At 52.8% G+C, this 112,500-nt stretch carries 108 protein-coding genes, 5 tRNA genes and 2 rRNA genes (1 of these 115 cut by a window edge); 91 read left to right on the top strand and 24 right to left on the bottom strand.

All coding sequences use genetic code 11. The annotated features are described in order from the left end of the window. Together ACXAFI_RS16650 and rrf are read left to right on the top strand one after the other, a co-directional pair. A 23S ribosomal RNA gene (locus ACXAFI_RS16650) occupies nucleotides 1-2,390 on the top strand (it extends 491 nt beyond the left edge of the window). Between the two features lie 208 nt (nucleotides 2,391-2,598). Then, nucleotides 2,599-2,714: ribosomal RNA gene (rrf, locus tag ACXAFI_RS16645) — 5S ribosomal RNA — on the top strand. A 39-nt stretch (nucleotides 2,715-2,753) separates the two neighbouring features. Here the strand turns inward: rrf and ACXAFI_RS16640 are convergent. Then, nucleotides 2,754-2,969, bottom strand: coding sequence for a hypothetical protein (locus tag ACXAFI_RS16640; RefSeq protein WP_475109660.1), 216 nt, complete (start codon nucleotides 2,967-2,969; stop codon nucleotides 2,754-2,756). 547 nt (nucleotides 2,970-3,516) lie between these two features. Then, nucleotides 3,517-4,479 (bottom strand): hypothetical protein, encoded by a 963-nt coding sequence (locus tag ACXAFI_RS16635; RefSeq protein WP_475109659.1) that lies wholly within the window; start codon nucleotides 4,477-4,479, stop codon nucleotides 3,517-3,519. Nucleotides 4,480-4,632: 153 nt separating this feature from the next. Between ACXAFI_RS16635 and ACXAFI_RS16630 the strand changes: the two genes are divergently transcribed. The 25 genes from ACXAFI_RS16630 (at nucleotide 4,633) to tuf (ACXAFI_RS16510) (ending at nucleotide 30,797) form a co-directional block, all read left to right on the top strand. Beyond that, nucleotides 4,633-6,093, top strand: coding sequence for an alpha/beta hydrolase (locus ACXAFI_RS16630; protein ID WP_475109658.1), 1,461 nt, complete (start codon nucleotides 4,633-4,635; stop codon nucleotides 6,091-6,093). Continuing rightward, nucleotides 6,090-6,842 carry an ABC transporter ATP-binding protein gene (locus ACXAFI_RS16625; protein WP_475109657.1) on the top strand — a complete coding sequence of 251 codons (753 nt, stop codon included), beginning with the start codon at nucleotides 6,090-6,092 and terminating at the stop codon, nucleotides 6,840-6,842. The genes ACXAFI_RS16630 and ACXAFI_RS16625 overlap by 4 nt, the downstream gene beginning before the upstream one ends. Next, nucleotides 6,839-8,032, top strand: a complete 1,194-nt coding sequence (locus ACXAFI_RS16620) for an ABC transporter permease (RefSeq protein ID WP_475109656.1) — start codon at nucleotides 6,839-6,841, stop codon at nucleotides 8,030-8,032. The genes ACXAFI_RS16625 and ACXAFI_RS16620 overlap by 4 nt, the downstream gene beginning before the upstream one ends. A gap of 25 nt (nucleotides 8,033-8,057) precedes the next feature. After that, nucleotides 8,058-9,170 carry an alanine racemase gene (alr, locus tag ACXAFI_RS16615; protein WP_475109655.1) on the top strand — a complete coding sequence of 371 codons (1,113 nt, stop codon included), beginning with the start codon at nucleotides 8,058-8,060 and terminating at the stop codon, nucleotides 9,168-9,170. Between the two features lie 5 nt (nucleotides 9,171-9,175). Further along, nucleotides 9,176-10,177 (top strand): bifunctional biotin--[acetyl-CoA-carboxylase] ligase/biotin operon repressor BirA, encoded by a 1,002-nt coding sequence (gene birA / locus ACXAFI_RS16610; RefSeq protein ID WP_444920944.1) that lies wholly within the window; start codon nucleotides 9,176-9,178, stop codon nucleotides 10,175-10,177. Then, entirely contained in the window at nucleotides 10,174-10,911 is a 738-nt protein-coding gene (locus ACXAFI_RS16605; protein WP_475109654.1) for a type III pantothenate kinase, read from the top strand. Before birA ends, ACXAFI_RS16605 begins: the two co-directional genes overlap by 4 nt. 17 nt (nucleotides 10,912-10,928) lie before the next feature. Continuing rightward, on the top strand, nucleotides 10,929-11,618 hold the full coding sequence (locus ACXAFI_RS16600) for an SPOR domain-containing protein (protein ID WP_444920947.1): 690 nt from the start codon (nucleotides 10,929-10,931) through the stop codon (nucleotides 11,616-11,618). A gap of 194 nt (nucleotides 11,619-11,812) precedes the next feature. Then, a tRNA-Thr gene (locus ACXAFI_RS16595) sits at nucleotides 11,813-11,888 on the top strand. Nucleotides 11,889-11,999: 111 nt separating this feature from the next. Next, nucleotides 12,000-12,083, top strand: a tRNA-Tyr gene (locus ACXAFI_RS16590). A gap of 60 nt (nucleotides 12,084-12,143) precedes the next feature. Then, nucleotides 12,144-12,217, top strand: a tRNA-Gly gene (locus tag ACXAFI_RS16585). A gap of 69 nt (nucleotides 12,218-12,286) precedes the next feature. Next, a tRNA-Thr gene (locus ACXAFI_RS16580) sits at nucleotides 12,287-12,361 on the top strand. A gap of 131 nt (nucleotides 12,362-12,492) precedes the next feature. Continuing rightward, nucleotides 12,493-13,686, top strand: coding sequence for an elongation factor Tu (gene tuf, locus ACXAFI_RS16575; protein WP_444920948.1), 1,194 nt, complete (start codon nucleotides 12,493-12,495; stop codon nucleotides 13,684-13,686). A 101-nt stretch (nucleotides 13,687-13,787) separates the two neighbouring features. Continuing rightward, nucleotides 13,788-13,863: transfer RNA gene (locus tag ACXAFI_RS16570), tRNA-Trp, on the top strand. Between the two features lie 116 nt (nucleotides 13,864-13,979). Continuing rightward, on the top strand, nucleotides 13,980-14,348 hold the full coding sequence (gene secE / locus ACXAFI_RS16565; protein ID WP_152451114.1) for a preprotein translocase subunit SecE: 369 nt from the start codon (nucleotides 13,980-13,982) through the stop codon (nucleotides 14,346-14,348). Between the two features lie 10 nt (nucleotides 14,349-14,358). Further along, the gene (gene nusG, locus ACXAFI_RS16560; protein ID WP_152451116.1) at nucleotides 14,359-14,892 is read left to right on the top strand and encodes a transcription termination/antitermination protein NusG; all 534 of its coding nucleotides are present in this window, start codon (nucleotides 14,359-14,361) and stop codon (nucleotides 14,890-14,892) included. Nucleotides 14,893-15,046: 154 nt separating this feature from the next. Further along, on the top strand, nucleotides 15,047-15,478 hold the full coding sequence (rplK, locus tag ACXAFI_RS16555; protein ID WP_152451118.1) for a 50S ribosomal protein L11: 432 nt from the start codon (nucleotides 15,047-15,049) through the stop codon (nucleotides 15,476-15,478). Further along, on the top strand, nucleotides 15,479-16,174 hold the full coding sequence (gene rplA, locus ACXAFI_RS16550) for a 50S ribosomal protein L1 (RefSeq protein WP_152451120.1): 696 nt from the start codon (nucleotides 15,479-15,481) through the stop codon (nucleotides 16,172-16,174). Nucleotides 16,175-16,453: 279 nt separating this feature from the next. Continuing rightward, complete coding sequence (rplJ, locus tag ACXAFI_RS16545; RefSeq protein ID WP_475109653.1) at nucleotides 16,454-16,948, top strand: 50S ribosomal protein L10; 495 nt, start codon at nucleotides 16,454-16,456, stop codon at nucleotides 16,946-16,948. Between the two features lie 77 nt (nucleotides 16,949-17,025). Beyond that, on the top strand, nucleotides 17,026-17,391 hold the full coding sequence (rplL, locus tag ACXAFI_RS16540) for a 50S ribosomal protein L7/L12 (RefSeq protein WP_152451123.1): 366 nt from the start codon (nucleotides 17,026-17,028) through the stop codon (nucleotides 17,389-17,391). Between the two features lie 295 nt (nucleotides 17,392-17,686). After that, entirely contained in the window at nucleotides 17,687-21,760 is a 4,074-nt protein-coding gene (gene rpoB / locus ACXAFI_RS16535) for a DNA-directed RNA polymerase subunit beta (protein WP_152451126.1), read from the top strand. 130 nt (nucleotides 21,761-21,890) lie between these two features. Then, a complete protein-coding gene (rpoC, locus tag ACXAFI_RS16530) occupies nucleotides 21,891-26,120 on the top strand; it encodes a DNA-directed RNA polymerase subunit beta' (protein WP_475109652.1) in 4,230 nt (1,409 codons plus the stop codon). Nucleotides 26,121-26,369: 249 nt separating this feature from the next. Next, nucleotides 26,370-26,744, top strand: coding sequence for a 30S ribosomal protein S12 (gene rpsL / locus ACXAFI_RS16525; RefSeq protein WP_067150990.1), 375 nt, complete (start codon nucleotides 26,370-26,372; stop codon nucleotides 26,742-26,744). A 110-nt stretch (nucleotides 26,745-26,854) separates the two neighbouring features. Next, nucleotides 26,855-27,325: a 30S ribosomal protein S7 gene (rpsG, locus tag ACXAFI_RS16520; protein WP_152451131.1), complete on the top strand. Its 471-nt coding sequence runs from the start codon at nucleotides 26,855-26,857 to the stop codon at nucleotides 27,323-27,325. 90 nt (nucleotides 27,326-27,415) lie between these two features. Next, complete coding sequence (gene fusA / locus ACXAFI_RS16515; RefSeq protein ID WP_444920949.1) at nucleotides 27,416-29,521, top strand: elongation factor G; 2,106 nt, start codon at nucleotides 27,416-27,418, stop codon at nucleotides 29,519-29,521. A gap of 82 nt (nucleotides 29,522-29,603) precedes the next feature. Further along, nucleotides 29,604-30,797 (top strand): elongation factor Tu, encoded by a 1,194-nt coding sequence (gene tuf / locus ACXAFI_RS16510; protein WP_444920948.1) that lies wholly within the window; start codon nucleotides 29,604-29,606, stop codon nucleotides 30,795-30,797. Nucleotides 30,798-30,811: 14 nt separating this feature from the next. Here tuf (ACXAFI_RS16510) and ACXAFI_RS16505 read toward each other — a convergent pair whose 3' ends face one another. Both ACXAFI_RS16505 and ACXAFI_RS16500 read right to left on the bottom strand, forming a co-directional pair. After that, nucleotides 30,812-31,102, bottom strand: a complete 291-nt coding sequence (locus tag ACXAFI_RS16505) for a hypothetical protein (protein WP_475109651.1) — start codon at nucleotides 31,100-31,102, stop codon at nucleotides 30,812-30,814. A 285-nt stretch (nucleotides 31,103-31,387) separates the two neighbouring features. Continuing rightward, nucleotides 31,388-31,864, bottom strand: a complete 477-nt coding sequence (locus ACXAFI_RS16500) for an aminoacyl-tRNA deacylase (protein WP_152451136.1) — start codon at nucleotides 31,862-31,864, stop codon at nucleotides 31,388-31,390. 175 nt (nucleotides 31,865-32,039) lie between these two features. Here ACXAFI_RS16500 and rpsJ point away from each other — a divergent pair, with 175 nt between their 5' ends. From rpsJ to ACXAFI_RS16350, 30 genes are all read left to right on the top strand, one after another. Then, nucleotides 32,040-32,351: a 30S ribosomal protein S10 gene (gene rpsJ / locus ACXAFI_RS16495; RefSeq protein ID WP_010133849.1), complete on the top strand. Its 312-nt coding sequence runs from the start codon at nucleotides 32,040-32,042 to the stop codon at nucleotides 32,349-32,351. A 111-nt stretch (nucleotides 32,352-32,462) separates the two neighbouring features. Further along, nucleotides 32,463-33,098 (top strand): 50S ribosomal protein L3, encoded by a 636-nt coding sequence (rplC, locus tag ACXAFI_RS16490; protein WP_152451138.1) that lies wholly within the window; start codon nucleotides 32,463-32,465, stop codon nucleotides 33,096-33,098. An 18-nt stretch (nucleotides 33,099-33,116) separates the two neighbouring features. Beyond that, nucleotides 33,117-33,731 carry a 50S ribosomal protein L4 gene (gene rplD, locus ACXAFI_RS16485; RefSeq protein ID WP_152451141.1) on the top strand — a complete coding sequence of 205 codons (615 nt, stop codon included), beginning with the start codon at nucleotides 33,117-33,119 and terminating at the stop codon, nucleotides 33,729-33,731. After that, nucleotides 33,728-34,024 carry a 50S ribosomal protein L23 gene (gene rplW, locus ACXAFI_RS16480; protein WP_152451143.1) on the top strand — a complete coding sequence of 99 codons (297 nt, stop codon included), beginning with the start codon at nucleotides 33,728-33,730 and terminating at the stop codon, nucleotides 34,022-34,024. Before rplD ends, rplW begins: the two co-directional genes overlap by 4 nt. Nucleotides 34,025-34,038: 14 nt before the next feature. Next, complete coding sequence (gene rplB, locus ACXAFI_RS16475) at nucleotides 34,039-34,863, top strand: 50S ribosomal protein L2 (RefSeq protein ID WP_152451145.1); 825 nt, start codon at nucleotides 34,039-34,041, stop codon at nucleotides 34,861-34,863. A 37-nt stretch (nucleotides 34,864-34,900) separates the two neighbouring features. Beyond that, nucleotides 34,901-35,179 (top strand): 30S ribosomal protein S19, encoded by a 279-nt coding sequence (rpsS, locus tag ACXAFI_RS16470; RefSeq protein WP_020411388.1) that lies wholly within the window; start codon nucleotides 34,901-34,903, stop codon nucleotides 35,177-35,179. A 15-nt stretch (nucleotides 35,180-35,194) separates the two neighbouring features. Beyond that, the gene (rplV, locus tag ACXAFI_RS16465) at nucleotides 35,195-35,527 is read left to right on the top strand and encodes a 50S ribosomal protein L22 (RefSeq protein WP_020411389.1); all 333 of its coding nucleotides are present in this window, start codon (nucleotides 35,195-35,197) and stop codon (nucleotides 35,525-35,527) included. 19 nt (nucleotides 35,528-35,546) lie between these two features. Then, nucleotides 35,547-36,227: a 30S ribosomal protein S3 gene (gene rpsC / locus ACXAFI_RS16460; RefSeq protein ID WP_152451147.1), complete on the top strand. Its 681-nt coding sequence runs from the start codon at nucleotides 35,547-35,549 to the stop codon at nucleotides 36,225-36,227. 11 nt (nucleotides 36,228-36,238) lie between these two features. Then, the gene (gene rplP, locus ACXAFI_RS16455) at nucleotides 36,239-36,652 is read left to right on the top strand and encodes a 50S ribosomal protein L16 (RefSeq protein ID WP_020411391.1); all 414 of its coding nucleotides are present in this window, start codon (nucleotides 36,239-36,241) and stop codon (nucleotides 36,650-36,652) included. Then, entirely contained in the window at nucleotides 36,652-36,843 is a 192-nt protein-coding gene (gene rpmC / locus ACXAFI_RS16450) for a 50S ribosomal protein L29 (RefSeq protein WP_020411392.1), read from the top strand. The genes rplP and rpmC overlap by 1 nt, the downstream gene beginning before the upstream one ends. Before the next feature lie 2 nt (nucleotides 36,844-36,845). Next, nucleotides 36,846-37,109, top strand: coding sequence for a 30S ribosomal protein S17 (rpsQ, locus tag ACXAFI_RS16445; protein WP_152451149.1), 264 nt, complete (start codon nucleotides 36,846-36,848; stop codon nucleotides 37,107-37,109). A 46-nt stretch (nucleotides 37,110-37,155) separates the two neighbouring features. Next, entirely contained in the window at nucleotides 37,156-37,524 is a 369-nt protein-coding gene (gene rplN / locus ACXAFI_RS16440) for a 50S ribosomal protein L14 (RefSeq protein ID WP_020411394.1), read from the top strand. A gap of 20 nt (nucleotides 37,525-37,544) precedes the next feature. Next, on the top strand, nucleotides 37,545-37,856 hold the full coding sequence (gene rplX, locus ACXAFI_RS16435; protein WP_152451151.1) for a 50S ribosomal protein L24: 312 nt from the start codon (nucleotides 37,545-37,547) through the stop codon (nucleotides 37,854-37,856). 31 nt (nucleotides 37,857-37,887) lie between these two features. Then, nucleotides 37,888-38,427, top strand: coding sequence for a 50S ribosomal protein L5 (gene rplE / locus ACXAFI_RS16430; RefSeq protein ID WP_152451153.1), 540 nt, complete (start codon nucleotides 37,888-37,890; stop codon nucleotides 38,425-38,427). A gap of 9 nt (nucleotides 38,428-38,436) precedes the next feature. Continuing rightward, nucleotides 38,437-38,742 carry a 30S ribosomal protein S14 gene (rpsN, locus tag ACXAFI_RS16425; RefSeq protein ID WP_152451155.1) on the top strand — a complete coding sequence of 102 codons (306 nt, stop codon included), beginning with the start codon at nucleotides 38,437-38,439 and terminating at the stop codon, nucleotides 38,740-38,742. Nucleotides 38,743-38,782: 40 nt separating this feature from the next. Beyond that, nucleotides 38,783-39,175 carry a 30S ribosomal protein S8 gene (gene rpsH, locus ACXAFI_RS16420; RefSeq protein ID WP_152451157.1) on the top strand — a complete coding sequence of 131 codons (393 nt, stop codon included), beginning with the start codon at nucleotides 38,783-38,785 and terminating at the stop codon, nucleotides 39,173-39,175. A gap of 12 nt (nucleotides 39,176-39,187) precedes the next feature. Next, nucleotides 39,188-39,721: a 50S ribosomal protein L6 gene (gene rplF / locus ACXAFI_RS16415; protein WP_152451159.1), complete on the top strand. Its 534-nt coding sequence runs from the start codon at nucleotides 39,188-39,190 to the stop codon at nucleotides 39,719-39,721. 13 nt (nucleotides 39,722-39,734) lie between these two features. Continuing rightward, complete coding sequence (gene rplR / locus ACXAFI_RS16410; protein WP_152451161.1) at nucleotides 39,735-40,085, top strand: 50S ribosomal protein L18; 351 nt, start codon at nucleotides 39,735-39,737, stop codon at nucleotides 40,083-40,085. Nucleotides 40,086-40,095: 10 nt separating this feature from the next. Further along, complete coding sequence (gene rpsE / locus ACXAFI_RS16405; RefSeq protein WP_152451163.1) at nucleotides 40,096-40,602, top strand: 30S ribosomal protein S5; 507 nt, start codon at nucleotides 40,096-40,098, stop codon at nucleotides 40,600-40,602. Between the two features lie 38 nt (nucleotides 40,603-40,640). Then, nucleotides 40,641-40,826, top strand: coding sequence for a 50S ribosomal protein L30 (rpmD, locus tag ACXAFI_RS16400; protein ID WP_020411402.1), 186 nt, complete (start codon nucleotides 40,641-40,643; stop codon nucleotides 40,824-40,826). Between the two features lies 1 nt (nucleotide 40,827). Then, nucleotides 40,828-41,262, top strand: coding sequence for a 50S ribosomal protein L15 (gene rplO, locus ACXAFI_RS16395; protein WP_020411403.1), 435 nt, complete (start codon nucleotides 40,828-40,830; stop codon nucleotides 41,260-41,262). An 11-nt stretch (nucleotides 41,263-41,273) separates the two neighbouring features. Further along, nucleotides 41,274-42,620: a preprotein translocase subunit SecY gene (secY, locus tag ACXAFI_RS16390; protein WP_020411404.1), complete on the top strand. Its 1,347-nt coding sequence runs from the start codon at nucleotides 41,274-41,276 to the stop codon at nucleotides 42,618-42,620. A gap of 41 nt (nucleotides 42,621-42,661) precedes the next feature. Next, nucleotides 42,662-42,778 (top strand): 50S ribosomal protein L36, encoded by a 117-nt coding sequence (gene rpmJ / locus ACXAFI_RS16385; protein ID WP_010133825.1) that lies wholly within the window; start codon nucleotides 42,662-42,664, stop codon nucleotides 42,776-42,778. Nucleotides 42,779-43,126: 348 nt separating this feature from the next. Further along, nucleotides 43,127-43,483 carry a 30S ribosomal protein S13 gene (rpsM, locus tag ACXAFI_RS16380; RefSeq protein ID WP_152451165.1) on the top strand — a complete coding sequence of 119 codons (357 nt, stop codon included), beginning with the start codon at nucleotides 43,127-43,129 and terminating at the stop codon, nucleotides 43,481-43,483. Between the two features lie 89 nt (nucleotides 43,484-43,572). Further along, nucleotides 43,573-43,962 (top strand): 30S ribosomal protein S11, encoded by a 390-nt coding sequence (gene rpsK / locus ACXAFI_RS16375; protein ID WP_020411406.1) that lies wholly within the window; start codon nucleotides 43,573-43,575, stop codon nucleotides 43,960-43,962. Nucleotides 43,963-43,977: 15 nt separating this feature from the next. After that, a complete protein-coding gene (gene rpsD, locus ACXAFI_RS16370; protein ID WP_152451167.1) occupies nucleotides 43,978-44,598 on the top strand; it encodes a 30S ribosomal protein S4 in 621 nt (206 codons plus the stop codon). A 44-nt stretch (nucleotides 44,599-44,642) separates the two neighbouring features. After that, nucleotides 44,643-45,647, top strand: a complete 1,005-nt coding sequence (locus ACXAFI_RS16365; RefSeq protein WP_152451169.1) for a DNA-directed RNA polymerase subunit alpha — start codon at nucleotides 44,643-44,645, stop codon at nucleotides 45,645-45,647. Nucleotides 45,648-45,770: 123 nt separating this feature from the next. Then, on the top strand, nucleotides 45,771-46,157 hold the full coding sequence (rplQ, locus tag ACXAFI_RS16360) for a 50S ribosomal protein L17 (protein WP_152451171.1): 387 nt from the start codon (nucleotides 45,771-45,773) through the stop codon (nucleotides 46,155-46,157). 72 nt (nucleotides 46,158-46,229) lie between these two features. Beyond that, nucleotides 46,230-46,484: a YeaC family protein gene (locus tag ACXAFI_RS16355; protein WP_475109650.1), complete on the top strand. Its 255-nt coding sequence runs from the start codon at nucleotides 46,230-46,232 to the stop codon at nucleotides 46,482-46,484. A gap of 163 nt (nucleotides 46,485-46,647) precedes the next feature. After that, a complete protein-coding gene (locus ACXAFI_RS16350) occupies nucleotides 46,648-47,283 on the top strand; it encodes a hypothetical protein (protein WP_475109649.1) in 636 nt (211 codons plus the stop codon). 64 nt (nucleotides 47,284-47,347) lie between these two features. Here the strand turns inward: ACXAFI_RS16350 and ACXAFI_RS16345 are convergent, their stop codons facing one another. From ACXAFI_RS16345 to uvrA, 6 genes are all read right to left on the bottom strand, one after another. After that, nucleotides 47,348-48,802, bottom strand: coding sequence for a pectin acetylesterase-family hydrolase (locus ACXAFI_RS16345; protein WP_444920953.1), 1,455 nt, complete (start codon nucleotides 48,800-48,802; stop codon nucleotides 47,348-47,350). 414 nt (nucleotides 48,803-49,216) lie between these two features. Further along, complete coding sequence (locus tag ACXAFI_RS16340; RefSeq protein WP_475109648.1) at nucleotides 49,217-50,194, bottom strand: 5-oxoprolinase subunit C family protein; 978 nt, start codon at nucleotides 50,192-50,194, stop codon at nucleotides 49,217-49,219. A 14-nt stretch (nucleotides 50,195-50,208) separates the two neighbouring features. After that, nucleotides 50,209-50,937, bottom strand: a complete 729-nt coding sequence (gene pxpB, locus ACXAFI_RS16335; RefSeq protein WP_475109647.1) for a 5-oxoprolinase subunit PxpB — start codon at nucleotides 50,935-50,937, stop codon at nucleotides 50,209-50,211. After that, the gene (pxpA, locus tag ACXAFI_RS16330; RefSeq protein WP_475109646.1) at nucleotides 50,934-51,770 is read right to left on the bottom strand and encodes a 5-oxoprolinase subunit PxpA; all 837 of its coding nucleotides are present in this window, start codon (nucleotides 51,768-51,770) and stop codon (nucleotides 50,934-50,936) included. The genes pxpB and pxpA overlap by 4 nt, the downstream gene beginning before the upstream one ends. After that, nucleotides 51,742-52,344, bottom strand: coding sequence for a hypothetical protein (locus ACXAFI_RS16325; protein ID WP_475109645.1), 603 nt, complete (start codon nucleotides 52,342-52,344; stop codon nucleotides 51,742-51,744). The genes pxpA and ACXAFI_RS16325 overlap by 29 nt, the downstream gene beginning before the upstream one ends. 80 nt (nucleotides 52,345-52,424) lie before the next feature. Continuing rightward, nucleotides 52,425-55,250, bottom strand: coding sequence for an excinuclease ABC subunit UvrA (uvrA, locus tag ACXAFI_RS16320; protein ID WP_475109644.1), 2,826 nt, complete (start codon nucleotides 55,248-55,250; stop codon nucleotides 52,425-52,427). A gap of 160 nt (nucleotides 55,251-55,410) precedes the next feature. On the opposite strand from uvrA, the gene ACXAFI_RS16315 reads away from it, so the two are divergent. The 4 genes from ACXAFI_RS16315 to ACXAFI_RS16300 all read left to right on the top strand — a co-directional run bounded on the left by ACXAFI_RS16315 (nucleotide 55,411) and on the right by ACXAFI_RS16300 (nucleotide 59,708). Beyond that, nucleotides 55,411-56,817 (top strand): mannose-1-phosphate guanylyltransferase/mannose-6-phosphate isomerase, encoded by a 1,407-nt coding sequence (locus ACXAFI_RS16315; RefSeq protein WP_475109643.1) that lies wholly within the window; start codon nucleotides 55,411-55,413, stop codon nucleotides 56,815-56,817. A 90-nt stretch (nucleotides 56,818-56,907) separates the two neighbouring features. After that, entirely contained in the window at nucleotides 56,908-58,089 is a 1,182-nt protein-coding gene (locus ACXAFI_RS16310; protein ID WP_475109642.1) for an MFS transporter, read from the top strand. Nucleotides 58,090-58,251: 162 nt separating this feature from the next. Then, complete coding sequence (ssb, locus tag ACXAFI_RS16305) at nucleotides 58,252-58,842, top strand: single-stranded DNA-binding protein (protein ID WP_152451193.1); 591 nt, start codon at nucleotides 58,252-58,254, stop codon at nucleotides 58,840-58,842. A gap of 14 nt (nucleotides 58,843-58,856) precedes the next feature. Next, nucleotides 58,857-59,708: a sugar nucleotide-binding protein gene (locus ACXAFI_RS16300; RefSeq protein WP_475109641.1), complete on the top strand. Its 852-nt coding sequence runs from the start codon at nucleotides 58,857-58,859 to the stop codon at nucleotides 59,706-59,708. A 64-nt stretch (nucleotides 59,709-59,772) separates the two neighbouring features. Here ACXAFI_RS16300 and fabB read toward each other — a convergent pair whose 3' ends face one another. Together fabB and fabA are read right to left on the bottom strand one after the other, a co-directional pair. Continuing rightward, nucleotides 59,773-60,996 (bottom strand): beta-ketoacyl-ACP synthase I, encoded by a 1,224-nt coding sequence (gene fabB, locus ACXAFI_RS16295; protein ID WP_475109640.1) that lies wholly within the window; start codon nucleotides 60,994-60,996, stop codon nucleotides 59,773-59,775. Nucleotides 60,997-61,062: 66 nt separating this feature from the next. Beyond that, nucleotides 61,063-61,587: a 3-hydroxyacyl-[acyl-carrier-protein] dehydratase FabA gene (gene fabA / locus ACXAFI_RS16290; protein WP_152451199.1), complete on the bottom strand. Its 525-nt coding sequence runs from the start codon at nucleotides 61,585-61,587 to the stop codon at nucleotides 61,063-61,065. Between the two features lie 273 nt (nucleotides 61,588-61,860). On the opposite strand from fabA, the gene galU reads away from it, so the two are divergent. Further along, nucleotides 61,861-62,709 carry a UTP--glucose-1-phosphate uridylyltransferase GalU gene (gene galU, locus ACXAFI_RS16285; RefSeq protein WP_475109639.1) on the top strand — a complete coding sequence of 283 codons (849 nt, stop codon included), beginning with the start codon at nucleotides 61,861-61,863 and terminating at the stop codon, nucleotides 62,707-62,709. Then, entirely contained in the window at nucleotides 62,710-64,059 is a 1,350-nt protein-coding gene (locus ACXAFI_RS16280; RefSeq protein WP_475109638.1) for a phosphohexomutase domain-containing protein, read from the top strand. Between the two features lie 136 nt (nucleotides 64,060-64,195). Here the strand turns inward: ACXAFI_RS16280 and ispB are convergent, their stop codons facing one another. Then, nucleotides 64,196-65,158, bottom strand: coding sequence for an octaprenyl diphosphate synthase (ispB, locus tag ACXAFI_RS16275; RefSeq protein WP_475109637.1), 963 nt, complete (start codon nucleotides 65,156-65,158; stop codon nucleotides 64,196-64,198). Nucleotides 65,159-65,406: 248 nt separating this feature from the next. Here ispB and rplU point away from each other — a divergent pair, with 248 nt between their 5' ends. The 4 genes from rplU (at nucleotide 65,407) to proB (ending at nucleotide 68,655) form a co-directional block, all read left to right on the top strand. After that, nucleotides 65,407-65,718 (top strand): 50S ribosomal protein L21, encoded by a 312-nt coding sequence (gene rplU, locus ACXAFI_RS16270; protein ID WP_152451207.1) that lies wholly within the window; start codon nucleotides 65,407-65,409, stop codon nucleotides 65,716-65,718. Nucleotides 65,719-65,735: 17 nt separating this feature from the next. Continuing rightward, complete coding sequence (gene rpmA / locus ACXAFI_RS16265) at nucleotides 65,736-65,993, top strand: 50S ribosomal protein L27 (protein ID WP_073277572.1); 258 nt, start codon at nucleotides 65,736-65,738, stop codon at nucleotides 65,991-65,993. 199 nt (nucleotides 65,994-66,192) lie between these two features. Beyond that, the gene (cgtA, locus tag ACXAFI_RS16260) at nucleotides 66,193-67,398 is read left to right on the top strand and encodes an Obg family GTPase CgtA (RefSeq protein WP_475109636.1); all 1,206 of its coding nucleotides are present in this window, start codon (nucleotides 66,193-66,195) and stop codon (nucleotides 67,396-67,398) included. A gap of 135 nt (nucleotides 67,399-67,533) precedes the next feature. Continuing rightward, on the top strand, nucleotides 67,534-68,655 hold the full coding sequence (gene proB, locus ACXAFI_RS16255) for a glutamate 5-kinase (protein ID WP_475109836.1): 1,122 nt from the start codon (nucleotides 67,534-67,536) through the stop codon (nucleotides 68,653-68,655). A gap of 70 nt (nucleotides 68,656-68,725) precedes the next feature. Here proB and rpsT read toward each other — a convergent pair whose 3' ends face one another. From rpsT to ACXAFI_RS16230, 5 genes are all read right to left on the bottom strand, one after another. Beyond that, nucleotides 68,726-68,992, bottom strand: coding sequence for a 30S ribosomal protein S20 (gene rpsT / locus ACXAFI_RS16250; protein WP_020411431.1), 267 nt, complete (start codon nucleotides 68,990-68,992; stop codon nucleotides 68,726-68,728). A 142-nt stretch (nucleotides 68,993-69,134) separates the two neighbouring features. Next, nucleotides 69,135-71,168, bottom strand: a complete 2,034-nt coding sequence (locus ACXAFI_RS16245; protein ID WP_475109635.1) for an ATP-binding protein — start codon at nucleotides 71,166-71,168, stop codon at nucleotides 69,135-69,137. A gap of 65 nt (nucleotides 71,169-71,233) precedes the next feature. After that, nucleotides 71,234-71,923 carry a proteobacterial dedicated sortase system response regulator gene (gene pdsR / locus ACXAFI_RS16240; RefSeq protein ID WP_152451215.1) on the bottom strand — a complete coding sequence of 230 codons (690 nt, stop codon included), beginning with the start codon at nucleotides 71,921-71,923 and terminating at the stop codon, nucleotides 71,234-71,236. A gap of 240 nt (nucleotides 71,924-72,163) precedes the next feature. After that, entirely contained in the window at nucleotides 72,164-72,850 is a 687-nt protein-coding gene (locus ACXAFI_RS16235) for an OmpA family protein (protein ID WP_475109634.1), read from the bottom strand. Nucleotides 72,851-73,005: 155 nt separating this feature from the next. Further along, entirely contained in the window at nucleotides 73,006-73,143 is a 138-nt protein-coding gene (locus tag ACXAFI_RS16230; protein ID WP_172975300.1) for a hypothetical protein, read from the bottom strand. A 175-nt stretch (nucleotides 73,144-73,318) separates the two neighbouring features. On the opposite strand from ACXAFI_RS16230, the gene murJ reads away from it, so the two are divergent. The 6 genes from murJ to ispH all read left to right on the top strand — a co-directional run bounded on the left by murJ (nucleotide 73,319) and on the right by ispH (nucleotide 80,843). After that, on the top strand, nucleotides 73,319-74,929 hold the full coding sequence (gene murJ / locus ACXAFI_RS16225) for a murein biosynthesis integral membrane protein MurJ (RefSeq protein ID WP_475109633.1): 1,611 nt from the start codon (nucleotides 73,319-73,321) through the stop codon (nucleotides 74,927-74,929). 126 nt (nucleotides 74,930-75,055) lie between these two features. Continuing rightward, nucleotides 75,056-76,039, top strand: a complete 984-nt coding sequence (gene ribF, locus ACXAFI_RS16220; protein ID WP_475109632.1) for a bifunctional riboflavin kinase/FAD synthetase — start codon at nucleotides 75,056-75,058, stop codon at nucleotides 76,037-76,039. A 49-nt stretch (nucleotides 76,040-76,088) separates the two neighbouring features. Further along, on the top strand, nucleotides 76,089-78,893 hold the full coding sequence (gene ileS / locus ACXAFI_RS16215) for an isoleucine--tRNA ligase (protein WP_475109631.1): 2,805 nt from the start codon (nucleotides 76,089-76,091) through the stop codon (nucleotides 78,891-78,893). After that, nucleotides 78,886-79,413, top strand: a complete 528-nt coding sequence (gene lspA, locus ACXAFI_RS16210) for a signal peptidase II (protein ID WP_444920974.1) — start codon at nucleotides 78,886-78,888, stop codon at nucleotides 79,411-79,413. Before ileS ends, lspA begins: the two co-directional genes overlap by 8 nt. A 6-nt stretch (nucleotides 79,414-79,419) precedes the next feature. Beyond that, a complete protein-coding gene (locus ACXAFI_RS16205) occupies nucleotides 79,420-79,860 on the top strand; it encodes an FKBP-type peptidyl-prolyl cis-trans isomerase (protein ID WP_152451225.1) in 441 nt (146 codons plus the stop codon). Nucleotides 79,861-79,910: 50 nt separating this feature from the next. After that, nucleotides 79,911-80,843 carry a 4-hydroxy-3-methylbut-2-enyl diphosphate reductase gene (ispH, locus tag ACXAFI_RS16200; RefSeq protein ID WP_475109630.1) on the top strand — a complete coding sequence of 311 codons (933 nt, stop codon included), beginning with the start codon at nucleotides 79,911-79,913 and terminating at the stop codon, nucleotides 80,841-80,843. Between the two features lie 35 nt (nucleotides 80,844-80,878). Here the strand turns inward: ispH and ACXAFI_RS16195 are convergent, their stop codons facing one another. Further along, on the bottom strand, nucleotides 80,879-81,394 hold the full coding sequence (locus ACXAFI_RS16195) for a GspH/FimT family pseudopilin (protein WP_475109629.1): 516 nt from the start codon (nucleotides 81,392-81,394) through the stop codon (nucleotides 80,879-80,881). A gap of 190 nt (nucleotides 81,395-81,584) precedes the next feature. Between ACXAFI_RS16195 and ACXAFI_RS16190 the strand changes: the two genes are divergently transcribed. Genes ACXAFI_RS16190 through ACXAFI_RS16165 form a run of 6 tightly spaced genes read left to right on the top strand, consistent with a single transcriptional unit; the run spans nucleotide 81,585 to nucleotide 88,145 of the window. Then, on the top strand, nucleotides 81,585-82,151 hold the full coding sequence (locus ACXAFI_RS16190) for a GspH/FimT family pseudopilin (protein ID WP_475109628.1): 567 nt from the start codon (nucleotides 81,585-81,587) through the stop codon (nucleotides 82,149-82,151). Nucleotide 82,152: 1 nt separating this feature from the next. After that, nucleotides 82,153-82,590: a type IV pilus modification protein PilV gene (gene pilV / locus ACXAFI_RS16185; protein WP_475109627.1), complete on the top strand. Its 438-nt coding sequence runs from the start codon at nucleotides 82,153-82,155 to the stop codon at nucleotides 82,588-82,590. A gap of 10 nt (nucleotides 82,591-82,600) precedes the next feature. Next, a complete protein-coding gene (locus tag ACXAFI_RS16180) occupies nucleotides 82,601-83,680 on the top strand; it encodes a PilW family protein (RefSeq protein ID WP_475109626.1) in 1,080 nt (359 codons plus the stop codon). A 15-nt stretch (nucleotides 83,681-83,695) separates the two neighbouring features. Next, nucleotides 83,696-84,244, top strand: a complete 549-nt coding sequence (locus ACXAFI_RS16175; RefSeq protein WP_475109625.1) for a pilus assembly PilX family protein — start codon at nucleotides 83,696-83,698, stop codon at nucleotides 84,242-84,244. Further along, nucleotides 84,235-87,702: a pilus assembly protein gene (locus ACXAFI_RS16170; RefSeq protein ID WP_475109624.1), complete on the top strand. Its 3,468-nt coding sequence runs from the start codon at nucleotides 84,235-84,237 to the stop codon at nucleotides 87,700-87,702. The genes ACXAFI_RS16175 and ACXAFI_RS16170 overlap by 10 nt, the downstream gene beginning before the upstream one ends. A gap of 11 nt (nucleotides 87,703-87,713) precedes the next feature. Then, a complete protein-coding gene (locus tag ACXAFI_RS16165) occupies nucleotides 87,714-88,145 on the top strand; it encodes a type IV pilin protein (protein WP_475109623.1) in 432 nt (143 codons plus the stop codon). Nucleotides 88,146-88,280: 135 nt separating this feature from the next. On the opposite strand, the gene ACXAFI_RS16160 is transcribed toward ACXAFI_RS16165, so the two are convergent. Further along, nucleotides 88,281-89,687 carry a sigma-54-dependent transcriptional regulator gene (locus ACXAFI_RS16160; protein WP_475109622.1) on the bottom strand — a complete coding sequence of 469 codons (1,407 nt, stop codon included), beginning with the start codon at nucleotides 89,685-89,687 and terminating at the stop codon, nucleotides 88,281-88,283. A 131-nt stretch (nucleotides 89,688-89,818) separates the two neighbouring features. Then, on the bottom strand, nucleotides 89,819-91,399 hold the full coding sequence (locus tag ACXAFI_RS16155) for a two-component system sensor histidine kinase NtrB (RefSeq protein ID WP_475109621.1): 1,581 nt from the start codon (nucleotides 91,397-91,399) through the stop codon (nucleotides 89,819-89,821). Nucleotides 91,400-91,488: 89 nt separating this feature from the next. On the opposite strand from ACXAFI_RS16155, the gene ACXAFI_RS16150 reads away from it, so the two are divergent. Beyond that, entirely contained in the window at nucleotides 91,489-93,117 is a 1,629-nt protein-coding gene (locus tag ACXAFI_RS16150; protein ID WP_475109620.1) for an NAD+ synthase, read from the top strand. A 60-nt stretch (nucleotides 93,118-93,177) separates the two neighbouring features. Here the strand turns inward: ACXAFI_RS16150 and ACXAFI_RS16145 are convergent, their stop codons facing one another. Beyond that, entirely contained in the window at nucleotides 93,178-94,110 is a 933-nt protein-coding gene (locus tag ACXAFI_RS16145) for an outer membrane protein assembly factor BamD (protein WP_475109619.1), read from the bottom strand. A gap of 118 nt (nucleotides 94,111-94,228) precedes the next feature. Between ACXAFI_RS16145 and rluD the strand changes: the two genes are divergently transcribed. The 5 genes from rluD to ACXAFI_RS16120 all read left to right on the top strand — a co-directional run bounded on the left by rluD (nucleotide 94,229) and on the right by ACXAFI_RS16120 (nucleotide 103,465). Further along, nucleotides 94,229-95,185 (top strand): 23S rRNA pseudouridine(1911/1915/1917) synthase RluD, encoded by a 957-nt coding sequence (gene rluD / locus ACXAFI_RS16140; RefSeq protein WP_475109618.1) that lies wholly within the window; start codon nucleotides 94,229-94,231, stop codon nucleotides 95,183-95,185. Between the two features lie 57 nt (nucleotides 95,186-95,242). Beyond that, a complete protein-coding gene (gene pgeF, locus ACXAFI_RS16135; protein WP_475109617.1) occupies nucleotides 95,243-96,016 on the top strand; it encodes a peptidoglycan editing factor PgeF in 774 nt (257 codons plus the stop codon). A 367-nt stretch (nucleotides 96,017-96,383) separates the two neighbouring features. Then, complete coding sequence (gene clpB, locus ACXAFI_RS16130; RefSeq protein ID WP_475109616.1) at nucleotides 96,384-98,987, top strand: ATP-dependent chaperone ClpB; 2,604 nt, start codon at nucleotides 96,384-96,386, stop codon at nucleotides 98,985-98,987. 281 nt (nucleotides 98,988-99,268) lie between these two features. Then, nucleotides 99,269-100,375, top strand: coding sequence for an efflux RND transporter periplasmic adaptor subunit (locus ACXAFI_RS16125; protein ID WP_475109615.1), 1,107 nt, complete (start codon nucleotides 99,269-99,271; stop codon nucleotides 100,373-100,375). An 18-nt stretch (nucleotides 100,376-100,393) separates the two neighbouring features. After that, nucleotides 100,394-103,465: an efflux RND transporter permease subunit gene (locus tag ACXAFI_RS16120; RefSeq protein ID WP_475109614.1), complete on the top strand. Its 3,072-nt coding sequence runs from the start codon at nucleotides 100,394-100,396 to the stop codon at nucleotides 103,463-103,465. Nucleotides 103,466-103,494: 29 nt separating this feature from the next. Here ACXAFI_RS16120 and ACXAFI_RS16115 read toward each other — a convergent pair whose 3' ends face one another. Then, nucleotides 103,495-104,559 carry an AraC family transcriptional regulator gene (locus ACXAFI_RS16115; RefSeq protein WP_475109613.1) on the bottom strand — a complete coding sequence of 355 codons (1,065 nt, stop codon included), beginning with the start codon at nucleotides 104,557-104,559 and terminating at the stop codon, nucleotides 103,495-103,497. Nucleotides 104,560-104,811: 252 nt separating this feature from the next. Between ACXAFI_RS16115 and ACXAFI_RS16110 the strand changes: the two genes are divergently transcribed. Continuing rightward, complete coding sequence (locus tag ACXAFI_RS16110; protein WP_475109612.1) at nucleotides 104,812-106,029, top strand: hypothetical protein; 1,218 nt, start codon at nucleotides 104,812-104,814, stop codon at nucleotides 106,027-106,029. A gap of 19 nt (nucleotides 106,030-106,048) precedes the next feature. After that, entirely contained in the window at nucleotides 106,049-107,128 is a 1,080-nt protein-coding gene (locus ACXAFI_RS16105; RefSeq protein WP_475109611.1) for a DUF4785 family immunoglobulin-like domain-containing protein, read from the top strand. Nucleotides 107,129-107,140: 12 nt separating this feature from the next. Here ACXAFI_RS16105 and ACXAFI_RS16100 read toward each other — a convergent pair whose 3' ends face one another. Continuing rightward, nucleotides 107,141-107,620 (bottom strand): DUF4124 domain-containing protein, encoded by a 480-nt coding sequence (locus tag ACXAFI_RS16100; protein WP_475109610.1) that lies wholly within the window; start codon nucleotides 107,618-107,620, stop codon nucleotides 107,141-107,143. A gap of 459 nt (nucleotides 107,621-108,079) precedes the next feature. On the opposite strand from ACXAFI_RS16100, the gene ACXAFI_RS16095 reads away from it, so the two are divergent. From ACXAFI_RS16095 to pssA, 4 genes are all read left to right on the top strand, one after another. Further along, the gene (locus ACXAFI_RS16095; RefSeq protein WP_475109609.1) at nucleotides 108,080-109,816 is read left to right on the top strand and encodes an acetolactate synthase 3 large subunit; all 1,737 of its coding nucleotides are present in this window, start codon (nucleotides 108,080-108,082) and stop codon (nucleotides 109,814-109,816) included. An 11-nt stretch (nucleotides 109,817-109,827) separates the two neighbouring features. Next, the gene (gene ilvN / locus ACXAFI_RS16090) at nucleotides 109,828-110,319 is read left to right on the top strand and encodes an acetolactate synthase small subunit (protein WP_152451264.1); all 492 of its coding nucleotides are present in this window, start codon (nucleotides 109,828-109,830) and stop codon (nucleotides 110,317-110,319) included. Nucleotides 110,320-110,343: 24 nt separating this feature from the next. Then, nucleotides 110,344-111,369: a ketol-acid reductoisomerase gene (ilvC, locus tag ACXAFI_RS16085; protein ID WP_475109608.1), complete on the top strand. Its 1,026-nt coding sequence runs from the start codon at nucleotides 110,344-110,346 to the stop codon at nucleotides 111,367-111,369. 113 nt (nucleotides 111,370-111,482) lie between these two features. Further along, on the top strand, nucleotides 111,483-112,358 hold the full coding sequence (pssA, locus tag ACXAFI_RS16080; protein WP_444920997.1) for a CDP-diacylglycerol--serine O-phosphatidyltransferase: 876 nt from the start codon (nucleotides 111,483-111,485) through the stop codon (nucleotides 112,356-112,358). Nucleotides 112,359-112,500 lie beyond the last annotated feature (142 nt).

Genomic DNA, 112,500 nt, shown 5'->3' with positions numbered 1-112,500 from the left:
TAGAACCTGAAACCGTATACGTACAAGCAGTAGGAGCCCTTCGGGGTGACTGCGTACCTTTTGTATAATGGGTCAGCGACTTATTGTCTGTAGCAAGGTTAACCGCTTAGGGGAGCCGTAGAGAAATCGAGTCTTAATAGGGCGTTTAGTTGCAGGCAATAGACCCGAAACCCGGCGATCTATCCATGGGCAGGTTGAAGGTTGAGTAACATCAACTGGAGGACCGAACCCACTAATGTTGAAAAATTAGGGGATGACCTGTGGATCGGAGTGAAAGGCTAATCAAGCCGGGAGATAGCTGGTTCTCCTCGAAAGCTATTTAGGTAGCGCCTCGCGTCTCACCCTCGGGGGTAGAGCACTGTTTGGGCTAGGGGGTCATCCCGACTTACCAACCCCATGCAAACTCCGAATACCGAGGAGTGCAATCGCGGGAGACACACGGCGGGTGCTAACGTCCGTCGTGGAAAGGGAAACAACCCAGACCGCCAGCTAAGGTCCCAAATACCAGTTAAGTGGGAAACGATGTGGGAAGGCCCAGACAGCTAGGAGGTTGGCTTAGAAGCAGCCATCCTTTAAAGAAAGCGTAATAGCTCACTAGTCGAGTCGGCCTGCGCGGAAGATATACCGGGGCTAAAACTGGTAACCGAAGCTGCGGATGCTCTTAGGAGCATGGTAGAGGAGCGTTGTGTAAGCCGTTGAAGGTGGATCGGGAGGTCTGCTGGAGGTATCACAAGTGCGAATGCTGACATGAGTAACGACAAGGGAGGTGAAAAACCTCCCCGCCGGAAGACCAAGGGTTCCTGTCCAACGCTAATCGGGACAGGGTTAGTCGACCCCTAAGGCGAGGGCGAAAGCCGTAGTCGATGGGAAACAGGTTAATATTCCTGTACTCGCTATTGCTGCGACGGAGTGACGGAGAAGGCTAGGCCAGCATGGCGATTGGTTGTCCATGTTTAAGGTCGTAGGCTGGGGACTTAGGCAAATCCGGGTCCCTAAGGCTGAGAACTGATGACGAAGCCCACTTGTGGGTGAAGTGGTTGATGCCCTGCTTCCAGGAAAAACTTCTAAGCTTCAGGCAATAGTGAATCGTACTCTAAACCGACACAGGTGGTCAGGTAGAGAATACCAAGGCGCTTGAGAGAACTCTGGTGAAGGAACTAGGCAAAATGGTACCGTAACTTCGGGAGAAGGTACGCCGGTTTTGGTGATGGGACTTGCTCCCTAAGCTGAGGCCGGTCGAAGTGACCAGGTGGCTGCGACTGTTTATTAAAAACATAGCACTCTGCAAACTCGTAAGAGGACGTATAGGGTGTGACGCCTGCCCGGTGCCGGAAGGTTAATTGATGGGGTTAGCTTCGGCGAAGCTCTTGATCGAAGCCCCGGTAAACGGCGGCCGTAACTATAACGGTCCTAAGGTAGCGAAATTCCTTGTCGGGTAAGTTCCGACCTGCACGAATGGCGTAACGATGGCCACGCTGTCTCCACCAGAGACTCAGTGAAATTGAAATCGCTGTTAAGATGCAGTGTACCCGCGGCTAGACGGAAAGACCCCGTGAACCTTTACTACAGCTTTGCACTGAACTTTGAGCCTACTTGTGTAGGATAGGTGGGAGGCTTTGAAACAGTAACGCTAGTTACTGTGGAGCCGTCCTTGAAATACCACCCTGGTATGTTTGAGGTTCTAACTCTGGTCCGTTATCCGGATCGAGGACAGTGTATGGTGGGTAGTTTGACTGGGGCGGTCTCCTCCCAAAGAGTAACGGAGGAGTACGAAGGTGCACTCAGCATGGTCGGAAATCATGCAATGAGCATAATGGTATAAGTGCGCTTGACTGCGAGTCAGACATGACGAGCAGGTACGAAAGTAGGTCATAGTGATCCGGTGGTTCTGTATGGAAGGGCCATCGCTCAACGGATAAAAGGTACTCCGGGGATAACAGGCTGATACCGCCCAAGAGTTCACATCGACGGCGGTGTTTGGCACCTCGATGTCGGCTCATCACATCCTGGGGCTGAAGCCGGTCCCAAGGGTATGGCTGTTCGCCATTTAAAGTGGTACGCGAGCTGGGTTTAGAACGTCGTGAGACAGTTCGGTCCCTATCTGCCGTGGGCGTTGGAAATTTGAGAAGAGTTGCTCCTAGTACGAGAGGACCGGAGTGAACGAACCTCTGGTGTTCGGGTTGTCACGCCAGTGGCATTGCCCGGTAGCTATGTTCGGACGGGATAACCGCTGAAAGCATCTAAGCGGGAAGCCTCCTTCAAGATTAGATTTCCCTGACTCCTTGAGAGTCCTAAAGGGCCGTGGAAGACTACCACGTTGATAGGCTGGGTGTGGAAGCGTTGTGAGGCGTTGAGCTAACCAGTACTAATTGCCCGTGCGGCTTGACCATACAACAGAGATGGTTACTAACGATTAGCTAAGCTAGCGGATTGTGGAATGAAAGACACACAATGATCGCTTGCGGTGTATTACTACAGATTGTTTTACCGACTTATTTGGGTTGACTGTTAACTGCTGAAAAAGCAGTGGCAAACGAACAGTCAAACGGCAGCGCAGGGCAAACGCCCATAAGACCAACGCCAACCCAAGCCAGTTTGCCTGACGACAATAGAGTTGTGGAACCACCTGATCCCTTGCCGAACTCAGAAGTGAAACGCAACATCGCCGATGGTAGTGTGGGGCTTCCCCATGTGAGAGTAGGTCATCGTCAGGCTTCTAATCCGAAAGGGCCACCCAATGGGTGGCCTTTTTTTTATGTGCAAAAAAAATAGTTAACAAAAATAATAAAAACAGAAAATAAAAAAAGAGTTGGAAGAAAAATCCGCTCTGGAGAAAAATAAAAACTCCGGCCAAACCCCAGCCGAATTTTTACTCGCAATACTTCCGCCGAAAAATCCAGCTCGACAAAAACCCCAGAAAAATACAAAGTCTCTGAAAAGGTTCGAGCGGCTTCCAGCCCTTTAAACAAAGCATTTTTCTCAATATTTACGTTAAGTAAAAAATAGAAAATACAGAAAAATAAGACACTTTATTAAATCTGAAGCCCGTGTGTTCCTCAAAAAATGACTCTAAGTCAAAAATTAATTTCCAACACAAAAAGGTCATTGCGCTAAAAAAATGACACAACAATATTGATAAAAATTCCGGTGATTTTTTGCACGTTTTGGTGAGCCTGAGCAACCACGGGCCCTGGCGCGGATATACCGCAGTTATGCACAAGTCTATCCAGACTTTCTGTTAGTAAAGCCAGCCTGTGGAAAGTGGATAAATGGCTGGTGCTTTTTTACCCGCTGAAAAGGGCCCCACGTAAACAGGGGCCTGAGCGTGGATATCCCGGAGTTATGCACAGGTCTGTCCATGGATTCTGTTAGTAACAGCCTGTTAATAGAATTGTCACTATGGGGAAACAGAGATTTGCTGTGGATATATGGGGAAATGGGATGGGCTTGATCGCATCACCTAGAAGGCAATAAAAAGCCCCACAGGGGGCTTTGAAGAGGCTTTAGAGGTTTGTGTTACGCCATTTGTTCGTAAGCATTATCAGGAACCAGGTCGTATTGCATTTCCTTCAAGCTCAATTCATCGAGAGGGACGAGAGCAGAAGGAAGAGAAAAGCGCCGAATCGGCGAGTCCCCATGGCAGTCCATGACTTCGATATTTTCTAAGCTCTCCTGCAGTTTATACAACAAACTCCTCAGGTGAGTTGCACTCGCCGAGGATAGCGATTGGTAATCGTATGTGCCATCGAGCTTAACAAAACGTGACTCATTGCCGGCCTCTTCTATTCGGAGCCAGGCAGCACCTTTATTTGTGCTTGGCTCGCCAAGGATCATCGGCCCGAGAGGGTCCTCATAAACGGGAACTAGCTCTGTTTCTTTCGAAGATAGCAGGGTACCCACCCAGACCCAGCCAGAGAGGCTTATACGGCTTAACTGCCATTCACATAGCCAGACAGTTTGATCGTCATCTATGCGAAACTCCCGGTAGTCTCGCTGGCCAAGATAATTGTCGAAAGAGACTTTGGCACTGGGGTTGTCTCTACGAAAGCTGTGTAGTTGCTGGGTCATTTCATAATTGACTTCCCAGTGCTTTTTTAAACGCCATTGCATGGGGTATTGGCCCCACTCGACAATGTACTCTTCCCGTTCAGAAATGGTTTCAACTACCCGCCAGAAAGCACCATCAATCAGTATGCAGGTTTCACCGACTTTGCAGCCGGGTGCAATAAAGCTGCACTCTGGAGATGTCTCAGAGGCGCTGACGATATGCTCGGCGCGTCCCTCGATAACCTCATACCAGGGAAAACCATGGCGAAGTGGGGGAGGGAAAGCCAGTGCAGGTCGGCCGCCAAGTAAGCGGCGGAAAAGTACCGACTTTTCAATTTCCAGGTCAGAAAGTGTATACCCCTCCTGCTGGGTGATCTGGCCCCAGGCAAAAGCGGCTCGAATTAAATGTTTTTCACGGTCTGAAAAGCTCATGGGTGCAGTCATGGGCAAGCTAAAACAGAAACCTTACCACTGAGCGCAGATGGGTGCTAATGCAATTCTTCGATTGAGAGCTGTATAGGACATGGATACAGGAAGTTGGATACACTGCTGTGATCGACACCATAGGTTAAGGAGAATAATGTCGTGTTTGGTGTTAAAAGGCCGCTAAATGGCATAGCCACAGTATGTAGCCTGTTATTCGCATCGGTATCGGTCTCGCAAGAATTGTCTGGTGCTCAGGATTGCTATTTAGATGGCTGGAGGCATCCACTACAGTGTGAGCAAATTCCAGTGGGTGAGGGAGATCGTAAAGTTGAATTGGCGGTATTTGTTTCACCGGCTTTAGATAAGGCAGAGCGCGAACCTTTATATCTTCTTGCCGGTGGACCAGGGCAAGCGGCGAGTGATCTCGCTCCTCTACTGAATAAGTTCCGTAAAATTAATCAAAATCATGCAATCGTCATGGTAGATCGAAGAGGAACTGGACTTTCCCGGCCATTTAATTGTGGTATTGATCGGCATACGCCGATGGACTTAACACTTATCTCCAGGGAGTTGGAACAGTGTTATCTACAGCAGGCTAACTTTGCTAATTCCTTGAGCAGTCGACAAGCTGTTGAGGACCTGGAAGCGGTGCGAAAGCATCTCAATCACAATCGAATCTCTCTGTGGGGGGGATCCTGGGGGACGCGGACAGCGCTTCTTTATCAGCAGTGGTATCCCAACAGTTTAAAAGCTCTAGTGCTTGATGCTGTAGCACCTATTGATACGAAGGTATTTCTCAGTGCGGCGGCCGCCGAAAGTGCTCTTCAAATATTGATGCGAGACTGTCAGTTCGATCCAACCTGTTCTGAGTTCGGTAACTGGAGGAAGGTTTTGGACGATCTGTTAAGTCAGTGGAGTGAGTCCATGGCAATAGACTTCCGTGATCCACTGACAGGAGAAACAATGAAATACCCAATGTCTCGTTGGGTTTTACAAAATACGATACGTACTGCGCTTTATTCTCCAGAGGCAGCTGCACAATTACCCTTTGCTATTCAGCAAGCGGGTTTGGGTAATTACAACCCTCTCGCCGGAATTGCCGGACTATTTCCCGACTCAGCAGTAGGCATGTCTCTTGGGTTAACGCTTTCAATAGCCTGTGCGGAAGAATTATCTCGTATTACGGATGAAGAAATTTCAGCGGATACCAGTAACACCTTTGTGGGGAATGCTTTTTTAGAGATATTTGAGCATGGTTGTGAAGTCTGGCCAGTAGCCGATAGGCACTATGCTAAGCCACAACTCCGCGATCATCCGGTGCTGCTGATTTCCGGTGAGGCCGACCCAATCACACCGCCAAAATATGCGGAAAAGCAACTTGGCTACTTGGCCAATAAACAGCATTTGATTATTGCCAGTGGCGGTCATATTAATTCGATGAGAGGTTGTGTTCCTCGATTGATCAAAGAGTTTCTGGACTCTCCAGAGGAAGAACTGCAAAAAACCTGTGTCAATAAAATCCAGAGGCCACCCTTTATGAGTGGAATTTATGGGCCTGAGATCATGCCGGATATAACTCCTACAGCCGAAAGTGAAGAGCTTAAGGAGAAAGTGTTGTGATTATATTGGAAGGAGTAAATAAGCAGTTTTCTGGAAATGCTGTACTTCACAATTTGCAATTTACTGTGCCCGATGGTCGGATAACAGCTCTACTCGGTGCTAACGGTGCAGGAAAAACGACATGCTTGAGAATTATTGCAGGGCTACTGAAAGCCGATAGCGGTAATGTTTCTGTAGGTGGATCAGACCCCTATAAAAACCCAAAGGGTGTTCGTCAGCAGCTCGGCATTGTCGGTGATAGGGAAGGGCTCTATGAGAGGCTCACCGTCGCAGAGTACTTATCCTTTTTTGCCGGTGCACAAGGGTTGGCTGGGGCAGAATTGGAAAGGGCTTTACAGTCGGTGAGGGATGAGCTGGAACTATCGAGCCTTTGGAATCGCCGAACCAAGGGATTTTCCCAGGGAGAACGAATGAAAGTTTCTCTCGCCAGAGCATTGGTGCATAAACCTAGGCACTTGGTGCTCGATGAGCCAACCCGGGGATTGGATGTGCTTGCGGCCCGCCTGTTACGCAAAACCCTCTTGCGATTACGTGAAGAGGGAACGGCTATTTTATTTTCCAGCCATATTATGGCTGAAGTCCTTGAACTTTCCGATGAGGTTCTGGTTATGGCCGAAGGTGCAATAGTGGGAAGTGGTGCCCCAATTGAGCTTATGCGGCAAACCGGTTGTGAAAATCTTGAGGATAGCTTTGTAAAGCTCGCCTACGGAAGTTTGGCAGAGAGAAGTAAATATGGTGAGCCAGCATGATGCTTTTTAAAAATAGGCTTACCCAACAAATGCGAGTACTACTTCTCAAAGAGTTGCGCGAGGTTTGGCGAGACCGGCGCGCTTTACTGATCACACTGGGTTTTACCTTGTTGTTTCCCGCGCTGATGGTTGGCAGCGGGGCTTTATCTTTGAAGGTAATGTCTGAAACCACCTTTAATGTAGCGATTATTGGAGCAGAGTATGCTCCTCTCTTAGAGGAGAAGTTGCAGGGAGGGGACCTTAATGTTGAGCGATTGCAGGATGGGGTTCCACAAGCACTTTTGGCAGGTAAATATGATGTGGTTTTGCAAATAGAGGAAAGTTTTGCAGAAGATTATCGAAGCCTGTTGTCTCCCAAGGTTTATTTGTATGTGGATAGCGCGGATCAGTCCGGTGGGCGCGGAGCACAATTGGTACAGCAGCATCTGGCACAACTTCAACAGCTGGTTGTGCAACAACGCTTAGCGGCTCGAGGTTTAGCCACACAGGTTTTAGCCCCATGGCAACTTGAGGTGAGGGATGTCAGTACGCCTTCCAGTCGAGGATTGGCAATGTGGGGGCTGATGGTTCCCGTGCTACTGATAATGGCATTACTGGTGTGCAGTGCAGCCCCCTCTATCGACACTTCTGCTGGGGAACGTGAACGCATGACCATTGAGGTGTTGTTGCAGCAGCCTTTTAGTGGTTGGCAACTTCTAGTGGCAAAGGTTGTGGCCGTTACCAGTATTGGCTGGTTTGGTGCGCTCCTTTCACTGGCAGTTTTAACCGTTTCATTTAGCTTGCTTCCTCTGGCTGAGATTGGGGTTCGCTTTTCTGCGGGGATCTTTGAGCTTATTACGATAAGTCTCATACTGCTCCCCCTTGCGCTTCTGATCGCCGTACTGCAGATCCTGTTGTCGTTGCGCTCTCGTTCCTTCAAGGATGCCCAGATTCAGTTGAGTATTTTGCAGGCGCTACCTGTCACACTATTAGTTGCATTAAAGCTCTCCAATATTGAGCTGGACTCTCCCTGGTGGCAGCTGACTCCGCTTATCGGGCAGCAGCAGTGGTTGAGTGCGTTAATGGCTGGGGAGTCCGTTTCTGCGCTCCTGGCCATAGCTGGTTCCCTGGTCACCCTTTCTTTGGTGGGGCTGTGTATATTAGTAGGTGCCCGTGCTTTACGACGTGAAAGCTTACTGGGGGCAACCTAGCTGGTGAATAGAGAGTTGTGATGGCATGAACGATTTTCGCGAGGGGCTGCTGAGTATCAATTTGCGGTCCATTGCTGACAACTACCTGGATCTGACTAAGCGGTTGGCAACTGGTACCCGCTGTGGCGCTGTGGTCAAAGCGGATGCTTATGGCCTTGGTATGAGTCAGGTAGTGCCTGCTCTTTACAGGCAGGGTTGTCGAGACTTTTTCGTGGCAACTCAGACAGAAGGGGAGCGCTTGCGCAAGGAGCTGGGAGATAGTGTTCGCATTGTTATCTTGACCGGAGTACGCGCTGGTGCGGAACTGGAGTGTGCTCGCGCAGGATTAATGCCGACGCTCTTTACTTTAGAGCAGATTCGCAATTGGGTAGATATTTGCGCCAGTGCGAAGGTTGAGGCCCCCTGTGCGGTAAAAATAGATTCAGGTATGACCCGCCTGGGTATGGCTCCAGAGGAGTTTGACGAGTTACTAAAGGATAGTCAGTTACTGCACTCGGCGGATATCCGTCTATTGCTGAGCCACCTTGCGTGCGCGGATGAGCCACAGCATCCGCAAAATGATTTTCAGTTGCGTAGCTTCAAGGAAGCAGGGGAAAAGCTGCGTGCGCTGTGCCCAGAGGTTCAGCTGAGCCTTGCCAACTCATCGGGCATTTTCCTCGGCGAGGACTATCACTTTGATATCGCACGACCGGGCTCTGCGCTTTATGGGGTCAATCCGATTCCCGGTACCCCTAACCCAATGCGCCCTGCCGTGTCGCTGAGCTTGCCTATCGTGCAAAAGCGTTATGTTAGCCGTGAACAGTGGGTGGGTTATGGAGCGACCCAACAGATAGCAGCGGGCAGCTGGCTGGCAGTGGCCCGCGGTGGTTATGCCGATGGGATAATCCGGGCTCAGGGCGGGCGTGGTTGTGGCTGGGCTTATGGCCGCCAGCTGCCGATAATTGGCCGGATTTCCATGGATTCCACAACGTTTGATATTTCTGCGCTCTCCCAAGGAGAGCGAGAATCCCTCCAATCGATTGAGATCCTGAACAAAGACCTAACTGTTGATGAGGTAGCTGAATACGCTGGTACCATAGGTTATGAAGTACTGACCAGCTTAGGGCACCGCTATTTCCGTCGCTACATAAAAAGTTGATTACCTTGCTAGATACTATTGCGAAGAGTCCGCTGGAGCCGTTGCGCCCGGTATTGGAATTATTGGCTGATGGTGAGATGCACTCTGGTGAGGCTCTCGGCGCAGCCTTGGGGGTCAGCCGCGCGGCGGTTTGGAAACAGCTACAGAAGCTTGAACAGTATGGATTGATACTGGACTCCATTAAGGGGCAGGGTTATCGCTTGCCTGGAGGCTTGGAGCTCTTATCTGCCGAAAGTATTTACAGGGCACTCGGCGAGGAAGCTGGGGCGTTGTTGGGGGAGCTGATCCTATTTGATGAGGTGGACTCCACTAACACCCAGTTGTTGTCGCTGATGGAAAAGGGCGAGGGTCATGCGGTTGCGCTGCTTTCCGAGCGTCAGAGTGCAGGCCGCGGACGTCGTGGTCGCCAGTGGATCAGCCCCTATGGTGCGGGTATCAGTCTTTCTGTTGGCTGGGAGTTCAATGGCGGTGTGCAATCCCTGGAGGGGTTGAGTCTCGCCGTGGGGGTGGCCATCGCCAGGGCATTGGAGCGTTTTTCGGTACCGGATGTCCGCCTCAAGTGGCCAAATGATGTTTGGTGTCGAGGTCGAAAGTTGTCCGGTGTTTTGCTGGAGCTAAAAGGCGATCTCACGGATCGCTGCGCTGTGGTGATTGGTATTGGCCTAAATAGCGGTCTGCGAAATGAGAGTGCCAATGCTATTGATCAGCCTTGGGCGGATTTGCAGCAGGTAAAGCCTGGAATTTCACGCAATCAATTGGTCGCAGCGATCCTGGCTGAGCTACTGCCACTTTTACACAGTTATGCCGAGCAAGGTTTTTCGACTTACCGAGAAGCCTGGATGCAGCTGGATCAGTTTGCCGGGCAAAAGGTTACTCTGCAGGCTGGCACCCAAACCTGGTGTGGAATTGCCGCAGGAGTCAGTGAAAAGGGTGCTTTAGAGTTAAATATTGATGGAGAGATACAACACTTCCACGGTGGAGAGATCTCTTTACGGGGGCAGGTTTGATTCTCGAACTGGATATCGGTAATACCCGGGGCAAGTGGCGCCTGCTGAGTGAGGGGCAGGTGCGTTCCAGAGGCAGTTTTAAAACGGCTGATCTGCGTGCGGGACATTTGCCCGAAGGGTGGGATCTGCTGGATCCCCGGAGAGTGCGGGTGGTCAATGTGGCGGGGCCGCAAGTCGCGGAAACGCTGATTGGGCATGTACAGGAGTTGTTCTCTCTCGAGGTGGAGTTTTCCCAGGTTCTGCTGGAGTGCGCTGGAGTAGCCTGTGGCTATGACAACCATCGCCTGCTTGGCGTCGATCGCTGGCTGGCGATGCTGGCGGCTTATGATCGAGAGCGCCGGGCGGCTCTAATTGTGGACTGTGGCAGCGCAGTGACTTTGGATCTGGTCGACAATAATGGGTGTCATTTGGGAGGCTACATAGTCCCCGGTATCGGCCTTATGCAGCGCTCACTGTATCTTGATACCCACGCGGCCAAGAGTGCGCAGGATATCACCTTAATAGAGTCCCTCGGCGCCGGTCGCAGCACCGATGAGGCTATTAACCGAGGCCTCCTGTTGATGGTGCTCGGAGCTATTGATCGCGCACTGGAAGAGTTGCGCGGATATTGTGAGGAGGAGCCGTTGTTATGGCTAACAGGCGGCGATGCCCCTCTATTGTCAGCACTTTACCAGCGGGAGCACCACCTGGTTCCAGAGCTGGTAATGGACGGCTTAGCATTAAGTAACCCTTGAAAAATAAATAATGCTCTATGCGTTGGATAGCTCTTTCTTTACTACTGTTGAATTTCGGCGTTTTCGCTTGGTTTGTCAGCACCACAACCGCTGAAAAAGAGAGGGTAAGGATCGCCGACAAGCGGGCGGAGGCCCAGATTCAGGGTATTACCCTGGTCAGTGAAATGTCGCGGAAGGATCTATCTCCTCTGGCAGCGCCTTCTGCGCCGCCACCTGCCGAGCACTCAGCAGAACAGCTTTGTACATTACTTGGCCCCTTTGCAGAGGAATTCCTGGGTGAGGCGATAGTACAGCGCTTAAAGGCCTTACAGGTTGACGCCATTTTGCGAGATGTGGAAATGCAGGGGCAGATGCGTTATTGGGTCTTTCTGCCCCCGTTAAATTCCCGTCGAGAAGCCTATAACCGCTTGCGTGAATTGCAGGCGCAGGGGATCGATAGCTATGTGATCCCCAAGGGGGCGCTGGCGGATGGAATTTCCTTTGGTATTTTTAGTGAACGTTTACGGGCTGAATCACTGACCAGTGAGCTGCTTGAGAAAGGGATTCGCGCGCAATTCCGTGAGGAGCCACAGACCCATAGCGAACGCTGGATTGTGTTGGCACCAGGGGCATCCGATGATTTGGCTCCCGAGTTTTGGCTCCAGCTACAGCAGGAGTACCCCGATTTGGACCGGCGTCGAAATCTCTGTGCAGAGGTGGCGGGTTGAAAGGGGTTGGGCTATAGGTCTAGATCCTCAAACGCTGATCGTACGCGGCCGTTTTTTGCTGCATGTAGCAATAGGCGACACAAAAAATTCTGATTTATCTGTAAAAAGGGTGTTGCTTGTCGGGATAAGTTCCCCTAGAATCCCGCCTCCATTGACGAGGGTGACAATTCAACTTCGACAATGGACGGGATAGGGCTGGCGTAGCTCAGTTGGTAGAGCAGCTGACTTGTAATCAGCCGGTCGGGGGTTCGACTCCTCTCGCCAGCTCCATTTTTATCCCGGCGCTGTCCAGCATTAAGTTTTGTAGCTAAGTCTGTGAAATTTAAAGAAAAAAATGTTGACAGCGCGGCGGAAGGTGTAGAGAATGCACCCCGCATTGAGGCAGGGGTTCCCGAGTGGCCAAAGGGATCAGACTGTAAATCTGACGCGAAAGCTTCGGTGGTTCGAATCCACCCCCCTGCACCATTTTTTACACCGTAAGGTGTTGCCGGCGAAACAGGTAGTTTCGTCTGGAGGCTCCCGCAAGCGGGCATAGTTCAATGGTAGAACCTCAGCCTTCCAAGCTGATGATGCGGGTTCGATTCCCGCTGCCCGCTCCAATTATGGGTTCGGCTGGAATGCTCTCCAAAACGGCAAGCCTTGTGGTCGCCTAGGAAAGGCGGTGATTTGCTCATGTAGCTCAGGGGTAGAGCACACCCTTGGTAAGGGTGAGGTCGGCGGTTCAAATCCGCCCATGAGCTCCATTTTTCAATAGCCGCAAGAGTGAGAGCTCTTGCGGTTGTTTGTGTCCGGGGTCGGGGTTTTTCCGGGTCGGATGCGCATGTTCTGGACGTGGGTGGTGTCGTTAGCGGCTCATCCATATTAGGAGGCTGCAATGGCAAAAGAAAAGTTTGAACGTTCCAAGCCCCACGTGAACGTGGGCACCATCGGTCACGTTGACCACGGTAAAACCACCCTGACTGCTGCTCTGACTCGCGTATGTGCCGAGGTTTGGGGCGGTGCTGCCGTTGCTTTCGACGGTATCGACAATGCTCCAGAAGAGCGTGAGCGCGGTATCACCATCGCTACCTCTCACGTTGAGTACGAGTCCCCGACTCGCCACTACGCGCACGTAGACTGCCCCGGACACGCCGACTACGTTAAGAACATGATCACCGGTGCTGCTCAGATGGACGGCGCTATCCTGGTATGTTCCGCAGCTGACGGCCCCATGCCGCAGACTCGTGAGCACATCCTGCTGTCCCGTCAGGTAGGTGTACCTTACATCGTGGTATTCCTGAACAAAGCGGACATGGTAGACGACGAAGAGCTGCTCGAGCTGGTAGAAATGGAAGTTCGCGAACTTCTCGACCAGTACGAGTTCCCGGGTGACGACACTCCGATCATCGTTGGTTCTGCTCTGATGGCCCTGAACGGCGAAGACGACAACGAAATGGGTACTACCGCTGTTAAGAAGCTGGTAGAAACCCTGGACGAGTACATCCCTGAGCCGGAGCGTGCGGTAGACCTGCCGTTCCTGATGCCGATCGAAGACGTATTCTCTATCTCTGGCCGTGGTACTGTTGTTACCGGTCGTGTAGAGCGTGGTGTAATCAATACTGGCGACGAAGTTGAGATCGTTGGTATCCGCGAAACCACCACCACCACCTGTACTGGTGTTGAAATGTTCCGCAAGCTGCTCGACGAAGGTCGTGCTGGTGAGAACATCGGTGCGCTGCTGCGTGGCACCAAGCGTGACGAAGTCGAGCGTGGTCAGGTACTGGCTAAGCCGGGCTCCATCACTCCGCACACCAAGTTCGAAGCGGAAGTGTACATCCTGTCCAAGGACGAAGGTGGTCGTCACACCCCGTTCTTTAAAGGCTACCGTCCTCAGTTCTACTTCCGTACTACCGACGTAACTGGTGCGGTAGAGCTGCCGGAAGGCACTGAAATGGTAATGCCGGGCGACAACATTCAAATGGTTGTTACCCTGATCGCTCCGATCGCCATGGAAGACGGCCTGCGCTTCGCTATCCGCGAAGGTGGTCGTACCGTAGGTGCGGGCGTTGTTGCTAAGATCATTGAGTAATCTTTGATCTTCGTGTCGCCGGGATTCCCCGGCGGCGCAATAGATAAGAGGGTTGTCTGTAGCTCTCTCTATCTTCGGATGCTGTAGCATCCATGCTGTACAGGCCAGTAGTTCAATTGGTAGAGCACCGGTCTCCAAAACCGGCTGTTGGGGGTTCGAGTCCCTCCTGGCCTGCCATTTTAAACACTCCACTTGAAATAAGTTTAGGGGTGTCGCAAGACCCTACTTTTCAGTGGGGCTTTTGTGTTTTTGAGCACTAAGGGCTTATCTATAGTGCGCTAAGGGCTTCATATATGAATGCTAAAGCAGAAGCGAAAACCTTTCGTCTTGACGGCCTGAAGTGGCTGCTAATAGTGCTGCTGGTTGGTGGTGCTGTAGCGGGCAATTCTTATTATGCCGAATTCCCCCTGATTTACCGCGTACTGGCAGTGACTGCAATCTGCCTGGCTGCCCTGGTTGTTGCGGTGAATACTGCGAAGGGTAATGCACTCTGGCAACTTTTGCGCGAGGCGCAAACAGAAGTCAGGCGTGTGGTTTGGCCGACTCGCCAAGAGGCCACCCAGACGACAGTGATTGTGGTGGTTTTTGTGTTGATTATGGCGCTAATTCTCTGGGCGCTGGACTCCGCTTTAGGTTGGGCGGCATCCAAACTCATCGGCTAAAGGTTGATACATGGCAAAGCATTGGTATGTGGTCCAGGCTTACTCGGGCTATGAGAAGCGTGTCGCCAGCTCTTTGAAAGAGCGTATTGAGCTACACGAAATGGACCACCTGTTTGGTGAAGTGCTGGTTCCCACCGAAGAAGTGGTGGAGATGCGAGCAGGACAAAAGCGCAAGAGTGAGCGCAAGTTCTTCCCGGGTTATGTCCTGGTGGAAATGGAACTGAATGACGATACCTGGCACTTGGTGAAAGAAACCCCCCGAGTGCTCGGTTTTATCGGTGGCAAGGCAGATAGGCCGGCCCCGATTACCGATCGAGAGGCCCAGGCTATCCTGAATCGAATCGACGATTCCGCCGATAAGCCCAAGCCCAAAACCCTGTTTGAACCAGGTGAAATGGTTCGGGTTATCGACGGTCCGTTTAATGATTTCAACGGTGTGGTCGAAGAGGTCAACTACGAAAAGAGCCGCCTGCGCGTGGCGGTATTGATCTTCGGGCGCTCCACCCCCGTTGAACTGGAGTTTAGTCAGGTAGAAAAGACCTGATTCCAGTGTAAATTTTTTGCCCTCTTTCGCCGCAAGGTGGAAGGGGGTTTTCGCGTCCCCGGAAAATATATTTTGTTTTTTGGGGCGGGGAGCCAGCTCTCTGCCGAGAGGTAAGTTGTGGCTGGCGTTACCACCCATCTAGAGGAGAGCTGTAATGGCTAAGAAAGTAGAAGCTTATATCAAGCTGCAAGTTAAGGCCGGTCAGGCCAACCCAAGTCCGCCCGTTGGTCCTGCACTGGGTCAGCACGGCGTGAACATCATGGAATTCTGTAAGGCGTTCAACGCCCAGACTCAAAGCCTTGAGCCGGGTCTGCCGGTGCCGGTTGTGATCTCTGTATACAGCGATCGCTCCTTCACCTTCATCATGAAGTCCCCGCCTGCTGCAGTACTGCTGCGCAAGGCTGCCAAGATCAAGAGCGGTTCCGGTCGTCCGAATACCGACAAGGTAGGTAAGGTTACCCGCGCTCAGATCGAAGAGATCGTAGAAATGAAGAAAGCCGACCTGACTGCATCCGATATGGACGCGGCCGTGCGCACTATCGCCGGTTCCGCACGCAGTGCCGGTATCGAAGTGGAGGGTCTCTAAGTGGCTAAATTGAGCAAGCGTCAGCGCGTAATCGCTGAGAAAGTTGAAGCTGGTAAAGCCTACGGCATCGAAGAAGCCGTAGCTCTGCTGAAAGAGCTGTCCAACGTTAAGTTTGCAGAGACTGTAGACGCCTCTGTAAACCTGGGTATCGACCCACGTAAATCCGACCAGGCTGTTCGCGGTGCGACCACTCTGCCGCACGGTACCGGTAAAGAAGTTCGCGTAGCTGTTTTCACCCAGGGTGCAAACGCTGATGCCGCTAAAGAAGCGGGCGCTGACCTGATCGGTATGGACGAGCTGGCTGCCGACGTTAAAGCGGGCAAGATGGACTTCGACGTAGTGATCGCTTCTCCAGATGCGATGCGCGTTGTAGGTCAGCTGGGTCAGATCCTCGGCCCGCGCGGCCTGATGCCGAACCCGAAGACTGGCACTGTAACTCCAGACGTTGCTACTGCGGTTAAAAATGCTAAAGCTGGTCAGGTGCGTTTCCGCGCTGACAAAGGCGGCATCATCCACGGTGGTATCGGCAAAGTTGCTTTCGATGCGAACTTGCTGAAAGAAAACCTGGAAGCTCTGGTAGCAGACCTGAAGAAAGCCAAGCCGGCTTCTGCAAAAGGTGTGTACCTGAAGAAGATCACCCTGAGCACCACTATGGGCCCAGGTCTGGTTATCGACCAGTCTTCCCTGAACATCTAATTGAAGCTGTGCGCTAACACTGTTAGCGCACAGTAAATCGAACTTTGGGGTCCACTTGATGCTTCGGCAGAAATGTGGGCCGTCAAAGACCGTAGGTGCCAGGTACGTTGAGGTTTAACGTGTCTGGCTTAATCCAAGCCTCGGCCAGGTTGGCCGTTAAGAGGCTTGAGCCTACGCAGACGGTGTCGCCCAAACCAGTATTTTTACTGGATTTGAGCTTTATGCACCGGAACGGATCGGGCGTTGAGCCCGGTTTTTTTCAAATCCAGGAGTGACACTATGGCTATTGGACTCGAAGACAAGAAAGCGATTGTCGCAGATGTCCAGCAAGCTGCTGAGGGTGCTCTGTCTGCGGTTGTTGCGGATTCCCGCGGCGTTACCGTAAATGACATGACTGCCCTGCGCAAAGAGGCTCGCGAGAACGGCGTTTGGTTAAAAGTCGTCCGCAATACTCTGGCGCGTCGCGCTCTGGCAGGAACCGATTACGAATGTCTGACTGACAAATTCGTAGGTCCTAGCATCATTGCATTCTCCAGCGAACACCCAGGTGCCGGCGCGCGCATCCTGAGCCAGTTCGCCAAGGGCAATGACAAGCTGGAACTGAAAGGTGCTGCCTTCGAAGGCGCGATCACCGACGTCGCATTGTTGGCAAGCCTGCCGACTTACGACGAGGCGATCGCCAAGCTGATGAGCGTATTGAAAGAAGCATCTGCTGGCAAGCTGGTCCGCACTATCGCGGCCGTTCGCGACCAAAAAGAGCAGGAAGCTGCGTAATACATTCGCTTTGGCGAATCGCGGTTTCAAAACGAAATACGAGCAGCTACTGCTCAAACCAATTCAGGTAATGACTCATGTCTCTGACTAAAGAAGATATCATCAACGCTGTTGCCGAAATGTCTGTTAAGGACGTTGTTGAACTGATCGAAGCAATGGAAGAGAAGTTCGGTGTAACTGCTGCTGCAGCAGTTGTAGCCGGCCCGGCGGCTGCTGAAGCAGCTGAAGAGAAAGACTCTTTCGACGTAGTTCTGACTTCTGCAGGCGACAAGAAAGTAAACGTGATCAAGGTTGTTCGCGGCATCACCGGCCTGGGCCTGAAAGAAGCCAAGGCACTGGTTGACGGCGCTCCAAGCCCGCTGAAAGAAGGCGCAACCAAAGACGAAGCTGAAGCCGCTAAGAAAGAGCTGGAAGAAGCTGGCGCTACTGTAGAACTGAAGTAATTCAGTTACTGCGATTCCCGCTAGCGGTCGCGTAAAGCGACAGATAGCGGTAAGGCTGGTGGACTTTTGTCCGCCGGCCTTTTTGCCGTTTGCGGTACTGAGGTTTTAGCGGTGCCGGCGGTATAAAACCGTGGCAAACCTCAATTTAACCATAGCGCAGTTGCGCTGCCCGAAAGCAAGCGGAGAGGTTTCTGAACAGTGCAGGTAATTTGTATTGTTCAGAGGCTTCTCGCCCGGAGGGGCTCCCGAATGGAGTCCCACGAAGTCTTGTCACTGATCAAGCTGGGGAATTTGAATGGCTTACTCATATACTGAGAAAAAACGTATCCGCAAGGATTTTGGCAAACTGCCTAAGGTCATGGATGTGCCCTTCCTGCTTGCGATACAGCTGGATTCATATCGCAATTTTACACAGGCCGACAAGCGCCCCGACGACCGCTTGGACGTTGGCCTGCAGGCGGCGTTTAAATCCGTATTTCCGATTGTCAGCTATTCCGGAAATGCCGCCCTGGAGTACGTGAGCTATACCCTGGGTAAGCCCGCCTTTGATGTCAAGGAATGTACCCTGCGCGGCGTGACTTACGCCTGCCCGCTGCGTGTACGTGTGCGTCTGATTATTTACGATAAAGAGTCTGCCAATAAGTCCATCAAGGACATCAAAGAGCAGGAAGTCTACATGGGCGAGATTCCGCTCATGACCGACAACGGTACCTTTGTGATTAATGGTACCGAGCGTGTAATCGTTTCCCAGCTGCACCGCTCCCCAGGTGTTTTCTTCGATCACGATAAAGGCAAGACTCACTCCTCCGGTAAGCTGTTGTACGCCGCGCGCGTAATCCCCTACCGTGGTTCCTGGCTGGACTTCGAATTCGATCCAAAAGATCTGGTATTCGTGCGCATCGACCGCCGCCGCAAACTTCCAGCGACGATTCTGTTGCGCGCTCTGGGTTATAGCTCCCAGGAAATGCTGGAAATGTTCTTCGAGACCAGCAAGTTCGAACTGCAGGAAGATCGCGTTAGCCTGGAACTGATTCCCTCCCGCCTGCGCGGTGACGTGGCTTCTTTTGATATCAAAGATGGCCAGGGCAAGGTGATTGTGGAAGAGGGGCGTCGTATCACTCCGCGCCATATTCGCCAACTGGAAAAAGCCGGCGTAGAAAAGCTGGACGCGCCGTTGGAGTACCTATTTGGCCGTATTCTGGCTCACGATATTATCGATGAGTCTACTGGTGAAATTGCAGTCGAGTGTAATGCTGAGATTACCGCTGAGGTGATCGCGCAGCTGCGTGCTCTGAATATCAAGCAGTTCGAAACGCTGTATACCAACGATCTGGACCGCGGACCGTTTATCTCCGATACCTTGCGTGCAGAGCCTTCCCGCACCCAGCTGGAAGCGCTGGTAGAAATCTACCGTATGATGCGCCCGGGCGAGCCGCCCACCAAGGAGTCTGCGGAATCCCTGTTTGAAAACCTGTTCTTCACCGACGAGCGCTACGACCTGTCTGCCGTTGGCCGTATGAAGTTCAATCGCCGCCTGGGCCGCGAAGACGAAACTGGCCAGGGCACCCTAAGCAAAGAAGATATCGTCGATGTACTGAAAACATTGATCGATATCCGCAACGGTCAGGGTATGGTCGATGATATCGACCACCTGGGTAACCGCCGCGTGCGTTCCGTCGGTGAAATGGCCGAGAACCAGTTCCGTGTGGGTTTGGTACGTGTTGAGCGCGCGGTGAAAGAGCGTCTGTCCATGGCGGAGTCCGAAGGCCTGATGCCGCAGGACCTGATCAATGCCAAGCCGGTGGCCGCTGCGGTGAAGGAGTTCTTCGGTTCCTCACAGCTCTCCCAGTTTATGGACCAGAACAACCCGCTGTCGGAAGTGACCCACAAGCGCCGTGTTTCCGCACTGGGCCCAGGTGGTCTGACCCGCGAGCGCGCCGGCTTCGAAGTACGCGACGTACACCCGACGCACTACGGCCGCGTATGTCCGATTGAGACGCCGGAAGGACCGAACATCGGTCTGATCAACTCCCTGGCAACTTATGCTCGTGCCAACCATTACGGCTTCCTCGAGAGTGCCTACCGCAAAGTGGTTGACGGCAAGGTAACTGACGAAATCGAGTACCTGTCTGCGATCAACGAAGCAAACTACGTTATCGCCCAGGCCTCTGCGGCAGTGGATGACAACGGTAACTTCGTTGACGACCTGGTGAGCGTACGTCACCACAATGAGTTTGCTTTGAAAGCTCCGGCAGAAATCCAATATATGGATGTCTCTGCCAAGCAGGTGGTCTCCGTAGCTGCGGCGATGATCCCGTTCCTTGAGCACGATGACGCCAACCGCGCATTGATGGGATCGAACATGCAGCGTCAGGCGGTTCCAACCCTGCGCGCAGAAAAGCCGCTGGTAGGCACCGGTATGGAGCGCACCGTAGCGCGCGACTCCGGCGTGTGCGTGGTTGCCAAGCGCGGCGGCATTATTGAGCGTGTCGACTCCAGCCGCGTGGTAGTCCGTGTAGCGGACGCCGAGGTTGAAGCCGGTGATGCAGGTGTGGATATCTACAACCTGACCAAGTACATCCGTTCCAACCAAAATACCTGTATCAATCAGCGTCCGATTGTTAACACTGGTGATCGCGTAACCCGCGGCGATATCCTCGCCGATGGTCCCTCGGTAGATCTGGGTGAGCTGGCTCTGGGCCAGAACATGCGCATCGCGTTTATGCCCTGGAACGGTTACAACTTTGAGGACTCCATCCTCATCAGTGAGCGTGTTGTACAGGAAGACCGTTTCACCACGATCCATATTCAGGAACTGACCTGTATCGCCCGTGACACCAAACTGGGCAGCGAGGAAATCACTGCGGATATCCCCAACGTGGGTGAGTCTGCGCTGAATAAGTTGGATGAGTCCGGCATCGTATATATCGGTGCGGAAGTAGGTGCCGGCGATATCCTGGTCGGTAAGGTGACCCCTAAAGGCGAAGCACAGCTGACCCCGGAAGAGAAGCTGCTGCGCGCTATCTTCGGTGAAAAAGCTTCCGACGTTAAAGACACCTCTCTGCGTGCGCCCAGTGGCACCCGCGGTACCGTGATCGACGTGCAGGTGTTCACCCGTGACGGCCTGCAGAAAGACCAGCGCTCTATCGATATCGAGAAGGCTCAGCTGGATGAGGTTCGCAAGGATCTCAACGAGGAATACCGCATTGTTGAAGGTGCGACTTTTGAGCGTCTGCAGCAAGCGCTACAGGGCCAGAAGGCTGCCGGTGGTAAAGGTATCAGCAAGGGCCAGGAGCTCACCGCTGAAGTACTGGGTGGACTGCCGCGCGAAGACTGGTTCAAGCTGCGCATGGAAGACGAGAGTCTCAACGAGCAGCTGGAGAAGGCCGAAGCACAGCTGAAAGAGCGTCGCAAGCTGCTCGACGAAGCCTTCGAAGACAAGAAGAAAAAACTGGAGTCTGGCGATGACCTGGCTCCGGGCGTGCTGAAAATCGTCAAGGTTTACCTGGCTATCAAACGCCGCATCCAGCCGGGTGACAAGATGGCCGGTCGCCACGGTAACAAGGGTGTGATCTCCGTGATCAAGCCCGTTGAGGATATGCCTTACGACCAAAACGGTGAGCCAGTCGATATCGTTCTGAACCCGCTGGGTGTTCCCTCGCGGATGAACGTTGGTCAGGTTCTGGAAATGCACCTGGGTATGGCTGCGAAAGGTCTTGGCGTAAAAATCGACAAGATGATCAAGGACCAGCAGGAAGTCGCCAAGGTGCGTGGGTTCCTGGAAGAGGTATACAACTCCACAGGCGGTCGCAAGGAAGAACTGGATCAGTTCTCCGATCAGGAAGTCATGACCATGGCGCAAAACCTGCGTCGCGGTGTGCCTATGGCGACTCCGGTATTCGATGGTGCCGATGAGAGCGAGATCAAGCAGTTGCTGCGCCTCGCCGATATCCCCGATTCCGGCCAGATCACTTTGCACGACGGTCGTACCGGTGATGCTTTCGAGCGTCCGGTTACCGTGGGCTACATGTACATGCTGAAGCTGAACCACCTGGTAGACGACAAGATGCACGCGCGTTCTACCGGTTCCTACAGCCTGGTTACCCAGCAGCCGCTGGGTGGTAAGGCACAGTTCGGTGGTCAGCGCTTCGGGGAGATGGAAGTGTGGGCGCTGGAAGCCTACGGCGCCGCATACACCCTGCAGGAAATGCTCACGGTCAAATCCGATGACGTGGAAGGGCGGACCAAGATGTACAAAAACATCGTGGATTCCGACCACCGTATGGAGCCCGGCATGCCGGAGTCCTTCAACGTACTGGTTAAGGAAATCCGCTCTCTCGGTATGAATTTCGAGCTCGAGCACGAGTAAGACCGATTGGTGCAAAAGCCTGTTCGCAGGTGAATTGAGACAAGTGCCGGCACCCCAAAGCTGTGGGATTGCCGGCCCGCCCGGCCCGGCGTAACGGCCGGGTTGACTACCCCCTAGTGGAGGAAAGGCCTTGAAAGATTTATTAAATCTGGTGAAGTCCCAGGAGCACCTGGAAGAGTTTGATGCGATTCGTATCGGTCTGGCTTCGCCGGACATGATCCGCTCCTGGTCCTACGGCGAAGTGAAGAAGCCGGAGACCATCAACTACCGTACCTTCAAGCCCGAGCGCGAAGGTCTGTTCTGCGCCAAGATCTTCGGTCCGGTCAAGGACTACGAGTGCCTGTGCGGTAAGTACAAGCGCATGAAGCACCGCGGCATTATCTGTGAGAAGTGCGGTGTCGAAGTCACCAAAGCCAAGGTGCGCCGCGAACGTATGGGCCACATCGAACTGGCCAGCCCGGTTGCGCACATCTGGTTCTTGAAATCTCTGCCGTCCCGTATCGGTCTGCTGCTGGATATGACCCTGCGCGATATCGAGCGCGTGTTGTACTTCGAATCCTACGTGGTCACCGAGCCCGGCATGACTACCCTGGAGCGCGGTCAGCTGCTGAACGATGAGCAGTACTTTGAGGCGATGGAAGAGTTCGCCGATGAGTTCGAAGCGAAAATGGGTGCCGAGGCAATCCAGGAACTGATGGCAGATATCGAGCTGCCAGCGGAAATCCAGCGTCTGCGCGAAGAGATTCCGGCGACCAATTCCGAAACCAAGATCAAGAAACTGTCCAAGCGCCTGAAGTTGCTGGAAGCCTTCTACAAATCCGGCAACAACCCGGAGTGGATGGTGATGAAGGCTCTGCCGGTTCTGCCGCCGGATCTGCGTCCGCTGGTACCGCTGGATGGTGGCCGTTTCGCGACCTCTGATCTGAACGACCTTTACCGTCGCGTGATCAACCGTAACAACCGCCTGAAGCGCCTGCTCGAGCTGAACGCGCCAGATATTATCGTGCGCAACGAAAAGCGCATGCTGCAGGAATCTGTGGACGCACTGCTGGATAACGGCCGCCGCGGCCGCGCCATCACCGGCTCCAACAAGCGCCCGCTGAAGTCCCTGGCGGACATGATTAAAGGTAAGCAGGGCCGCTTCCGTCAGAACCTGCTGGGTAAGCGTGTGGACTACTCCGGTCGTTCCGTGATCGTGGTTGGCCCGACCCTGCGCCTGCACCAGTGTGGTCTGCCCAAGAAAATGGCTTTGGAGCTGTTCAAACCGTTTATTTTCGGCAAGCTCGAAACTCGCGGTCTGGCCACTACCATCAAAGCCGCCAAGAAAATGGTGGAGCGCGAAGAGGCTATCGTTTGGGATATTCTCGACGAGGTGATCCGCGAACACCCGGTACTGCTCAACCGTGCACCGACCCTGCACCGCCTGGGTATTCAGGCGTTCGAGCCGGTACTGATTGAAGGTAAAGCGATCCAGCTGCACCCGCTGGTTTGTGCGGCCTATAACGCCGACTTTGACGGCGACCAGATGGCGGTACACGTACCGTTAACTATCGAGGCGCAGCTGGAATCCCGCGCGCTGATGATGTCCACCAATAACATCCTGTCGCCAGCCAACGGTGAGCCGATCATCGTACCGTCCCAGGACGTGGTACTGGGCCTGTACTGGATGACCCGCGAGCGCGTGAACGATAAAGGCGAGGGCATGTTCTTCTCCGATATCAAAGAAGTGAGCCGCGCCTTCTACGCCAAGCAGGTTGGCCTGCAGGCGAGGGTTAAGGTGCGTATCCGCGAAAATATCGTCGGTGAAGATGGTGAGAAGCACGAAACCATCTCTGTACAGGACACCACTGTTGGCCGCGCGCTGCTGTGGAATATCGTACCGGAAGGCCTGCCGTTCTCGCTGGTTAACCAGCCGATGAAGAAGAAGTCCATCTCCCGTGTACTGAACGAGTGCTACCGTAAGGTGGGCCTGAAGGCGACCGTTATCTTCGCCGACCAGCTGATGTACACCGGTTTTGATTTCTCCACCAAGTCCGGTTCCTCCATTGGTGTGAACGACTTCGAAATCCCGGCTGAAAAAGCTCAGTTGATCGAATCCGCCGAAGCGGAAGTAAAAGAAATCGAAAGCCAGTTCGCCTCCGGTCTGGTAACCGCCGGTGAAAAATACAACAAGGTCATCGATGTTTGGTCCCGTACCAACGATAAGGTGACCCAGGCGATGATGGCGGGTATTAAGAAAGAGCCCGTGATTGACCGAGAGGGCAAAGAGACCCAGCAGGACTCTTTCAACTCTGTTTTCATGTATGCCGATTCTGGTGCTCGTGGTTCTGAAGCACAGATTCGTCAGCTCGCTGGTATGCGTGGTCTGATGGCACGTCCGGATGGCTCCATTATCGAGAACGCCATTACCGCGAACTTCCGTGAAGGTCTGACCGTACAGCAGTACTTCATCTCGACCCACGGTGCTCGTAAAGGTCTGGCGGATACCGCACTAAAAACCGCGAACTCCGGTTACTTGACCCGTCGTCTGGTAGACGTTGCTCAGGATGTGGTAATTACCGAACTGGATTGTGGCACCGACGACGGCCTGACCATGGCGCCGGTGATCGAGGGCGGTGACGTTATCGAATCTCTCGGTGACCGTATCCTTGGTCGTGTTGTGGCTCGCGATGTATTGAAGCCCGGCAGCGATGAAATCGCCGTTTCCGCCGGCACCATGATCGACGAGAAGTGGGTAGAGCGCATCGAAGCCATGGGTATCGATGAGGTTCTGGTTCGCTCCCCGATCACCTGTACTACTGCACACGGTATCTGTGCCCAGTGTTACGGCCGCGACCTGGCCCGAGGCCACCGCGCCAACCCGGGTGAATCTGTGGGCGTTGTTGCCGCACAGTCCATCGGTGAGCCGGGCACCCAGCTGACCATGCGTACCTTCCACATCGGTGGTGCTGCGAGCCGTGCTTCTGCCGCAGACAGCATCCAGGTGAAGCTGGGCGGTACCGTACGTCTGCACAATGTGAAGACCGTTAAGACCGAAGCTGGCAACTTGGTTGCGGTTTCCCGTTCTGGTGAATTGGCGATTGCCGATAGCGCCGGCCGCGAGCGCGAGCGCTACAAGTTGCCTTACGGTGCTGTGATCAGCGTTAACGAGGGGAGTTCGGTAGATGGTGGCCAGATCGTGGCCAAGTGGGATCCGCACACCCACCCAATCATTACCGAAGTTGCCGGCTGGGTGAAACTGTCTGGCATGGAAGAGGGCCTCTCGATCCGCAAGCAGACTGATGAAATTACCGGTCTGTCCTCAATCGAGATTATCGACCCGGCCGAGCGTCCCTCTGCGGGTAAAGACCTGCGTCCGGCGGTGACCCTGGTTGATGAGAATGGTGAAGAGCTGACCCTGGCTAACAGTAATGCGCCTGCGCACTACGCACTGCCAGCGCGCGCGATCCTCAGCCTGAAAAATGGCGACAAGGTGAACGTGGGCGACGTTATCGCACGTATTCCGCAGGAATCCGGCGGTACCAAGGACATCACCGGTGGTCTGCCGCGTGTTGCCGACCTGTTTGAAGCGCGTAAGCCGAAAGAACCGTCCATCCTGGCGGAGATCTCCGGTACCGTTTCCTTCGGTAAAGAGACTAAAGGCAAGGTGCGTCTGCAGATCACCCCGCGCGACGGCAAGCCGCTGGCCAACGGTAAGGACCACTACGAGGTTCTGATTCCTAAGCACCGCCAGCTGACTGTGTTCGAAGGTGAAACTGTAGAGAAGGGCGAGGTTATCTCCGATGGCCCGTCCAACCCGCACGATATTCTGCGCCTGAAAGGCGTTGAAGAACTGGCGCGCTACATCACTAACGAGATCCAGGAAGTTTACCGTCTCCAGGGTGTAGGCATTAACGATAAGCACATCGAGACCATCGTGCGCCAGATGCTGCGCAAGGTGGAAATCCTCGAAATGGGCGATTCCGGCTTTATTAAAGGCGACCAGGTGGAATACCAGCGTGTAATCGAAGAGAACGAGCAGCTGCGCGCCGAAGGCAAGCAGCCTGCACAGTTCGAGCGCCTGCTGCTGGGTATCACCAAAGCGTCTCTGGCCACCGAATCTTTCCTGTCTGCGGCTTCGTTCCAGGAGACCACCCGCGTTCTGACCGAAGCGGCGGTAACCGGCAAGGAGGACAGCCTGCGCGGCCTGAAAGAGAACGTGGTTGTTGGCCGTCTGATTCCGGCCGGTACCGGTCTGGCCTACCACGCAGAGCGCAAGCGCAAGCGCAACCTGCAGCTGGAAGAAACCTTCGGCGAAGGTCCTTCCGCAGCAGAGGTAGAAGCGGCACTGACCGAGGCCCTCAAGTCCTCTGGCGAATAAGGCGTATTCCATTTCATCCGATGATGGAGTGGGGTAGGTCGGGGCACTTCGGTGCCCGATCTGATATTGGCGACTGTCTGTGATGTAAGCACTTACTTCTGTCGCCGATTGACTAGGCGGGTTGTCGCTTATAGAATGCGGCCCCCGCTGATGTGGGGTGTTTCGTTCGACCTCTGGGTCGGCGCTACACACAGACGACAGGCCCTCACTTTCAGAGGTGGGGGCATTTTATTTTTGGAGTGATTTTTAATGGCAACGATCAACCAGTTGGTTCGTAAGCCGAGAAAACGCAAAGTCGAAAAAAGCGACGTTCCCGCTCTGCAGGCTAGCCCGCAGCGTCGTGGAGTTTGCACTCGTGTGTACACCACTACACCGAAAAAGCCGAACTCCGCACTGCGCAAGGTTTGCCGTGTGCGTCTGACCAACGGTTACGAAGTAACTTCGTACATCGGTGGTGAAGGCCACAACCTGCAGGAGCACAGCGTGGTACTGATTCGCGGCGGTCGTGTAAAAGACCTGCCGGGTGTGCGCTACCACACTGTACGCGGTGCACTTGACTGTGCCGGCGTAAACGACCGCAAGCAGGGCCGTTCTAAGTACGGCGCCAAGCGTCCTAAAGGTTAATCTCCTTTAACGATTTGCGTTTCGGTTTCCAACCGGAGTAAGGCTGAGCTCGCCGGATTGTAAGGTTTTACGGCGGCGTCTCAGAATAACCCTGAAGAGAGGCAATACCCATGCCGAGAAGACGAGTAGTCGCCAAGCGCGAAGTACTACCCGACCCCAAGTTCGGGAACGTCACCCTGGCCAAGTTCATGAACCACGTCATGATCAGCGGCAAGAAATCAGTAGCAGAGCGTATCGTATACGGTGCCCTTGAGACTATTTCTGAAAAATTGAACAAAGACCCGATCGAAGTATTCGAAGAGTCTTTGGAAAACATCGCGCCTATGGTGGAAGTTAAATCCCGCCGTGTTGGTGGTGCGACCTATCAGGTGCCTGTAGAAGTGCGCCCCTCGCGCCGTACGGCTCTGGCAATGCGTTGGCTGGTAGAGTTCTCCCGCAAACGCGGCGAGAAGTCTATGGCTCAGCGCCTGGCCAATGAAATGATCGATGCAGCTCAAAACAAGGGCGGCGCGGTCAAGAAGCGTGAAGATGTACACCGCATGGCGGAAGCCAACAAGGCGTTCTCTCACTACCGCTTCTAAGTCTGATGATTACCAACATCGGAAATTAATACCGAAAGGCAGCACGGAAATTTCCAGGCTGCCTTTTGCCGTTATATCGAGGATACAACTGTGGCACGTAAAACGCCTATCGCACGCTACCGTAACATCGGTATCTGTGCCCACGTAGACGCCGGTAAAACCACCACTACTGAGCGCGTACTTTTCTACACTGGTCTGTCCCACAAAATTGGTGAGGTGCACGAAGGCGCCGCAACCATGGACTGGATGGAGCAGGAGCAGGAGCGTGGTATTACCATCACCTCCGCTGCAACCACCTGTTTCTGGGCTGGCATGCAGCAGCAGTTCGACCAGCACCGCGTAAACATCATTGACACCCCAGGACACGTTGACTTCACCATTGAAGTAGAGCGCTCCCTGCGCGTACTCGACGGCGCGGTTGTTGTACTGTGTGGTTCCTCTGGTGTTCAGCCGCAAACTGAAACCGTTTGGCGCCAGGCCAACAAATACCACGTACCGCGTATGGTATTCGTGAACAAAATGGACCGCGCCGGTGCGAACTTCCGCAACGTTGTGAGCCAGCTGAAAGACCGCCTGAACGCGAACGCCGTACCGCTGCAAATGACCATCGGTGCCGAGGACGAGTTCAAGGGTGTTGTTGACCTGGTGAAAATGAAGGCCATTCTGTGGAATGAAGCCGATCAGGGCATGACCTTCGACTACGCTGACATCCCCGCTGAGCTGCAGGACGAGTGCGACGAAATGCGCGAGTACCTGGTAGAGGCGGCCGCTGAAGCCAGCGAAGAGCTGATGGAAAAGTACCTGGAAGAGGGTGAGCTGACAGAAGAAGAGATCAAGGCAGCGATCCGTCAGCGTACCCTGGCCAATGAAATCGTACCGGTTCTGGGCGGCTCTGCGTTCAAGAATAAGGGCGTGCAGGCCATGCTGGACGCGGTTATCGAATACCTGCCGGCGCCGACTGAAGTAAAGGCGATCGAAGGTACTCTGGAAGACGGTGAAACCGTTGAGACTCGCGAAGCCGACGATGACGCTCCGTTCGCCGCTCTTGCGTTCAAAATTGCTACCGACCCCTTCGTTGGTACTCTGACTTTCTTCCGCGTTTACTCCGGTAAGTTGGAGAGCGGTACTGCGGTATACAACTCCGTAAAAATGAAGAAAGAGCGCGTTGGTCGTATGGTGCAGATGCACTCCAACGATCGTAAAGAGATTAAAGAAGTACTGGCGGGTGACATCGCCGCTGCGATCGGTCTGAAAGACGTGACTACTGGTGACACTCTGTGTGCCGAAAACGCCAAGATCGTCCTCGAGCGCATGGAATTCCCAGAGCCGGTAATCTCCGTAGCGGTTGAGCCCAAGTCCAAGCCGGACCAGGAAAAAATGGGTATTGCCCTCGGCAAGCTGGCCCAGGAAGACCCGTCTTTCCGCGTGAAGACCGACGAAGAAACTGGCCAGACCATTATCTCTGGTATGGGTGAGCTGCACCTGGACATCATCGTCGACCGTATGCGTCGCGAGTTCAACGTTGAAGCGAACATCGGTAAGCCTCAGGTGGCCTACCGCGAAGCGATCCGTAACACTTCTGAGATCGAAGGCAAGTTCGTTCGTCAGTCCGGTGGTCGCGGTCAGTTCGGTCACGTTTGGGTGAAATTCGAGCCCGCCGAAGACGAGTCTGCGGAAGGCTTGGAATTCGTTAACGAGATCGTTGGCGGTGCAGTACCTAAGGAATATATCCCAGCGGTATCAAAAGGTATCGAAGAGCAGATGCAAAACGGTGTTCTGGCTGGCTACCCGCTGCTGGGCCTGAAAGCGACTCTGTACGACGGTTCCTACCACGATGTGGACTCCAGTGAAATGGCGTTTAAAATCGCCGGTTCCATGGCAACCAAGAAACTGTCCTCCGTGGGCGGTGCGGTACTGCTCGAGCCGATGATGAAGGTGGAAGTGGTTACTCCCGAAGAGAACATGGGTGACGTGGTCGGCGACCTCAACCGTCGTCGCGGCCTGATCCAGGGTATGGAAGACAACCCCGCTGGTAAGGTTGTAAACGCAGAAGTGCCTCTGGCAGAGATGTTCGGTTATGCAACCGATCTGCGTTCTGCAACTCAGGGCCGTGCTACCTACACCATGGAGTTCCTGAAGTACGCCGAAGCGCCGAAAAACGTTGCCGATGAGATCATCGCCAAGAACAAAGCCTAATTAACTTCTGCTCAAAAGGGTCCCCGGAAATAAAATAAACCGGGGGTTCCTTTGGCAAACTTTTAGCTAGAGGACATCTAAGATGGCAAAAGAAAAATTTGAACGTTCCAAGCCCCACGTGAACGTGGGCACCATCGGTCACGTTGACCACGGTAAAACCACCCTGACTGCTGCTCTAACTCGCGTATGTGCCGAGGTTTGGGGCGGTGCTGCCGTTGCTTTCGACGGTATCGACAATGCTCCAGAAGAGCGTGAGCGCGGTATCACCATCGCTACCTCTCACGTTGAGTACGAGTCCCCGACTCGCCACTACGCGCACGTAGACTGCCCCGGACACGCCGACTACGTTAAGAACATGATCACCGGTGCTGCTCAGATGGACGGCGCTATCCTGGTATGTTCCGCAGCTGACGGCCCCATGCCGCAGACTCGTGAGCACATCCTGCTGTCCCGTCAGGTAGGTGTACCTTACATCGTGGTATTCCTGAACAAAGCGGACATGGTAGACGACGAAGAGCTGCTCGAGCTGGTAGAAATGGAAGTTCGCGAACTTCTCGACCAGTACGAGTTCCCGGGTGACGACACTCCGATCATCGTTGGTTCTGCTCTGATGGCCCTGAACGGCGAAGACGACAACGAAATGGGTACTACCGCTGTTAAGAAGCTGGTAGAAACCCTGGACGAGTACATCCCTGAGCCGGAGCGTGCGGTAGACCTGCCGTTCCTGATGCCGATCGAAGACGTATTCTCTATCTCTGGCCGTGGTACTGTTGTTACCGGTCGTGTAGAGCGTGGTGTAATCAATACTGGCGACGAAGTAGAGATCGTTGGTATCCGCGAAACCACCACCACCACCTGTACTGGTGTTGAAATGTTCCGCAAGCTGCTCGACGAAGGTCGTGCTGGTGAGAACATCGGTGCGCTGCTGCGTGGCACCAAGCGTGACGAAGTTGAGCGTGGTCAGGTACTAGCTAAGCCGGGCTCCATCACTCCGCACACCAAGTTCGAAGCGGAAGTGTACATCCTGTCCAAGGACGAAGGTGGTCGTCACACTCCGTTCTTTAAAGGCTACCGTCCTCAGTTCTACTTCCGTACTACCGACGTAACTGGTGCGGTAGAGCTGCCGGAAGGCACTGAAATGGTAATGCCGGGCGACAACATTCAAATGGTTGTTACCCTGATCGCTCCGATCGCCATGGAAGACGGCCTGCGCTTCGCTATCCGCGAAGGTGGTCGTACCGTAGGTGCGGGCGTTGTTGCCAAGATCATCGAGTAATCGTTACTCTTGATCTAAATAAAAAACCGCAGCGGACGCGCTGCGGTTTTTTTGTTTAAAGTTTCCCTTTTCTCTTTTCTCTTTTCTCTTTGCTTTTCTTTGGTTGCTCTGCGCAGTGGCTTTCTGTCCAAGCTCAGCGTAATCCCTAAACCTTTTCCAATTGTAAAAAAGTTAAGGTTGGCTCTTAGGTCTATAAGAGTTTCACGGTAAAAATTCATTGGGTGTGTTTTTACGGTGGCGATATTGAATCGCGCTGCCTTAGTTTGTCTTGGGTAAAGTGCAGGGCTGTATTGTTTAGATCGCAAGTGCGCTAAATCCTCTAAAGGCGCTCTGTAGCCCGCTGTGAGTTGAGCTGTTACCAGCTGGTCTTCTCTCCAGTAAGCCTTGTATAGGTGTCTGTAGGGGGTAGTACTGCTTCAGATGCGCACCCTATGGATTTGCCAGGGGCTCATTGATGAATTCGATAGTGTGTGAAGGTGAGCTGTCTACCAATTAAGGCCCTGTGGTGCTCAATTTGATCTGCACCACAGGGTCATCTTGCTTAATGGGTACTCCTTTGCTGTAAAGGAGCTATTTAGAGCTCAAAACTGTTATGGCCAGTCTTTGCTGAGGTCGGCACTTCGGCACCCGGCAAACAGTTTATTGAATTGTGGACCATTCATTTCCACCAATTCTTCGTGATCTCCCGCCTCAAAAAAGATCGTTTCACAGCGACTGAGCCCGCTGTCTAGCAGAGTAGTAATGCCATAAGCCTGTCCGATGGGGGGGAGGGCGCCCAGTTCGCAGTCGGGGAAAACTGACCCCAGTTCATTCTCTGCGACCATCTCCAGGCCATTGCGGCCGGTTTCCATGTGTACGGCCCGCAAGTCTAGGCTGCTGCTAGCGGGGATAACCACCATGACAAAGCCTTCTTTGTCCCTCAGTAGTATGGCTTTGGCTACTTGGTCTTCGCGCACATGCGCAGAGTGCGCGCTCTCACGGCTGGTACTTGTGTGGGGATGCTGTATCAGATGGTAATCGACCGATTGGTCGTTCAAGTATTGACTCAATCTTGCGGCAATAGTCACGGCTGTACCCTCGTTTTACTTAAGGTACTTCATTGTAGTTTGAGCAGATTGAAATTTGATCAGGCTGTACAGTTGACAGCCTCTTGCGAGGCTCGTAGAATTCGCGCTCCTTTTCGCCCGCCCTCGGGGCTGCGAGAAAGGACGTTCTTTAGTTCATAAGTTGGAGTTTGATTCCATGCAGGGTCAACGTATCCGAATTCGCCTGAAGGCGTTCGACCACAAGCTGATCGACGCGTCTACCCAGGAGATCGTAGAGACGGCTAAGCGCACTGGTGCGCAAGTTCGCGGTCCAATCCCGCTGCCGACTCGCAAAGAGAAGTACACCGTACTGATTTCCCCGCACGTTAACAAAGACGCTCGCGACCAGTATGAGATCCGTACTCACAAGCGTTTGCTGGACATCGTTGAGCCTACCGAGAAAACCGTCGACGCGCTGATGAAGCTCGATCTGGCGGCCGGTGTTGAGGTCCAAATTAGTCTCGGCTAAACACTTTTAACTAACTACCGAACCCCAGGCGAAAAAGGTCTGGGTAGTGTAACGCTCTGAAACTGGGCGGCCGCAGTGGGTTAAAGCCCCGTGCACTGAGAGGTTAATAAGATGACTATAGGTATTGTCGGCCGCAAGAGCGGCATGACTCGCATCTTCACTGAAGATGGCGTATCCATTCCGGTAACCGTTGTTGAGGTTGCTCCGAATCGCGTCACCCAAGTGAAAACCGTGGAAACCGATGGCTATACCGCTGTTCAAGTAGCAGTGGGTACCCGTAAGGCTTCCCGTGTCTCCAAGCCCGAAGCGGGCCACTTCGCCAAAGCCAATGTAGAGGCTGGCACTAATCTTTTCGAACTGCGCACTGACGGTTCTGAAGAGACTTTCGAAATCGGTTCTGAAATCACTGTTAGCAGCTTTGAAGCTGGCCAGAAGATTGACGTAACCGGCACTTCCAAGGGTAAAGGTTTCCAGGGTGGCGTTAAACGCTGGAATTTCCGCACTCAGGACGCAACCCACGGTAACTCTCTGTCTCACCGCGCTCCCGGTTCTATCGGTCAGTGCCAGACTCCTGGCCGCGTATGGAAAGGCAAGAAAATGGCCGGACACATGGGTGCTGAGCGTGTGACCGTGCAGAACCTGGAAGTAGTTCGTGTTGATGCCGAACGCAACCTGCTGCTGGTTAAAGGCGCTGTTCCCGGTGCTCCCGGTGGCAACGTTATCGTTCGTCCGGCAGTAAAAGCCTAAGTCTGAGGGGAATTAGATATGGAACTGAATATCGCTACTCCCGAAGGCGCTAAAGGCACAGTAGCTGTCTCTGAAGTGACTTTCGGACGTGAGTTCAACCAAGATCTGGTACACCAGGCAGTTGTCGCCTATATGGCTGGCGCTCGTCAGGGTACCAAGGCGCAGAAGAATCGTTCTGATGTTTCCGGTGGCGGTAAAAAGCCCTGGCGCCAAAAGGGTACTGGCCGCGCGCGTGCCGGTACTATCCGCAGCCCGCTGTGGCGTTCCGGTGGTGTAACTTTCGCCGCTGATCCGCGCGATCACAGCGTTAAGCTGAACAAGAAGATGTACCGCGCTGCACTGCGCTGCATCCTGTCTGAGCTGGCTCGTCAGGAGCGCCTGGTAGTGGTTGAGTCCTTCGATGTGGACGCACCCAAGACCAAGCAACTGGTAAGCAAATTGGCTCAGTTCGATCTCGCTGAAGCGCTGATCGTGACTGAAGAGGTTAGCGAAAACCTGTACCTGGCCGCTCGCAACTTGCACAAAATCGATATCCGTGATGTGCAGGCGATCGACCCAGTAAGCCTGATTCGCTTTGATAAGGTCGTGGTTACCGTTTCTGCACTCAAGAAAATTGAAGAGGTGCTGGGATGAACCAAGAGCGACTCTACAAAGTACTGCTGGGCCCGGTAATTTCCGAAAAAGCTGCTGTGCTGGCCGATAGTGCCAACCAGGTAGTTTTCAAGGTTTCCACCGATGCCGAAAAAGCTGAGATCAAGGCCGCGGTTGAAAAACTGTTTAACGTTTCTGTTGAGCAGGTTCGCACCGTGAACGTAAAAGGCAAAACCAAGCGCACCCGCTACGGCATGGGCCGTCGCAGCGATTGGAAAAAAGCCTACGTTCGCCTGGCCGAAGGCAGCGACATCAACTTTGAAGCTGCTGAGTAAAGGGGACTGTTACAATGGCAATTGTAAAAACAAAACCGACCTCCGCCGGCCGTCGTCACCTGGTTAAGGTTGTTAACCCCGACCTGCACAAGGGTGCTCCTTACGCTCCTCTTTTAGAGAGCAAGAGCAAAAGCGGTGGCCGTAACAACAACGGTCGTATCACCACTCGTCATATCGGTGGTGGTCACAAGCAGCACTACCGTGTAATCGACTTCAAGCGCAACAAAGACGGTATTCCGGCTAAAGTTGAGCGTCTGGAGTACGATCCCAACCGCAGCGCACATATCGCTCTGGTTTGTTACGCGGATGGTGAGCGTCGTTACATTATCGCACCGAAAGGCCTCAAGGCTGGCGCTACCATTCAGTCCGGCGATGCCGCACCGATTGCTGTGGGCAACACCCTGCCTCTGCGCAACGTTCCGGTGGGTTCTGTAATTCACGGTATCGAGCTGAAGCCTGGTAAAGGTGCTCAGCTGGCTCGCTCCGCTGGTGCTTCTGTACAGCTGGTAGCCCGTGAAGGCCAGTACGCGACTATTCGTCTGCGTTCCGGCGAAATGCGCAAGGTTCTCTCTGAGTGCCGCGCGACACTGGGCGAAGTAAGCAACTCCGAGCACAGCCTGCGTAAGCTGGGTAAAGCCGGTGCTGCTCGCTGGCGCGGTGTTCGTCCTACCGTTCGCGGTGTGGCGATGAACCCGGTAGATCACCCGCATGGTGGTGGTGAAGGCCGTACCTCTGGTGGCCGTCACCCGGTTACTCCGTGGGGCGTTCCGACCAAGGGTAAGAAAACGCGCAAGAACAAGCGCACCGATAAGATGATAGTACGTCGCCGCGGCAAATAAGCCGCGCGGTGTCTGAGCAGCTAGAGAGGAATCGACAGTGCCACGCTCATTAAAGAAAGGTCCCTTTATTGATCTTCACTTGATCAAGAAGGTGGAGGCGGCGATTGAAGCAAACGATCGTCGGCCGATTAAAACCTGGTCCCGCCGTTCCATGATTATGCCGGAAATGGTTGGACTGACGATTGCCGTGCACAACGGTCGTCAACACGTGCCCGTTTTGGTTAACGAAGAAATGGTTGGCCATAAACTGGGCGAGTTCGCTGCTACCCGCACTTACCGCGGTCACGCTGCGGACAAGAAAGCGAAGAAGCGCTAAGCCGAGGTTATAAAGATGGAAGTAGCAGCAAAATTACGCGGCGCACGTCTATCGGCGCAAAAGGCGCGACTGGTAGCTGATCAGGTTCGCGGCAAAGGCGTTGAAGAAGCCCTGGATATTCTTGCATTTAGCAATAAAAAGGGTGCGGCGATCGTTAAGAAAGTACTGGAGTCGGCCATTGCCAACGCCGAGCACAACGAAGGTGCTGACGTTGACGAGCTGAAAGTTTCCACAATTTTTGTGGACGAAGGTATGACCATGAAGCGCATTAAACCGCGTGCGAAAGGTCGTGCAGATCGCATTCTTAAGCGTACTTGTCACATCACTGTGAAAGTGGCCGAGAAATAAGAGAGCAGGCGAGAAAACCATGGGACAAAAAGTACATCCTACCGGCATTCGTCTGGGTATCGTTAAAAAGCATACCTCTGTTTGGTATGCCGGCAGCGACGAGTACGCAGACAAGCTGTACACGGATCTGAAAGTTCGCGAATACATTCGCAAAAAACTGGCCCACGCTTCCGTGAGCCGCATCGAGATCGAACGTCCGGCGAACACCGCTCGTGTGACTATTCACACTGCGCGTCCGGGCATCGTGATCGGTAAAAAAGGTGAAGACGTAGAACGTCTGCGCAACGACGTAAGTGCGCAGATGGGCGTACCTGTGCACATCGACATCGAAGAAGTGCGCAAGCCTGATATGGACGCCGCTCTGGTTGGCCAGAACGTTGCCCAGCAGCTGGAACGCCGCGTTATGTTCCGTCGCGCTATGAAGCGTGCCGTACAGAACGCTATGCGTCAGGGCGCTGAAGGTATCAAGATTCAGGTAAGTGGTCGTCTCGGTGGTGCGGAAATCGCACGTACCGAATGGTACCGCGAAGGTCGTGTGCCTCTGCACACCCTGCGTGCCAACATCGATTACGCCACTGCTGAAGCGATGACTACCTACGGCATCATCGGTATCAAGGTGTGGATCTTTAAAGGCGAAGTCATCGGTGACGAAATGCCCGATGAGAAGCCGGCTAAGACCCGCAAGAAAGCTGCTAAATAAGGGGTACGCAGATGCTGCAACCAAAGCGTACAAAATTCCGCAAGGTACAGAAGGGTCGCAACCGCGGTCTTTCTCAGCGCGGCTCTAAAGTGAGCTTTGGCGAGTTTGGCCTCAAGGCCATCGGTCGCGGTCGCATTACTGCGCGCCAGATCGAAGCGGCTCGTCGCGCAATGACTCGTCACGTTAAACGTGGCGGTAAAATCTGGATTCGCGTGTTTCCGGACAAGCCAATTACCAATAAGCCCCTCGAAGTCCGTATGGGTAAAGGTAAAGGTGGCGTTGAATACTGGGTAGCTCAGATCCAGCCGGGCAAAGTCCTCTATGAAATGGAGGGTGTGTCCGAAGAGCTGGCTCGTGAGGCTTTCGCACTTGCTGCGGCCAAGCTGCCTGTAAAAACAACTTTCGTTAAGCGTTCGGTGATGTAATGAAGACTGCAGATCTACGCGAAAAGTCAGTTGAAGAGCTGAACCAGGAACTGCTGAACCAGCTCGAAGCTCAATTTAAGCTTCGTATGCAAAAGTCCACCGGTCAGCTGGCTCAGACTCATCTGCTGAAGCAGACTCGTCGCGACATTGCTCGCATAAAGACTGTGTTGACCGAGAAGGCAGGTAACTAATCATGGCTGAAGCAAAACTGAAGCGTACTCTGACCGGTAAGGTTGTGAGTGACAAGATGGATAAAACCATCACCGTTTTGATCGAGCGCCGTGTTAAGCACCCGATCTACGGCAAAATTGTGAGCAAGTCCACCAAGCTCAAGGCACATGACGAGAACAATGATTGCAACATCGGTGATGTTGTAACCATCGAGGAATCTCGTCCGCTGTCTAAGAGCAAGTCCTGGTCCTTGCAGAAAATTGTAGAGCGTGCGGCGAAGGTATAACCCCTAGCGCATTGACTGCCGAATTGAAAGGTTTCGGAGAGAGACAATGATTCAAGCGGAATCCTACTTAGAAGTAGCTGACAACAGTGGGGCTCGCCGCGTCATGTGCATCAAGGTGCTGGGCGGCTCCCATCGTCGTTATGCCGGCGTGGGCGACATTATCAAGGTAACCGTTAAGGAAGCCATTCCCCGCGGTAAAGTAAAGAAAGGTCAGGTAATGAACGCTGTTGTGGTTCGCACCAAAAAAGGTGTGCGCCGTAACGACGGTTCCCTGATTAAATTTGACGATAACGCAGCGGTACTGCTGAACCAGCAATTGGCGCCGGTTGGCACCCGTATTTTTGGTCCGGTAACTCGCGAACTGCGCGGTGAGAAGTTCATGAAGATCATCTCGCTCGCCCCCGAAGTTATCTAAGCCTCGAGCGGAGAAGAGTTATGCGCAAGATCAAGCGTGACGATGAAGTGATCGTTATCGCCGGTCGCGACAAGGGCAAACGTGGTTCAGTACGTAAAGTACTGAACGACGGCCGCCTGATTGTTTCCGGCATACAGATGATCAAGAAACACCAAAAGCCAAATCCCCAGCTGGGCATTGCTGGTGGCATCGTTGAGAAAGAAGCTGCTATTCAGGCTTCCAACGTAGCCATCTTCAACCCTAACACCCAGAAGGCTGACCGGGTGGGCTTTAAAGTACTGGAAGACGGCACTAAGATTCGCGTCTTCAAATCCAGCGGCGAAGCCATCTAAGGCTCTTGACGCAAAAGCAGGTTGGTAGATCATGGCAAAGCTTAAAGAGCTCTACACTAAGGAACTCGCGCCCAAGCTTAAAGAAGAGCTGGGTCTCGAGAATGTGATGGCAGTGCCGCGCATCACCAAGATCACCATCAACATGGGTGTTGGTGAAGCGATTGGTGATAAAAAGGTGCTGGAGCACGCTGTCAACGATATGACAGCAATTACTGGTCAAAAGCCCATCGTTACTAAAGCGCGCAAGTCTATTGCGGGCTTTAAGATTCGCGACGGTTGGCCGATCGGCTGCAAGGTAACTCTGCGCGGTGAGCGCATGTATGAGTTCCTGGAGCGTTTGGTTGATATCGCGATTCCGCGTATCCGTGACTTCCGTGGCATTAGCCCGAAGCAGTTCGACGGCCGCGGTAACTTCTCTATGGGCGTGACCGAGCAAATCATCTTCCCGGAAATTGACTACGACAAAGTAGACAAGCTCCGCGGTCTGGATATTTGTATTACCACTACAGCTGCAAGCGACGATCAAGGTCGCGCGCTGCTGAAAGCGTTCAACTTCCCTTTCAAGGGATAAGAGGATTCCATGGCGAAGAAATCCATGATTGCGCGTGAAAACAAGCGCGCTCGAACCGCAGCTAAGTACGCTGAAAAGCGTCAAGAGCTGAAGGCGATCATCGCCAGTGCCACTGCTTCCGAAGAGGAGCAGTGGGAGGCTCAACTCAAGCTGCAAAAAATGCCGCGCGATGCAAGCCCGGTACGTCAGCAACGTCGCTGTCGTATCACTGGTCGCCCCCACGCCGTTTACCGCAAGTTCGGCCTGTGCCGTAACAAATTGCGTGAAGCCGCTATGCGTGGTGATGTTCCTGGCCTCGTGAAGTCCAGCTGGTAATTACCAGCTGGTTTAAGGCAGATTTGAGGAGTCTCATAAAATGAGTATGCAAGATCCGTTGGCAGATATGCTGACTCGCATCCGCAATGCCCTGGCACGCGGAAAAGCGGAAGTCACCATGCCTTCATCCAAACTGAAAGTAGCTGTAGCCAAAGTCCTGAAAGACGAAGGTTATGTTACTGATTTGAATGTAAGCGAAGGTAGTAAGCCGGAGTTGACCATTGCCCTGAAATACTTCCAGGGTAAACCGGTTATCGCCGAGCTGAACCGCGTTTCCCGTCCGGGTTTGCGCGCTTACACTGGTAAAAAAGCTCTGCCAACCGTACGCGGTGGTCTGGGTATCGCGATCGTTTCCACCTCCAATGGTGTGATGACTGATCGCGCTGCGCGTCAGGCCGGTGTCGGTGGTGAAGTGCTTTGCACCGTATTCTAAGCGGGGGTCGCAATGTCTCGAGTAGCAAATAGTCCGGTAGTTATCCCCGCAGGTGTTACCGTTGACCTGAAAGGTCAAAACATCGCTGTTAAAGGCGGTAGCGGTAACCTGGATATGGTTATTCACGGTGATGTAGAAGTTGGCCAGGCTGACAGCCAGCTGACTTTTGCCGCGCGCAATAACTCCAAGCAAGCCAGAGCTCTTGCGGGTACCACCCGTGCACTGGTTAACAACATGGTGATAGGCGTAAGCGCTGGCTTCGAGAAGAAGTTGCAGTTGCTGGGTGTAGGTTATCGTGCGAAAGCCGCCGGTAAAACGGTTAACCTGACCCTGGGCTTCTCCCATCCGATCGATTATCAGTTGCCGGAAGGTGTGACTGCGGAAACACCATCCCAGACTGAAATCGTACTCAAGAGCAGCAATAAACAGCTGTTGGGCCAAGTGGCCGCTGAGATCCGTGCGTTCCGTCCGCCGGAGCCCTACAAAGGTAAGGGTGTCCGTTATGCCGATGAGCGCGTGTATCGCAAAGAGGCCAAGAAGAAGTAAATAGGGCATAGATATGAACGTTAAGAAAGCATCTCGCTTGCGTCGTGCACGTCGTGCCCGCGCTAAGATCCGTGAGCTGGGCGCCGTTCGCCTCACCGTGAACCGCACACCGCGTCACATTTACGCACAGATCCTGTCTGCCGAAGGCAACTCGGTATTGGCTTCCGCCTCTACCCTGGACAAGGACCTGCGCGAAGGTAAAACCGGTAACGCCGATGCCGCTTCCGCGGTTGGCAAACTGATCGCTGAGCGCGCGAAAGCCGCTGGTGTTGAAGAAGTTGCCTTCGATCGCAGTGGCTTCAAGTACCATGGCCGTATTAAGGCTTTGGCTGACGCTGCCCGCGAAGCCGGTCTGAAATTCTAAGGGTTGAGTTATGGCTAGAGAGAAAGACAAAAGCAACGACGAAGGCCTGCAGGAAAAGCTGGTCCAGGTTAATCGCGTTGCCAAGACTGTTAAAGGTGGTCGTATCTTCGCCTTTACCGCACTGACCGTAGTTGGCGACGGCAATGGCCGTATCGGTTTTGGTCGTGGCAAGGCGCGTGAAGTGCCTGTTGCGATTCAGAAAGCGATGGAAGCTGCACGCCGCAACATGATCCAGGTAGAACTGAATGGTGATACCATCCAGTACGCTACCAATGGTCGTCACGGTGGTTCCAAGGTTTACATGCAGCCCGCTTCCCAGGGTACCGGTGTAATTGCCGGCGGTGCCATGCGCTCCGTACTGGAAATGGCCGGTGTACACAACGTATTGGCTAAGTGCTACGGCTCCACCAACCCGGTGAACGTAGTGCGTGCAACTTTCAAAGCTCTGGATCAAATGCAGAGCCCGGGAGATGTTGCAGCCAAGCGCGGTAAATCAGTCGAAGAGATTCTGGGCTAATCACAGCTCGGATTTAAGGTTATTGGTGGGTTAAGACCATGGCTAAGAAGACCATTAAAGTCACCCAGACCAAAAGCATCAACGGACGCCTGAAAAGTCATCAGGCGTGCGTTGCGGGTCTGGGCCTGCGCCGCATCGGCCACACAGTGGAAGTGGAAGATACTCCTTCCGTGCGCGGCATGATCAATAAAGTAAACTACCTGGTTAAGGTTGAGGGGGAATAACATGCGTTTGAATGACCTGTCTCCCGCACAAGGCCACAAGCACAGCGCCAAGCGCGTTGGCCGTGGTATTGGTAGTGGTTTAGGTAAGACCGGTGGCCGCGGCCACAAAGGTCAAAAAGCGCGTTCCGGCGGCAGCGTTCGTCCGGGCTTCGAAGGCGGTCAGATGCCTTTGCAGAAGCGTCTGCCTAAGTACGGTTTTACCGCTCGTGTTTCTCGCTTCACCGCAGAAGTACGTCTGGCAGAGCTGGCCAAGGTAGAAAGTGACGTAATCGATTTGGCAGCGCTTAAGAATGCCGATATCATCGGCAGCCATATTAAACGCGCCAAAGTGTTCCTCTCAGGTGAGCTGACTAAAGCTGTTACCGTAAAGGGTCTGGGAGTGACCAAAGGTGCAAAGGCGGCTATCGAAGCTGCTGGCGGTAAAATAGAAGACTAATCGAGGCGCCAATGGCACGACCAGGATCCGGTGGAAATCCCCTGGGCAACAGCAAGGGATTGGGCGAGCTTTGGGCTCGCCTTCGTTTTCTGTTTCTAGCGATACTAGTTTATCGCCTTGGAACACACATTCCGGTGCCCGGCATTGATCCGGAAAAGCTGTCAAACCTGTTTAATCAGAACCAGGGAACCATCCTTGGTCTGTTTAACATGTTCTCAGGCGGCGCCCTGGAAAGGATGAGTATTCTGGCGCTGGGCATCATGCCCTACATCTCCGCGTCCATCATCATGCAGTTGATGAGCGCGGTGACTCCCTCTCTGGAAGCTCTGAAGAAGGAAGGGGAGGCCGGAAGGCGTAAGATCAACCAGTACACCCGTTACCTGACGGTAGTGTTGGCCCTGATTCAGGGTATCGGCATGACTTTCGGGTTGGCAGGGCAGAACCTGGCTTACTCATCTGAGCCTGCGTTTGGTTTTTACTTTGTGGCGGTAACGTCACTGGTGACCGGTGCCGTATTCATGATGTGGCTCGGTGAGCAGATCACTGAGCGCGGAGTGGGCAACGGCATTTCCATGCTGATTTTTGCCGGTATCGTGGCAGGCTTGCCCGGCGCCATCGGCCAGGCGTTTGAGCAGGCCCGTCAGGGTGAGCTGCATATTCTTATGCTGCTGATCATCGGTGTTATCGCTCTAGCCGTGGTGTTCTTTGTGGTGGTGATGGAGCGCGGTCAGCGCCGAATTACCATCAACCACGCCAGGCGTCAGGCCGGTCGTTACTCCGCAGCACCCGCTGCGCAGGCGAGCCACCTGCCTCTGAAGGTGAACATGGCCGGTGTTATTCCGGTGATCTTCGCCAGCAGTATTCTGCTGTTCCCAGCGACGCTGGCACAGTGGTTTGGCCAGGGTGGTGAGGGTGTTGGTGCCCAGATCTTGCAGTGGATGGCATTGCAGCTGGGGCCGGGGCAGCCGCTGAACATTATTCTGTTCGCACTGCTGATTGGTTTCTTCTGTTTCTTCTATACGGCGTTGATGTTCAACCCGAATGAAGTTGCAGATAACCTGAAGAAGTCTGGTGCCTATGTACCTGGTATTCGTCCAGGTGAGCAGACAGCCCGCTATATCGACAGCGTGCTGACCCGACTCACTCTGGTAGGTGCTGTGTATATCGCACTGGTATCCCTGCTGCCGCAGTTCCTGGTAGTTGGGTTTAACGTTCCCTTCTATCTGGGGGGTACCTCACTGCTGATTGTTGTAGTAGTGGTGATGGACTTTATGGCGCAGGTACAATCGCATCTGCTGTCGCACCAGTACGAAGGCTTGATGAAAAAAGCGAACCTGCAAAGCTACGGTCGTCGCTAGTGCGTCACCTGCTCGCAGTTTGATTGAATTGAGGTAAGGTCATGAAAGTACGCGCTTCTGTAAAAAAGATCTGCCGTAACTGCAAAATCGTACGTCGCAAAGGCGTTCTGCGGGTAATCTGCAGCGCTGAGCCACGTCACAAGCAGCGTCAAGGCTAATAGGGGCCAGCCCCTTACAGAGAGCGTCCGGTGGGCGCCTCTGTAGAAGCTGGAAAAATTCGTCACTTGTTGCAGCCCCGTAACAAGTGGCAACACCATAAGGAATTTCTTTGTGGTGGGAGGTCAGTCCAAAGGGTGGGCCTCCAATAGGGGGCGTTGACTGTCGTCCACATCCGCTGCGGGAGGCCGTGGTGGGCGTGGGCTATTGCAATTTGGTGTCTGAAAAGCTATTCTTGCGCGCCTTTTTGGTGGCGCCGTCGGTTTTTTAGTCGCTGTCAGCGCCGAAATCAAAGTAGAGTCACATACTTAATATAAAGCAGTGACTCCCAATACGTGGAGTACGCCTCTATGGCACGTATTGCTGGTGTCAATGTACCAGACCACAAGCACGCCGTGATCTCCCTGACCCACATTTATGGGGTCGGTCTTACTACGGCTAAGTCTATTTTGGCAGCGGTTGGTATCGCTGAATCCACCAAAATCCGCGACCTGTCTGAAGAGCAGATCGAAACCATCCGCGGTGAAGTTGCAAAACTTACCGTAGAAGGCGACCTGCGCCGTGAAGTATCCATGAACATCAAGCGTTTGATGGACCTGGGTTGCTATCGCGGTCTGCGTCACCGTCGCAGCTTGCCGCTGCGTGGTCAGCGCACCAAGACCAATGCCCGTACCCGTAAGGGTCCGCGCAAGCCGATTCGCAAGTAAGCCTGATTATCAAGGCGCGAAATCGCGGTTTAACAAGCCCCGCCCGGCGATTAGCCGAGGGGATTTGATACAGGATTTAGGATACTGGTATGGCTAAGCCAAAAACTACTGTTCGCAAAAAGGTCAAAAAGACCGTTGTCGACGGTATTGCCCACATCCACGCATCGTTCAACAACACGATCGTGACGATCACTGATCGCCAGGGTAATACCCTCAGCTGGGCCACCGCAGGTGGATCTGGCTTCCGTGGCTCACGTAAGAGCACCCCGTTTGCAGCCCAGGTTGCCGCTGAGCGCGCAGGTACTGCAGCTCAGGAGTACGGCCTGAAAAACCTCGACGTAGAAGTGAAGGGCCCTGGCCCCGGTCGCGAATCCGCTGTTCGCGCACTGAACAACTGCGGCTACAAAATCACCAACATCACCGACGTGACGCCAATCCCGCATAACGGATGTCGTCCGCCCAAGAAACGTCGCGTGTAAGAGGGGGCTGATAGAATGGCACGTTATATTGGACCAAAATGTAAACTGTCCCGTCGTGAAGGGACTGACCTGCAGCTGAAGAGTGGTGTGCGTCCGCACGACTCCAAATGTCGCGCAGAATCCAAGCCCGGTCAGCATGGCGCTGGTCGCGGCCGTCTGTCCGACTACGGCATCCAGCTGCGCGAGAAGCAAAAAGTTCGTCGTATCTACGGCGTACTGGAAAAGCAGTTCCGCAACTACTATAAGGAAGCGGCTCGCCTGAAAGGCGCAACTGGTGAAAACCTGCTGCAACTCCTGGAAAAGCGCCTGGACAACGTGGTTTACCGCATGGGCTTCGGCTCAACTCGCTCTGAAGCGCGTCAGCTGGTTTCCCACAAGGCGATTCTGGTAAATGGCACTACTGTAAACATTCCTTCTTACCAAGTTAAAGAAGGCGATGTAATTGCTGTACGTGAAAAAGCCAAGAAGCAGCTGCGTATCCAGAATTCCGTTTCCCTCGCTGCCCAGCGTGGCGATGTCGAGTGGGTAGACGTAAACGCGAGCAAGCTGGAAGGCACTTTCAAGCGCATTCCAGATCGTGTCGATCTGCCGGCAGAGATCAACGAAAACCTTATTGTGGAACTGTACTCCAAGTAACAATTAGTTCACTTTAAGGAATGCAACTGTAAACAGGTATGGCTATGCAGACTGCTGTCAACGAGTTTTTGACACCGCGTCGTATTGACGTCACCGAGTACAATCAGAATCACGCCAAAGTGGTTCTGGAGCCCCTGGAGCGTGGCTTTGGCCACACTCTTGGCAATGCGCTGCGTCGCATCCTGCTGTCCTCCATGCCGGGCTGCGCCGTCACCGAAGTAGAAATCGACGGTGTCGAGCACGAGTACAGCGCGATTGAAGGTGTGCAGGAAGATGTTATTGAAATCCTGCTCAACCTGAAAGAAATCGCGGTTGTTATGCACGGCAAGGATCAGGCTGTATTGAGCCTGAGCAAAAAGGGCCCGGGTGCGGTGACTGCTGGAGATATCCAGGTAGATCACGATATCGAGATTGTGAATCCTGAACACGTGATCGCCAATATCACTGGTGATGTAGAACTCAACCTGCGCCTCACTGTTGCGCGTGGCCGTGGCTATCAGCCCGCCGACGCACGCCGTGACGAGGAAGAGGAAAGCCGCGCGATTGGCCGTCTGCAACTGGACGCATCTTACAGCCCGGTTCGCCGCGTTTCTTACAGCGTAGAAAGTGCGCGTGTAGAGCAGCGTACCGATCTGGACAAGCTGGTTCTGGATCTGGAGACCAACGGTACTCTGGACCCTGAAGAAGCTATTCGCCGTGCAGCCACTATTCTGCAGCAACAGCTGGCAGTATTTGTGGACCTGGAAGGTGAGAAGGACGCACAACCGAAGGCAGAAGAGCCTGAAGTTGATCCGGTATTGCTACGCCCAGTTGACGACCTGGAGCTGACAGTACGTTCGGCTAACTGTCTGAAAGCGGAAAACATCTACTACATCGGTGACCTGATTCAGCGCACCGAAGTGGAGCTGCTTAAGACCCCGAACCTTGGTAAGAAGTCTCTGACTGAAATCAAGGACGTACTGGCTTCCCGTGGTTTGTCCCTGGGTATGCGCCTCGAAAACTGGCCACCGGCCAGCCTTAAAGGCGATAGCAAATTAAGCCCCCTGTAAGCATTTGGTAGTCGCGGCGACGCCGTGACTAGTAGAAAGAACCCGAGCGGTGCCACGGCTTAACGCGACACCGCTCCAGAACGACCTGCTGAGACAGCAACTGTGGTCGTAAGGAATTGAGTCATGCGTCATCGCTATAGTGGCCGTAAATTCAGCCGTACCAGCGCTCACCGCAAGGCCATGTTCAAGAACATGACCGCTTCTCTGGTAGAGCACGAACTGATCAAAACTACATTGCCAAAAGCCAAGGAGCTGCGTCGCGTTGCCGAGCCGCTGATTACCCTGGCTAAGAAGGACAGTGTTGCCAACCGTCGTCTGGCTTTTGCCCGTATCCGTGATAAGGATGCTGTGCGCAAGCTGTTCGATGAGCTGGGTCCCCGTTACGAAGCCCGTCCAGGTGGATATATCCGTATCCTGAAATGTGGTTTCCGCGCAGGTGATAAAGCACCGATGGCTTACGTTGAACTGGTGGATCGTCCACAAGTTGAAGACGAAGCTGCTGAAGCATAAGTTGCGCTAGCAATTTTGCTATGGAAGGCCGGTCATAGACCGGCCTTTTTTGTACATACGGGAGAATTTTGTATGTCTTTTGAGCAGTTGTTAAATAATCTGAACCCACAAATTGTCGCCAGTCTGCGACGAGCTATTGAGTTGGGCAAATGGCCCAATGGTGTTGTTATTACTGCAGAGCAGCGCAATCTCTGTGCCGAGGCAGTTGCCAACTGGGAGACTCGTAATCTGTCTAAAGAGCAGCAAGTGGGCTATGTCGCGCCCAAAACTTCAAAAGATCCCTGTTCCGCCAAGAAGAGCGATGAACAGCCTTTGAGCTGGGTTTAATTCTCCTCAGTTGATTCTTTTTATTCACTTTCCAGCTGTTTGACAGATATTGGCGTATATCTCTTCAGCTGGGACGCCCTTCCCATTCATCCCCTCGATTTTCTCTGCTTATATAGTTATCGATATAACGACATATAAATTTAAATTTGCTCGGTAACTGAATATGAAAAAACTGATATTGCTTGCCGGTGCAGTAAGCCTAGCTGTTGTGGGCATCGATCATTACGATATTGATGTCAAAAAAAGTGTGGCGAAAGTTCGGCAGTTCGTACAGCCTTTAACGGAAAACAATCAATTAGCGCAGGATATCTCTGAAAAAATACCCTGGTCAGAGTTAGAGAGTACTGAGATGGCGGAACTCTTGGACCATCCACGGGTTAAAGCCTACTTGGATCGAGAGCAGCTAAAGCAGGAAATAAAAGAGTATTTTGCGGATCTTGGGAATTTGTCCAGTTCAGAGGCCTGGGATGCTATCGAGAAGGTAGAGAATGAAAACCGGGTGACCGGCTATGAAGCATTGTCGATGAAACTGGCCTGGCTGGAGAAAAATAGCCTAAACGAGGCTGATTTCAAACAGCGCGCAGAAGAATTATTTAACCTCTATCGGGAGAAGGCTCAGTCGGTCATCAGCCGATACGACCCACATACCGAGGTACCAGGTTTTTCAACTTATAAAGATTTGGAGCGCTCTATTGTGGAAGAGGTTCAGCAAATGACTTCTTTTCCCAATGGGATGAATAAGCAGGAATATCTGCGTCAGCGCCTACAGGAAGCTCGGGAAACAGTTTACGGTAGCTAACCAATAAACAGTGCTGCTACTTTTAGTACTTTCAGCAGCAGCACTGCGCTACGTCTGATACGAGTTACATAAACAGGCCTATTAGGTCGTAGAACCAATTACTGTTGTTTTCAAAGTCGGAGACTTTGTCGGTCTCATAGGCGCGGATCATGCCGCCACCGTTGTGGTTCACGATATTGTTCAGAAAATCTTTTAATTCCAGTCCATGCTCGGCGATTTCGCCGTATTTAAGATCAATAATCGTGGTGCAGTGGCTTTCGTTTAGGTTGCGAAACATTGGGAAGTAATAGCCCCAATTACTGGTTTGATCCAAGAGCGGTATTAGATTTTCATGGGTGTCCTTTTGCCAGCGTTCGCGTAGTTTATTTAAACGAGAGTTGGCATCTGGGTCGTTGTAAATATCTTCGTAGAAGCGCTCATAGGAGTATGAAGAAAAATTACCGTCCGCCAGAAAGTGTGTAATACCCAGGCGATCCATGGGAAATTTATCCGATAGTGCGCGGTATATCGAAGCCAGCTGATTGCTGTCAAATCCTGGAGTAAACGACTTTATCGCATTAATGGGGTTCTCTTCAGTGGGATCTCCATCAGTTGTGTAAGTGGTCCAGGAGCGAAGCACTTCGTTGTGTAACGGTAATGACGGGTACTGAGTGTTGTTATCACTGTCAAAAGGCGCGTTGTAAAGCGGACCGGAATCATCTATCAAATAGCCATAGTCGACATTCATATCCTCACGAAGTTTCGTGTAATTTAACAGAGCCCCTACGCTGCCTGCACTACAACCAGCGGCAAGCATTTGCTTGGGTTTCTGTAAATTATTTTTTACCCAGGAGGTTACTGCCTGCACATTGCGCAAGCCGTTATGATGCCAAATTAGGTCCGAGTTCTGACCACTCTTATCCTTATATACCTCGGTTTTATCGCCTACATAAATATCACCAGTACAGTAGGGAACGTAAACCATGTTCCACTCGCCCGTTTTGTACTGGTTGTAGGGGTGGTGGGTATAAATAAGTGGAGAGACACCCGCGGTAGTGAGATTATCGAAGTTTGTGAAATCTAAGAGGTGTACGTTACTGAGATAATCATCGGGGATACCATTAGGATTTCGTGCGCCGCGAATGCCGGCCTGGCCGGAGCAGCTCTCGTAGTCCCAACAGGCGCCGCCACCTTCAAAATAAAAAATGGTATTGCTGGTATCGGGCACTCGATAAACGAAAAATTTATAGGGAGAACCATTTCCGCACATGGCGCCAGTGCTGGCAGGAACATCTACTTTTTGCCAAGTATTAAAATCTTTCGGATTGAAATCATCGTTAAAACCAGGGTCGTGCATGGTCAGAGGGTACATGCCCTGAGCCTGCTGAGGGGTGACCGGCTCATCAGCATTAGGAGGGTCAAAAAGGTGCTTTAGAGTGGTCCAAAAATTGTAATCTCCCGGCTCGGCTTGCGCATAGGAGGTGATAAGAAGTGAGCAGGCAATAAATGCCGTTAGTAAACCACGGAGAATTTTTATCATTATTAATCCCCTTTAGGGTTGGTGTTTTCTCTCTGGACTAGGCCGCATTAAAGACGCCAAGTATGGGAATAGAAGTCAGTCCTATGGCTGTGGGTCAGTTAAGTTGGACACTCGTCCAAATCGCTATTTAGGTAAAACTCAAAAAGACTAGTTAATAATGATCCTTCGGTCTAGCTGAAGTAGTGGTAGAACCAGCTGGTCAGGCTGGACTGTGCAGTCTAGGTGAAATCATTGAAAATATTCCATTAAATTTACTATGCCCCTTGATGTTTGTTTTGGGGCGATGAAATTGATGCCCAAGTGCTTTAAAGATTGTGGTTTTAATTTTAATTAGGAGGGGTAATCGAAAGAGTTGCGGGGTCGTCGTTATTCAGTAGTTTGAATTTATTTTATTATTTGTTTGAAGGTCCCTCTTCAAAGAGTAAATGTTTCTCTGGTCCCTGATTTCATCATGTTTTGTAGCTTTCCTAAAAGTTTATGCTTTTCCTGTAATACTTTTCTTGCCTTTGCCTGTGTGACCAGCTGAAAATTGATTTTATCCTGGGGTTTGAGTTGCCCTAATCTATGGAGGTCGGCCCGAACAACATGAGCCAGTCGAGGGTAACCGCCGATGGTTTGCCCTTCTATAAATGAAATAATCGGCTCGCCATTGTTTGGTATCTGAATGCTTCCGGGGTAAAGTCCGGAAGAAACCATTTCCCCTGAGATATCTTTCAGTCTCTCAGAGTCTGACATTATCGATGGTGATAGGCGAATTCCCATGCGGTTACTCTGAGCGGATACTTGAAAAGTGGTAGCAAAAAAATTGTCCAATGCAGATTGGGTAAAACGCTGACTCTCTGCTCCATGGACGACTCTTATTAAGGGGCGTAGTCGATAGTTTGGGATAAACTCTCTTTCCAAGTGTGCTTCTTTTGTTATGCGGGTATTTTCTAAGTAGATTCTTTCCCCTGGATTAATTGCCCCATTTCTGTGTCCGCCAAAGCCGCTGATTAAATGGGTGGATACACTATTTAGAATTTGAGGTGCAGAGATTGTGGCGGATAAACCTATATATGCCCGAGCACCGCTCATTAAACGGGAAAACTCTAGAATATCTCCGTTTTTAATTTGGATCACTTTATAGCTTTCAATGGGGTTGTTGTTTAACAGAACTTTGAATTGCGCGCCTGTAATGGCTATCGAAACATCACAATCGAACTCAATAAGTGGGCCCGTTAAAGTTATTTCCAGTACTGGGTTATTTAGAATGTTGCCTAATAGTAAGTTAGCAAGCTTCATCGATAAGAGGTCTGCGGCGCCTCCTTGAGGAATTCCGTAGTGCATCAAGCCAGGCCGGCCACAGTCCTGAATGCTGGTTTGTAGTCCGGCTCGAATAAAATAGATGCTCATAAATGTCTAATTTATTAATCGTGGTGTTGGCTAATGATGGCGAACTCAAATTCACTGATAGGGTAGAATTCGACAATGTCCAAAGGAGCAGCAATAAAAGGAGATTCACTATAAGGTTGAAATAGCTGGATGGGGGTTTGTCCGATAATCTGCCACCCCCCCGGTGTAGCTTGTGGATAAATTCCGGTTTGACTCCCACCAATTCCAACCGCTCCGGCAGGAATACTCGCTCTCGGCTTGTCTTTGCGAGGACAATGTAGTCTGGGATCAAGGCCGCCTAGATACAAAAAACCGGGTGAAAAACCCAGCATGTGCACGAGATAGGGGCTTGCAGTATGTAACTGAATGATCTCCTCGGGTGATAAGTTTGTGTATTTGCTCAATACAGTCATATCGGGAGCAAAAGTTGATTCATAGCACACAGGAATACGAATTGTGCGAGGCTTTCTTTTGATTTTCTCTGGCTTTTCTAGGAAGGTTCGGGTTAACCGATGAACTTCTTGAGATAGCGATTCGTTATCAAATAAAGTAGGATCAAAAATTATTGTTAGGCATTGATATGAGGGAATTAGGTCGGTAAGTCCATTTGAGACATGCTTAAGGATATACTGTCTTAGCCCAATAATATAGCGACTAAGATTTGCACTAGGTTCCGCGCTAAAGCGAATATCGAGGGCACTATCCCCGTTCATAGATACATTAAAATCCAACTTTTTGGGGAAGTCTTTTTCGGGGAGTGTCACGAATGTATGCTCAATCCATGGAGCTGCAAGTGATTGACAAGCCTCTCTGCGATACGCACTGCTGCTGGATTATCACTATGTAAACAAATAGTGTCGACTGAAAATTTTAGTGGTCTGCCATGATAGCTAGTAATGCCTGTGCCTTTTGCCAATGCGACAGCTCTTTCGAGGCAGTGATCAATGTTGTTTAAAACTGATCCAGGCAAATCACGTGGCGCTAGCTTTTCTTTATTGATGTATTGCCTGTCCATAAAACCCTCCCGGTAAAAAATACGATTTTTTTCGGCTGCGGCGGCTTCCATGGCGCCATTGGCTAGGCCGATAATTTTCAGTGAGGGATATTCCTTAGAGAGTAGGGAGATAATTATTTGGGCCAGTAATTGGTCTGCTTCGGCATCGTTATATAGAGCGCCGTGCAACTTAATATGGTCGAGCTGCGTTCCTACTGCAATAGCAAGGGTTTGAAGTTGATTGATCTGAGCGTATAAAGAGTCGAGTAATTGATTTGGCGAGATTGCGACAGATTTTCTTCCAAAGTTTTCCCGATCTGGGTAGCTGGGGTGGGCCCCTATTTTTAAATTATACTGCTGTGCATTGCGAATAGAGAGGCGCATAATCTCCAGGTTGCCAGCATGGCCGCCACAGGCGATGTTGCAGCGGGAGATAAAGGGCATAATTTGTGCATCCCTCTCGCAGCTGTTCAAATCAGATCCTTCGCCTAGGTCACAGTTGATATCGATGTTCATTCGTCGCAGCTCACGATTAGAGAAAACTCTGTTAAGAGTTCTATCTAATGAAAAGTGTCTAAATGCGGTTGGTAGTGCATGCTTCAACCTCCGTAGAGGTTCCCTCACTCTCTGAACGATAGCACCCACCCAAGGGTGAGCAGAAGCAGAAGTCGACTGATATTTTTCCTCTTTCTTTGTCTAGTTTTTGCCAGAGATCGTAAGATCGTTCACCATAAAATAATGCAAATATTCGACGCTTGGAGTTCGCTGGTATTAAGCTGTTGGATAAAGTTGAGGTAAGTATATTTCCTTTGTCTAGGCTGACAGCGTCGCCATCATTTGCCAGTTTTTTTGTGAGTTCTTGATATTCCTGTTGGCAGCATGCATTCAGGAATTCCCTGGCGGTATGGTAGGTAGTTTGCTCATAGTTGATGCTGAAACTCTTCAGCAGAGCTGGGCTTGCCCCCACATTGTAAAGTTCAAAGTAAATTGATGGTTTGTCATCCTCAAGATCGTAATTACTCTGTGTAAATTGAATGACAGGCATGGTCATTATTTTGACTTGTTTATTTGCTGCTTCGGCCTGTAGATAAGTTGCATAGAAGGAGGCAAGGGAAACCATCATTGCGCATAGTGCAATAATTAAGTTTAACTTTTCTTGATCCAATTTTTTTATCATTTCCCACGTTCCGTCGCGGCATGTATTCGGTGATTTAATTACTATAGGAGCCAGACTGCGATCCAGCTCCGTAGTATTGATCAGCCAAGCATCGGTTTTAGGAAGTGACCGGTATGGGAAACTTCCATTTCTGCCACTTCCTCGGGAGTTCCCGCTGCAATAATTTGTCCGCCGCCAGAACCACCTTCCGGGCCCAGGTCCACGATCCAGTCAGCTGTTTTGATCACATCTAGATTGTGTTCGATAACCACGATGGTATTGCCGTGATCGCGTAAGCGATGTAAGACATCCAGTAACAATTGAATATCGGCAAAGTGCAGGCCGGTAGTGGGTTCGTCGAGGATATAGAGGGTTTGGCCAGTATCGCGCTTGGATAGCTCGCGGGAGAGCTTTACTCGCTGGGCTTCACCGCCGGAGAGCGTCGTGGCAGCCTGGCCCAGCTTGATATAGGAGAGGCCGACATCAATGAGTGTTTGTAATTTTTTAGCGATCGCAGGCACGGGATCAAAAAACTCCCGCGCATCTTCCACCGTCATTTCCAATACTTCGTGGATATTCTTACCCTTATAGTGAACTTCCAGGGTTTCACGGTTATAGCGTTTACCATGACAGGTATCGCAAGGTACATAGATATCTGGAAGGAAGTGCATCTCCACCTTGATTACACCGTCGCCCTGACAGGCTTCGCAGCGACCGCCTTTTACGTTAAAGCTAAAACGCCCAGGTTTGTAACCACGTGAGCGCGCTTCCTGAGTACCGGCAAACAGATCTCGAATCGGAGTGAAAATACCGGTGTAAGTGGCGGGATTGGACCTTGGAGTGCGTCCAATAGGGCTCTGGTCTATATCCACACACTTGTCGAAATGCTCCAATCCGTGGACGGCCTTATAAGGGGAGGCCTTCAAGGTGGTGGCTTTATTTAGGGCTGTGGCTGCAAGAGGGTAGAGGGTGGTATTGATTAGGGTGGATTTACCTGAGCCGGAGACACCGGTGACACAGGTAAACAGCCCCACGGGTATTTCCAGGTTCACGTTTTGCAAATTATTGCCGCTGGCACCTTCGAGGCGCAACATATAATCCGGATCTGGGATGTAGCGCTCTTCCGGTACGGCAATTTTCTTTTTGCCCGACAGGTACTGTCCGGTGAGGGACTTTTTGCACTTGGCAATTTTATCGGCGGTGCCGGCCGCGACGACTTCGCCACCATGAACACCGGCGCCGGGGCCGATATCGACAATAAAGTCAGCGCTGCGGATGGCGTCTTCATCGTGCTCTACGACAATTACGGTATTACCAATATCGCGCAGGTGTGTAAGGGTGTTGAGCAGGCGTTCGTTGTCACGTTGGTGTAGGCCAATAGAGGGCTCATCGAGGATATACATCACGCCCACCAGGCCGGCACCGATCTGGCTGGCTAGGCGAATCCGTTGTGCTTCACCGCCGGATAGGGTCTCTGCGCTGCGGTTCAGGGTCAGGTAGTTGAGGCCTACATCTACCAGGAAGCGGAAGCGATCGCGAAGCTCTTTAAGAATTTTATCGGCAATTTCCTTTTGGGCGCCTCTAAAGGTCAGCTCGTGATCGAAATAATTGAAAGCATCGCCGACGGGCAGTTCAGTAATCTGCGCCAGGGTGCGGTTATCCACAAAGACATGGCGGGCTTCGCGGCGCAGGCGGGTGCCGTGACATTCGGGGCACCTTTGTGTGCTCAGATATTTGGCCAGTTCTTCGCGCACAGACTGGGATTCCGTGTCCCGATAGCGGCGCTGGAAGTTGGGGATAATGCCTTCGAAGGTGTGCTGTCGCACGGTGACATCACCGCGATCATTCACATAGCTAAAGTCAATTTCCTCATCGCCACTGCCCTGTAAAATGACTTTGCGGTGAGTTTTACGCAGTTTTTTCCAGGGCTTGTCCAGGTCAAAGCCGTAGTGCTCGGCCAGAGAGTCGAGCATATGGTAATAGTAGATATTGCGCCTGTCCCAGCCGCGAATAGCGCCCTCGGAAATACTGCTCTCCGGGTCGAGAATCACTTTGTCTTCGTCAAAGAACTGTTTAACCCCCAGGCCGTCGCAACTGGGGCAGGCACCGGCCGGGTTGTTGAAGGAAAACAGGCGTGGTTCCAGTTCGTCCAATGAATAGTCACAGACAGGGCAGGCGTGGCGGGCAGAAAAAAGGCGGTCTTCCTGGTCGCCATCCATAAAGCTGACGGAGGCGATGCCATCGGTGAGATTCAAAGCGGTCTCGAAGGATTCTGCCAGGCGTAACTGCAGGTCATCGCGCACCTTGAAGCGGTCTACCACCACTTCGACCGTGTGCTTGCGGCGCTTGTCCAATTTGGGGGTATCGTCCAAATCGCAGATAACCCCATCGATACGTGCGCGCACGAAGCCGTCGCGACGCAGCTGTTCGAATACATGCTGGTGCTCGCCCTTGCGGTCGCGAACGACCGGTGCTAGCAGCATCAGCTTAGTGCCTTCCGGCAGGGTTAGTACCTGATCCACCATCTGGCTGACCGTCTGGGCTTGCAGAGGCTCGTCGTGTTCCGGGCAGCGCGGCTCACCGACACGGGCGAACAGCAGTCTGAGGTAGTCGTAAATCTCGGTAATGGTACCCACGGTGGAGCGCGGGTTGTGGGAGGTGGACTTCTGCTCAATGGAAATCGCCGGTGACAGTCCCTCGACAGTATCTACATCCGGCTTTTCCATCATTGATAGGAATTGCCGTGCATAGGTGGAGAGAGACTCCACATAGCGTCGCTGACCCTCGGCGTACAGGGTGTCGAAGGCCAGGGAGGATTTGCCGGAACCCGATAGTCCGGTGATCACGATCAGCTTGTCGCGGGGGATGTCGAGATCGATATTTTTCAGGTTGTGGGTGCGAGCACCCCTCACATAAATCGTGTCCACGCTCTACCTATATTGCTGCTAATACTGGGCCGGGCCACGGACTTGCTCCGCGCGAGGCGATCACAACTGCGGTGCCGGGAAAACAGTCGAGTATAAACTCGCCACTCAATGTGCCAAAATCGTCTGCCGCAAAAAACCAACCGATGAACAGATAGCGCTGATGATCCCTGTAATTCTCTGTGGTGGCACTGGTTCGCGCCTGTGGCCACTCTCTCGCGAAACCTACCCAAAGCAGTTTTTGCCGCTAACAGGTGAAGAAACCATGTTGCAGGCTACCGCAAGGCGGTTGGAGGGCGTGGCACAGCTACAGGCTCCGATTTTAGTGTGCAATGAGGAGCATCGCTTCGCCGCTGCGGAGCAGCTGCGCGAGATTGGTCATGGCGCCCAGTCTATTTTACTAGAGCCCTGCGCGCGCAATACGGCACCGGCTATTGCTCTGGCAGCCCTGACGGCGCTTGAGTCCGGTGAGGACCCTTTGCTGCTGGTGCTGCCGGCGGACCATGCGGTGGCTGATGTGGCGGCTTTTCAGGAGGCGCTACAGCCGGCTCGGGCTCTGGCAGAGCAGGGACATTTAGTCACTTTTGGTATTGTCCCGACTCGGGCAGAGACTGGTTATGGCTATATCCGCCGCGGAGAAGCGCTTTCCGTCGGTGCATGGTCGGTGGCAGAGTTTGTCGAGAAGCCAGATGCCGATACCGCCGAGTCCTACCTGGCCGATGGCGGTTATTCCTGGAATAGCGGTATGTTCTTGTTTCGCGCCTCCCGGTATCTGGAGGAGCTGGGCCAGCATCGCGAGGATATTCTCACTGCCTGTCGCACGGCCTACGAGCAGGCGGCTCGAGATCTGGATTTTACCCGGGTGGATAGAGAGGCCTTCGCTGCTTGCGGCGATGAATCTGTGGACTATGCGGTTATGGAGCCTACAGAGTCGGCGGCTGTAGTACCTATGGATGCTGGCTGGAGCGATGTGGGCTCCTGGCTGGGATTGTGGGAGCTGGCCGAGCGGGATGACGACGATAATCTGTTGCAAGGTGATGTATTGCAGGAAGACAGCAGCGGTTGCCTGGTGCGTGCGGAGAGTCGCCTGGTCAGTTTGCTCGGGGTAGAGGACCTGGTGGTGGTGGATACCGACGATGCCCTGCTAATTGCTGACAAGCAGCGGGTTCAGGAGGTGAAGAAACTGGTGGGAAGCCTCAAGCGCTCCGGCCGTAGCGAGGCCCAGCGACACCGCAAGGTGTATAGACCTTGGGGTTACTACGACTCTATCGATGCGGGCCCGCGTTTTCAGGTAAAACGCATCGTGGTTAAGCCCGGACAACAGCTTTCCCTGCAGATGCACCACCACCGCGCAGAGCACTGGATTGTGGTGCGTGGCACCGCGCGAGTGACCCGTGGCGATGAGGAGTTATTGGTTACCGAGAATCAGTCCACCTATATCCCCCTGGGGGTGACGCACCGATTGGAAAATCCCGGCACTATTCCGTTGGAGCTGATCGAGGTGCAATCCGGTAGTTACCTGGGCGAGGACGATATAGTCCGCTTCGATGACGACTATGGACGCGGTTAGATCTCCGCGAAAGTTGTACAGCTTCCACTACAGCCCGGCGCTCGCTCGCTGTACAATGCGCGCCCAATTTGACGCTGTTCCGGGAGCTGCATGAATTCCATTGAGCGCCGGGCCCTGGGTGGGCTGGCTTCCCTTTATGTCTTTCGCATGCTCGGCCTGTTTATGGTGCTGCCGGTACTCACGGTATACGGTGAGGGCTATCGCGATAGCACCCCGATGCTACTGGGGTTGGCCATGGGCGCCTATGGTTTGAGCCAGGCCTTATTGCAGATTCCGCTGGGGCTCTTGTCCGATCGCTGGGGCCGCAAACCCGTGATTTATACCGGTTTGGCGCTATTTGCCCTAGGTAGTATCGTTGCTGCACAGACGGACTCCGTATATGGATTGATTGTTGGCCGGGTGTTACAGGGGTGTGGAGCGATCGCTGCCGCTGTAATGGCATTGGTGGCTGACTTGACCCGGGATGAGAAGCGCGGCATCGCCATGGCTGTGATCGGGGCTTCGATCGGTGTGGCCTTTATGCTAGCGGTAATACTGGGCCCGGCACTCGCTGGTGCTGGCGGACTACCGGCTATTTTCTGGCTGACAGCGGCGCTGGCCGTGTTAGGCATGTTGCTGGTATGGAGAGTGGTGCCGACACCTCAAGTGGCAAAGCGCCCAGCAGTATTTAAGGGCGGTTTCCGCAAGGTTCTGGGTAGTGGCCTGACTTGGCGCCTGGTCAGCGGGGCCTTCTTTTCCCACTTGCTACTGACGGCACTGTTTGTGGCCTTGCCACTGGTACTGGTCGATCGGTTGGGCTGGCCGGCGCAAGAGCACTGGAAACTCTATGGCCCACTGATGCTCGGCACCTTTATCGTTATGTTGCCCATGATGCGTATGGCCGAGCGTGCCGGTAAGGTGCCGCTCGCACTGAATCTGGCGGCGCTCGCCCTGATTACTGGCAGCGCGGCGCTACTGCCGATGAATGGGACTGTAGCGGTCGTACTGCTGCTGAGTATTTTCTTCATTGGCTTCAACTTACTGGAAGCCCTGTTGCCGGCACAGTTAACTCGCAAAGCCCCGGAGGATGCCCGCGGGGCTGCCTCGGGCCTCTATGCAACGTTGCAGTTTTTCGGCACTTTTGTCGGCGGCAGTCTGGGTGGATATCTGTACGGAATCGGTGGTACCAGTGCAGTGGCGGGGCTCGGTTTTGCGGTAGTGGCAATTTGGATACTGCTCTGGTGGCTTCTGCGTGAGCGGGTCCCGGGTGTCCGCGAGGGTAGCGCTTACTAACAGCGGATGTCTGTTGTATGCTGCTGTATAAAAATACACTGGTTGTCGCTGTGGGCGGCTGCCTGTTTACAGACTAACAGTGCGTGTGAAACCGCACTTTATAGTTAATTATTGAATGATTATTGCTCCGGGTGGGACCCGGGTCGAAGAGAGGAGAGGGCCATGGCCAGGGGTATCAACAAAGTAATTTTAATCGGCAACCTGGGTAACGACCCGGAGACCAAATATATGCCGAGCGGCGGTGCGGTGACCAACGTCAGCCTGGCCACCAGTGAGAGCTGGAAGGACAAGCAGACTGGTCAGCAACAGGAGCGCACCGAATGGCACCGTGTAGTGTTTTTTAATCGCCTGGCTGAGATCGCCGGTGAGTACTTGCGCAAGGGCTCCAAGGTCTATGTTGAGGGCTCACTGCGCACGCGCAAGTGGCAGGATAAGAGCAGTGGTCAGGATCGCTACACTACCGAGATTGTTGCCAGTGAGATGCAAATGCTCGATGGCCGAGGTGAGCAGGGTGGCTTCGGTCAGGGCATGGGCGGTGCCGCAATGGGTGCAGCTGGAATGGGCGGCCAGATGGGTGGTCATCAGGGCGGCCAGGGTGGATACGAACAGCAGGGCGGCTTCCAACAAGGTGGCTACCAGCAGGGTAATCAGGGGCGCCCAGCGCCCGGTAACCAACAGCAGCCCGCACAGCAACCAAGCCAGGGCCCTGCCGGTGGTTTCGATAACAGCTTCGACGACGATATTCCCTTCTAAAGCAGGCCTGCCCTGTGTCTGATCTACATACCGGATACAAGCCGGATCGGGTTGCGTTAATTCGCGCCGGAAACGATATCGACAACGCGCTGCAGAAACGCCTGCAGCGCGCTGGCTTTCGCATCCAGCAACTTGGGCCCTCGGAGCTCGATAAGTTGCGTCCCGCCTCTATTGTTATCAATGCATCGGCATGCGCGGATGATCAGGGGATGCCAGAGGCGCTGCAGGTCGCCAAGGCGCTGGCACAATGTTCCTGCCGACATGTTATTCATCTCTCTTCCTATGCGGTCTTTGCCGGTGGCGAACCGAGGAAATATGACGAGGATGAAGTAGCGGCACCGCAAGCTCGCAGTGGGCGGCAATGGCTGGCCTGTGAGGAAGCCCTGGCCGGTCACGAAAACCTGACTATTCTGCGCTTCGGCTGGCTAGTGGATAGCAATCCAGATGCTTTGCTTGGACGGGTACTGCGCGGCTTCGTTACGGGAGAGCCAGTCGCACTGGATGGGTGCAATAGTGGTAATCCCGTCACTGCTTTGGATTTGGCCCGCGTCGCCGTTGCCGTAGCGCAGCAGTTGGCCAGCGGTGCTGAGGCTCAAGGGATCTATCACTACGGCAGCTCGGATAGTTGTACTGCGGTAGAGTTTGCCCTTGAGGTCGTGGAGCGAGCCCAGTCACTCTATGACGAGGGCAGGTTTGCGCAATTCAGTGCACTGGAAACCGGGCCGGACCAAAGGGACAGGGGTGTAGTATTAGCCTGCGGTAAGCTGCGCGATGTTTTCGGTATACAGCAGCATAGCTGGCGACAGGGCCTGACCAGACAGGTGGAATTGTGGTTGGAGCGCCTGGATGCGGAGCGGCAGGAATAGTCTTACTATCCATAAAAAAGGGCGCCAATTTGGCGCCCTTTTTGTTTAGATTGAGTTTGCGGCTCTATACCTTATCGAATACCAGACAGGCATTGGTGCCGCCGAAGCCAAAACTGTTGGACATGGCACGCTTAAGCTCGCACTCACGCAACTCTGTGACCAGGTCCATCCCTTCTGCCACAGGATCTCGGTGATCCACATTCGCGGAAGCGGCAATAAAGTTGTTTTGCATCATTAGCAGGCTGTAGATGGCCTCCTGTACACCGGCGGCCCCCAGAGAGTGTCCGGTCAGGGATTTTGTGGAGGCAAATGGGGGCACCTTGCTGGCAAAGACTTCGCCCATGGCTTTCAGTTCAGCGACATCGCCAACCGGGGTTGAGGTGCCGTGGGTGTTGATGTAATCCACACTGCCCTGGAGCCCCTTGCCATTCATGCCTGCGAGAGCCTGCTGCATGCAACGCACTGCGCCTTCACCACTGGGGGCTACCATATCGTATCCATCGGAAGTGGCGCCATAGCCGGTGAGTTCAGCATAAATGGTTGCTCCGCGAGCGAGGGCGTGCTCCATCTCTTCCAGAATCAGGCACCCACCACCACCGGCGATGACAAAACCATCGCGATCGGCATCATAGGGGCGCGAGGCCTTGGTGGGCTCGTCATTATATTTACTCGAAAGAGCGCCCATGGCATCAAACAAGTGAGTGAGGCTCCAGGCGAGCTCTTCACCGCCACCGGCGAAGATAATATCCTGCTTGCCCATCTGGATTAGCTCGGCACCGTGGCCAATGCAGTGGGCGCTGGTGGCACAGGCTGAGGAAATACTGTAGTTCACACCTTTGATTTTAAAGGGAGTAGCTAGGCAGGCGGAAACAGTGCTGTTCATCACCTGGGGAACTCGGTAGGCGCCGACGCGGCGAACCCCCTTTTCCTTGAGCGTATGGGCGGCGTCAATAATCTGCTGAGTGGAGGTGCCGCCAGATCCCATCACAATGCCGGTGCGGGGGTTGGAGATATCGCTCTCCTCCATACCGGACATTTCGATAGCCTCGCGCATAGCAATATAGGCATAGGCGGCGGCATCCCCCATAAACCGCAGTTGCTTGCGGTCGATGTGTTCCTTGAAATCGATATCGACAGGCCCTGCTACCTGGCTGCGTAGGCCTAGTTCTTTGTACTCTTCTTGAAAGCGAATGCCGCTGCGGCCTGCTCTCAAGGACTCGGTAACTTCTTTTGTGTTAGTACCGATACAGGATGTGATGCCCATCCCGGTAATGACTACCCGACGCATAGTGATCTCCAGCATTACTTGTTGGCAGAGGCCTTTATGGTTTCTACCGGTATTGGTTTCATGAGGTTAGAAATTGTCGGTACGAGTGAATAAGCCTACGCGAAGATCCTTCGCAGTGTAAATTTCACGCCCATCTACAGATACTGTACCGTCGCCGATCCCCATGACCAGTCTTCGCTCAACAACCCGGCTCAACTGAATGTGATAGGTCACTTTCTTGCTGGTAGGAAGTATTTGGCCGGTAAATTTGACTTCGCCACAACCGAGGGCGCGACCGTGTCCTGGGTTGCCCTTCCAGGCCAGGAAATAGCCCAACAGCTGCCACATGGCATCCAGGCCCAGGCAGCCGGGCATTACCGGGTCACCGGGGAAATGGCACTCGAAAAACCAGAGGTCGGGGTGGATGTCCAGCTCGGCGATCAATTCCCCCTTGTTAAAGGCTCCCCCTTCTTTAGATATATGGGTGATGCGGTCCAGCATCAGCATATTGGGGGCCGGCAATTGGGCATTGCCTGGGCCAAACATCTCACCTGTGGAGCAGGTCAGTAGCTCCTCTCTGTCGTAGCTACTTTTTTGAACAAAATTACTCATCTTCTCCCCGATTGTGGGTGGTTACGCAACTTATGTTGAGCGTTTTTGTAAGAGCGGGCATTCTAAGCGCTGTGTGTCGCTTGTCCAGTCAGTCAAAATTATTTTTGTGACTGTCGTAGTAATTACTTTCACAACATCTTATATGATCAATTGTGTAGAGCGCTGACACATCAGAGGAATTTGGCGTCATCCTTTGTAAGTGAACTCTCTTTTTAGCTATGTTAAGTTGCCGCCGGCGCGGGGGTGCGCTTGTTTTTGATTATGGGGAGCGCAATGCTTAAGAAATGTTTATTCCCGGTTGCCGGTTACGGTACCCGTTTCCTGCCAGCCACTAAGGCTATGCCGAAAGAGATGCTGCCGCTCGTGAACAAGCCATTGGTGCAGTACGGTGTGGAAGAGGCCATCGAAGCCGGCCTGACAGAAATTGGCTTTGTTACCGGGCGCGGTAAGCGTGCCATCGAAGATCACTTCGATACCAATTACGAGCTAGAGCACCAAATTGCTGGGACCGGTAAAGAGCGCTACCTAGACTCTGTACATAAAGTGATCGATAGCGCCAGCTTTTCCTATACTCGCCAGGGTGAAATGCGCGGCTTGGGTGATGCGATATTGCAGGGGCGCCGCCTGGTGGGAGATGAGCCATTTGGGGTAGTGCTGGCGGATGACCTGTGCCTGAATGATGACCTGGGTGTACTCTCGCAAATGGTGCAGCTCTATAAGCAGTTCCGCTGTTCCATCGTTGCCGTCGAGGAGGTGCCGATGGAGCAGATTCATAAGTTTGGTGTGATTGCGGGCAATGAAATCAAGCCGGGTCTGTATCAGGTAACGGATATGGTGGAAAAACCGGCTGTTGAAGACGCGCCGAGTAATAAGGCGATTATCGGTCGCTATATCCTCACCCCAGATATTTTTGATCTGATTCGTGATACCCCGCCGGGTAAAAATGGGGAAGTACAAATTACCGATGCGTTGCTGACCCAGGCGCGCCAGGGTTGTGTTCTTGCTTACGCCTTTAAAGGACGGCGCTTTGACTGTGGCTCGGTGGAAGGGTTTATTGAGGCCACTAACCACGTCTTTGAAAATGTGTATCTGCCGGAACAAGCTGCCCAGGAGAAAAAATAAGTGTCAGAGCTGACCTGCTTTAAAGCCTATGATTTGCGCGGCCGTGTACCTGATGAGCTGAATACCGAAGTGGCTTATCGGGTGGGGCGGGCATTTGCCCAATTTTTGCGGGCGAAACGTGTCGTGGTTGGCCATGATATTCGACTTACCAGTGGTGAGCTGACAGACGCCCTGGTGAATGGTTTGCGCGATGCTGGTACCGATGTCTTCCACATTGGTGAGTGCGGCACTGAAGAGGTGTATTTCGCCACTTTCCATGGTGATTTTGATGGTGGTATCTGTGTGACCGCCAGTCATAACCCCATGGATTACAACGGCATGAAGTTTGTTCGCGCGGGTAGTAGGCCGATTAGTGGCGATACCGGTTTGCTCGATATCAAACGCTTGGCTGAAGAGAATGATTTTGCCCCTGTTGCGGAGCGCGGGAGCCTGCAGCGTTTTGAGCACCGTGCAGATTTTGTGAAGCACTTGCTTGGCTATGTCGATAGCAAAGCCCTGAAGCCCCTAAAGTTGGTGGTCAATGCGGGCAATGGTGGTGCGGGTGCCGTCGTCGATGCACTGGCGCCGCACTTGCCGTTTGAGTTTGTGCGGGTGCATCATCAGCCAGATGGCAACTTCCCCAATGGGATTCCCAACCCGCTCCTGCCGGAAAACCGCGCTTCTACTGCAGAGGCGGTGCGGGAGAGTGGTGCTGACTTTGGTATTGCCTGGGATGGTGACTTTGATCGCTGTTTCTTCTTCGATGAGAACGGCGATTTTATCGAGGGCTACTATGTGGTCGGCCTGCTTGCGGAGGCCTTCCTGGTGAAGCACAAGGGCGCCAAAGTGGTTCACGATCCGCGCCTGCTGTGGAATACAGAAGATATTGTGCGTGCTGCTGGGGGTGAGCCAGTCCAGAGCAAAACTGGCCATGCCTTTATCAAGGAACGCATGCGCAAAGAAGATGCCATTTATGGTGGTGAGATGAGTGCACACCATTATTTCCGTGACTTCGCCTACTGCGATAGTGGCATGATCCCCTGGCTGCTGGTGGCGGAGCTGGTCAGCCGTAGCGGTAAGACTCTGTCCCAGTTGGTGGGAGAGCGTATGGCGGCTTTCCCCTGCTCGGGTGAGATCAACTCCAAAGTGCAGGATGCGGCAGCGGTGATTAAAGCTGCAGAGGAAAAGTATGGTGCAGATGCACTCAGTGTCGAGCATGTGGATGGTCTGAGCGTGGCTTATGCCGAGTGGCGCTTTAATTTGCGCATGTCCAATACTGAGCCGGTGATTCGCCTCAATGTTGAGTCCCGCGGGGATAAGGCTTTGATGCGTGAGAAGACCGAGGAACTGCTAAAGCTGATTCGTTCATGATCTCCAGCTTATCTCTGAATAGGCTTTAAGAGCTGCCGCTTTGAAGTCAAAAAAGCCCCATAAAATGGGGCTTTTTTAATGGGTGTTACCTCGAGAGATCTGGCCCCCTCGTATCTAGGGCGATACTCCGAGCTCGCTAGACATTTCTCTCCACGGCAAAGCTGGCTAGTTGCTGTAGTGCAGTTTTTTGATCACTCTCGGGTAGGAAATCCAGCTGAGCTTTGGCATCCTCCACAGCAGTACGGGCCCGCTCCATGGTGTAATCCAGTGCTCCGCAAGCCTCGATAGCCTCGACAATTTCCGCCAGTTTTGCCGCGCTGCGCTGTTCAATGGCTTCCCTTACCAGGGCTGCCTGGTTTTCGCTGCCATTGGCCATGGTATAGATCAGGGGCAGTGTGGGCTTGCCCTCCGCCAGGTCGTCGCCGACGTTCTTGCCTAGCTCTTCCGGGTTGCCGCGGTAATCCAGGGCGTCATCCACCAACTGAAATGCGAGGCCCAAATGACGCCCGTACAGTTTCAAGGCGTTTTGCTCCTCGGCGGAGCATTCGGCCAAAACCGCGGCTGTCTCACAGGCCGCTTCAAACAGTGCTCCAGTCTTCTTATAAATTACACTGAAATAGTTTTCCTCGCTGACCTCTGGGTCGCCTGCGTTTACCAGCTGCTGTACCTCGCCTTCGGCAATGGTGTTGGTGGTGTCGGAGAGGAGTGCCATGATGCGCATGTCCTGCAGGGCAATCATCATCTGGAAAGCGCGGGAGTAGAGGAAGTCTCCCACCAAGACGCTGGGTGCATTGCCCCACTTGGCATTGGCGGTGAGGCGGCCGCGGCGCATATCGGAGGTATCCACCACATCGTCATGAAGTAGAGTGGCGGTGTGGATAAATTCGATAATGGTGGCCAGATCAATATGGCTCTCATCTCGGTAGTTACAGGCCCTGGCACATAGCAGCACTAATAGGGGGCGCAGGCGTTTGCCGCCGGCCTCAACCAGGTAGTGGCCTATATTTTCCACCAGGGGGACATCCGAGTGCAGTTGGTCGAGAATACGCTGGTTGACCGCGGCAAAGTCTTCGGCGGCGACCCGGTGAAAAGGCAGCATTTGAGAGTTCCTTAATACGACTAGACTAGCGCCGCCGAAGGCTCGGGCGGCGGAGGGTCGCTATTGTATCAACCCGGCGAATTGATTAGAATCTGCGCCCCGTCGATTGTGGGCTCCGCGGTTTTTAGAGCCGATGGTACCGCCGGCGAAATAGATGTTAAACAACACGGCGCAAGTTCCCGAAATGCGGAGCAGTGACTGAATAGTCCTCCCGCTGCTTCGTGTCGTCCATATCGGAGCATAGAAATATGTACGCTGTTATTGAGAGCGGTGGCAAGCAACACCGTGTAGAAGAAGGTGAAGTACTTCGCCTGGAAAAGCTGGAAGTAGCTACTGGCGAAACCATCGATTTCGACAAAGTGCTGATGGTCGTTGATGGCGACACAATCAACATCGGCGCTCCCGTTGTAGACGGCGCTAAAGTATCTGCTGAAGTGGTAAGCCACGGCCGCGGCGAGAAGGTGAGAATCATCAAGTTCCGTCGTCGTAAGCACTCCATGAAGCGCCAGGGCCACCGTCAGTGGTACACCGAAGTTAAAATCACTGGCATCAAGGCATAAGAGAGGAGTAACGACTCATGGCACATAAGAAAGCTGGCGGTAGTACGCGAAATGGTCGCGATTCCGAGAGTAAACGCCTGGGCGTGAAGCGCTTTGGCGGCCAGTCTGTAGCAGCAGGCAACATCATCGTTCGTCAGCGTGGCACCAAATTCCACGCCGGTGTTAACGTTGGTATGGGCAAAGATCACACCCTGTTCGCCACCGCGGACGGCGTTGTGAAGTTCGAAGTTAAAGGCCCCAATAACCGCAAGTTCGTTTCTATCGAAACTGCCTAAGCGGTCACAAGCCCTAGCTTCATAAAAAGCCCCGCTATTGCGGGGCTTTTTTGTTGGAAAAGTCCCGATAGTACAGTGGCGGGAAGCTGGGGTGGCAGGTGCCTGCGTGGGGCGGCTTGTCGGCTGGTATGATGAATATGATGGTAGGTGCGAATATGTGCGCACCGGATGAGACAACCGCTGTGGCGGTGGAGTGATTATGAAGTTTGTCGATGAGGCGCCCATCTTTGTGCAGGCGGGTAAGGGTGGCAATGGCTGCCTGAGCTTCCGCAGAGAAAAGTTTGTAGAAAAAGGTGGCCCGGATGGTGGTGACGGCGGCGATGGCGGTTCCGTCTATTTAGAGGCCGATGACTCCCTTAACACCCTGGTAGACTACCGTTACCAGCCCCGCTATGCCGCTGAAAGTGGTCAGCCCGGCCGCGGGCGCAATTGTACCGGGGGCAAGGGCGAAGACCTTGTCTTGAAAGTACCCGTGGGTACTACCGTGATTGACGTGGATACTGGCGAGGCCATCGGCGATATGACCCGGGCGGGTGAACGCCTGCTGGTCGCCCAGGGAGGCTTTCACGGCCTGGGTAACACACGCTTTAAGTCCAGTACCAACCGGGCCCCCCGCCAGACCACTAATGGTTCTGAGGGTGAGTTCCGCAACCTGAAGCTGGAGCTGAAGGTGCTCGCAGATGTTGGGATGCTGGGGTTGCCCAATGCCGGCAAGTCCACGTTTATTCGGGCGGTATCTGCAGCTAAGCCCAAGGTGGCCAATTACCCCTTCACGACCTTGGTGCCAAACCTGGGGGTGGTTCAGGTGCAGAAGCACCGCAGTTTTGTGATTGCCGATATTCCAGGATTGATTGAGGGGGCAGCGGAAGGAGCGGGTCTGGGTATCCGGTTCCTCAAACACTTAACCCGCTGCCGAGTGTTGCTGCACCTGGTGGATTTGGCGCCATTTGACGGTTCAGACCCGGTGGAGAATGCCCGCGCTATCGAGCGTGAGCTGGCTACTTTTAGTAGTACTCTGGCTGATCGCGAGCGCTGGCTGGTGCTGAATAAGACCGATCTGGTGCCGGCTGCTGAGCTGGAAGAGCGCTGTCAGTCGGTTGTGGATGCGTTGAACTGGAAGGGGCCGGTATTCCGCGTGGCGGCTATACGCGGTGAAGGCACCGATGTGCTCAGTGGCCGTTTGATGGACTACCTGGAAGACCGTCAAGAACAGGAAGATCGCGATCCGGAGTTGGCCGAGGCCGAGCTGGAGGCGCAGCGCCAGATGCAGCGCGAAGCCCGCGAGCGCATTGAGGAGCTGCGGGAGAGCCACCGCGCCAAGCGCAAGGCTGCGAAGGGTCTTGTGGATGATGATGAAGACTGGGACGATGACGACCACGATGTCGATATCGAGTACCGCCCTTAAAATTGTACCTTTCCGGCGGCATGCTTTGCCGCCGGGTAGAGTTTCAGTCGGCTCCAGGTCTTTTCGGCAAATAAATTGATCACTCGATAGGCCCCGAGGGGCCGGTGTCCAGGGGGAAGTATGGGCTCCGTATCAATGTCCCGTAGGGGGCTTTCTAAGGGGCAGCGCTGGGTGGTGAAGATTGGCAGTGCCTTGCTCACTGACAATGGTCGCGGCGTCAATAGTGTGGCCATTTCCGCCTGGGTGGCACAGATCGCCGAATTGCGCCAGCAGGGGATTGAAGTGGTGTTGGTTTCCTCCGGGGCGGTTGCCGCGGGTATGGATCGCCTCGGCTGGCATCGCAGGCCGGAATCGATCCATCAGCTGCAGGCCGCCGCAGCGGTAGGGCAGAGCCATCTGGTGCAGGTTTATGAGCAGGCTTTTGGCCGCTTCGATATCCGCAGTGCCCAGATTTTGCTGGATCACGATGATCTCTCCAATCGCACCCGCTACCTCAATGCGCGTAGTACGCTGCGAACCTTGCTCTCTTTGGGGGCTGTACCGATCGTCAATGAAAACGATACCGTCGTAACCGATGAGATACGTTTTGGGGATAACGATACTCTGGCGGCGTTAGTGGCGAATCTTGTGGAGGCGGATACCCTGCTGATTTTGACCGATGCCGACGGACTCTTTACCGAGGATCCCCGCGATAACCCCGATGCGGAGCTAATTGGTGAGGCGTCGGCATTGGATTCCAGGCTGCTGGGAATGGCAGGGGACTCCCGCAGTGGCCTCGGGCGCGGTGGTATGACCACCAAGGTGCGCGCAGCACAACTGGCCGCTCGCTCTGGAGCCTGCACCGTGATTGCGGGAGGTGCCAGGGAGGAAGTAGTCACACGGGTATGGAAGGGGGAGGCCCTGGGTACTCTCCTGCTGCCCGAGGCGGGCCCCCTGGCAGCGCGCAAACGCTGGCTTGCCGGGCAGCTGCAGGTCCGCGGCAGTCTCACCCTCGATAGTGGTGCTGAGAAGGCGTTGCGCGATGGCGGCAAAAGCCTGCTATCCGTTGGGGTCACTGAGGTGCAGGGTCGCTTTCACCGGGGAGACTTGGTTTCTTGCCGTAATAATGTGGGGCAAGAGGTCGCCCGCGGCCTGGTGAATTACGACAGTAGTGAGAGCGCCAGGATTCTCGGCCAGTCATCGGAGCGCTTTGTCGACCTGCTCGGCTATCGTGATGACGACGAGCTGATACACCGGGATAACCTTATCCTGCTCTAGTGGCAATGCCGATTTTCAGGCATAAAAAAACCCCGCAATGCGGGGTTTTTTGTGTCTGCTACCTAAAGAATTAGGCGGCCAGAGCTTTAACCTGAGCGTTCAGGCGGCTCTTATGACGAGCGGCTTTATTCTTGTGAATAATGCCTTTGTCTGCCATACGGTCAATAACGGGAACCGCTTCTGCGTATGCAGTTTTTGCTTTTTCCGCATCGCCGGCATCGATGGCCGCAACTACCTTCTTGATGTAGGTGCGCACCATGGAGCGCAGACTGGCGTTATGCATGCGGCGCTTGTCGTTTTGGCGCGCGCGTTTCTTCGCTTGAGGTGAGTTGGCCACCGGTTGCTCCTGTCTGGAATCTATAAATCTGTAACTAACAGGCCCTGGGGCCCGATCGGGACGCGACATTATCCCCACAGCTGGTTGTTTGTCAACCATCTGCGCAGACGCCTTGCGCTTTACTTTCAATACCGGTGCTAGGTTAGCGGCTCGGCAGCTTCAGGCTGAACTCTACACCGCTATTATCAACACGATTTCGGGCCTCCAGGCGGCCCTGGTGAAAGTCAGCGATCAACTTAGCGATATGGAGGCCAAGGCCCAAATGCCCGGCGTTGTCGCCCTCCTTGCGCACCGATACCAGTGAATCGAACAGCTTGTGAGCATAGCCATTGGGTAGCAGTGGACCGTCGTTACTCACACTGATCAGGTAGCCGTCCTTTTCACTGCGGGCTAAAAGCCGGATTTCACTGCCCTCTGGGGCGAAGCTGCAGGCATTATCTACCAGTTTATCTAATAGCTGTGCCAATAGCTCCGGGGCCCCCTCGCAGAAAAGCTCGCCGTCGGGTTTGTTCAGTGAAAAGCGGTGGCGAGGGTGGGCATCGCTGTAGCATTGCACCATGACTTCCAGCAGGTCTGCTAAGTCAAAGTGCTCGCGCTCTGCCTGGCGAATACTGGCTTCCAGGTTGCTGGCTGCGGAGAGACTGTTGAGGATTCCGGATAGGCGGGCACTGCCATCCATCGCGCGCTCTGCATAGCGACGGCTATCTTCATCCAGTTCGCCTGCGGAGAGATTGTCGAGGGAGGAGCGCACCACTGCGAGAGGTGTACGCAGCTCGTGGGACAGCTTACTGGCAAGGGTGCGCAGATATTGGTGATACTGGTCCAGCTCTCCCAGAAGGCTGGCAAAGGCGCGGTTGAGTGCGCCCAGTTCATCACTGGCGGAGGAGCGGGGGAAGTTGCCGCGCAATTTGCCGCTACTGTCGATCGCATTGCGTGCGGCGCGGTGCAGTTTTCGAATACGCCACGACAGCCAGCTGGCGTAGCCCAGTAAAAACAGCAGTGCGATTGCCGCTGCCGCACAGCTAATCAGCCACAGCCGGTGCGCGGCGCCCTCGGTTACCGATTGCATGACCTCGGCGGATTGCAGTACGAGTACCCGTCCTAATAGTGGTCGTTCTATGACTTCATCAGCTCGGGTAATCACGGGCACACTGACTGCGCCTATACGCGACTGTAGTGGCCCGCCAAACCACTGCTCTGCCGTATCGCGCCCTATACCGTTGCTGAGAGGTAGGTCATTTTCGAGCAGTCTTGGTAGCTCTTCCCTGGCGAGTAACTTGCGGTAAATCCAGCTGCGCAGCCAGGGCCGAGGTGCGCTCTCCTCTGCATCAACCTCTTGTGGTTGGCCATTACTGGCAAGCAGGAATCCCTCGCTATCTACGACTGCCAGGCGCAGGCCTGGGCGGGCAAAGTGATCGAGTTCTTGTTGTAACTCAGGCAGAGGGGCAACTAAACGCCCTGGTTGGCCATCGGCGGGAAGGGTGCTGGCGCTGTGGATTGGTGTCGCACCGTTGCTATTGGCGCGGTCCTGTACTCGAATGGACAGGCCGCCACCGGTGAGCGCATAGGGAAGGGTGAGCTCTAGTTGATACCCTTTGGGTGAGGTGGTCCAACGCCCGCGCAGGCGTAGTTCGCGTTGGTAATCACCTTCGCGTGGGTTGTGCCACAAAGCCTCGACCGGGCCCCGACTCGCCACCGGCAACAAGTAATGGCGCCCGCTGGTAAACAGTTCGACAGTATCCCCTCCCGCGAGCAGATTTGTGCGAGGGTCTCGGTAGGCGGGGGTCTCATCACTAACCGTTAGCAGTAGGTAGATCTGATCCTCGAACTGGCCGAGGGTGATTTGCGCTTGGGGCATGAGCTGCTCATTGAGTAGTTCCCGAGGTGCGAATTCCCAGGGGCGCCAGTCATCCCCGTAGCCATCCACGACCGGAGGGTGGGAAAGTGGATTGAGGTAGAGTTGGCTGCCCGGTGGGCGCGCGTGGCGTGCGGGGTCTGGGGCAATTAGCTGCGGGGCGCTTGCCAGGCGCGCGGCAATCGCCGCAGCTGTGGCCTCGAGGGCCTGCAACTGGCCCTGTGCCAGTGCCGCATCCACCTGGCGGAGGTATTGGCAGCCTGCCCAGGGCAGGGCCAGCGCCACAAGGCTCACCAGCAGGAGTTGACGGCGAAGTTTCATGTATGAGCTCTCGAAATACTGTGGGCCGGCAGGTGTGCTGTTAGGGTTTTCCGCTGTAAGGGCTATTAAAGCTGCCAGCGATATCCCATGCCATAAGCCGTGCCTATAGCGTTAAATTCACTATCCAGGGCCTGAAATTTCTTGCGGATCCGCTTTACATGGGAAGTAATGGTGTTGTCGTCCAAAACTACTCGAGCGGCCTCCATTAACTGGCTGCGGGATTTCACATGTCCGGGGCGTTTGGCCAGGGCGTGGACTATCCAGAACTCCGTGACAGTAAGGTCCACTGCCAGCCCGTTCCAGTGGCAGTGCAATCGGGAGATATCCAGCTCCAGCTTACCCTGGGTCAGGCTTTCTCCTTCATTGCCCTGATCGCGTAGTACGCTGACCCGGCGCAGCAACGCGTTGATACGCGCCTGCATATGGGGTAGGGAGATATCCTTGGTGAGGTAGTCGTCGGCGCCGAGGCGCAGGCCGGAAATAATATCCAGCTCAGAATCCCTGGCGGTGAGAAACAGAATTGGCAAGCTGGGGGCCATGGCACGCAGCTCCCTGCACAACTCAAAGCCGCCTTCTACTTCGCTACCCAACCCGACGTCGATAACGGCAAGATCTGGCAGTCGCTGGCGAAAAGCCTCCATGGCCTCAATCCTTGCGCTGTAGAGATCGACTCGATAACCACTGCGGCGCAGTGCATCGCGGTAATTTTCGGCGATGGCGCGCTCGTCTTCGACAATAGCGATAGTTGCACTCATGGTTGATTCCGACGGCTTCCTTTGTGGCGGAGAATCATGCACGAAATTGCAGCTTATTGGCAAAAAGGCGGGCACAAATGGCCCGCAAACAACAGGGTTTCTTTCAGGGGGAGAATTTTGGCGTATTTGTAATCCGCCTAATATATATGCAACTAGGTGCAACAGCGATTTGAAGTCGCCTTGCGCAGCCGCGAGGATTTGTAGTCCATCGCGGCGTTTTGCCGTGGGGCTTGGCAGTCTTTAGAAGTGTCCGGCCATGGCTTCCGGCAGAGAGAAGCGGATATCCACACGACGCTCCATGGCATAGGCGTCAACATCCCCTTTGGGTGCCTGGGAGTAGGTGGCCCCCATGGCTTGACGGCTGATTCGGGAGGCGTCGATGCCCAGGGAGATCAGTGCCTGCTCAACACTCAGGGCGCGCTGGTCGGACAGCACGTTGTTGTAACCATCGCTGCCCCTTGGGTCGGCATGTCCCTCAAGATGGATCTGCAGATGGGGGTGACGTTTCAGAAAGTCAGCCATGGCATTCAGCTGTTGAAGCTGGGTGGTCTGAAGCTCGTCTTCTCCGGTGGTGAATAGCATCTGGAATTGCAGTGAATCCAGTGCCACTTGACTGGCATCATTCGCGGACAGTCGAGCCGCATCCAGTTGCTGTGCCAGGTTGCTGAGCTCTGCACGGCTCTCTGTCAGTTGTGTTGCCAGCATATCTGCCTCTTCTGCTTGCTTGACCTGTTCGCCGAGCCAGGCACCGCCGATTGCACCGGCGATAAATCCGACTGGGCCCCCTACAGCGGCACCGGCAACGGCTGCCGTGGTAAAGACCGTGGCCTGTTTGGCCGGGGTCAGTTTTGATTCATTGAGTTCACTCGCCTGGGTACCAGAGGCGATCAGGGAAGTCAGGGCTGCAACCAGTAATGCTTTTTTCATTGCTACTCTCCTTGGAGGCTTTCTTTTTTACTCGGTGGGCTGTGTGTTTGGCCCGTTTGAGTGTTATTAAAAAGCTCCAAGGTGGCGCTGGCGGGGCGCAGTAGTGGCAAACTACCGCGCAATTGTGGCGAAATGTGGCAACCGGTGGTGTCCTGTTATTTCAGGCGGTGGTAGCGCCGGTCGCGGGGCGAATCTACGCGGACACGAACTCGCTGTGGGCGGGGGCCGCGCATTATCGCAATGTAAAGCACAATCGCCAGTGCCAGGGCAATAATCAAAGCGTTAATGGTCATCCTGTCTTCTCCCCGCGCCACCGGTTCCGTGGGACGCGTAACTAGCTCACAGCTAGTATAGGCTCGCGGGCTCCAGGTCGTAGGAGCACACAATTACCCATGTCTCCATGGTTTCCGTGGAATTGCGGTAGACTTGCCGGCCAGCAGGTCTCGCCCAAATCCAGGAGTCACAGCGTTGTCCCAGTTGCCCCCAACCCAAGACCAACCCACTGAAAAATCCGGTACGTCCAGACTTCTGCGCGGCAGCTCGGTGGTGGGGGCTGCGACTATGCTGTCCCGGGTTGCCGGCCTGGCCCGGGATATGGCACTGGCGCGCTTTGCCGGGGCAGGGGACGCCGCCGATGCCTTTTTTGTGGCCTTCAAGATCCCCAACTTTTTCCGCCGCTTGTTTGCTGAGGGCGCTTTTGCCCAGGCATTTGTGCCGGTTCTTGCGGAGTATCGCCAAAAGGGAGGAATTGCCGCAGCGCGAGCACTGAATGACCGGGTCGCGGGTGCGCTCGGCGGTGTCCTGTTACTGGTTACTCTATTTGGCGTGCTGTGCGCGCCAATAGTGACCGGAATTTTTGCTTTTGGCTGGTGGTGGGACGGCAGCGAAAGAGAGAAGTTCGATCTTGCCGCCGGTATGCTGCAAATTACTTTCCCCTACCTGATGCTGATCTCTTTGGCGGGCTTCACCGGGGCCATCCTGAATAGTTTCGACCGCTTTGCTATCCCGGCATTGACGCCGATCATGCTGAATCTGGTATTGATCGGTGCGGCAACGGTGGGTACGGCTTGGTTCGATCCAGAGATTCTGGCCCTAGCCTGGGGTGTGCTTTTCGCCGGGCTGGTGCAGCTGCTATTCCAGTTGCCTTTTTTGGCGCGTGAGGGGTTACTACCAAGGCCCAAGTGGGATTGGAGCCATCCGGGGGTCCGTAAAATCCTGCGCTTGATGGCTCCGGCGATTTTTGGCGTCTCAGTCACACAAATCAGCCTGGTGTTGGATACCCTGTTGGCCTCATTCCTGCCCAGCGGCAGTGTTTCCTGGCTGTATTTTTCCGATCGCCTGACCGAATTACCGCTGGGTGTATTTGGTGTGGCTGTGGCCACGGTGATACTGCCGAGCCTGTCCCGCCTGCACAGCGATGGAGATCCGCGCCGCTTCCGCCATACCCTTGACTGGGCGCTGCGCAGCGTCACGATTATCTCTCTGCCTGCGGCGGTAGCACTGGTGGTGCTGGCTGAGCCACTGTTGACCACACTCTTTCAGTACGGCCAGATGCAGCCCCGCGATATGCAGATGGCGGCCTGGTCCCTGAGAGCCTATGCCCTGGGGCTGTTGGCTTTTATGTTGATCAAAGTGTTGGCGCCTGGCTATTTCGCCCGTCAGGATACCTATACACCGGTACGCTTTGGCTTGATCGCGATTTCAGCCAAGATGGTGCTGAGTCTCCTGTTTGTTATTCCGTTGGATCATTATTTTAAGCTTGGCCATATGGGGTTGGCGCTGGCCACTGCCTGCCAAGCGGCGATTAATGCCTGGTTGTTGTACAAGGGCTTACGCAGGGACGACGTTTATGTGCCCGAGGCTGGCTGGGGGCGCTATCTGTTGCGATTACTCGCAGCCAACTTGGCGATGGTGGCTGTATTGATGGGGCTTCTCCACGTCTGGGAGGCCTGGAGTGCTTGGGGCTGGTTCGAGCGCGCCTGGCGTATGGGGGTGATAGTGGCCGCAGGAGGCTCGGCCTATCTTCTGGCCCTATTTGTTTCAGGCCTGCGCCCGGGTCATTTCCGCGCTACAAGCTAGCTCGCTACTAGCTACTAACTATAAGCCCCGTAATGACGTTTATCGCACGGGGCCAGTAGCCACTGGCCGCCCGGTGGGAATCCGCTATACTGTGCGGCTCGATTTTATGAGGATGGGAAGATCGTTTTGGCCCAGGAGCGCGAACTAATTCGCGGGTTGCACAACCTGCGCCCCCGCCACCGGGGATGCGTGGCGACGATCGGCTCGTTCGATGGTGTACATCTCGGTCACCAGGCAATTATTGCCCAGCTGCAACAGCGAGCGCTGGAGCGGGGCCTTCCCTCGGTGGCCATTATATTTGAACCCCAGCCCCACGAATTCTTTTCTGGTGAGAAAGCTCCCGCGCGCTTGATGCGTTTCAAGGAAAAGGTGCTGGCACTGTTCGACGCGGGCGTGGATCGGGTTTTGTGCCTGCAGTTTAATGAAACCCTGCGCGGACTCAGTGCCGAGGCTTTTATCCAGCGGATATTGCTCGACGGCCTGGGCATTCGCCACCTGGTGGTTGGCGATGATTTTCGCTTTGGCTGCGACCGCAGTGGTGACTACCAACTCCTGCAAAAGATGGGTTCGCAGAGCGGCTTCAGCGTGGAGGATACTGCGACTTTGGAAATACGCGGTGCTAGGGTCAGCAGTACCCGTATTCGCGAAGCCTTACAGGACGGCGATTTCCAGTTGGCTGAGGCCCTCTTGGGGCGGCCCTACAAGATAACCGGTAGGGTAGCGCCTGGGCGTTCACTCGGCCGTCAGCTGGGTGCGCCCACGGCCAATGTACGCCTGCATCGCTACCGCTCCCCCTTGGTTGGCGTTTATACGGTGCGCACCACTGCCACCGATAGTTCTGAACTCGCCAGTGGGCGGCGAGAAATAGATGGCGTAGCCAATGTGGGATTTCGCCCCACTGTAGAGGGGGAGGGCGCGCGTCCTCTGCTGGAGGTAAACCTGTTTGATTTCAACGGCAATCTCTATGGGCGGGAACTCGCCGTGGAGTTCTGCCACAAGTTGCGCAACGAGGAGAAGTTCGCCTCGTTGGATATTCTCAAGGCTCGTATCGCCGAGGATATCGATAATGCCCGGCAGTGGTTTAAACAAAACCCTCGACCGCATCCATAAACTGAGACGACCTAATTTATTTTTCTACTAGAGCTGAAGTAGACATCCAATGACTGATTATAAAGCGACCCTGAATTTGCCTGAGACCGACTTCCCCATGCGTGGCAATTTGCCGCAGCGTGAGCCGGCAATTCTGAAAAAATGGCAGGACAACAAGCTCTACGAAAAAATTCGCGAGGCGCGCGCCGGGCGCGAGCAGTTTATTCTGCACGATGGCCCTCCCTATGCGAATGGCGATATTCACATTGGTCACTCAGTTAACAAGATTCTTAAAGACATCATTATTAAGTCGAAAACCTTGAGTGGTTTCGATGCTCCTTACGTACCTGGGTGGGACTGCCACGGCTTACCGATCGAACACCGTGTAGAGAAAAAAATCGGCAAGGCCGGAAGTAAAGTGGACCACAAGACTTTCCGCCAGAAATGCCGCGAGTATGCCGCCAAGCAGGTGGAAGGGCAGAAGAAAGATTTCGTGCGCCTGGGAGTGTTTGGCGAATGGGACAATCCCTACCGCACCATGGATTTCCAGTTTGAGGGCGACATTATTCGCGCTCTCGGCCGCGTGGTGAAAAATGGCCATCTGGCGCGTGGTTTCAAACCTGTGTACTGGAGTGTGGTGGGCGGTTCTGCGTTGGCGGAAGCGGAAGTGGAGTATCAGGATAAAACCTCTTATTCCATCGACGTCTGCTACCCGGTAAGTGAAGAGGCGGATCTGGCCATAGCCGATGCCTCTGGTGGCCACGCGGGCGAGGGCCCGCTGTCGGTGGTCATTTGGACTACAACACCCTGGACCCTGCCTTCGAGCCAGGCGGTTTCCGTAAACGGCGAACTGGAATATGTGGTGGTACAGGCGGGCAAACGTCGTTTGCTGGTTGCGGAAGCGCTGAAGGATGCGGTTCTAGCTCGCGCAGGCTTCGAAGGGGAAGTTGTGGGGCGCATTCGCGGCGCCGCCCTGGAGCATCTGAAAGTGCACCACCCGTTCTACGAGAAGCTGCTGCCAATCGTCCTCGGCGATCATGTTACCACCGATGCCGGTACCGGCTGTGTGCATACAGCCCCGGACCACGGCCCGGATGACTTCCAGGTAGGCAAGCGCTACGGCATTGAAACCCTAAACTACATTGATAATAACGGTGTCTACCGCGACAACGTGCCGCTGTTTGCCGGCGAGCATGTTTACAAAGTGGATGACAAGATTGTTGCATTACTAGAGGAGCGTGGTGTGCTGCTGCACAAGGGCAAGCTGGAGCACAGCTACCCGCATTGCTGGCGCACCAAGACACCACTGATCTACCGTGCGACCCCTCAGTGGTTTATCAGCATGCAGCAAAATGACCTGCTGGAGCAGGCGCAGAAAGCGGCAGATGACGTGCTGTGGATACCTGGCTGGGGCAAGGCTCGTATCGATTCTATGCTCAATGGCAGTCCAGACTGGTGTATCTCCCGCCAGCGTACCTGGGGAGTGCCTATTGCCTTGTTCGTGAACAAAGAGACCCACGAGCTGCACCCGGAGTCCCCGGCACTGATGGATAAAGTGGCCGCTTTGGTCGACGAAAAAGGGATGGACGTCTGGTTTGATCTAGATGCCCGTGATCTTCTTGGTGATGAGGCGGAACACTACGAGAAAGTGACCGACACTCTCGATGTCTGGTTCGATTCTGGCGTGACCCATTACGCCGTGTTGGAGCGCCGCGAAGGTCTGCGCTTCCCAGCTGATCTCTACCTGGAAGGGTCCGACCAGCATCGCGGCTGGTTCCAGTCCTCCCTGAAGACCTCCATCGCTATCAATGGCTGTGCACCTTACAAGCAGGTTTTGACCCACGGTTTCACCGTGGATGCCCAGGGACGCAAGATGTCGAAGTCTATCGGCAATACTGTCGCCCCCCTGGATGTGATCAACAAACTGGGTGCAGATGTCCTGCGACTGTGGGTATCGGCCACCGACTTCAGTGGTGAAATGGCCGTTTCCGACGAAATTCTCAAGCGCACCGCAGATTCTTATCGACGCTTGCGCAATACCGCGCGCTTCTTCCTGTCGAACCTGGCTGGTTTCGATCCGCAGAAAGATCTGTTGCCAGAAAATGAATTGCTGGCGCTGGATCGCTGGGCGCTGGATAAAGCTGCGCATCTGCAGGACGAGATTTTGGCGGCCTACGATAATTACCAGTTCCACCAGATTTACCAGAAATTGCATAACTTCTGCGTAGTGGAAATGGGTGGTTTCTATCTGGATATTATCAAGGACCGTCAGTACACCACCAAGGAAGACAGTATCGCGCGCCGCTCGGCACAGAGTGCGCTCTACCATATTGTGCAGGCATTCGTGCGCTGGATAGCACCGATTCTGAGCTTTACCGCTGAGGAGTTGTGGCAGTTTATTCCAGGTAACAATGCCGATAGCGTCTTTATTGAAGAGTGGTATCCACTGCCCAAGTTGCCGGTAGAGGCCAATAAAGGTGCAGAATACTGGGCCGTAATGGCCGAGGTAAAAACGGCGGTAAACAAGGTATTGGAAGAGCAGCGTGCAGCCGGAGCCATCGGTGGATCCCTACAGGCTGCGGTTACTCTATATGCCAATGATGACCTGCGCGAGAAATTACTCGAGCTGGAAAATGAGCTGCGCTTCGTGCTGATTTGCTCCTCCACTTCAGTGCAGCCGCTCAGCGATGCGGGGGGCGCCGAGGCTACCGAGCTTGAAGGCCTTAAAATTGGTGTGAGTAAGGTAGATCACCCCAAATGTGCGCGCTGTTGGCACTATCGTGCAGATGTGGGTGAGAACAGTGATTACCCGGATATATGCGGTCGCTGTGTAGAGAACGTGACTGGTAAAGGCGAGGTAAGGCACTATGCCTAAGACCAATTTGCTGCTCGGCCATCCCTGGCGCTGGTATTGGCTGGCCCTGGCTGTTGTGGTTCTAGATGTCGCCACTAAGGTTTGGGCCGTGGGTGAATTTATGCACGGCCCAGCGGTGCAAATAATTCCGGGGTTTCTGCAGTTTACCTATGCGGAAAATTACGGCGCAGCGTTTAGCTTCCTGTCTGATGCAGGGGGCTGGCAGCGGTGGTTTTTTGGCGTGATCGCAATGGTCTTTAGCATTGTTGTCACTATTTGGCTGTGGCGTTTGCCAGCGCTAAAGCGTTGGGAACCCTGTGCCCTGGCCCTGATTCTTGGCGGCGCCCTAGGTAACCTGTGGGATCGTATTTTGCTGGGGTATGTACGGGACTTTATTTCCGTGTACTACGGCAGTTGGCATTTCCCTGTGTTTAATGTGGCGGATATGGGCATCAGTATCGGCGCAGCCATGCTGGTAATAGAGTTGCTTTTCTTTGCAGAAAAAGACGGCGACAAGACAAAAAATAACGCGGAAGTTTAACGAACCATGAGTAATAGCGTTATCGGCGAACACAGCCGCGTAACTCTGCATTTCAGCCTTAAGCTGGATGACGGTACCGAAGTGGATTCTACCTTTAAAGGCGATCCCGCCTCTTTTAGTGTGGGGGATGGCAGTCTCCTGCCGGGCTTTGAAAAAGCCCTGTTTGGTCTCAAGGCCGGCGATGAAGCGGAAATTGAAATTCCCCCCGAGCTGGGTTTTGGTCAGCGCAACCCGGCTAATATGCAAAAGGTTCGCCGCGATAGCTTTTCTCCAGATATTGAACTGGAACCTGGCTTGGTTGTGTCTTTTGACAATGGCAGTGGTGAATTGCCGGGAGTAATTCGCGAGATTGAAGAAGATGAAGTGACCGTTGACTTCAATCATCCCTTGGCAGGGCAGACGCTGAACTTCCATGTAAAAATCATCGCAGTGGATTCAATTCAATAGGGCAATTTTTCACCCTTTGAACTGGTTATCGAAAGAGTGCTGAAGTAAAAATGCAAATCCGACTGGCTAATCCCCGCGGCTTCTGTGCCGGCGTCGACCGCGCGATTGATATCGTCAACCGCGCCCTGGATGTTTTTGGAGCGCCCATCTATGTGCGCCACGAGGTGGTGCACAACAAGTTTGTGGTGGAGAGCCTGCGCGAGCGCGGTGCCGTGTTTGTGGATGAGTTGTCGGAAGTGCCCGATGATGTCATCGTTATTTTCAGTGCTCACGGCGTATCCAAGGCCGTACAGCAGGAGGCGGAAGATCGCAATCTGCGCGTGTTCGATGCCACCTGCCCACTGGTTACCAAGGTGCACATTGAAGTCAGTAAGTTCAGCAGCGATGGCGCCGAGTGCATACTGATCGGCCACGCGGGCCACCCGGAAGTGGAGGGCACCATGGGCCAGTACGATGGGGCCGCCGGTGGCGCTATCTATCTGGTCGAAGATGAGGAGGATGTGGCAAGTCTACAGGTAAAAGACGAGAACAACCTCGCCTATGTAACCCAGACCACACTCTCCATGGACGACACCGCCCGTGTGATCGACGCCCTGCGCCAGCGTTTCCCCAACATCCGCGGCCCACGCAAAGACGACATCTGCTATGCCACCCAAAACCGCCAGGACGCCGTGCGCCAGCTCGCCCTGGAGAGCGATATGGTGTTGGTTGTGGGCAGCCCCAATAGCTCCAACTCCAACCGTCTGCGTGAATTGGCCGAGCGCTGCGGCGCTGATGCGAAATTGATCGACGGCGCCGCGGATATCGATGCCGATTGGTTCACCGGCAAACAATCCATCGGTATCACCGCCGGCGCCTCGGCTCCAGAGGTGCTAGTGCAAGAGGTGATCGGCAAACTGCAACAGCTCGGCGCCAGTCTGCCTGAAGAGATGGACGGGCGTGAGGAGAATATTCGTTTTTCTCTGCCCAAGGAGTTGCGTTAGCACTTTTCTAAATTCTGATAACTGTGAGAGCTCTCTTAGGGACAGTTATCGATATCTGATTTTTCAATCCGCATTCGCCCACTTCGCGATAAGATTAAAGCTTGCGCGGTTTCAACTTCTTGAGCACAGACTTGTAATGTTCCAGCTTGGAATGCTCCTAATGATGGGCCGGTTTTCCGGCTTTCCCCTGAGCTTATAAAAGAAATATAGTTTTTCACTGGTGAATTAGGCGTTATGTGCACGCCTTCCAAGGCTCCTCTCTTGAGTATCAAGAGTTCATCATCACTCCGTATTCCGTCATTATCTGGGTCGATAAAAATCTCCCAGCCCATTTCCCAGCTACCAAAGTTTCGCATAGTTGCCCTTTGATTATGTGTAATAGCTTTGGTGCGGGTTAATTGAACAGCATTAAACAGCTCTTCGGTTGCCGTTTTTAAACGAGTCTCTTGAATCATCGGAATAAAGCTTGGTGCTGAGATCATCATAAGTACTGCCAATACGGTGAGCACAATCATTAACTCGAGTAATGTGAATCCCTGTCTATTTGACATACATATCACCATTCCTTGAAGTAGCTCTCTTTTTGAGGACCATTAAACCCTGAGAAAAAGCCGCTTGTCGGTCTCTAATAGAGATAAGCAAATGAGAATGCTAAGTTTCAAACTATACCGTCGGGTGGCCTTTAACTGCTAGATGCTTGGCGGGTGAATGAACGCAGTTTAAAGATAAATCGAGGAAATAATGCTTCGTAAGCGATTTATAAATGTTCATGGGGAAAAGCAGATTCAAAACGGCTTTACTTTAATTGAGCTGATGGTGGCTATGACGGTGTTCGCGATTGTAGCCTCGGTCGCTATCCCAAGTTTTACAGATATGATTAACAATTACAGGTCATTTACATTAGCCGATGATTTTATTAATGCACTAAATTATTCTCGCAGTGAGGCGGTGAAACGCGGTACTAATGTATCAATTTGTGCAAGTAGTGATGGGGCTAATTGTGCTGGATCCAATAAATGGTCTGAGGGTTGGATGGTTTTTGTTGATGGAGCCCTAACAGAAAAAGCTGGCACTCCTGTTGTTGAGAACGTATTGCGTAGTTGGGATTTTAAGGGTGAAAATGCTGTGATTGGTGTTACCCAGAATGGGACAACCAATTTTGTGCGGTTTACCGGTATGGGGGTTTTAGGTCGGTTTGTTCGTACAAGTATCAGTATAAAAACATCTAATTGTACTGGGGATAGTGCAAAAAATATTGTGCTTACTAGCTCCGGGGTTATTTCGGCATCTAAAACAAGCTGTGAGTGACATGAAAAAAATTAATGCACAGTATGGCGTTGGTCTTATTGAAGTAATGGTAACAGTGTTGATTTTATCAACCTCTTTACTTGGTTTGGCAGCTTTGCAAAGTAGAGCAATTCAATATAACCATAGTGCTTACATGCGATCCCAGGCCAATGTTCTAGCTTATGATTTGCTGGACCGAATTAGGGCGAGCAGAAGCAGGATTGCTGATTATGATCTGGGTATTAATGAAGCGCCGCCTGCTACCAGTGCCTCTCAATCACAAAATGATTTAATAGAGTGGCGGCAGGTTCTTGCCGAGAGACTGCCCGGAGGCACGGGTGGTATCGCGTGTGATGTAAGCAATGTATGCACAGTGACTATCCAGTGGGAAGAGCACGATGCAACAGGTGCCGAAAATAATGCAGATATTAGTAATTTTCAGTATATGACAAGAATTTAGAGGCAAGCAGATGCGCAAGCAGAGGGGGATATCCCTGGTTGAGTTGATGGTATCAATTACCGTGGGGTTAGTGCTTTTAGCTGGAGTGACCCAGCTTTTTTTGTCTAGTAACTTAACTTTTAGTACTCAAAATGCAATGTCGCGGGTTCAGGAAACTGGGCGACTGGCGATAGAGTTTCTAAGTGAAGATATTCGGATGGCGGGTTATATGGGTTGTGCCAGCCTATCTGATAATAATAGTAGCGCAACGTTTAAAAGCTACCTGAACCGCAGTGATGAAATAGGTTTTAGATATGATGTCGCTGTGGAAGGTATGGACTCAGAGAAGAATGTTGCCGGATTTCCGGTAAATATTGAAAAACAAACTGACGCGATCTTGATACGTAGCGCTTCAGCTAATGGGGCGGGCGTTGCTCAAATGACTGATCCAACACAGGTATTTGTTGAGAATACTGGAGTTGAAGTCGGGGGCTGTGCGGACGGCTCAGATAAATATAGCGGATTCTGTTTAGGAGATATAGTTACGATTTCCAGCTGTGGCTATGTGAGAGTTTTTCAGGCAACAGGCTTTGTGGGTAGTGGAAGTAGCGAGTTTATAGCGATTCAGCACTCAGATGCCTCCTCTTTTAAGCCCGGCAATAAGTTAGCAGTATGGGAAGATCAGGTCTTAAACGGAGAGAGTTATATTGGGTCTGATGGACAGGTTATTGCTATGACATCTACCTTCTATTATATCGCTAATGGCACCTCAGGACGCCCCAGCTTATTCAGGGAGGTTAATAGTGAAGTTAATGCTGACCCGCAGGAATTGCTCGAGGGTGTCGAAAATATGCAGATCACTTATGGAATAGATGAGAATGGTGATGATGTCATTGACTCCTATAAAACTGCAAATCAAATAGCATCTCCTGATGAGTGGAGTGAGGTGGCCAGCGTTCGCCTCGATTTACTGGTAGCTAGTGTGGAAGATAATGTTTTACAGGAAGCACAGCCCTATACCTTTAATGGACAACAAGTAAATGAGCCCGGCGACCGTCGTTTGCGTCAGGTTTTTACCAGCGTTGTAACAATAAGAAGCCGGGTACCCTGATTGGTAAGGATCTTTATGAGTAAAGAAATAAATTTTTCTAAACAACAAGGAACTACTTTGTTGGTTGGCTTGGTCATGCTGTTATTAATGACTTTTATAGGCCTTGCTGCAATCAGGGGAAGTGGAATGCAGGAGCTTATGGCCGGTAATATGCGTGATCGTCAACTGGCTTTTCAGGCAGCGGAGTCTGCATTGCGTGTGGCTGAGAACGAGTTAGAGGAAAAACTAAGAGCCAGTATCAATACTGCTTTTAACGGTAGTACTTTAGGTTATGGTGAAGAGCTGGATGGGTCAAAAAATGGTGGATTCTGGTTGGATTTTAATTGGAAAAATACATCCGTAGAAACCACTTTAGGGTTGGAGCATGTGGCCAGCCAGCCAGTCTATGTCGTTGAGAGAGTCACCAGTGAAGCAAGTAATACAGGTGAGACTGGCGGTGGAATTGATTTCGAGTCGGCAATTAAAGAGGATCGGGCTCGACACTACCGGATTACTAGCCGGGGTGTGGGTGGTACAGAAAATACTGTTGTGATCCTGCAGTCCAGTCTGAAGTCATGGCAGTAAAAGAGGGTATTATGTTATTTAGTTTCAAGAATTTTAAAATTCAATCTGCCATTGTTGCCGCATTTTTGGCTTTTGGATGTGTGCATAGTGCTCATTCTTTAACACTTTCTCAGCAGCCACTATTTTTAAAAACGGGTGCCGATCCGAATATTATGTTTATTCTGGATGATTCCGGCTCTATGCAGTTCGAAGTTACACCTTCAGAAGCTTCATATATTTTCGATCCTGAAGTAAGTGACCACTGGCCATATCGAACTGTGATGTATGTGTACCCTAATAGCGCCTTGAACTCAAATGGCAGTTTTCCTGGTTGCCCTTATGCTGAGGGTAAAACGGATAGTTGTGATTATTGGGATGGAAGGTATGGCAGATTGATTCCATCCTTCAGTGAGGATAATCGGTGGGCGGCCTACTTTAGATCCCCTCACAATAACAAAACTTACTATGATCCCAGTATTCGCTATACTCCCTGGGTTGATAAAGATGGCAATGAATATCCTGCAGCAGAGCCCACAAAAGCATACCATAACCCCAAAAATACTGGTAAAGGGTGGAGAAACTTAACTGTATATAATTATCAGACTGCCTGCTGGATTGCAGATGATGCTAATGAGAGTACGCCTACTCAGTATAACAATGGCAGGTGGGGGCTCTGTGAGAATGGGTCACGAGATAGTTATCAATATTTCTATCCAGCTACTTACTTTCAATACGACGGCGCTGGAGATGTAACCGAAAGCGATAGTTATTCTCGTGTGGAAATTAAGTCTACTAGAAATAGTTATCCCCGCAGTGAGGCTCGCACCGACTGTGCAGCTCAGGGGTATTGTACTTATGTGGAAGAGATCAATAACTTCGCGAATTGGTACACCTATTACCGCTCTCGTGCACTATTGTCACGAGCAGGAATTGGTCAAGCTTTTTCAAGGCAAACTGAGGATTTACGCGTTGGCTTCGGTACTCTGAACACAGGTTCAAGAATTCTTGATAATAATGAAGATAAAACTGAAAAAATTGTTACAGGTGTGCGCGCTTTTTCTGGGGAAGATCGAGAATCTTTTTTTGAGAATCTTTATGGTGTCGATATTCCTCAAGCTGGCACTCCGCTTTTAAAAACGCTTGAGGTGGTAGGAGATTATTTTAGCAGGACAGATAACTATGGTCCTTGGGCCGGAGAGCCAGGCACTAATGATACCAGTTCTCAGGTCGCCTGCCGGGCTAGTTATACAATACTAATGACCGACGGTTATGGTAGTGACTATGGTGACAGAGGCTTTGGTAATGTCGATCAAAGTGACGGAAACCCATTTCAAGATGCCCACTCGGATACTCTGGCTGATATTGCGAGGTATTATTGGAAGAATGATCTACATTCTGGCCTAGATAATAAGGTTGATATCCAAGGTGACCCAGCCAACTGGCAGCATATGGTGACATTTGGTGTTAGTCTTGGTGTCACCGGTAGTGTAGAGCCTAAAAGTGCCTTTGATGCTATCAAGGATGGTTCTTCGATTAATTGGCCAAATCCCCAAAATAGTGATGCTGCAAAGCTAGATGATTTACTTCATGCGGGAGTAAATAGCCGAGGAGGGTTTTACAGTGCAGCAAATGCGACTCAGTTTGCTTCTCAACTTTCTGACTTACTCGATGCAATTAAAGGTAAGGGGGGCTCATCATCATCAGTTGCTGCTAACTCAACTAGGCTGAGTACCGATACTGCTATTTTTCAGGCAGTCTTTAATCCAGAGGGTTGGACTGGGGAAATTAAGGCAATAAAAATTAATGATGACCGAACACTATCGGATACCCCTCTTTGGAGTACATCAACAGAGGGTAAGATTCCGACAAGTAACCGTAAAATAATTACTTTTAATGGTAATGATACGGTGGATTTTTCCTGGAAAAATCTCACAAAAGACCAAAAGTCCGCTTTAAAGTCTGGTGATGATAAATCTGCAGGAAAGGATAGGTTGGAATGGTTGTATGGAAAGAGTGTTGATGGCCTGCGTGAAAGAAGTGTATTGCTCGGGGATGTGGTGAATGCTAGTCCAGTAATAGCCAGTAATAACGACCAATTCTTTAAGCTTCTGCCAGAAAGTTTGGGGGGCAAGAGTTATCAGAATTACCTTGAGGTAAAAAAAGAGGGGCGCTCTGAGCTATTATATGTAAGCTCTAATGATGGAATGCTGCACGCTTTTAATTCTGAAACTGGGCAAGAGAAATTTGCTTATATTCCCTCAGCCATTTTTTCAAAATTAAAGAATTTATCCGAGAAAGATTACGGCTCTCCTGAAAATCCACATCAATATCTGGTGGATGGCCCTCTGTTTGTAAGTGATGCCTATTTTGATAAAAATGGAGGGGGCAGCCCTGAGTGGATAAATGTTTTAGTGGGTACCTACGGTGCTGGCGCAAAGGGTTTGTTTGCGCTGGATATTACAGATCCTGATAATCCTGATGTACTCTTTGAAATAGATGGCTCTCACTCAGATATAGGAAACATCCTAGGCCGTCCATTAATAGCCCCAACAGCTACTGGGTGGAAAATTATATTTGGTAATGGCTATAACTCAACAAATGATGAGGCGAAATTAGTCATCCTTGATTTGGAGGATCCCTCTGATCTTCAAATTGTTGCGACCAATGGGAGTGGTGGAAACGGTCTGGCAGGGCCTTCACTGTTGATTGATTCCAACAGGGTAGTGCATGCTGCTTATGCTGGTGACCTTGAAGGGAATATGTGGAAATTTAAGTTGGCTAATAATACATGGGAGCTGGCATATGCAGGAAATGCTCCATTATTTAAGGCCGTCGATCCTAATGGTAATGCCCAGCCAATCACCTCAACTCCTATCCTTGGCGCCAATGGTGAAATGGAAGATGCTATTATGGTGTACTTTGGCACCGGTCAGTATTTGACTTCCACAGATAAAACTGCAGGCAGTATCATTCATAGCTTTTATGCGATAGTAGACCAAGGATCAAGCATATCCACTACCGATCGCTCAGAGTTAATGGAGAAAATAATCGTTGAATCTGGTGGTTCCAGGGATATTACCAATGATGCCGTGACCACATGGTGGTCAAATAAGAAAGGCTGGTATTTAGATTTTAATACAGGCGCTTCCTCAATAACTGGAGAGAGAGTGATTAGTAAGCCTTTACTGATAAATGATCGCTTAATTTTTCCAACACTGATCCCATCCACTGACCCCTGTGCAGCCGGTGCGTCAGGCTGGATTATGGAGTTAATAGCTTTGGGTGATCCTAAATTTGCAAATGGCTCTTTGATAGGAGGGGCTGAAGAGCGCGACGAGGCAATTATCGCGTTTTCAGATGTGATTAATTCCGGTGATAAAATTATTATCCCTTATGTGGATCTTGGTGGCGACAGTGGAATAAAAGAACTGACGCCAATTTTAAAGCACAAGAGAATATCATGGCGACGAATTCGCTAATAGGAGGTTTCGTGAAAACAAAGCATAATAGAAATTGCTCTGGGTTTAGCTTGGTAGAGCTAATGGTTGTAGTTCTTATTGTTGGAATTATCAGTGCTGTAGCTATCCCTTCCTATATGGATATGATACGTGAGAGTAATCGAACGGATGCAAAAACTATTCTAAATGATGTTGCTCATAGATTGCAGCGCTGTTTTACAACTTATAGTGCGTACAATAGCGGGAATTGTGCCGTAGCAGCATCTGTTACTGGTGGGAACAGTGTTGAATCTGAAAAAGGCTACTACTCTGTCACAGGTGTTATAGCTGCTGCGAGCTTTGACCTCACTGCACAGCCCGTTGCAGGGAAGAGCCAAAGTAAAGACAGTGAATGTACCACGCTTAAACTCGATGAAGCGGGTGTCAGGGCCGCAACGGGATCAAATACTGCTGAGTGTTGGTAAGGTACTTATTATTAATTTAGTTTTAAATTAAATTAATTTAGTTTTAAATTAAATTAATTTAGTATACATTCTGTGGTTCTAAAGAAGCCAAAGGGGTACCGCATTACTCAATATGTGGTATCCCTTTAATTATTTTTAAGTCTCCAATCCCAACTTCTTCAACCGATAACGCAGAGAGCGAAAACTGATCCCCAGCTTCTGGGCTGCAGCAGTTCGGTTCCAGCGTGTCTTAGTAAGAGCGCTCTCTATCGCTTCTTTCTCAATCTCCTGCAAAAACTCATCCAGGGATTTGTACTGGCTTGGATCAAAGCGGTTGCTATTTTCCAGTTGATTTTCAGATAAGTTTTCACTTTCTATCGCAATGGAAAACGCTTCTCGTTCCTGCGGCGTCTCATCCCTTTCCAAAAGCAGGTCTTCATAGCGAATTTCCTGTTGGTCACATAGTGTGAAGGCGCGTTCGAGGATATTTTCCAGTTGGCGAACATTGCCAGGGAAGGGATAGGCCTGTAGGGCTTGCATGGCATCGGTGGTGATGCCGGGAGGAATTTCGCCTGAGTTGCTGGCTATGCGTTGCATGATGGCATCGACCAGTAAGGGGATGTCCTCACTGCGCTCGCGCAATGGTGGTGTTGATATTTCGATGACATTGATACGGTAAAAGAGGTCGCTGCGAAAGCGTCCCTCACTGACTTCTTTAGCCAAGTCCTTGTGTGTCGCACTGAGGATACGCACATCGATAGGGGTTTCCTGGCTCGCACCGATAGGGCGGATGCGTTTTTCCTGTATCGCGCGCAAAAGCTTTACCTGCATATCCAGAGGCAGGTCGGCTACTTCGTCAAGAAATAGTGTGCCTCCCTGTGCACTTTGTAGTAAGCCAGCTTTATCTTTATGTGCGCCGGTAAAGCTGCCTTTTTTGTGCCCAAAGAACTCGCTCTCCATCAGCTCAGCGGGAATGGCGCCGCAGTTAATGGGTACAAACGGTTTGTCTGCACGGGCCCCCTGGGCGTGGATGGCACGGGCGGCCAGCTCTTTACCGGAACCTGACTCACCACTGATATAAACAGGGGCATCACTGCGAGCAACTTTGGCAATTTGCTCGCGCAGTTTTCGCATATTGGGCGCTTCCCCCAAAAGCAGCTGTTCCGAGCTCTTGCTGAGCTGTGGATCGCGTTCCCGATTTAGGCGTAGTGCCAGCTGGGCGAGGTTGCGCAGTCGTTCCAAGTCGACGGGTTTACTGACAAAATCAAAAGCACCGAGCTTCAGTGCCTTGATTGCGGTATCCATATTGCCGTGGGCGGTAATCACTGCAATGGGCAGATCTCGATGAACGCCACCCTGGATATGCTCCACCAATTGCAGGCCATCGCCGTCGGGCAGGCGCAGGTCGGTAAGGCAGAAGTCGTAGCAGTTCTCTGTGAGCAAGCGTGTTGCCTCCGCGAGGTTGGCCGCGGTGTGGCAGTTCACATTCATGCGCTGCAGAGTGAGTGTGATTAGTTTGCAGATATCCGGTTCGTCGTCGACAACCAGGGCCAGAGGTAGCATCAATTCTCTGTCTTTTCTTGTTTTGTGGAGATTGTAGGCAAAGGTGCCGATTCTGATTATGTCAGAAATTCTTTACGAATAATCCCATACATTTTGGGAAAAATTCCTGAGTAGAATCAAGTCACATCGGTTTAGTGAGCAAATTCAACCCTAAAGCAGCTCATATCATCATCACTGCGGCAGTGGTAGAGAGTTGCCTGGTTGCTTTCACACAGTTCCCGGGCGATATAAAGGCCCAGCCCGCTGCCGCGATTGCCAGTGGTGAAAAAAGGCTCGAAAACCTTGTCTCGGTGCTCCTGTGGAACTCCAGGCCCCCGATCTTTCACATCTAGCTGAGTACAGCCGCGCTCTGGATTGTAGTACACGCGGATTTCTGCTTGGCGCTCGCCGGTAGCCGCTTGTGAGTGGTGCAGGGCATTGTCGGTTAGGTTGGTGACGACCTGGGCCATTTGTGCTGCATCAAACTTGGCGCTGAGGGGCTGGGATGGCAAGTCGAGTTCGACTCGGTCGCCCTTATCAGAGCCGGCGGTGTAATCCTGCATAAGCTGTTGTAGCCAGCTACTTAGGTTGTGCTCCTGGGGATTGCCGGCTCGACGCCGGGATAGCTGCATAACATTTTCAACGATTTGGTTCACCCGTTGGCTCTGTCTGCAAATGATCTCGGTAAGATAGTGATCCTCCTCGCCCAATCGAGAGGACTCGGACAACAACTGGGCGGCATGGCTGATAGCTGACAGTGGGTTGCGAATTTCATGGGCGATAGAGCCGGTGAGGTGCCCGAGAGAGGCGAGCTTCAACTTCTGTGCGGCTTCCGCCAGCTTGCGGTTATCTTCCATAAATACCAGTGTGCTGCTGCCACTTTCATGTTCGAGCTTGGCGAAGTTGAGGTGCAGTTCACTGCCATTTTCCGCTTGTAGCAGGGGAGTATCGGGTCCTTCATTGTTGCGCCATTGGAGGATGGATTGGCGTAACGCGCTCCCCGCCTTACTTTCAGTGTGTAATTGCTCTCCTATGAGCCGCCGGGCGGCCTGGTTGACGAGCTCGGGTTGGCCGCCGGGCCCCATCACCAGAACCCCAGTACCCATACGTTCGATAATCTGCTGGGCCAGCCGTTGTAAGTGCGCGGCTTGGCGACTCTGTTGGTCCGCACGCAAATTGGCGCTGCGGATGCGTGCAGATAAATACTGGAGTGCGCTTACCGTGGCGAATAGTAGTAGTCCCAGGCTTCCCGCAGCGACGATATCCTGGCTGGTACCCCGGCCTGAGATCAAATTGTATAACTGCAGTCCGATCACTCCGAGACTAGCCAGCGCCGCAAAGAAGGCACTCATACGGCGATCCAAGAGGATGGAACCTATCGAGCAGTTAATTAGCAGTAGATAGCCGAGGCCCGAGTTGAGGCCGCCACTGGATTCTATCAATAAAAGGAAAACCAAAATGTCACAGGCCAGAATGATACCGATTTGGCCTGTGCCGACTTGATAGGCTTGCTGGCGTAAAAAAATTAGCCAACCAAAATTAAGAATGGCATACACCACAACTGTGTATAGGAAAAGTAACGGTGCATCATCGCCAAAGGCACCTGCGCCGATATCAGAATAGAAAACGCCCAGTAATACCAGGGCGATAGACAGCCGGTAGATTGCGCAGATGCGCAATAACTCATGGTGTTGAAACGAGGGAGGTGTACTGGTGTTGATGGCACTACTCAAGATGTCTTCCCGGTTTGTTGTTGTGGTGGCCGCTGCTGTTACAGCTCACAGGGGTTACAATGGCGGCCTGTCTTGTCCGAGGTTTAACCATGTCTACTTTGCAGCTAGTGCTGGCACAAATCAATTCTCTCGTAGGAGATATTCCCGGTAACACCGCCCGAGTTATCGAGGTGGCTAACAGGGCCCACCGCGAAATGGGTGCCGATCTAGTCTTGTTTCCCGAGTTGACTCTGTGTGGCTACTCTCCGGAAGATTTGCTGCTGCGACCCAGTATGCAAACTCGTATTGATGCTGCACTGGAAGCTTTGAAAGCGGTTCAGTTGCCCTGCGCGATTCTGGTTGGCTACCCCCGCCATCGCAATGGCAGGCTGTTCAATATGGCAGGCTTGATTGCCGATGGGGAGTTGGTGGCAGAGTACGCCAAGCAAAAACTGCCGAACTATCAGGTCTTCGATGAGAAACGCTATTTCACCAAGGGGGATGGGCCCTGTGTGGTGGATATCAAGGGTATCCCGATTGGCTTTAGTATTTGCGAGGATATCTGGCATCCAGAGCCTTTACAGAAGACCGTAGAGGCCGGAGCTAAGTTGATTCTGAATATCAACGCCTCCCCCTTCCATCGTGGTAAGGCTCTGCAGCGTCAGGAGTTGATAACCAGGCAAGCGCGTGCGGTTGAAACGCCGATTGTTTATGTAAATTGGTGTGGAGGCCAGGATGAATTGGTCTTCGATGGGGGCACCATGGCTGTAGATGCTCAGGGGCAGGTTTGCGCCAGGGCAGAAGAATTTGCCGAGCAATTATTACCCGTATCGGTTTCCCAGCAGAGCGGTAGAGTGACTTTATTGCCCGGCGAGGTGGCCCCGCTTATGGGAGACTTGGCTTCGGTTTACCAGGCGCTGGTATTGGGGGTGCGCGACTACGTCAATAAAAACGGCTTTAACGGTGTGGTGCTGGGGCTATCAGGCGGGATTGACTCGGCCCTGACTTTGGCAGTTGCCGTGGATGCGCTGGGCAAGGAGCGGGTCGAAGCGGTGATGATGCCGTTCCACTACACCTCGGACCTGAGTAAGACCGATGCTGCCGATCAGGCTCAGCGCCTGGGTGTCGAATACCGGGAGATTGGAATCGAGCCCATTTTCGATGCCTTTATGGGGGCTTTGGCGGAAGAGTTTGCCGGCAGTGAAAGGGATACCACCGAGGAAAACTTACAGGCCCGAACTCGTGGAGTGCTATTAATGGCTATCTCCAATAAGAAGGGGGCCATGGTGCTGACTACCGGTAATAAGAGTGAAATGGCGGTCGGTTATGCCACCCTATACGGCGATATGGTCGGTGGTTTTAACGCTTTAAAAGACGTGCCTAAGGTGCTGGTGTTTGAGCTGGCGCGCTATCGCAATACGGTCTCGGAGGTCATTCCAGAGACTGTGATTACACGACCACCAAGTGCCGAGTTGGCTCCTGACCAAGCGGATACTGATAGTCTGCCTCCCTATGAAGTGTTAGATGAGATTCTGAATCTCTACGTCGATAGGGATTACAGTGCCGAACAAATTATCAAGCAGGGCTTTGAGCGCAGCATTGTAGAGCGGGTGGTGCGCCTGGTGGCGCGCAATGAATACAAGCGTCGCCAAGCCGCCGTGGGTGTGCGGATTTCCGAGCGGGGTTTCGGGCGGGATCGTCGCTATCCGATTACCAACGGTTGGAAGGCTGGAGAATAAGCCAGCCCAGAACGTAAAAACGGCGCCATAAGGCGCCGTTTTTACGTTTAACAGGGGTGCTTACATCAGCTCCGGTGGGAGGGGAGCCTCACCGCGATTGTACTCGGGGTTGTACAACTCACGGCTGTCGAAGCCTTGTGGGTCAGACTTTTCAAACAGCCCCAGGGTTACACGGTGGACCAGGCTGCGGCCGCTGGCGCCCTTAAAGAAGGCGTAGTTGAAGGTGCCATCTTCATTAAAAGCCGGGTGCTTGGGGTAGTTGTTGCGCAGTACGCTCAGGGCGTTGGCCTCCAGCTCGGGCATCTCCATCAAGTGGTAGCCCTGAACCATTACTGCGAGCGCATCGGGTACAGCCGGGGTCTGCTGGAAGTTCTCCACAACGTAGCGGCCGCGGTTGGCGGCGGCGAGGTAGGCGCCGCGCTTGAAGTAGTAGTTGGCCACGTGAATCTCATAGCGAGCCAGCAGGTTGCGCAGGTGAATCATGCGTTTCTGTGCGTCTGCAGCGTAACGGCTCTCTGGATAGCGGGCCATTAACTGAGAGAAGTAGGCGAAGGACTCGCGCGCAGCGCCAGGGTCGCGATTGGTTAGATCGGTGGGCATAAAGCGCTCAAACAGGCCGGCGCCCTCGGTGAAGGAGGAGAGCCCTTTCATGTAATAGGCGTAATCGACGTTGCGGTGTTGCGGGTGCAGGCGGATAAAACGATCCGCGGCGGCGATGGCGGCATCGTTCTCATAGTTGCGGTAGTAGGCGTAGATCAACTCCAACTGGGCCTGTTCGGCGTAGTTGCCGAAGGGGAAGTTGTCTTCCAGGGCGCGCAGGTTCTTGATCGCCAGGTCCCACTGGCTGGTGCGCAGTTGCCGCTGGGCAGCCTCGTAGAAGGCCTGTTCAGTGCGGTTGCCGGTGGGCAGACCCTCTTCTGAATCATCGGTGTTGGCGCAGGCAACCAATATTGCGGACACCAAGGCCAGCCACAGCATTTTCCAGGCTTGCATAGCCCCTCGCTCTATCATTCTCACACTCTACCTTATTAAACTATCCGCCAAGATTAATCTGGCGCTCCAGACATTTAAACACAGTCCCGGAGCTGCCCAAAGTATTTGCAATTGTTTGATGAATGACCACCTAAAACTCGATATTGAAGTACCGGCCTCTATGGCTGGTCAAAGATTAGACCAAGCGGCAGCCGAATTAATTCCCGATTATTCCCGCTCTCGCCTGCAATCCTGGATCAAAGGCGGGCAACTCACCCTAAATGGTGCTGCTGCCAAGCCCAAGGATAAGCTATTTGGCGGTGAGCGGCTCAGCTTGCGGGCGGAGCTTGAGTCTCAGGGAAGCTGGACCGCCCAGGACTTGGACCTGAATATTGTCTACGAGGACGACAGCCTCATTGTGATTAACAAACCCGCTGGCCTGGTGGTTCACCCGGCTGCAGGTAACCCCGATGGCACCCTGTTGAATGGCCTGTTACACCACTGCCCAGATCAGGAAAAGATTCCCCGTGCGGGCATTGTGCACCGTCTGGACAAGGACACCAGCGGTTTGATGGTTGTTGCCAAGACCCTGCCGGCGCAAGTACATCTGGTAGACCAGTTAAAACAGAGAACGGTCAGTCGGCAATATGATGCCCTGGTGCAAGGCTTTATAACCGGGCCGGGACGTGTCGATGCACCTATCGGTCGCCATCGGCAAAACCGCCTGAAAATGGCTGTGTTGGACTTTGGTGGCAAAGAAGCCATCACCCACTATCAGGTGCAACAGCGCTTTCGCGCTCACACTTTACTGCGCTGTAAGTTGGAAACTGGGCGCACCCACCAGATTCGCGTTCATATGGCCCATATTCGCCATCCTTTGGTGGGTGATCCGATTTATGGGGGCAGGCCTAAATTGCCCGCAGAGGCAAGCAGAGAGCTGGTCCAGGCACTGCAGGGATTCCCACGCCAGGCCTTGCACGCTGCAGAGTTGGCCCTGATTCATCCGCTGACTGGGGAAAATATGCACTGGTGTGCTCCCATGCCAACGGATATGCTCCAGTTGCTCGATCTTCTCGGTAGGGACCAGCGCGAGTGAATGTCAGTGGCCCCAGCCACTGTCCGTTTCGCAACATCGTTATAAAGCAGAAATACCATGTCCACTGATCATTACCTGATTCCCTCTTGGCCTGCTCCAGCCAAGGTGCGCGCGGTGACCACCCAGCGCAATGGCGGCGCCAGCAGCGGGGCTTATAGTAGCTTTAATCTCGGCGCCCATGTGGGGGATGAGGAAACTGCAGTGATGGCCAATCGGCGGCAGTTGTCGGAGGAGTTGAAGCTGCCGGCGGAGCCTCAGTGGCTGGAACAGATTCACAGTGACAAGGTTACTCAGGCGCAGGCTGACGGGCTTGTACGTACCGCCGATGCCAGCTTTAACGTTGGGGGTGGGGCCGTTTGCGCAGTTCTCACCGCTGACTGTCTACCGGTACTTTTTTGCGACAAGACTGGCACCAAGGTAGCGGCGGCGCACGGGGGCTGGCGAGGCTTAGCCGAGGGCATATTGCGAAATACGGTTGCGGCACTCGAATGCGACCCACAAGAATTACTGGTCTGGCTGGGCCCCGCGATTGGCCCCGAGGCTTTTGAAACGGGAGTCGATGTTTTGGAAGCCTTTTTCGAGCATGCCCAGAGTGGCGCGCACACCGAAGCGATTGCCCAGTGTTTCCGCCCCCACAGCCAAAAGCCTTTGCACTTCCTCGCCGATATTTATGCCCTGGCGCGGGCTGAACTGGCTGAACTCGGCGTTGAGAACATCTATGGTGGCGAACACTGCACAGTAAATGAGGCCGATCGTTTTTTTTCCTATCGAAGGGAAAAAACCACCGGTCGTATGGCTTCGTTAATCTGGTTGGCTAATGATGAAAGCTGATTAAAAGAATAAGTGCGAGTGGCTTTTATTTTACTCTCTATGTCGCTCGCGCTTCTCTCTACTTATGGTCTCACTTATACGGTCTCACTTACGGTAAGGCTGTTGAAAACCGCGCCACTGTGATTGGATCATTGTTGGGGCGCCGCGCACACAAATCAAGTCGAGGTGGGAAGCTAAAACTGCATTCTGGCAAAAATTATTTTGTGTATTAACAACTTATGTCAGAAATTCCCACCAATTGATTTAAATCATTGAAAACCTTTCCCCCGCCCCTATTTTACTTCTCATCACTACACTGAAGCGTGGCGCCTCCCGGTTGCTATCGACGCAGTGCTACACAAAATCCCGAGTAGGAGAAGTTGCATTCATGCGCATAGACCGAATGACAAACCCGCTGCAGGCAGCTTTTGCTGATGCACAATCCCTGGCCGTTGGTAGGGACCACAACCAAATTTACCCAGAACATTTGCTACTTGCACTGCTCAACCAAAATAACGGCAGTGTGCCCGCATTTTTATCCCAGGCGGGGTTTAATCTAAATGGCCTGCGCAACGATTTAGCCAAAAGATTGGATCAGCTGCCAACGATCAGCTCCCCGACAGGGGATGTGGGCATGTCGCAGGAGCTTATGCGCCTGATGAATCTCACGGATAAAAAAGCGCAAAAAAATGGTGACAGTTTTATTTCCAGTGAGACAGTTTTGCTCGCGGCATTTGATTCCGCTGCTGGGGAAATTTCAAAAATTCTCAACGCCAATGGCGACTTAAAACAATTAGAGGCGGCGATACAAAAAGTGCGTGGCGATGAAAAAGTAGACGACCCTAATGCGGAAGAAGCGCGCCAGGCGTTGGATAAATACACCCTGGATCTGACCGAACGCGCGATATCCGGCAAGCTCGACCCGGTGATTGGCCGCGACGATGAAATTCGCCGCACGATTCAGGTGCTACAGCGCCGCACCAAAAACAATCCAGTTCTGATTGGTGAACCCGGTGTGGGTAAAACTGCGATTGTCGAGGGGCTTGCCCAACGGATCGTAAATGGCGAAGTGCCTGAAGGTCTCAAAGACAAGCGTCTGCTGTCTCTGGATCTGGGCGCTCTATTGGCCGGCGCCAAATTTCGCGGGGAATTTGAGGAGCGCTTAAAAGCGGTACTCAATGAACTCTCCAAGCAGGAAGGGCGGATTATTCTATTTATTGATGAATTACACACCATGGTGGGGGCTGGCAAGGCTGAAGGCGCTATGGATGCCGGCAATATGCTCAAACCGGCACTGGCGCGGGGTGAATTGCACTGTGTTGGCGCCACAACCCTGGATGAGTATCGCAAGTACATCGAAAAAGATGCCGCCCTGGAACGCCGTTTCCAAAAGGTATTGGTGGATGAGCCCACCGAGGAAGACACAATTGCCATATTGCGCGGACTGAAAGAGCGCTACGAGGTGCACCACGGCGTAGATATCACCGACTCGGCCATTATTGCCGCTACCAAACTGTCCCAGCGTTATATCACTGATCGCCAGCTGCCCGATAAAGCCATCGACCTGATCGACGAAGCGGCCAGCCGCATCCGTATGGAAATAGACTCCAAACCGGAGTCCATGGATAAACTGGAGCGCCGTTTAATCCAGCTGAAAATCGAACGCGAGGCGGTCAAGAAGGATAAAGACGATGAAGCTACGCAGAAGCGTCTAGCTAAGCTGGAGGAAAAAATTCACCAGCTGGAAAAAGAATACTCTGACCTTGAGGAGGTCTGGAAAGCCGAGAAATCCCAGCTCGCCGGTAGCCACGACTTAAAAGAGAAATTGGAGCAGGCCAAGTTGGATATGGAATCCGCGCGTCGCGCCGGGGACCTGACCCGTATGTCGGAACTGCAATACGGTGTGATTCCACAGCTGGAGCAGCAGTTAAAGTCTGCTGCTACCCATGAGGCCACAGAAGAGCCGCGCCTACTGCGCAACCGGGTAACCGATGAAGAGGTGGCCGAAGTCGTTTCCCGCTGGACTGGTATACCGGTTTCCAAAATGCTTGAGGGCGAGCGGGAAAAGCTGCTGCGTATGGAAGATGAACTGCACAAGCGTGTTATAGGGCAGGGCGAAGCAGTCGACGCCGTGGCCAATGCGGTGCGACGCTCCCGCGCGGGTCTCGCCGATCCCAATCGCCCCAATGGCTCATTTTTATTCTTGGGCCCTACAGGCGTTGGTAAAACAGAGCTCTGTAAGGCGTTGGCGCAATTTCTCTTCGATACCGAAGATGCCATGGTGCGTATTGATATGTCGGAGTTTATGGAGAAGCACTCTGTGGCGCGCCTGATCGGTGCCCCTCCCGGCTACGTGGGTTACGAGGAGGGCGGCTATTTGACCGAGGCGGTGCGGCGCAAGCCTTATTCGGTGGTACTGCTCGATGAGGTGGAAAAGGCGCACCCGGATGTGTTCAATATTCTTCTGCAGGTGCTGGATGATGGACGCCTGACCGATGGTCAGGGGCGTACTGTGGATTTCCGTAATACCGTTGTGGTAATGACTTCGAACCTGGGATCCGATCTGATTCAGAAATTCGCTAGTGCCCAAAATGGCGACGATCTGGATGCAGAAATCCGCTACCGTCAGATGAAAAATGCGGTGATGGAGGTGGTGGGTAATCATTTCCGCCCGGAGTTTATTAACCGCATCGATGAGGTGGTGGTGTTCCATCCACTGGATAAGGCGGAAGTGCGTTCCATTGCTGAAATTCAATTGCGCCAGTTGTGTCACCGCCTGAGTGAACGCGACCTGAAACTGGAGGTCTCCGAGGGCTTGCTGAACAAGCTCGCGGAGGTGGGATTTGATCCGGTCTATGGCGCTCGACCTCTGAAACGGGCGATTCAGATTTGGCTGGAAAATCCACTGGCGCAGGATGTGCTTGCCGGTAAGTTTACGCCCGGAACTACTATCCATGCGGATGTAGAGGGTGATCGGGCGATATTTCGCTAAGCGATTATCTTGACGTTTACTCCGCCAATGAAACAGATAAGTATTTATCTGTTTCATTGGCCTGTGAGCTAGGCTCTACTGCTGTTTTAGCCTGCATTCCTCTTTCTCCCCTGTCACCTAAGTTTGTTTTCTTCTGTAACCCCATCAGTGTCTGCCGGTATACACGGGATTTTCTTTATAAACTGAAATGAGTGGCCTGCTGAGATGGGGCTTGTCTTATTTTCCAGCTTATTCATTGCGGAATTGTTGTAAACGATCGGGGGTAAATTATCAGTAAGCGCATGATGCTAATGCTGCTTGGTTGCCTGGTACTGTTTGGCGGCATTTTTGCGTATAAATTTATTGTCCATCGTATGGTGAACCAATATCTGGACACTATGACGTTACCGGCGCCTACGGTGACCTCGGCAAAGGCCCAGGTACAAAATTGGCGGGAGGATTTAAGTGGAGTGGGGACAGTCCGTGCAGTTAATGGTGTTGAAGTCACCACTGAAGCCCAAGGTGTTGTGAGTGCCATCCACTTTAAGTCCGGTCAGTATGTGCATAAAAATGATCTCCTACTGGAAATCTTCGCTGAGCCGGAAAAGGCGCAGCTACAGGTTCTGGATGCCGAGCTGCGTTTGGCAAGGCGCAATTATGCACGTATTAAAACCCTCACCGAGCGCGGGGTGACCACCGAAGCGGACCTAGATACTGCGCGCAGTACCTTAGATCAGGTAGTGGCCAATATAGAAGTACAGCGCGCCAGGGTCGATCAGCGGCGAGTCCTGGCGCCATTTAATGGTGTTTTGGGTATTAGGCGCATAGACCTGGGCCAGAATGTCAGCCCCGGAGATGCGGTGGTAACGCTGCAGCAGCTGGATCCGATCTTTGTCGATTTTTCCCTTCCGGAGCAGAAATACGCCTTAGTTAAAGAGGGCATGCCAATTAGCTTGACTACCGATGCCTTTCCAAAGAATACCTACAGCGGAGAGATTACTGCCGTAGATCCCAGAGTGGATATGGCCAGTCGCAACTTCCTGATACAGGCAACACTGGAAAACCCCAAGAAACACCTGCGCCCCGGTATGTTTGCCCAGGTTTCCGTGCAAATAGAAGCTCACCGGCGTGTACTTGTCGTACCTCGCACGGCCTTGTTATTTGCTCCTTACGGCGTCTCGGTTTTTGTACTGGAAAAGGACGCTACTAATAGCAGTGTCATCGCAAATAAGCGTTTTGTTAAAACCGGAGAGGAGCGTGGTGATCTGGTGGAAATTGTACAAGGGTTATTGCAGGGTGATGAGGTGGCCAGTAGTGGATTGCTCAAATTGCGTAATGGTGAGCGAGCAGTGATTAATAATGAAAACAAGCCACCGGAGAATCCAACTCCCACGCCTGGGAATAGTTAATGTCTGCAGGGAGTTGCGGTGAACTTCACAGAGATATTTATTCGCAAACCGGTATTAGCTTCAGTAGTCAGCCTTTTTATTTTTCTGCTGGGCTTGCGCTCAATTACTGAATTAAATATTCGCCAGTACCCGGAACTGGAAAATGCGGTTATCACAGTTTCCACCGTTTATGTGGGCGCCGATTCCGATCTGGTTCAGGGCTTTATTACCACACCGCTGGAGCAGGAGATTGCTACGGCAGATGGCATTGATTATATGGTGTCGACTAGTGTTCAGGGACTGTCCACCATTAATGCCTATGTGCGATTCGACTATGACCCGAACGAGGTGCTCACCCAGGTAGTCGCCAAGGTTAATAAACTGCGCAGTGATCTGCCCGAGGAATCTGAAGATTCCAGTGTAGAGATGCAGCAAGGGGAGACCACTGCCGCCATGTATTTATCGTTTTCTTCGGAAATTCTCGCCAACAATCAGATCACCGATTATCTGGTCCGAGTCGTACAGCCCAAGCTGGCTACTGTTGCCGGTGTGCAACGTGCACGCTTGCTTGGCGATAGCACTTTTGCCATGCGCGCCTGGCTAAAACCCAAAGAAATGGCAGCGCTAGAGGTGACTCCCGATGATGTGTCCAATGCCCTGCGTAACAACAATGTCCTATCTGCGGTAGGTGCGACCAAGGGTTCGAGAGTGGCGATGGAAATTCGAGCGGATACAGATATTTCCCGCCAGGTAGATTTTCAAAATTTGGTGGTCCGCGCCAGTGGTGACCAGTTGGTGAGGCTCGGTGATATTGCCGATATTGAGTTAGGTGCCGAGACTTACGATAGCTCGGTGACATTCAATGGGCAGTCCGCCACGTTTATCGCTATCGAAGTGGCCCCGAATGCGAACTCCCTGGATGTTATCAAGCAGGTGCGGCAAAAACTGGAGGGTGAAATTTTCCCACAGTTACCTGATGGAATGCTGGGAGAAATTCCCTATGACAGCACTGAATATATTCAAGATTCTATTTCTGAAGTTGTGAGTACCATTGTTGAAGCGGTGATCATCGTTATCGTGGTGATCTACCTGTTTTTGGGTTCTCTGCGTAGTGTTTTAATTCCAGCTATTGCTCTTCCTCTCTCCTTGGTCGGCGCAATGTTTCTAATGCTATTGATGGGATTTTCTATCAATTTATTGACGCTGCTGAGTATGGTGCTGGCCATTGGCATAGTGGTGGATGATGCGATTATTGTTTTGGAAAATGTGCATCGCCATATTGAAGAAGGACTCTCGCCACGAGAGGCGGCCATTGTTGGTGCGCGCGAACTGGCATGGCCAGTAGTAGCCATGACCACTACTTTGATCGCCGTCTACATTCCTATTGGTTTTCTCGGCGGCCTTACCGGAACCCTGTTTATTGAATTTGCGTTTTCCCTCGCGGGTGCCGTGCTGCTGTCCGGCGTTGTAGCCTTGACACTCTCGCCGATGATGGCTTCAAGAATTCTGAAACCACGGGAGGGTGGTGGCACGCGCTTGGAGGCTTGGCTCGAACGGCGCTTTGCCCATTTGCAAAAAGGGTTTGAGAAACGTTTGCACAGCGCGCTAGAAGAGCGCGGGGTTATTTTGCTGTTCGGACTGATTGTTCTGGTAAGTTGCTATTTCCTGTTTATTACCTCCCCTCAAGAGTTGGAACCCACTGAGGACCGGGGCTTGATTCTCACTATCTCCACTGCAGATGCCTATGCCACTCTGGATTATGTCGAGCAATACAGTGGGCAGTTAGTGGATATTGCCGATCTCTACACTGAGGTAGAAAATATTTTCTTGCTCAACGGTGCAGGTACTTTTAGCAGTGGCGTCAACAATGCCACCGCGGGTTTTGTGTTAGGACCTTGGGAAAAACGCCAGCGCGATACCGAAGAAATGCAGGAGCTGATCAGTGAAGATGTCCGCAAGATTGCCGGACTAAAAGTGGCAGTGGTGGTGCCGCCAAGCCTGCCCACCGCGGGTGGTCAGTTACCAGTGGAGTTTGTGATCGGGGCGACAGAGCCTATGGAAAATCTCGCCGATGTTGCCAGTGAGATTATGGCGAAGGCATTGCAGAGTAGAAAATTTATTTTTTTGGATTCCGATCTGAAAATTGATAAACCCAAGATCGTTATAGAAATAGATCGGGAAAAGGCTGCCACCATGGGAGTGGACATGGTGGATCTCAGCCGAGATCTGGGAGCCATGCTCTCTGGTGCCTACGTTAACCGTTTTTCCCTCGATAATCGTAGTTACAAGGTGATTCCACAGGTTGAGCGGGTGGATCGCCTCACCGCCGATCAATTGAAGCAATATTATATCCGTGCGATCAATGGCGATCTTGTACCGGTCAATACTTTGATCACTCTGCGTCAAACCGTGGAGCCACAACAATTAAAGCGCTTCCAGCAACTCAATGCGGTGACAATTTCCGGAGTACCACGCCCCGGTGTGACTCTGGGAGAGGCACTTGGGGTATTGGAAAGCGCAGCTAACGAAATACTACCTGCGGAATACTCGGTGGATTATTCCGGTCAGTCCCGCCAGTTCAAAACGGAAGGCTCGGAATTAGTAGTAACTTTTTTCTTCGCACTGATAGTGATTTACCTGGTGCTGGCAGCCCAGTTTGAATCCTGGCGCGACCCACTCATTATGCTGGTGACTGTGCCAATGAGCGTATGTGGCGCCATGATTTTTGTTAGCCTTGGTCTAACCACGCTCAATATTTATACGCAGGTAGGACTAGTGACTCTGATCGGCGTTATTTCCAAACATGGAATATTGATAGTGGAATTCGCGAATAAATTACAAATGGGGGGGCTGGATAAGCGCACCGCTATAGAGGAGGCCACCTCTATCCGGCTGCGCCCCGTATTGATGACAACAGCTTCTCTGGTGTTGGCAATGGTGCCCCTACTGATTGCTTCCGGGCCAGGCGGAGGGGCTCGTTTTGCCATGGGGCTGGTCGTTGCTTCAGGAATGACCATTGGTACGTTGTTTACTCTTTTTGTTGTACCCGCCATGTATCTGTATTTAGGGCGAGACTACAAAAAGGTACAGGCTCAAGCTCACGGAAGTTAAAGGCACCGCGAGCGATGCTTATAAAACGTCTAAGCGTCGAGAAAATCTCTTGAAGCATTGCTGCGGCGGTACTCGCTGGGGGTTACACCCTCGTGCTTTTTAAAGAAACGGGTGAACACCGCACGCTCTGCAAAATGCAGTTTTATAGCGATACTTTCGACGGATTCGCTGGATGACAACAGTAGTCGCTTAGTCAGTGCTAGGGTGACACTTTCTTTTAACTCCTGAAAAGTAACCCCCTGTTCTTTCAGTCTCCTTTGCAGGGTCCGTCCACTGGTGCGGAAGTGGGCGGCAGCCTGTTTGATAGTGACTTCCTCGCGAACGATATGCTTTTCTAGCCAGGAGCGTAGGCTTGCCGCCAGGTTGTAGCTCGATAGGGTATTGTGCAGAACGGTTTTTAAAACATTGCGGCCCTGGCTGCGCAGCAATTTATGATAACTGGGAATTGGGAAGTCCAGGGTTTCTGCACTGAGAATAATGGCGTTGCTTTTACAGTCGAACTCTACCGGGCTCTGGAATATTCGAGCGTAGATAGAATCATCCTCGGGCTTTGGGCTGCGCAACTTAACACCGCATACCTTGGTAAATTGAGGGTTCAGGGTACGTAGTAACTCCGTGATACGGGCCATCAACATCTCGGCGAAGAAATAGTTTACTGACTCGTCAAATAATTCCATGCGCCAGTGCAAAGTGAGAATTTCGAATTCATTTTCTTGCTTGGTTTCGAAACGCAGTAGCGGTGCCAGGGTTTGTGATAAAACAATTTCCGCAGGCCGCAAGATTTCTCGTGGACGCCGAAGAGAGGGCTGCGCCTCGATAATCGTTTCCTCCAGCCACAAAATAATGGGAAAGCGACTGAAGCTTAGCCCCGGCGAAGAAACCGGGGAGAGTGCCACCAGGTTTTCGATCAGCGCATTGAACTCGCTATAACTGAGCCGTTCACTTTCGCGGGGATTCCAGCTAAAAGTGAATGGCAGTCGCTCGATCAATGTGCCAATAGGAATACCTAGCCGCGCAGCGGCAGTAACAAAATAAGGTGCGAAAATTTTAGGCACGCCGGCATGGCCGGACATATTTTTATTCTGGTCTCTCATGACTCTTTGCCGTCCGGGTGGCGTTAACTGGATCATAGCAAAGGCACATCAAACAACGAAAACAAAAATGTGAATTATGACGAGCTGGTCGCCTCACGTGGCGTACTGGATCATCCTCTGGCGCCAAAAATCCTATTGCGATACCAGCATCACCGGATAACTTGCAGTTGTCTGCAGAGTGTTGCGAAACGGATACCTCGAGACTCTGCGGTCAGTAAATTTCCACTTATAAAACTATAAAGGGCGATAACCATGACACTGTCTAAACGACTGGGCGCAGGCCTGTCTGTTTTTTTTGCTGCGATGGTGGGTGCTTCTTCAGCGGTAGCTGAGAACTGCTATATCCTGGTCCATGGACATGGAGTCGAGGGGCACACAACCAGCACTGATAATACTGGGAGTTTAGTGCAGCCGGCACTGGACTACTGGAGTGAAACCTATTTCGATGAATATAAAAACAGTAGTTTCATCGATCAGCTACTCGTCAATGGCGGAAATTACGGAGTGGTGGGGTATAACTCTACCGATGAAGGCGAACTTCCCTATTGGCACGATCAAACATCCGGAGAAATTGCCCGGCAAATTATTCAGATCCGCAGTGGAGCGGGAGATAGATTCGAGCACGAAAACCAGTGTTCCGCCGATGATACTTTCTGGATTATTTCCCACAGCCAAGGGGCTGCCCAGATGATGTATATCGCTGGTAATTCGGTTGAGGGATCACCTTACTACAACCGTGCTTACGAGCAGTACGATACCGATACAGAAATGCAGGAAGTCGAGAAGTGCTCGACAACCTGGTATGGCAGCAAGAGCTGTAAAACCGTGACCAAGGAAGTGCAGGTTGCCAGCCTGAGTGACACCAACGCGGTAACCGTGGACTTTGAGAGCGCGATTAGTGGAGTGGCTGCGATTTTCACCACCGGTGGCGCAATCACCGGCACCGAAGGCGTGGACCGGATATGCAATGGCACTTGGTATGACGAGGTGATCAACGACCTCTTCTTCGGCAGGGAATGCTCTGCGGTACGCTATATGCAGACCAACGATATTTACACGGTGCGCAATTATGTGGGTACTAACCTGGGCGCCCCTGTCTATACCATCGGTGGCTACGCAGGTTTTCCCGGCGTGGAAAGTGTTTCCTCAGCACTGCTGAATGGCGAAGATGATGGCTATATCAACCTCGCTTCTCAGATGAATTGTTCCGGTTCCGGCAAGCGTAACCTCTGGTCAAACCTGAAACAATACGACACCTTTATGGGGATTGCCTACGGCAGTGCCACCTTCTCCTGTAATAACGACAACAAGGGTACGGCCCGTTCCTATAACTTGGCCAGTATTTATACCGATCACGATGCCCAGCGCAATGGCGGTATTCTGTCTCCAGATTACGACGGTATCCCCGACGGTCTGGATTGCGGGGTTGGTAAAAACAGCGCAGGCCGCATCGCTGCCTGTACTCAGTAATTTTTGCGGGAGATAGTCCATGTCCGCCAGCAACAACCGCCTCAAGGGGCGCCTAGCGATCCTGGGATCTATTGTCTTGATCGTCGCAGCAGTGGCTTATTGGTTCACTGGAGAGGCTGGGGAAGTCTCCACTGCGGTTGTTGCCAAGGCCGAGGCGGGTGGGGTAGATACCCACCGGCCAAAGCTGGCGGAGTTACGACGGATCGAGTTCGTTGAGGAGGATCCAGTAGAGGATAAATCCGTGCAGGTGTGGCAGGAGATCCAGGCGCGGCCAGTGAAGACCGAACTGCACCAATCCTTGCTTTCCGATCTGGCCAAATTCCATCGCTACCCACCGGAAAACCGCGCAATCAAGAGCGCCTCGCAAGATCCAATTTCCCAGACCCACGCCCCCGATCAACGCACAACCTATAGTGATAATGGAGATACCCTGACCCTATGGACCGATCAGAAATTTTATCTGTACGGGGATACCGTGCGGGTCTATGCCTATCAGACCGATAGTGATGGAGCCAAGGTGCCGGCGGACCTGACTGCCCTGATGGTATTGGACGATCAACATGTATTGGGTGCCCTGACCTTCGCGGATAGCAATGGGGACCTGGTCTATGAAGCGGAAATGGAGGCAGGTGTTTACCAGGGCCAGTCGCTGCCAACGGGTATCTATAAAATCATCGTGGATACGGATATCGACGGGCTACGCGATGCCGCCGCTTTTACACTGTCTGAGGATACCGGCAGCTACACCGGTAATTTGCGGGATTCGCTCACCAGTGAGGGCAACCTATTGGTGGAAGCTGAAGTGGAGGTACTGCAGCAAGGCCGCTTTTATTTCCGTGGCTCCCTCTACAACGATGAGCAGACCCCTATTGGCAGTACCCAGTATGCGGTTGAGCTTCCGCCTGGACGCCACTGGATACCCTTCGAATTCTATGGGCTGATGATCCGCGACGCCGATCAGGACGGCCCCTATCTGGTCAAGCAGCTGAGTATTGCCCGGGTGACCGTGCCGAGGGCTGACAGGCTGTTTGAACCCGGTTATTACACCGAGCGCTACAGCCTGGAGCAGTTTAACGATATGCCCTACAAGGAGTTGTAGCCGCCGAGAGCGTTAGCAGTTATCGCGAATGATCTGTTTTTCTTTAGAGATACGCTCCTGACGTTCGTCCTCACCCAGCATGCGTTGATTGCCCTGCTCGTCGATTTCGCGTACGCGCGCATGAGTCGTCAGGGCTTTCAGATTCTTCTGCGAGGATTCACAGCGTTGCGCGCGGGCTTCTGCCTGGGCGCGGGCGACTTGCTCATCCATCTTTGAGGAGTCCTGGGGCTCTTGTTTTGCAGTACTTTTTTTCTCAGGAGTGGGCTTGGCAGCCTCCTGTTTGGCTTTTTCTGCGGCCAGTGCGGCCTGTTGTTCCGCTTCCCACTTTTTATAGCGTTCCGACTTGGGCTTTTTAATCACCTCGACTTCGGAGCTGTTAGGTGGCTGCTCACCAAAATGCACCACACCGTCCTCATCTACCCACTTGTAGATGCCGTTGGCTTGAGCGGCCAGTGCCAGGCCGGAGAATAGCATTGCGAGTGCGATGCGCATCGGATTACCCCTCATCGTTTTATCTTTCCTTAACTGGCATATTGTACCGGTATCGGTGGACTTTCCTGTAACTCTCTTAACACTTTCATTCATGTCTATTGACAGTCAAGGTTGGATTGGCAAAATCGACTGTTTCCTCGGCGAGTAGTCGTCTCCGCACACCCGCGGCCAGGACACTAGCTCAGGTGGACCACCCTTCCGCCGCAATTCCGTCGAGAGGCTCTCCCTACCCCTGGAGGCCTGCTAGCCTGCAATTCTGACACTGACGTGTCGGTCTCAGGCTGGGTGTTTTACTGCGCGCGATGATTCCATCCTAAAAATCGGCATGTAAACACGCAACAGGCTGATATCTGTCACCATTTTCCTTTACAATTGCCGTTCAACATTCTTGTTGTTCGTTCGGTTAGCGGTTCTTTGGTGATGGCTATCCTACCAACTAGGTAAATTGAGGAGACTCAAGTGGAATTACTTTCCGGCGGCGATATGTTGGTTCGCGCGCTGCAGGATGAAGGGGTAGATTTGATTTTCGGCTACCCGGGCGGTTCGGCACTGCATATCTATGACGCCATCTTCAGACAGAAGTCCATCAAGCATATCCTGGTGCGTCACGAGCAGGGCGCTACCCACGCTGCAGACGGCTATGCACGCTCTACAGGCAAAGCGGGCGTGGTATTGGTGACCTCTGGTCCAGGGGCCACCAATGCGATAACTGGGATTGCCACTGCCTATATGGACTCAATCCCCATGGTGGTGATTTCGGGCCAGGTACCCAGCGACAAGATTGGTGAGGATGCCTTTCAGGAAACCGATATGGTTGGCTGTTCACGCCCAATCGTAAAGCACAGTTTTCTGGTAAAGAATGCCGAGGATATTCCCGAGATTGTCAAAAAAGCCTTCTATATAGCTACTACTGGCCGCCCCGGCCCGGTGGTTATCGATGTGCCCAAGGATGTGACGAATCCCGCCGAGCGCTTTCCATACCGCTACCCGGAGAAGCTGCGCATGCGCTCATACACTCCGGCGGGCAAGGGGCACAGCGGACAAATACGCAAGGCGGTGGCGCTGTTGCTGTCAGCCCGGCGACCGGTGATTTACACCGGCGGTGGTGTAATACAGGGGGAGGGCTCCGAACTGCTCACCGAGCTGGCTCGCCATCTGAATTATCCCGTGACCAATACACTGATGGGGCTCGGCGCCTTCCCCGGTAGCGATAAACGTTTCTTGGGTATGCTCGGTATGCACGGTACTTTTGAGGCCAATACCGCGATGCATCACGCGGATGTCATTCTGGCGGTAGGGGCGCGCTTTGATGACCGTGTCACCAATACGCCCGGTAAATTCTGCCCTGGGGCCAAGATCATCCATATTGATGTGGACCCGGCCTCTATTTCCAAAACGATCGTCGCCGATATTCCTATCGTGGGTACTGTCCAGTCGGTACTGGCGGATATGTTGGAAGCGTTCAAATCCAGTGAGGAACAACCGGACCAGTCGGCCATCGTTGACTGGTGGCGGCAGATTGACGACTGGCGTGAGCGCCATGGTCTCTATACGGCTCCGCGCTATAAGACTGACGGTGCCTTGATCATGCCGCAGGAGGTGATTCGCGCGGTTTACGATATAACCGAGGGTGATGCTTTCGTTACTTCTGATGTTGGACAGCACCAGATGTTTGCAGCCCAGTACTATCACTTCGACAAGCCGCGCCGCTGGATCAATTCCGGTGGCCTCGGCACTATGGGCTTTGGTCTGCCCTCTGCCCTGGGGGTGAAAATTGCCCACCCCGATAAAGAGGTCGTTTGTGTGACCGGTGAGGGCAGTATCCAGATGTGCATTCAGGAATTGTCCACCGCCACTCAATACCATTTGCCAGTCAAGATTTTGTGCCTCAATAACCAGGCCCTCGGCATGGTGAAGCAGTGGCAGGAAATGCAGTACGAGGGGCGCCTTTCCAATAGTGTCTACGAAGAATCCCTGCCGGATTTCGTTAAGCTCGCCGAGGCCTATGGCCATTTGGGCGTGAAGATTGAGCGGCGAGAGGATTTGCATACAAAACTGCAGGAAGCCTTTGCGCATAAAGATCGCACGGTATTTATCGACGTTTATGTTGACCCCTCTGAGCATGTTTACCCGATGCAGGTCATGCCGAGCGGCTCCATGCGCGATATGTGGCTGAGCAAAACCGAACGGACATAGGGGTTAAGGCGATGCGTAGAATTATTTCGGTTTTGATGGAGAACGAACCGGGAGCCTTATCCCGGGTTGTGGGACTGTTTTCCCAGCGCGGCTATAACATTGAAAGTTTGACTGTGGCACCTACCGAGGATGCCACCCTGTCGCGCCTCACCCTGGTGACTATCGGTGATGACCACAAGATTGAGCAGATCACAAAAAATCTAAATAAATTAATCGACGTGGTGAAGTTGGTCGATCTCACCGAAGGCTCCCATATTGAGCGGGAATTACTGTTGGTAAAAGTTCGCGCAAATGGAGCCCAGCGCGATGAGGTTAAGCGCAGTGTAGATATTTTTCGTGGGCAGATTGTGGATGTCACCAGCAGCATGTACACGGTGCAGGTAGCTGGCACTGGTCAAAAGCTCGATGCATTTTTACAGGCATTGGGTGAGCACACCATTATGGAAGTCGTACGCTCCGGGGTTTCGGGAATCGCCCGCGGTGAAAAAGTATTAAGTGTTTAGATAGCAGGAAACAGGAATTTAATCATGCAAGTTTATTACGATAAAGATTGTGAGCTCTCCTTAATTCGCGGAAAAAATGTTGCCATTATCGGTTATGGCTCTCAGGGGCACGCCCATGCCAATAACCTCAAAGACTCTGGTGTGGAGAATATTGTTGTTGGGCTGCGCAAGGGCTCCAGTTCCTGGAGTAAAGCCGAAAACGCCGGCTTGCGCGTGGCCGAGGTGGAGAGCGCTGTTAAAGATGCAGATGTGGTAATGATCCTAGCGCCGGATGAGTACCAGGCCAATATTTATAAGGAGCAGGTGGCCCCTAATTTAAAATCTGGTGCGGCGCTCGCCTTTGCCCATGGTTTTAACGTGCATTTTGAACTGATTGAGCCGCCAGCCGATGTGGACGTCATAATGATTGCACCAAAAGGCCCCGGCCACACTGTGCGCTCGACCTATCTTGAAGGTGGCGGTGTGCCAACTCTGATTGCAATTTATCAGGATGCCTCAGGTAAAGCTAAAGAGTTGGCCCTCTCCTACGCCTCTGCGAATGGTGGCGGCCGCTCTGGGATTATCGAAACCAATTTCCGAGAAGAAACCGAAACAGATCTTTTTGGAGAGCAGGCGGTCTTGTGTGGCGGCGTTTCTGCACTGGTAACTGCGGGCTTTGAAACCCTGGTTGAAGCGGGCTACGCGCCGGAAATGGCTTATTTCGAGTGTTTGCATGAACTGAAGCTTATTGTCGACCTGATGTACCAGGGCGGCATTGCCGACATGCGCTACTCTATTTCCAATACCGCTGAGTACGGCGATTATGTTACTGGGCCACGGGTTGTTACCGATGAAACCAAGGTTGAAATGAAGCGAGTGTTGAAGGATATTCAGACCGGGAAATTCGCCAAGGACTTTATGTTGGAATCTCTCGCTGGACAGCCGCGCCTGAAGGCGGAGCGTCGTATTGGTGCAGAGCATCAAATTGAACAGGTAGGTGCCAAGCTGCGTGCCATGATGCCCTGGATCAAGGCCAATAAAATTATTGACCGGACCGAAGGCAACAGCTGATCCTTCCCAAACTAATAAAACGGCGGGGTTTTCCCGCCGTTTTTTTTTGCTCTGTGCGCGCACAGGGCAATGGCGTACACTCGCTGACTGCAAAATGCATTAACGGAGAGTCTATGAGCGTTCATGGCGATGATAAGCAGTCCGAAGATCCAGCCAGCGGGTTGAATGAGGAAATTCGTCTGCCTGTCGACGAGCACATTGAGGAAGAGGTTGCGGAAAATGGTAAGAAGGTCCGCGCACGCGGGGTCTATCTCCTGCCCAACTTGATTACGACCGGAGCCCTCTTTAGCGGTTTTTATGCAATCGTTGCCGGTATGAGCGGCAATTTTGAGGCTGCCGCGATCGCAATTTTCGTGGCTATGGTCCTAGATGGTCTTGATGGGCGGGTAGCGCGTTTGACCGATACCCAAAGTGCCTTTGGAGTGCAATATGACTCCCTCTCGGACATGGTTTCCTTCGGCCTGGCCCCCGCACTGGTAGCGTTTAGTTGGGGGCTGGGAACTTTAGGCAAATTTGGCTGGGCAATAGCATTTTTATATGCCGCCTGCGCCGCTCTGCGTTTGGCTCGCTTTAATACCCAGGTGGATACTGTCGACAAAGGGGTATTTATCGGTCTTGCCAGTCCTACTGCAGCGGCCATTGTCGCCAGCATGGTTTGGGCGGGGCACGATGTGGAAGTTGGGACTGGCCTTGCAATGATTGCCGCGCTGGTAACGACTGCTGCTGGACTTCTGATGGTTTCCAATTTCCGTTACACAAGTTTTAAGGGGCTGGATTTCAAAGGCAGAGTGCCTTTTGTAATGATGCTTGCGGTGATCCTTGTGTTTAGTCTGGTGACCATAGACCCAGCAGGGGTACTGCTGACATTGGCTGTGCTTTACACGCTTTCTGGGCCCGCAATGTGGCTGTGGGGAAGGGTCCACCCTAAACCTGACAATCGAAACGACAAAACCAGTGATGAAAAGGCGAAGGATAGGGAGCTGCACTAATCTCTAAGGATTCCCTTTGGTATTTGTGTTTCTCGACACTATGTTAGTTATGCGGGAGTGCGAACTAACATGGACAAGTGATCGTCGGGAGGTCGGATGCGGCCTCAATATTCCCCTCAAAATAAGAGGGCTGTGCGATAGC

The sequence above is a fragment of the Microbulbifer sp. ABH2_005 genome (genome assembly GCF_056160005.1).
This window is presented reverse-complemented; position numbering and strand designations above follow the sequence as displayed.

Excerpts from the sequence above, each read along its gene's own strand:
- ACXAFI_RS16635 (WP_475109659.1), bottom strand. The coding sequence starts at position 4,479 with ATGAGCTTTTCAGACCGTGAAAAACATTTAATTCGAGCCGCTTTTGCC.
- ACXAFI_RS16620 (WP_475109656.1), top strand. The coding sequence starts at position 6,839 with ATGATGCTTTTTAAAAATAGGCTTACCCAACAAATGCGAGTACTACTT.
- alr (WP_475109655.1), top strand. The coding sequence starts at position 8,058 with ATGAACGATTTTCGCGAGGGGCTGCTGAGTATCAATTTGCGGTCCATT.
- ACXAFI_RS16600 (WP_444920947.1), top strand. The coding sequence starts at position 10,929 with ATGCGTTGGATAGCTCTTTCTTTACTACTGTTGAATTTCGGCGTTTTC.
- tuf (WP_444920948.1), top strand. The coding sequence starts at position 12,493 with ATGGCAAAAGAAAAGTTTGAACGTTCCAAGCCCCACGTGAACGTGGGC.
- secE (WP_152451114.1), top strand. The coding sequence starts at position 13,980 with ATGAATGCTAAAGCAGAAGCGAAAACCTTTCGTCTTGACGGCCTGAAG.
- nusG (WP_152451116.1), top strand. The coding sequence starts at position 14,359 with ATGGCAAAGCATTGGTATGTGGTCCAGGCTTACTCGGGCTATGAGAAG.
- rplK (WP_152451118.1), top strand. The coding sequence starts at position 15,047 with ATGGCTAAGAAAGTAGAAGCTTATATCAAGCTGCAAGTTAAGGCCGGT.
- rplJ (WP_475109653.1), top strand. The coding sequence starts at position 16,454 with ATGGCTATTGGACTCGAAGACAAGAAAGCGATTGTCGCAGATGTCCAG.
- rplL (WP_152451123.1), top strand. The coding sequence starts at position 17,026 with ATGTCTCTGACTAAAGAAGATATCATCAACGCTGTTGCCGAAATGTCT.
- rpoB (WP_152451126.1), top strand. The coding sequence starts at position 17,687 with ATGGCTTACTCATATACTGAGAAAAAACGTATCCGCAAGGATTTTGGC.
- rpsL (WP_067150990.1), top strand. The coding sequence starts at position 26,370 with ATGGCAACGATCAACCAGTTGGTTCGTAAGCCGAGAAAACGCAAAGTC.
- rpsG (WP_152451131.1), top strand. The coding sequence starts at position 26,855 with ATGCCGAGAAGACGAGTAGTCGCCAAGCGCGAAGTACTACCCGACCCC.
- tuf (WP_444920948.1), top strand. The coding sequence starts at position 29,604 with ATGGCAAAAGAAAAATTTGAACGTTCCAAGCCCCACGTGAACGTGGGC.
- rpsJ (WP_010133849.1), top strand. The coding sequence starts at position 32,040 with ATGCAGGGTCAACGTATCCGAATTCGCCTGAAGGCGTTCGACCACAAG.
- rplC (WP_152451138.1), top strand. The coding sequence starts at position 32,463 with ATGACTATAGGTATTGTCGGCCGCAAGAGCGGCATGACTCGCATCTTC.
- rplD (WP_152451141.1), top strand. The coding sequence starts at position 33,117 with ATGGAACTGAATATCGCTACTCCCGAAGGCGCTAAAGGCACAGTAGCT.
- rplW (WP_152451143.1), top strand. The coding sequence starts at position 33,728 with ATGAACCAAGAGCGACTCTACAAAGTACTGCTGGGCCCGGTAATTTCC.
- rplB (WP_152451145.1), top strand. The coding sequence starts at position 34,039 with ATGGCAATTGTAAAAACAAAACCGACCTCCGCCGGCCGTCGTCACCTG.
- rplV (WP_020411389.1), top strand. The coding sequence starts at position 35,195 with ATGGAAGTAGCAGCAAAATTACGCGGCGCACGTCTATCGGCGCAAAAG.
- rpsC (WP_152451147.1), top strand. The coding sequence starts at position 35,547 with ATGGGACAAAAAGTACATCCTACCGGCATTCGTCTGGGTATCGTTAAA.
- rplP (WP_020411391.1), top strand. The coding sequence starts at position 36,239 with ATGCTGCAACCAAAGCGTACAAAATTCCGCAAGGTACAGAAGGGTCGC.
- rpmC (WP_020411392.1), top strand. The coding sequence starts at position 36,652 with ATGAAGACTGCAGATCTACGCGAAAAGTCAGTTGAAGAGCTGAACCAG.
- rpsQ (WP_152451149.1), top strand. The coding sequence starts at position 36,846 with ATGGCTGAAGCAAAACTGAAGCGTACTCTGACCGGTAAGGTTGTGAGT.
- rplN (WP_020411394.1), top strand. The coding sequence starts at position 37,156 with ATGATTCAAGCGGAATCCTACTTAGAAGTAGCTGACAACAGTGGGGCT.
- rplX (WP_152451151.1), top strand. The coding sequence starts at position 37,545 with ATGCGCAAGATCAAGCGTGACGATGAAGTGATCGTTATCGCCGGTCGC.
- rplE (WP_152451153.1), top strand. The coding sequence starts at position 37,888 with ATGGCAAAGCTTAAAGAGCTCTACACTAAGGAACTCGCGCCCAAGCTT.
- rpsN (WP_152451155.1), top strand. The coding sequence starts at position 38,437 with ATGGCGAAGAAATCCATGATTGCGCGTGAAAACAAGCGCGCTCGAACC.
- rpsH (WP_152451157.1), top strand. The coding sequence starts at position 38,783 with ATGAGTATGCAAGATCCGTTGGCAGATATGCTGACTCGCATCCGCAAT.
- rplF (WP_152451159.1), top strand. The coding sequence starts at position 39,188 with ATGTCTCGAGTAGCAAATAGTCCGGTAGTTATCCCCGCAGGTGTTACC.
- rplR (WP_152451161.1), top strand. The coding sequence starts at position 39,735 with ATGAACGTTAAGAAAGCATCTCGCTTGCGTCGTGCACGTCGTGCCCGC.
- rpsE (WP_152451163.1), top strand. The coding sequence starts at position 40,096 with ATGGCTAGAGAGAAAGACAAAAGCAACGACGAAGGCCTGCAGGAAAAG.
- rpmD (WP_020411402.1), top strand. The coding sequence starts at position 40,641 with ATGGCTAAGAAGACCATTAAAGTCACCCAGACCAAAAGCATCAACGGA.
- rplO (WP_020411403.1), top strand. The coding sequence starts at position 40,828 with ATGCGTTTGAATGACCTGTCTCCCGCACAAGGCCACAAGCACAGCGCC.
- secY (WP_020411404.1), top strand. The coding sequence starts at position 41,274 with ATGGCACGACCAGGATCCGGTGGAAATCCCCTGGGCAACAGCAAGGGA.
- rpmJ (WP_010133825.1), top strand. The coding sequence starts at position 42,662 with ATGAAAGTACGCGCTTCTGTAAAAAAGATCTGCCGTAACTGCAAAATC.
- rpsM (WP_152451165.1), top strand. The coding sequence starts at position 43,127 with ATGGCACGTATTGCTGGTGTCAATGTACCAGACCACAAGCACGCCGTG.
- rpsK (WP_020411406.1), top strand. The coding sequence starts at position 43,573 with ATGGCTAAGCCAAAAACTACTGTTCGCAAAAAGGTCAAAAAGACCGTT.
- rpsD (WP_152451167.1), top strand. The coding sequence starts at position 43,978 with ATGGCACGTTATATTGGACCAAAATGTAAACTGTCCCGTCGTGAAGGG.
- ACXAFI_RS16365 (WP_152451169.1), top strand. The coding sequence starts at position 44,643 with ATGCAGACTGCTGTCAACGAGTTTTTGACACCGCGTCGTATTGACGTC.
- rplQ (WP_152451171.1), top strand. The coding sequence starts at position 45,771 with ATGCGTCATCGCTATAGTGGCCGTAAATTCAGCCGTACCAGCGCTCAC.
- ACXAFI_RS16355 (WP_475109650.1), top strand. The coding sequence starts at position 46,230 with ATGTCTTTTGAGCAGTTGTTAAATAATCTGAACCCACAAATTGTCGCC.
- ACXAFI_RS16350 (WP_475109649.1), top strand. The coding sequence starts at position 46,648 with ATGAAAAAACTGATATTGCTTGCCGGTGCAGTAAGCCTAGCTGTTGTG.
- ACXAFI_RS16345 (WP_444920953.1), bottom strand. The coding sequence starts at position 48,802 with ATGATAAAAATTCTCCGTGGTTTACTAACGGCATTTATTGCCTGCTCA.
- ACXAFI_RS16340 (WP_475109648.1), bottom strand. The coding sequence starts at position 50,194 with ATGAGCATCTATTTTATTCGAGCCGGACTACAAACCAGCATTCAGGAC.
- ACXAFI_RS16325 (WP_475109645.1), bottom strand. The coding sequence starts at position 52,344 with ATGATAAAAAAATTGGATCAAGAAAAGTTAAACTTAATTATTGCACTA.
- ACXAFI_RS16315 (WP_475109643.1), top strand. The coding sequence starts at position 55,411 with ATGATCCCTGTAATTCTCTGTGGTGGCACTGGTTCGCGCCTGTGGCCA.
- ACXAFI_RS16310 (WP_475109642.1), top strand. The coding sequence starts at position 56,908 with ATGAATTCCATTGAGCGCCGGGCCCTGGGTGGGCTGGCTTCCCTTTAT.
- ssb (WP_152451193.1), top strand. The coding sequence starts at position 58,252 with ATGGCCAGGGGTATCAACAAAGTAATTTTAATCGGCAACCTGGGTAAC.
- fabB (WP_475109640.1), bottom strand. The coding sequence starts at position 60,996 with ATGCGTCGGGTAGTCATTACCGGGATGGGCATCACATCCTGTATCGGT.
- fabA (WP_152451199.1), bottom strand. The coding sequence starts at position 61,587 with ATGAGTAATTTTGTTCAAAAAAGTAGCTACGACAGAGAGGAGCTACTG.
- galU (WP_475109639.1), top strand. The coding sequence starts at position 61,861 with ATGCTTAAGAAATGTTTATTCCCGGTTGCCGGTTACGGTACCCGTTTC.
- ispB (WP_475109637.1), bottom strand. The coding sequence starts at position 65,158 with ATGCTGCCTTTTCACCGGGTCGCCGCCGAAGACTTTGCCGCGGTCAAC.
- rplU (WP_152451207.1), top strand. The coding sequence starts at position 65,407 with ATGTACGCTGTTATTGAGAGCGGTGGCAAGCAACACCGTGTAGAAGAA.
- rpmA (WP_073277572.1), top strand. The coding sequence starts at position 65,736 with ATGGCACATAAGAAAGCTGGCGGTAGTACGCGAAATGGTCGCGATTCC.
- cgtA (WP_475109636.1), top strand. The coding sequence starts at position 66,193 with ATGAAGTTTGTCGATGAGGCGCCCATCTTTGTGCAGGCGGGTAAGGGT.
- proB (WP_475109836.1), top strand. The coding sequence starts at position 67,534 with ATGTCCCGTAGGGGGCTTTCTAAGGGGCAGCGCTGGGTGGTGAAGATT.
- ACXAFI_RS16245 (WP_475109635.1), bottom strand. The coding sequence starts at position 71,168 with ATGAAACTTCGCCGTCAACTCCTGCTGGTGAGCCTTGTGGCGCTGGCC.
- pdsR (WP_152451215.1), bottom strand. The coding sequence starts at position 71,923 with ATGAGTGCAACTATCGCTATTGTCGAAGACGAGCGCGCCATCGCCGAA.
- ACXAFI_RS16235 (WP_475109634.1), bottom strand. The coding sequence starts at position 72,850 with ATGAAAAAAGCATTACTGGTTGCAGCCCTGACTTCCCTGATCGCCTCT.
- ACXAFI_RS16230 (WP_172975300.1), bottom strand. The coding sequence starts at position 73,143 with ATGACCATTAACGCTTTGATTATTGCCCTGGCACTGGCGATTGTGCTT.
- ileS (WP_475109631.1), top strand. The coding sequence starts at position 76,089 with ATGACTGATTATAAAGCGACCCTGAATTTGCCTGAGACCGACTTCCCC.
- lspA (WP_444920974.1), top strand. The coding sequence starts at position 78,886 with ATGCCTAAGACCAATTTGCTGCTCGGCCATCCCTGGCGCTGGTATTGG.
- ACXAFI_RS16205 (WP_152451225.1), top strand. The coding sequence starts at position 79,420 with ATGAGTAATAGCGTTATCGGCGAACACAGCCGCGTAACTCTGCATTTC.
- ispH (WP_475109630.1), top strand. The coding sequence starts at position 79,911 with ATGCAAATCCGACTGGCTAATCCCCGCGGCTTCTGTGCCGGCGTCGAC.
- ACXAFI_RS16195 (WP_475109629.1), bottom strand. The coding sequence starts at position 81,394 with ATGTCAAATAGACAGGGATTCACATTACTCGAGTTAATGATTGTGCTC.
- ACXAFI_RS16190 (WP_475109628.1), top strand. The coding sequence starts at position 81,585 with ATGCTTCGTAAGCGATTTATAAATGTTCATGGGGAAAAGCAGATTCAA.
- pilV (WP_475109627.1), top strand. The coding sequence starts at position 82,153 with ATGAAAAAAATTAATGCACAGTATGGCGTTGGTCTTATTGAAGTAATG.
- ACXAFI_RS16180 (WP_475109626.1), top strand. The coding sequence starts at position 82,601 with ATGCGCAAGCAGAGGGGGATATCCCTGGTTGAGTTGATGGTATCAATT.
- ACXAFI_RS16175 (WP_475109625.1), top strand. The coding sequence starts at position 83,696 with ATGAGTAAAGAAATAAATTTTTCTAAACAACAAGGAACTACTTTGTTG.
- ACXAFI_RS16170 (WP_475109624.1), top strand. The coding sequence starts at position 84,235 with ATGGCAGTAAAAGAGGGTATTATGTTATTTAGTTTCAAGAATTTTAAA.
- ACXAFI_RS16160 (WP_475109622.1), bottom strand. The coding sequence starts at position 89,687 with ATGCTACCTCTGGCCCTGGTTGTCGACGACGAACCGGATATCTGCAAA.
- ACXAFI_RS16150 (WP_475109620.1), top strand. The coding sequence starts at position 91,489 with ATGTCTACTTTGCAGCTAGTGCTGGCACAAATCAATTCTCTCGTAGGA.
- ACXAFI_RS16145 (WP_475109619.1), bottom strand. The coding sequence starts at position 94,110 with ATGCAAGCCTGGAAAATGCTGTGGCTGGCCTTGGTGTCCGCAATATTG.
- rluD (WP_475109618.1), top strand. The coding sequence starts at position 94,229 with ATGAATGACCACCTAAAACTCGATATTGAAGTACCGGCCTCTATGGCT.
- pgeF (WP_475109617.1), top strand. The coding sequence starts at position 95,243 with ATGTCCACTGATCATTACCTGATTCCCTCTTGGCCTGCTCCAGCCAAG.
- clpB (WP_475109616.1), top strand. The coding sequence starts at position 96,384 with ATGCGCATAGACCGAATGACAAACCCGCTGCAGGCAGCTTTTGCTGAT.
- ACXAFI_RS16125 (WP_475109615.1), top strand. The coding sequence starts at position 99,269 with ATGATGCTAATGCTGCTTGGTTGCCTGGTACTGTTTGGCGGCATTTTT.
- ACXAFI_RS16115 (WP_475109613.1), bottom strand. The coding sequence starts at position 104,559 with ATGAGAGACCAGAATAAAAATATGTCCGGCCATGCCGGCGTGCCTAAA.
- ACXAFI_RS16110 (WP_475109612.1), top strand. The coding sequence starts at position 104,812 with ATGACACTGTCTAAACGACTGGGCGCAGGCCTGTCTGTTTTTTTTGCT.
- ACXAFI_RS16105 (WP_475109611.1), top strand. The coding sequence starts at position 106,049 with ATGTCCGCCAGCAACAACCGCCTCAAGGGGCGCCTAGCGATCCTGGGA.
- ACXAFI_RS16100 (WP_475109610.1), bottom strand. The coding sequence starts at position 107,620 with ATGCGCATCGCACTCGCAATGCTATTCTCCGGCCTGGCACTGGCCGCT.
- ilvN (WP_152451264.1), top strand. The coding sequence starts at position 109,828 with ATGCGTAGAATTATTTCGGTTTTGATGGAGAACGAACCGGGAGCCTTA.
- ilvC (WP_475109608.1), top strand. The coding sequence starts at position 110,344 with ATGCAAGTTTATTACGATAAAGATTGTGAGCTCTCCTTAATTCGCGGA.
- pssA (WP_444920997.1), top strand. The coding sequence starts at position 111,483 with ATGAGCGTTCATGGCGATGATAAGCAGTCCGAAGATCCAGCCAGCGGG.